This is a genomic window from Rossellomorea sp. LjRoot5 (genome assembly GCF_964253455.1).
Classification (GTDB): domain Bacteria; phylum Bacillota; class Bacilli; order Bacillales; family Bacillaceae_B; genus Rossellomorea.
Window position 1 is genome coordinate 1,089,519 of record NZ_CAXUQN020000001.1, and the last position, 115,343, is coordinate 1,204,861.

Sequence of the window (115,343 nt, forward strand, 5' to 3'; positions counted from 1 at the left end):
TGCAATAAGTAGGTCTGTCCGATGATCATGCCTTTATCTACAGACTTACACATATCATACACACAAAGGGCTGTTGCCGTAGCGGCAGTCAAGGCTTCCATCTCCACCCCGGTGCTCCCCTTCGTTTTTACTTCTGCCGTTATAAGTAGCTCATAAGCGGCATCACTCATCTCTTTCCAGGTGAAAGAGATATTGACACTGCTGATGGGAATGGGATGGCACATCGGGATGATGGCAGATGTCTGTTTTGCCGCCATGATACCGGCAACCTGGGCCACTCCTAGGACATCGCCTTTTTTAAAATCATGATGAACGATTTTTTGATGAATTTCCTGATTGACTTGAATCGAAGAGTGAGCAATGGCATTCCGGACGGTTTCCTCTTTATCCGATATATCAACCATTTTCGCTCTGCCCTCTTCATTAAAATGAGTAAAGTTAGACATTATTTTCACCTCTGTTTTTAGTGTAATCGTAATTTGAAGGAAAGTAAAACATCCATTACCCACAGTGGAGCAGCTGATTCTCACCAATGAAGGTACCTAACTCTGAGTGTTATGGCTAATCTGAATTTGCAGAGTTTATTGCTTTTGATGAAGCGAGTGGTGGTTGATTTCCGCTGCAGGTGCTCGCTTTCCGCGGGGCGTGAGTTGAGCCTCCTCGGGCTAAAGCCCTGTGGGGTCTCAAGATCCAGCTACGGTGGCTAGCCCCTCGAGGTCATAAGCTAAATGGTCCAAGAAGGCAAAAGAACGCCTTCTTAGCCCATTCATCTTATGCTTGTCGGGGCTGAGCAAGCCACCTCCGCTTTTCAGGCTTTCCCGCTATTCCCGTCGGAGTCGAGCACCTTCCGCTACAATCAACTGACTATGAAGCTGTTTTTACTAGTGTTAGAATATTACCCTTCAAAATTGATTATTGGTTTGAAGTCTATTAAATCATAATGGAAGAGAGGGGATTCGTGTGTTCAAGGGCATTCCGGTCATACAGGTCGTTGGATTTAAGAATAGCGGGAAGACTTCCCTGGTGTGCCGCATGATCCAACATGGGTTCAGGCATCTCTGAAAAAAGGAAGGGGGTGTTAGAGGATGCGTGATATCACATTAGCGGGCGTCATTGTGGCAGGGGGACAATCCAGGCGATTCGGAAGCGACAAAGCTTTCTCCCTTTATAAAGGAAAGCCGTTCTTTCAGCACTCGCTTCAGGCCGTTTCTTCATTTGCCGATGAGGTGATCATTGTAACAAGCCGGGCGTTATTCTCCCGATTCGATGCACTGCCCAATGTAAAGGTAGTAGAGGATGTAGAAGAATTCAAAGGCTGTGGACCTCTGGCTGGGATCTACACGGCCATGAGTGAATATCAAGCGGAATGGTACGCCGTACTTCCTGTCGATGTTCCGCTTGTGACGAGCAGCTTAGTGAACCGGCTGATAAGTAAAGTGGATGAAAGGTATGATGCGATTGTTCCGGTCATTGGTGGTAAGCTTCAACCTTTATTAGCCCTGTATCGGGAGTCTGTAAGGGAAAAGATCTATGACCAGCTCGTTAGTGAAGATTACAAAATGGGTAATATACTTAAAGGACTCTCTGTCCTATATTTGACAGAAGAGGAAGTAGGAGAAAGGAAAGCCTTTCATAATATCAATACGAAGCAAGATTACGATACTCATATTGAATGAAAATATGAAATATGTAATTGGAGGAACCCTGCATGGAACATATCATAGACAAGAGAACCCGAACCCTTCGTGATTTGAGGATTTCTGTAACGGATCGATGTAATTTCCGGTGCAGGTACTGCATGCCGAAAGAAGTTTTTGGTGCAGATTATCCATTTTTAGAAAGAGAAGAGATTCTTTCATTTGAGGAGATCACTCGTTTAGCCGGCATTTTTTCTGAATTCGGTGTGGAAAAAATCAGGCTCACGGGGGGAGAACCCCTGCTTAGAAGAAATCTGCCGGTCTTGATTGAAAGCTTATATAATGTGTCAGGTATAAAGGATATCGCCTTAACGACAAATGGAGTATTCCTGCCGAAGCATGCAAAGGCATTGAAACAAGCAGGCCTTACAAGAGTGAACGTAAGTCTGGATTCCTTGAATGATGAGGTATTTATGAAGATCAATGATGTGGGCAGGGGAGTGAAGCCCGTATTGGATGGAATTCGCGCTGCAAAAGGGGAAGGCCTTGAAGTGAAAGTGAATATGGTAGTGAAAAAAGGTCTTAGCGACAATGAAATCATGCCAATGGTTCACTATTTTAAACAAGAAGGGATCACTCTCAGGTTCATCGAGTTTATGGATGTCGGAACCACAAACGGCTGGAATTATAAAGATGTCATCAGCAAGAAGGAAATCCATGATGTCATAAACAGTCATTATCCATTGGAACCCGTCGAGCCCGGTTACCATGGAGAAGTGGCAAAAAGATATCGGTACAGCGGGACCAATACGGAGGTGGGATTCATTTCCTCCGTGACGGAAAGTTTTTGTACCAGCTGCAATCGGGCACGGATATCCACGGATGGAAAGCTGTTCACGTGTCTATTTGCCCAAAGCGGATTCGACTTGAAGGCTATGATACGGGGCAAAGCTTCTGATAAAGAACTGAAGGAAGCGATCAGGAGCGTATGGGAAAAACGGGATGATCGTTATTCTGAAATAAGGACGGAAGAAAGCCAGGCATCCCGGAAAATTGAGATGTCCTATATTGGAGGATAAATGAAAAAGCAAGGATTGCTCACCAAAGAGAAATCCTTGCTTTTTTGAACGGATTGACTCGATCACTGATAGTTGATGACTGCTGGACTTGGATCCATCTTAAGCACCTCTTCGGGTGTCAGGACAGGGAAATCCTTCTCATAGAAGACTTTGAAGGCGCCGTACTGAGTCGGTTCATCCCTGACGTATCGGCCATACAATGCCTTCTTGTCCGCAGCTGCTCCCCAGCCGTCGAAGTTGATGGCGACTTCAACGTTTTCAGTCGGCTTGATCGCATCCTTGTTCGTCAGCACGGGACCGGTGAATTGGTGGACGAGGACCAGTTTATCCGGCAGGTTATTTTTTTCCACAAGCGCTGATATATACTCGATGGCCTCCTGGATTTTGCGGCCATCGACTTCACCGAGATCCTCACCGGGCTTTTCCCCTTCGGCTACGTGGAATTCCGTATCGATCGCCAGGTGAACATTCGGACGCTTCAGCCACTTTTCAACCATCTTCACCTGATTCATCACCGTATCCGTTCCGAGTTGAATATCGAGCAATACGAGTGCATCATGCTTGTCGGCAAGCTTCACATACGTTTCGATATTTTCCTCAGAAGTCATCTGCACATAATCACCGTCTGGACCAGGGGCACTCTGGGCCATGGTGGTAATCAATTCAATCGTCGGGACCGCTGGACGATCCGGGTCGAGATTGGAATAGACCTGGGTTTGTTCTTTCAGTTTCTTTATGTATTCTTCTGGTTCGTATTTTCCGAGAATGCCCATATGTTTGGATGCTGGTGTTCCATAGTAGGTCACGAGACGATGGTTCTTCAATGGTCCGTCCGATGGGTCTTCCACACCGTTTGCAAGCGTCTCACCCAAAGGCACCGTTCGCTGAGGTTTCTCCTTCTGTCCCTCTTGATCAGTCTGAGTTTCTTCGGTCTCTGTTTCTTCAGCCAGTCTTTCCTTCAGGGACACTGCATCTTCAGCCGGTTCCAGCGGTTTGAAAGGTGGCTTACTTTCTTCCTTGCTTTCTGCGACCTTGTCTTCTTTCGGTTTCTTTTCTGCCTTATCTTGTTCCGAAGCGGCTTCTTTCTTTTCCTGTTCTTTTGTTGCAGTGGGGGAGGAACAGGCTCCCAGTGCAAGTGTTACGGTTAACATTAGCGGCAAATATTTATTCATTGCCTCACACATCCTTTTTCTTAGAAGATTATGGAGGAGTTTAACACATTTTCCTCTACAAGAAAGCTATGTAAACAAATTGATAGAAAGATTTAATCAAAAAAAGCGCCAAACCCTGGCTTATGCTTTGGGGCTTGGCACTTATTCTATCATTCTATGATCTCTACTGTATATTTGTAAGTTTTGCATTACATCGATGGCTTGTGTTTCAGTTGCTGCCGAATGGAGTAAAGGGCTTTTTCAACGGTTTGTTTGTTCTTTTCCGTGATTTCCCCTTTTCTCGGTATCGGCTTATAGATATCGGGTGCATCCGTCCATTCTGTCGGTAACGTGACGCCTGCTTTTCCTTTCCAGCGTTCGACCCATTTGGAGGGAAAAGATGATGCGAGGTCCATCTGCCCTGTCATTTCCATCCAGATCATGCCCCAGGCACGTGGGACGACCCTCCAAATGTCATAGCCACCGCCGCCGACGGCAATCCATTTCCCATCGCAATACTCATGGGCAAGCTCATGGGCGATGCGGGGGATTTCCCGGTAGATGTTCATGGTTGCTGATAGATGGGTGAGTGGATCATAGTAATGGGCATCCGCCCCGTTTTGGGTCAAGATTACGTCCGGTTTGAAGAACTCAATGACTTCCCGGAAGGACGTCTCGTAGGCCTCGATCCATGATTCATCTTCCGTGAAGGCATCGAGGGGGATATTGAATGAATATCCATATCCTTTACCGTGACCGCGCTCATTGATATTGCCCGTTCCCGGGAAGAGATACCGGCCTGTTTCGTGAATCGACAGGGTGCACACGTCGGGATCATCGTAAAATGACCACTGGACCCCATCCCCATGATGGGCATCCGTATCCACGTACAAAACCCTTGCCCCGTATTTTTCCTGTAAATAGCGGATCGCCACGGAGCTGTCGTTATAAATACAGAACCCGGAAGCCTTACCCTTGAACCCGTGATGTAATCCGCCCCCCAAGTGGATAGCATGCTTCGCTTTACCCGTCATGACGCAGTCAACGGCCGTCAGCGTGCCGCCCACTAAATACGCACTTGCTTCATGCATACCTTGAAACATGGGGGTATCTTCCGTGCCGATCCCGAACCCTTCTGCCTGATTTTGAGAAAGCTGGCCATTACTCGCTTGTCTGACAGCGTTTACATAGTTGGGATCATGATTAAGGAACAACTCTTCATCAGTAGCCATCCGCGGAGGGACGATGTCATCCGGTTGAAGAGCCTTCACTTCCTTTAAGAGGTCCATCGTCAGAGTGATCCGGGTCTGATTGAAGGGATGCTCATCAGAGAACCGGTACCCCAGCAGTTCATCTGAATAAATGAAGACAGCATCCTTTGTCATGATGAGATTCCCGGCATGTTTGGCCATAACACGTCATATCCTTCTTTTTTAAGATCACTGATCACGTTCATCGGGTTCATCGTCCGTACCCGGAATACAAGGATTTTAAAGGATTCGTCTTTTTTATCCGGATAGACAAGGACACTTTGGATATTGGAATTATGACGTCTGATGATGCCGGCCACTTCATAGAGGATGCCGGCTTTATGAGGGACCTTCACTTCAATCTGTGATCCAGGCTGATGGGCACCGGTCAATTGAATGAGGGTATAAAGCAAATCGGTTTCCGTAATGATCCCCACAAGCTTCTTTTCCTTCAGTACCGGAAGGCAGCTGATATGATGCTCATAAAAGAGGGCAGCGACTTCTTCCACGAAATCCAGTGGATGCCCCGTGATCACGTCGGTCTTCATGATGAATTTAAGAGGCTTCTGCAGCTCGGAAGTAACGGACCCATCATGGAAGATGGAAGGTGTACCATCCTTCACGTCCCGGTCACTTACGATGCCGACGACTTCCATCTCGTCATTCGTGATCGGGATATGCTTGATTTTCTTTTCCCTCATTAAGTTTATGGCCGATTCAATCGTATCGTCTGCTTTCAATGTTTCGATTTTCGTTTTCATTATCTCTTCTACAATCACGCTCTCCACCCCTTTTAGAAACAGTCACGTTAATACATAAAGCGATTCATAAATCGAAGCTGATCAAATTGCTGAACAGAATCTGAATCCACTCGTTTTCCGATTCTCGCCATTAAGCAGTTGGCCGGATGGGAACTGATTTCAGGGTCATCCGTTGCGTAATATTCAAGTCCGCCGGCGTTCATCATCTTCTCCATCACTTTCCGGTATTCCCATACGTTCAGGCCTGTTCCTTTGAGGTCCCAGTGCCAATAGTATTCTGTGGTAATGACGATGTAATCTTCCATATGATCATCCATCATGGATACTTTCAATAGATTCTTCCCAACGGCCGCCCCGCGGAATTTCGGGATGACCTCGATGGCCCCGAGCTCGATCAGGTTCTCCATCTTTCCCTGAGACCACCGTTCGAGGGGATCGGGATATAAGTATGTAACGTACCCGACAATGGTATGATTGTCCCTTGCAATCAAGATGCGCCCTTCCGGTAAACCGGCAATCTCGATAAGGGCTTTGTGCTGCTGGGCCGGGGGTCTGAAAGCGACCAGGTCCTCATGGAAATCAAGGCGGGATAACTCCTCTGCCGAAATCGGACCTTCAATAATGATATTTCCTTTTGTTGTCTTTAACTCTGTTGCATTATAGGTTTTTTTCAATTTCATCTGGACACCACCTAAAGATATTCCTCTCTTCCATTATACATGAAATAAAAAACGAGAGAGCGCTTTCACGAAAAATTCAGACCTTCAGATTAGGATTGTTATTCTGAAATATCTATTAGTGACAGGGTTTTGAGGGGGAATTGCATCAGAATCCAGTGGACATACTCCGTGGCAGATTTTTTAAAAAATTGAGAAAATATCTGTTTTATACTATAATAAGATTGTAATTTCTTACATAAGGGGGATACGGTATATGAAAGTGGAAGCGCTACCAGTGACTAAGGGAAACTATAATCTTGAAAACTATGAAAATACGTATGATTCATTCGATTGGAAAGAGGTCGAGAAGGAATTTTCATGGGCGGAAACAGGTCGCGTCAATCTTGCGCACGAAGCGATTGACCGGCATGCAGTGTCTTTCAGGAAGAATAAGGTCGCTCTTTATTACCGAGATGCAGAACGTGATGAAAAATATACGTACTCTGATATGAAGAAGATGTCGAACAAAGCAGGAAATGTATTGAAGAGGTTTGGGGATGTTGAAAAAGGTGACCGTGTCTTCATCTTCATGCCAAGATCACCGGAATTGTATTTCTCCGTACTGGGTGCGATCAAGCTAGGAGCCATCGTGGGGCCATTGTTTGAAGCATTCATGGAGGGAGCAGTCCGGGATCGCCTGGAAGATAGCGAAGCTAAGGTTCTCATCACCACTCCCGAACTATTGAAAAGGGTTCCTGTAAGTGAACTGCCGAATCTGAAACATGTCTTCCTTGTTGGGGAAGATGTGGAGGAAGATGATGTGCATGTGGACTTTATGGCTAAATTCGCTGAAGCGAGCGATAAGCTTGAAGTAGAATGGGTGGACCGGAACGATGGTCTGATCCTTCACTACACGTCAGGTTCCACCGGGAAACCTAAAGGGGTCCTTCACGTCCATAACGCCATGATCCAGCACTATCAAACGTCTAAATGGGTACTGGACCTTCAAGAAGAGGATGTGTATTGGTGCACAGCGGATCCAGGCTGGGTCACAGGTACTTCATATGGAATCTTCGGTCCGTGGCTGACGGGCGCCTCCAACGTCATTGTCGGGGGACGTTTCAAGCCGGAGAACTGGTATAAAACGATTGAAGACTACGGTGTGACGGTCTGGTACAGCGCACCGACTGCCTTCCGGATGCTGATGGGTGCAGGGGATGAAGTCGTGAAGCAATTCGACCTGAGCTCCCTTCGCCATATCCTGAGCGTCGGGGAGCCGTTAAATCCCGAGGTTGTCCGTTGGGGAATGAAAGTATTCAATCTGCGCATCCATGATACGTGGTGGATGACGGAAACAGGTGCTCAGCTGATCTGTAACTATCCAAGCCTTGAGATCAAACCGGGCTCCATGGGAAAACCATTCCCTGGTGTCAAAGCCGCGATCGTCGATGATCAAGGAAATGAAGTGCCTCCTTACCGGATGGGGAACCTGGCCATCAAAAAAGGCTGGCCATCGATGATGAATCAGATCTGGAATAACCCACAGAAGTATGAATCATATTTCATGCCTGGTGATTGGTACGTTTCAGGGGATTCCGCTTACATGGATGAAGACGGATATTTCTGGTTCCAGGGACGGATCGATGATGTCATCATGACTTCAGGAGAAAGGGTAGGTCCTTTCGAGGTGGAAAGTAAGCTCGTTGAACATCCGGCTGTCGCAGAAGCTGGTGTCATCGGGAAGCCCGATCCCGTCCGTGGTGAAGTCATCAAAGCATTTATCGCCCTTCGTGACGGATACGAAGTGACAGACGAGTTGAAGGAAGAGATTCGCCAATTCGTGAAAAAAGGCCTCGCTGCCCATGCGGCACCGAGGGAAATTGAATTCCGCGACAAGCTGCCGAAGACGCGAAGCGGAAAAATCATGCGCCGCGTATTGAAGGCATGGGAATTGGATTTGCCGACAGGTGATTTGAGTACGATGGAAGATTGATGGATAAGTTAGATGGACCCCTGCTCTTTGTGAGTGGGGGTTTATTTGTGAGGTGCGAATGATCGCAGACAAATTCAAAAGCATAATACACAGTTTAAATTCCAATCAAAAAGCCTTAGAGATGCAAATATCTCTAAGGCTTTTTTCGAATCTTTTTCCATGTTCATTAAGGGAAGGTGATAAAGCCAGTTTGGTAAATAAGCGGAGGAATTCCGCTTATATATTAAATAGAACTGAAATTACCTTAAATAGACGTAAAGATGAGACTGTCGATTAATTAAAATGTGAAACTTTTACTTGACCTCACTGAATCTCAACTGCTATTTTAATGCACTAGAGAGTCACGATCGTTTACAAAAATCCCCTTGAGACGCATTTAAATCGATTTTCAGACAGTTAAGGCTAAAAAAGGGGTCAAGATACTCTGGGTAATACTAAATTGATCATTGAAACCTAACGAAATTTTAAATTTTTATTTGTCTAAAATATGGAGCATTTATTAAAAGTAGTTAATCGACGGTCTCAAGATTCCGGCTATTTACTCAAAAAACGTGAAAATGGTTAGTTTTTCTTTGCTTAGTCGGAATACCTCCGCTTATATCCAGAATATAGCTCTATTCTGCAGTCATAACCGGAAAATCTCCGCTTATTCTAACTATCAGTGGTTACTCAATTAAGGATAAAGCACCATTAAACAAAAAGAGGGAGACGTCGTCACAACGACGTTTCCCTCTTTACAATCAATCACTAGTTCTGGGCTGGTGGTGGATCCGGTTCTGTAGGTGGTTCGGTTCCGCCGTCGTCCCCACCGCCGTCTCCGCCTCCATTGCCGCCACCGTCATCTGCAGGCGGTGGTGGCTCCGGCTTGTCCGGTTTATCCGGTTTTGGCGGTGGATCGGCTGGTTTATCACCAGGTGGCTTCGGATCTGTACCCGGCTTTTCAGGTTTAGGATCCGGTTTTGGTGCAGGCTTTCCAATCTGTACCGTATTGGAATGTCCAGACTCTTTGCCGGCTACATCGACGGCAACCACATAAAAATCACCGTTTCCAACGGATAGTGCTAAACTTGAACCGGATTTGACACTTCCGACTTTTCCACCGGATGTGCGGTATACCCTATATCCGACGACGTCGCCGCTTGCGGATGGCGTCCACGTGATTTTGTTGCCGTTTCCGCTCGCATTGACGGTTCCAGGAGCTGAGCCGTCATCGGAAATCTTGTTCTCCGCGATGAGGACATTTTTAAATCGTTCGTCCCCATCCGGGATCAGTTTGTCCGGATCTCCAGGCACTGCACCGAAGATGTTTTTCACAAAGTCAGGGTTCAGGATGACACCAGGCTGTGAAAATTCCGCCGGTGTATTCGGTAATGCCAGGTATTTCTTTCCGTTCACCATGACGTAACGGCTCATAAGTAAGCTGTCATCGGTTTTGGTAGGAACGTATTTTGCATTGAATAAATCACTTTTAACAAGTCCCGCCTGGCTGCATGCTTCAGATGGAAGCAGTCCGGATATGGAACAGAAGGACCTCCGGACGATCCCTTCCGGCTGTTGGAACGATGCATCAGGATCGATCAGATCGGGAGCCAGGTCCCTGACATCATTCAACAGATAAGACCATAAGCGGATGTTACGCAATCCGTAATGTCCGTACCTGGCACGGGAACCGGGAGTGTTCAGTGACGAAGGCGTGTCGTAACCGAACCAGGTTCCGAAGGTGATGCTCGGATTCGTTGCCACAAACCAGTGATCTTTGTAATCCTGACTCGTTCCGGATTTCCCGGCCCAGTCTGAATCAAAGTTCAGGAAGGTCTTCGCGTAGCGCCCGGTACCGAGGTTATGATCCAGGGTATCTCTCATCATATCGATTGTTAAATAAGCCGTTTGCGGACTGAACACATCCACTGGGTCTGACTTGTGTTCAAAGACGACCGTTCCATCCTTGTCGACGATCTTATCAATCATGAAGGCATCGATGAATTTTCCTCCATTGGCAAAGGTCGTGTAAGCATTTACGTTCTCTTCGACCGTGACACCCGTCGTCGTCGCTCCCAGAGTAAGGGACAGGTTATTGTCATATCTGCTAGAAAGGGAGTCGAAGCCCATTTTCAACAGAAACTCTTTAAATGGATTCCGGTTGTAAATATTCGCATACGTTCTGACTGCTGGGAGATTCAATGATTCTGCCAGGGCGAACCTTGCAGGGAAAAGTCCGCGCTCCCTGAACGAATAGTTTTCAGGTTTCCAGCCATTGATGTTGACGCCCACATCAGGAATCGGTGATCCAGGTGAGATGTACCCGTATTCAAGAGCTGGTCCGTAGGCGAGCAAAGGCTTCATGGTGGATCCGTTTGATCTGTGTGATTGAGTGGCATGGTTGATTTGTTCCAATTTGAAATCCCGGCCGCCGATGAAGCTGATGATGCGGCCCGTTTTGTTCTCGATCATCACGGCGCCGACCTGAACCGGCTCTTCGATTTCTACTTCTTTCCCTGTGTCAGGGTCTTTTACCGTTCTGGTTTTGGTAGGACCGTACATCTCATACGCATCTTTTGTTTTTTGCATCTGATCATAGATCTTCTTATTGATGGTTGAATGAATTTCATACCCGCTTTGACGGACATTGCGGTCGGCAAGCGTCTGGTACTTATCTTCAAGTTCATCATTGTTTTCGAGATCCTCTTCAGAATATCCATCTTTCTTGGCAAGCACATTTTTCATGATTTCCACTGCCCTGCTTTCAAGTTCGGCAGTGAGCCATGGATATTGCTCTCGAGGTGATGGCTTTGGTTTCACGAAATCCTTTGAGAGGTCATAGGCAACGGCATCGTCGTATTGCTTTTTCGTGATGTATCCTTCCCGGTGCATCCGGTAGAGGACCGTGTTTTTTCGGCTCATCCCGGCTTCGAGATTCTCTTTGATTTCCCCATTATTTTTGAATGGCGTGTAAGAGAAGGGAGCCTGCGGAAGTCCTGCGATGAAAGCGGACTGTGGCAGGGACAAATCCTTTGCGTCCACTCCGAAAATTCCTTTGGCAGCCGATTGGACACCCGCGATGTTTTGACCGGAAGAATTCCGTCCAAGAGTCGCTACATTCAGATAGGCTTCCAGTATTTCATCTTTATCAAAAAATCTTTCCAGGCGAAGAGCGAGAAGGATTTCTTTCGCTTTTCTTTCAAATGAAACTTCATTCGTGAGGATCTGATTTTTGATCAGCTGTTGAGTGAGTGTACTCCCGCCCGATTGGGTAGCTGAATTCGTGAATTCCTGTAGGACGGCGCGCATGATCGCTTTCGGCACGACACCGTTATGTTCGTTGAAGTACTCATCTTCCGTGGCAATGACGGCATGCTGCAGATCTTTCGAAATATCTTCAAGCTTCACTTCTTCCCGTTCCAGGTCGGTCCGGAGTTTCCCGAGATAGACATCGTCCGAGAAGTAAAGTCGAGAGGTTTCCTCGTAGTTGTAGATGTCCTTTTTCATTTGGTCATAAGGACGGATTGGTTCTTCCTTGACGAGTGAAGCGAAATAACCCGCTCCGACTCCTCCTGCAAATGCGAATCCCAATACAAAGATCACGATCAGGATCAAAGACAGGTTCCAGAATACACCGTATGTAATTCTTGCTCGTTTTTGTAGTCTAGTATTTGAAAAGAACCTGATTGCAGGGTCTAATTTTTCACGTAATATGTTCCATTTTTCCTTCATATATCATTCCCCCCAGAACATTCCCATTATAGCATAATTACAGGAAGGCTGTCGTAAAAAGTCAAATAAAATGGTCTTTTATCATCCGTTTAGTTGACTATTATTTTGGAATATGGTAAAAACCTAATATAGTGAAATGAATGATGATCCGGCATATATTCGGATTTCTGTATGAAAAATAAATGTGTAAACGCAATGAGAGGAATAAGTAGTCTGCCTTCCCTGTTACGAAGAGAGTCAGTGGGTGCTGTGAACTGACACAAATGGCCGATGAATTACATCCTGGAGCTTTTGCTGTGAACTTCTAGTAGCAGCAAACGGTGCAAGCCGTTATCTTGAATGAGTGAAGGATGTTATTCCTTAATTTGGGTGGTACCGCGCGACAGCGTCCCTGCATATATGCAGGGACTTTTTTGTTGTCAGCATGTTTATCAAAAGGAGGAAATAAAGATGGATTTACTAAAGGACTTGGAATGGCGCGGGATCACGTATCAGCAAACGGATGCAGATGGCTTGAAGGACCTGTTGAATAAAGAAAGCATTTCGATTTACTGCGGGATCGATCCGACAGCGGACAGTATGCATATCGGGCATCTGCTTCCATTCCTGACGCTTCGCCGTTTCCAGAATCAAGGGCATCGTCCCCTTGTACTGGTTGGAGGGGCAACAGGTTTGATCGGTGACCCGAGCGGTAAAAACGAAGAGCGGAAACTGCAGACGGTTGAAGCGATTCAGGGAAATGTAGCGAGCATTAAAGGGCAGCTCCAAAGCATCTTTGATTTCGAAGGGGAAAATGGGGCAGTGATGGTGAATAACTATGACTGGATCGGAGCAATGGACGTTGTGACTTTCCTTCGTGATTTCGGTAAGCATGTAGGGGTGAATTACATGCTGGCGAAAGATACGATTTCGTCCCGTCTGGAATCGGGTATTTCGTTCACTGAATTTACGTATACGATTCTCCAGGCGATGGATTTCAATCATCTATACGACAACTACAATTGTAAGCTGCAGATCGGAGGCAGCGATCAGTGGGGGAATATCACGACCGGCCTTGAATTGATCAGACGGACACATGAAGAAGAAACGAAGGCATTCGGTTTCACGATTCCACTTGTTACGAAAGCGGACGGAACCAAATTCGGGAAAACGGAAAGTGGAGCGGTATGGCTCGATCCGAAGAAGACGTCTCCATATGAGTTCTACCAGTTCTGGATCAACGCGGCTGACGCGGATGTCGTGAAATACTTGAAATACTTTACCTTCCTTTCTCATGAAGAAATCGAGGCGCTTGCTGCTTCTGTTGAAACAGAACCTCATCTTCGAAAAGCACAAAAGACACTGGCGGAAGAAATGACGAAGCTGATCCACGGAGAAGAAGCCTTTGATCAGGCGATCCGTATCACTCAGGCGTTATTCAGCGGTGACATCAAGTCATTATCCGCTTCTGAAATACTGGAAGGATTCAAAGATGTCCCTTCTTTTGAACAGGCAAAAGGAGAAGAAATCGGATTGATCGATCTCCTCGTCAATGCGAAAATCTCGCCATCCAAGCGTCAGGCACGTGAAGACGTCGGGAACGGTGCGATCTACATCAACGGTGAACGTATCACGGATCTTCAGCATGTGATGGGCGAAGGGGATAAGATCGAAGGACAATTTACGATCATCCGACGCGGAAAGAAGAAATATTTCAGAGTTCAGTACGTATAATAGAATATAGAATCTATCAGCGCGGTATCCGTTTCTCTTATTTTGGAGCGGGTGCCGTGCTTTTTTGTTGTTTTCAACATAGTAACTGCCGAGGCTCTGTCTATTTGTGGATGGGTAGATGGTGAGGGAAACGGCTTCGCTTTCCGGCGGACGAACGGCCATGCCTCCTCGCATTCGCTGCGGGGTCTTGTCTCGCCCGTTTTTCCGCAGGAGTCTACGCCGTTTCCCTCTCCATCTATAAGATATATCGTGACAGAGCACACTAGTGAAAAAAACAAATGAAATAGTACTTTACTATTCAAGCTAAAATCGACCACCATACACATTGAAAAATGATGTTTTCTAGAGCTGTACAGTAGTAGGTGAATCCTCCAAATCAACCACTCCTCGCTAACATCCATGACATCCAAGTTTACGAAAAGAGCCTATTTAAAATACACAAAAAAACACTGCCCATAAAATGGACAGTGTCTCTTTCACAAAGATTAACGAGAGTAGAACTCAACGATAAGAGCTTCGTTAATTTCAGCTGGTAATTCAGAACGTTCAGGAACGCGTGTGAATGTACCTTCTAGTTTGTCAGCATCGAAAGTTAGGAATTCAGGAACAAAGCTGTTCACTTCCATCGCTTCTTTGATGATGTCAAGGTTACGTGATTTTTCACGAACTGAGATTGTTTGACCAGGAAGTACGCGGAATGAAGGGATGTCTACGCGAGATCCGTTCACTGTAACGTGACCGTGGTTAACAAGTTGACGTGCTTGACGGCGAGTACGAGCAAGACCTAAACGATAAACAACGTTATCCAGGCGGCACTCAAGTAGCGCCATGAAGTTTTCACCGTGTTTACCTTGTAATTTGCCAGCTTGGTCAAATAGGTTACGGAATTGACGCTCAGTTACTCCGTACATGTGACGAAGTTTTTGCTTCTCTTGAAGTTGTAAACCATACTCAGAGATTTTTTTACGTTGGTTAGGACCATGTTGTCCAGGAGCGTAAGGACGCTTTTCTAATTCTTTACCCGTTCCGCTTAGAGAGATTCCAAGACGACGAGATAATTTCCAGCTTGGGCCAGTATATCGAGCCATGAATGACTCCTCCTTTATTGTTTTTATTTTGTTGTAAAATAAAAACACCTGTGAATAAACAATTATGTGCATTTTGTTTTCATGTACCTTCGCCCTAGCAGCAGAGGGTTACAAGATACACCTCAACACAGAGGAACAAAATACGAGCATAAAGGACTTCACTGAAGCTGCATTATTTTACACAAAGAATATTATATGATGCGAGAGAATAGAAGTCAAGTGAGTATTTTATAGATTCATGAAAAGAGCAATCTGGATTGCACAAACAAAATAGTCCATAAGTCATTTGTTGTGATATAATAAAAGTTGAAAATTATGTTAAATAGGTGAGCAGATTTGCAGGAATCAAAGAGAGAGAAAATTCTTCGATATCTATTGATCGGTATCTGTCTGCTAGTCGTATTGGGAGGTTTCCTTTATTCCTCCTCATCGGAGAAAGTCGAGGAGATCGAACCCTCCATTCATGCCGAAGTGTTGTCCAGGGGAGACGGCAGTCGTAACCCGGTCATCGCAGTCGCAAAGGTGGTAGAAGAGCAGCCGGTCCTTGTCATATATGAAATTGATCAAAAAAATCATGATTACTTTAAGGTATTACATAGTGTGTCGTTACATAATTCAGTGAAAACGCTCGGCGTTACAAAGGAACATAATGGGATCTGGGTCCAGTTAGAAGAGAAGAAATGGGTACTATTTTCTGAATCATTAGAGGTATTACAGGAGCGGAATCGTGATCCGTCTTCCGTCATCTCAAGCCGGCAGCCCTTTCACATTGAGAAAGAAACCGGATTTATCAGCATTCCACAGGGGTCTCGTGATGTCCAACTGGATCTTACAGACAAAAGCGGGGAACCGAAAGAAATCCATTCCTTATCAGGAGACGATTCAGTATGGCTGGTTGTCTTTCAAAAGGATATGGTACTGGCCAGGAGCCGGTGATGTAATTCGTTTCACAAACCTTTCAGGTGTGGGTGAGAAAAATGTACGTTATCCAAAATGCTTTGCATGAATACAAGTCAAAGTTATTCGATTTAATATACGAAGAAATGTCAGTAAATGCAGATCATTCTGTTCAATTGCAAAAATGGCTGACGGTTGTAAAGGATTGCCTGGAAATCGATCAGGCATTTTTATATTTTTATACCGATTCTATTTATTTCCTATACCATCCCCATCATAATGGTGGTGCTCCCCTCACACTTGCTGAAGCGACAGAGGAGTATATCATGCGTCCTATCTTAATAGAGAAGGAAGACCATTCCTCTATTAAGTTTCACTTTACGAAGAGTGATGGAAGTCCTTTGGCGATCCTCCAAGTGAAGACGGAGGATCCGAAAGGGTGGGCCGATGAAAGCTGGCTTCGTTCCTTTTGGAAGGCAAGCAATCAGTTTTTACAGCATACAGGAGGTATCCAGACCGTCCTTGAAGACGAGAGAAGATATAGGGAATTATTCAAAGTGACAGAGATCTTCCATTCAACGAGGGACGTTCATACTCTCCTTGTACAGATCATCGAGACGTTGAAACAGGTATTCCCGATTGATGAGTTCCGTTTGCTATTGTCCAATGACCGCTATGACTTCGGAGAACTGCCCATTAAGAGTTTCGATTTTGAGCGAGCCAATGAATCGGCCATGCAGGCATTTGTGAACGGAAGCATTGAGTCCGGCGAAGAAGGCATCCTCTATGCACCTTTAAAAGGGAAGCAGGGGATCTACGGTGTCCTTGAGGTGAAGTCCGATTCCCGTGATTTTACGGATCAGAAGATCGAGTTCATCCGCCTCTTAGCCTATACGGGTGGGAGCGCCCTGGAGAACGCCAAGCTTTATGAACAGTCGAAAAGGCTTATCACCGATCTTCAGCTCATCAATGAAACGTCCCATCAATTAAACTTGAATTTACGTTTATCTGAAACCGTCCTGTTTTTAAAGAAACAGATTAAGCGTTCCTTCCAGGCATCCGCCATTGGGTTCGTCCTCCTTCAAAAAGGGGAGTATACCATTCTGGACGAAAGTTCCCCGGTCTTTTTTGAAGAGATCGGCAGGAGTTATATTTCGTATGTTAAGAAGCGTATTGAAGAGGAAAAGGACTCCATCTTTTTAGGGGATGTCAGTGATCGATTTGAAGACGCGACCGCCTTTCCGTCGATCATGGCTGCTCCCATGGTCCAAAACGAAGCATTGATCGGATTCTGTGTGGTGCTCCATAAGGAACCGTATATGTTTTCATTTGATATGTACAAGTTGCTGCAGTCGTTCATCCATCATTCCACCCTGGCCATCACCAATGCTACTCTCCGTGAAAAATTGGAGCATATGGTCATCACCGATCACATGACAAAACTGTTTGCACGGAATTATTTGGATGATGAAATGGAATCCTCCATGAATAAGGATGAACTGGGTACACTGCTCTTGATCGATATCGATGACTTCAAATCCATCAACGATAACTACGGTCATCAAATCGGGGATGAAGTCATCATAGAAGTATCCAATCTGATCAAGGGGATCGTCAGCCACCACGGATTCGTCGCAAGATGGGGAGGGGAAGAACTGGCCGTCTACCTGCCTTCCCTCGGTCGTAAAGAAGGAATGGAAATCGCAGAACGCATCATTAAGGACGTCCCATTGAAAACCGACCCATCCGTCACCCTTTCCTGCGGACTATCCATTTGGAGAGCCCATGACGACCACTGCCCCAAATCCGTCAAAGAACTAGTCAAAAAAGCCGACGAAGCACTCTACCTGGCCAAAAACAACGGAAAAAACCAGGTCGTGAAAGATTGTCAGTAAATCATATAAAATCAACAGGAAGAGCCGATAATGGTTCTTCCTGTTTTTGTTTTGAAAGGATTTTTTCAGAATCTGATATGAAACGGTCAATTAGAATTTGAAGATGTTGATAGGCAACCTGTCACTGTGGTAAAAGAAGTGGATTTTACTTTATTAATTATGGAAATCAACCAAAGCGTCACTTTGTATATAAATGAAGATTAAGAAACAGCTAACTTCCTTTACCACTTTAGTGTAAACGCTTTCTTTTTCACTCAGATTATCATATTCTAGAATAGTAGTTACTTAGACTTAAAGGGAATACTGGGAGGAATACTGGATGAGAGAAGAGAAACGTTTTGAAACAAGAGTGATTCACGAGGGGTATCAATCGTCTCAGCATTTTGATAGTTTAGCACCGCCATTATACCAAACCTCTACTTATTCCTTCGCAAATGCGAAACAAGGTGAAAATCGGTTCGCCGGTGAAGAAGAAGGATATATATATTCAAGACTGGGAAATCCGACGGTAGCGATCTTGGAAGAACGGATGGCGTCATTGGAGGGGGGAGAAGCGGCTCTTGCATTCGGTTCCGGAATGGCGGCCGTAAGTGCGGTGTTATTTTCATTAACGAAATCAGGTGATCACATCCTTTGCTCGCAAGGAGTGTATGGCTGTACGTTCGGTCTACTCGAGCTCCTAAAGGAGAAATTTGCGATCGGACATGATTTTTCTTCCATGGATTCTGAAGAGGAGATCCGCGGGAAAATCACGGATAACACCAGCTGCATTTATGTGGAAACCCCGATCAATCCGACCATGCAACTCATTGATTTGGAACTTGTTGTAAAGGTTGCGAAGGAAAAAGGGATCCCTGTCGTAGTGGATAACACATTCTGTTCACCGTATTTGCAACGTCCGCTGGAGCTTGGATGTGACATCGTCATTCATAGCGCAACGAAATACATCGGGGGTCATGGAGATGTCGTTGCCGGCCTCGTCGTCGGTTCTCAGGAGAAAATGGCCGAGATCCGCATGACGACTCAAAAGGATATCGGAGGAATCATTTCCCCATTTGATGCATGGTTATTGCTGAGAGGATTAAAAACACTGGCTGTACGGATGGACCGTCACTGTGACAGTGCTGAAAAGATTGCCGATTTATTAGCCGGTCATCCCGCCGTGGAAACGGTCATCTATCCAGGACATGAGAGTCACCCTCAGCACGCGGTCATGAAGAAACAAATGAAAAAACCGGGCGGAATGATCTCCTTCACGCTGAAAGGGTCCAAGGAAGAAGCGCAGAAGTTCATGGATGATCTCGGAATGATCAAGATTGCCGTAAGTCTAGGGGATGCCGAGACATTGATCCAGCATCCTGCCACCATGACTCATGCCGTCGTGCCGGAAGAGTCGAGAAAGACCATGGGAATCAATGATTCACTTCTCAGGCTATCTGTAGGACTTGAAGCACCGGAGGATATTTGGAGTGACTTACTTCAGGCGTTGGATAAAGCATAAGAAAAAACAGGAAGGAACCTACCAGCGGTTCCTTCCTGTTTTTTGTCTATTATTTTTCCACATAGGCTTGCTTGGATTTCTTTGTGCTGACTCCATAAAGCTCAAACAGAATCCCATAAAGGAAGACCGATAGAAAGATCGAGCTGGTCACATCGAGGATATAATGCTGTTTCACAAAAAGGGTGGAAAGGATGATCAGCGATCCCATCACCGGTACAAAAGCAGTGTGGAATAGATGTTTATCCTTAATATTGAAATTTCCGAAAATAATGGCAAATGTCGTTAAAACATGGATGCTTGGAAACGCATTATAAGGCTGATCATGACTGTAAATCATCCGGACCAGGTCGACAAACAATCCGTCACCCGCAACATCGGGGCGTGGTACCGTCGTTTGAAAATAAAAGTAGATGACAAAACAAACCAATTCACCGATGACAATGATGACGAGGGTTTTCAGGAATGTCTGGACATCTTTATACCAAAAGTAAAAAAGGTATCCTAAAATAAAGGCGTACCATAAAATATACGGCAAAATGAAAGCCGGCACGAATGGGATCCATTCATCTATGGTCGTAGAAAGGATGACCGCTTCCCGGGCATCCGTATTCAATAGTGTATATAAAAAACCTAATGCCGGCATCACCAGCAAACATAATAAATAGGGTAAGTCTTTTTTCTTAGCGCTCATATCACACCTCTTTTTACTACTCCATTCTGGATATTGTATGGGATATCACTGTGTAAAGTTCTCAAGTATGTTACTCTTTTCCCTATAAAAAGGGCGGGGAAACGTGAACTTTTTAACAAGTCACCGAATTTCTTCCAACACAAAAAAACACCCTGGCGGAAATGTCGTATTCCCGGCAGGGCTTTATCCCTATTATACAGTATTAAAGATGTCTTAAAAGCTCATCTGTAAAGATTTCCAAATACTTCTGGTCTTCTTCATCAAATCTTTCTTTTTCAGGGCTGTCAATGTCGAGGACCCCGATCAGTTTTCCATCTTTGACGAGAGGGATGACGATTTCGGATTGGGAGGCAGCGTCACATGCGATGTGCCCGGGGAATTGATGGACATCCTCGATCCGCAGCGTCTTCTGTTCACTGGCAGCCGTACCGCAAACGCCTCTTCCTAAAGGAATCCTTACACATGCAGGCAGTCCCTGGAAAGGTCCGAGTACCAATTGATTGCTTTCTTCTTCAACTAAATAAAAGCCAACCCAGTTAATACGGTCCATGAATTGGTTCAGTAAGGCGGAAGCATTGCTCAAATTCGCGATCTGATTCGGTTCACCTTCCAATAAAGCCTTCAATTGTTTCGTGACAAGACCAAAGCCCTGTTCCTTTGTACCTTGATATTTTTCTACTTGAAACATCATAAACTCCCCCAATTCTACATATTCTGCGCTATTTCATGTCTAAGCGTTACCACAGGAACTCCAAGCGACAAATCCTGTCGAGAAATACTTAAAGGAAATCCATACGAAAACACGAATTCTTAGTGTAAACAACTTATAATAGAAACATCTATTGAACCATTTTTAGCATATTTCTTCATAACCTTCAATGATTTCGTTTTTATCTGAGAAGTTTTTATACATTGATCCTCGCCACTGTTTTTTTCATTCACCTAATATACAGGAAAGAAGGGGAAATATGAAAAAACTAGATACCTCCAAGTCGACGAAAGAGTCCATCTTCAAAGCGGCTGTGTACCTGTTTAATGATCATGGTTTCGATGGGACGTCCGTCAGGGATATTGCGAAGAGAGCGGATGTGAATCCAGCTACGATTTCCTATTACTATAAAGGGAAGCAGGGTGTACTGGAAGCATGCTTCACCCATTTCTTTGAACCATACCTGCGTTTCCTTCAGGAAGAGGTGGAGGCGTTGAACTATATCAGTGCCGATCTGTGCCTGAAGCGGGCCGTCTATAAAATATTAAAATTCCAAAGCGAACATCATCAACTATCCCGATTCATCTGGAGGGAAATATCCATCGATTCCCAGGTGGTCCGGGAAATCATTTCTTCCTACTTAATGAAAGAAAGGCATTATATGAAGCGGTTGTTCGAACAGGGGATGAAAGACCATGCCTTGAAAAAACAGCCCGTCAGCTTCCTCGTCATCCAGCTCAAGTCCATGCTGACGATGCCGTTCCTTCATAGCCAGCAGCTAAGGGAAGTGTGGCAGATGTTCCCTCAGGAATACTATTTCATTGATCAATATTATAAAAACATTGATCAATGGATCGATCTCTTACTCGTTTCTGAAGCGAAAGAGATCATGAAAAAAGAGCTGATCATCTGAAAGAAAGAACTCTTCTCCGATTGAAGAAGAGTTCTTTCCTTTTATTTCATCAAGTCTCTTCCCTGATCCAGGCCATCAGCCGTATGGGCATCAGATCCATAGACGATTTTGATCCCCAACGTGCGGGCCTGTTTGATGACATCCGGCGGCGGGTAAGACTCCCCGCAATAAGGTTTCACGAACCCCGCCCCGTTATAATCAAGCGCTAAATTCCTTCCGGCAATTTCCTGAAGGATGAGGGAAATCTCATCGGTAAAGGACTGGGAAGCAGGAAACAGCTTCTGAAATTTCTTTACGAGAGTGATGTGCCCGATACGCTTCGGCTTATAAAACCCCAAGTCTGCCCGGACCGATTGAAGGACCGTCTTATAATACCGCTTATAGATCTCATCGACCGATCCATAATAACCGATCATGGATTCGAACACATCGGGACTGTAATCAAGACAATCCCATTTCCCGCGGTGCTCTAAAAAATGAACAGAAAGAATACTGTCATCCATCCGCGGTCCGTAAGTTGCAAGAATTTCCGCGGTCTCTTTTTCAAACCCATCAATATAATCCACCTCGAGCCCCGAGCGGATGATGATCTTGTCCTTGTATTTCTCCTTCAAGACGTCCAGTGCATCAAAATAGTCCCCAATACGTGAAGGATCCATCCCGCTGTCCTCTTCAGGCGTCGTATCCCTGAACCCGACTGGCAGCGGAGCATGCTCCGTAAACGTTATAGCACTATAATCAAGAACAATCGCCCTCTCAACATACATCTCAAAAGAATCCCGACTCCCATGCGGACAAAACGGAGTATGCACATGCCCATCAACCTTAACCATGAGACTTCACTTCCTTGTTATAATAATCATTTGTGCTGTTAAATTGAATATGATAGAGATATTGTAAATTTGATAGGGAAAAGAATATATAGGGCCAAATGATGATTAGCTTAATTTATTTTTGGTTTATAGATTCTATATAAGTTGATTGAAGCGGAAGGTGCTCGACTCCGACGGGAAAAAACGAAAAGCGGAGGCGGCTTGCTCAGCCCCGACAAGCATAAGATGAATGGGCCGGGAAGGCGTTTTTTGCCATCCTGGACCATTTAGCTTATGACCTCGAGGGGCTAGCCGCCGGAGCTGGACAAGGTCGGACACCACTTTCAGCCGAGGAGGCTCAACTCACGCCCCGCGGAAAGCGAGCACCTGCAGCGGAAATCAACAAGCACTCACTCATCCAAACGGTGTAAAACAACTAGCCAAATAGACACCAAACCCAATAATCATACCCATTTCCCCTCAAATCTGCTAAAATTAACTTTTATCACTAAAAAATCAGAAATTAATAGTCAAAAAATGTCGTTAACATGGTATCATTATAGCAATGACAAATTATTAATGAAACATTCACATTCATATAGATGTCTACTGAATAGTTGAACAGGGGGCTTAAGATGCAATACGTCATCGCTGGAATAATACTTATCTTAATCGTATTCCTAATCGGATTTATCTCTAGAAAGAAATATTACGCCGAAATCGATCGGTATGAAGCCTGGAAAATCGATATCATGAACAAACCGGTTTCAGACGAACTTTCCAGAGTGAAGCAACTGAATATGACAGGTCAGACGGAAGAATTGTTTGACGGCTGGAGACAGGGTTGGGATGAGATTGTTGCTGTGCAGCTTCCTGATGTTGAAGAACTACTATTCGATGCAGAAGAGTACACCGATAAATTTCGCTTTAATAAAACCAAAGAGGTCCTGTCAAGAATCGATCAGGTTCTCACCGATACCGAAAAGAAGATCGAACAGATCCTGAGCGAATTAAATGAACTGGTCGGCAGTGAAGAGAAGAACCGCGAAGAAATCCAGGCTCTTCAAGAAGAGTTCCGGAATAGCAAGAAACAATTGCTCGCCTATCGTCATACATACGGCCAAACGGCAAAGCATATGGAAGCCGTCCTTGATAAGCTTTCTGAACAGATCAAACAGTTCAATGAGCTGACGGAGCAGGGGAATTATCTGGATGCAAGGGAGATCGTCCTTAGCCTGGCAGAGGAAATGAAAATGGTTGCCTACAAGATGGAGACGGTACCGAAACTGATCACCGACTTTGAAAACGTATTGCCTTCCCAATTGTCCGAGCTTGAAGCAGGATACGTCGAGATGAAGGAACAGGGCTACACCCTTGATCATATTGAAGTGGACAAAGAAGTGGCCTCGTTGAAGGAAACCCTTCAAAACTTCAATAAAAATCTGGAAGAGCTTCAGGTCGAAGAAGTGGAAGCAGGCATACAGGAAATAAAAGTGAAGGTCGAGAGCCTTTATGATTTACTGGAAAAAGAAGTCCATGCCAAACATTTTGTAGAGCAGTATAGAGACCAAACGACGGAAGGGCTCATCAAGGCAAAGGAAGACAATGATGACATTCAATCGGAAGTAAGTATCGTGAAACAAGGATACCATCTTCAGGACGCGGATCTTAGTACACCGAGCGAGATTGATAAGAAGATCATCCAGCTCTCAAAGCGACATGAAATGCTGATGCACAAGGAAGAAACGAATGCGACGGCTTTCTCGAATTTAAGTGATGAACTGAAAGAGATCAGAAGTGGACTGGAAGAACTGAATCAACAGCAAAGTGAGTTCTCCGTCTATCTGCAGAACCTCCGTAAAGATGAATTGGCTACAAGGGAAAAAATCCAGGAGCTTAAGAAAAAGGTGGCTGAAGCAAGCCGGATGATTTCAAAAAGCAATGTACCCGGATTACCGGCCGATTACAAGGATCTCCTTGATGAAGTCCATCGTAAGATCGAACAAGTGAATGCAAGTTTAACGGAAAAACCTTTAAACATGAAGTTCATCCAGGAAACATTATTGGGTGCTGAGGATACTGTTGACCATTTCTATACGAAAACGGGCGATCTGATCGAGAATGTTCTCTTATCCGAGAAAATCATTCAGTATGGAAATCGCTACCGCAGCAAATATAGCTCGGTACGGGAAGGTCTTCAGACGGCTGAACAAGCCTTCCGACAATATGATTACCGAAGAGCGCTGGAAGAAGCGGCCACAACCATCGAGAAAGTGGAGCCGGGCGCACTGAAGAAAATCGAGAAGATGATGGATCTTGAAGAAAGATCATAAATAAAAGGACTGATGTAGACGTTTCAATCTACATCAGTCCTTTTTTCATATGACTGCTTCAGCTCGCTTCGATCGTCCGTTTGGTTTGTCCTGCGAGTACGGCAATGACGAATCCGATAATGGCACCGATCATAGCTGGAACGATCCAGCCGATTCCTTGAGTATAAAACGGAAGGAATTCAAGTGATTGACTGACGGCCGTCACGTCAACACCAGCTGTCTTGATGCCATCGATCAAACTGATCAGACCCGTTGGAATCAATGCCCCTCCATAAACAAGGGAGTAACCGTTAAATCCATTATGCATGAATGATAGAAGAATCAGTACAATCGCCAATGGATAAATGAATATTAGAACGGGTAAAGATATGGCAATCAACTGAGTCAATCCGAAATTGGCTATGACCATGCTGAACAGAGAAATGATGATCACCAATTTAGGATAGGATACCGGCAGGATTTTTGCGAAAAATTGTGAGCATGCCGACACAAGTCCGACTGATGTCGTAATGCACGCAAACGTAATGGCAAGTCCCAGGATGACTGTCCCCATTGAACCGAATAAATGGCTCGCTGCAGCTGAAAGGATTGCTCCACCGTTGGCCTGCACGCCGATGGAATCCGTACTGCTCGCACCGATATAGCTTAAAGATAAATACACAAGAGCAAGTCCTGCGGCCGCAATGAATCCGGCAATGATCGTGATGCGCGTCAGGCTGGATTTATTGGTGATACCGCGATCTTTAATGGAATTGATGACGACAATCCCGAACACTAAAGCAGCGATCGTATCCATGGTCAGGTATCCCTCGATGAATCCCTTGAATAATGGTCCATCCTGATAGGCTTCATGCGGAGTGCCGAAGTCTCCCATCGGACTGATGATACTTTTGACCACTAGAATCGTCAGGATGACAATGAGGGAAGGAGTCAAGATCTTCCCGATTCGGTCAACAAGCTTTGACGGATTCATCGCAAGCCATGCCGTCAATCCAAAGAAGATAATTGTATAAATCAGTAAAGAAACTCCGTATTTTGCTGTTTCTTCAGGCAAGAATGGGATGACCCCGATTTCATATGCGACTGTTCCGGTCCGTGGAATTCCGAAGAACGGCCCGATCGCAAGGTACATAACAATCGTAAAGATAAGTCCGAATAATGGATGTACGCGGTTTGCAAGTGTCTGAAGATCCCCTCCGGATTTCGCAATGGCGATGACACCGAGTAAAGGAAGCCCCACTCCCGTAATAAGAAAGCCGATGATACCGGTCCAGACATGTTCTCCGGCCTGCTGCCCCAGGAATGGGGGGAAGATCATATTTCCTGCTCCAAGAAAAAGAGCGAAGAGCATTAATCCAATCGTCAAGATCTGACTGGATGATAGCGCTTTCTCGTTCATATATACCCCTCCGTTTGTAATCGTTATCATAAGCAAAAAATATCTTATCATAAGTTTGTAGAAAAATGTCGAAAAACTAAATAGTCTTACAATTTAGTATATTTAAATAACTTCGGATTCTGTTACCTTTTAGATTCTCGCAAAAATTCTGTCATTTTTCAATAATAATTTTTGGAAAATGAAAAAATATTTGTGAATGATGTGTTAAATCGTTTTTCTACTATAATTAATTCTTACGCCAAAATGAATTTCATTTGGGATGGGCAGGATTTATGGTAAGATTAATGATTGAGTATAAAAGCGTTATGTAAAAGAAGGTGTAAACTTTGATCTATTTTGATAATAGTGCGACAACCAAGCCATATAAGGAAGTGCTGGACACATTCCTGAAAGTAAATGAAAGCTATTATGCCAATCCATCTTCCATCCATTCGTTCGGTGGTCAGGTGGAAAAGTTAATTCAACAATCCAGGGAGCAGATCGCTTCCCTAATAGGGATAAAGACAAAAGAGGTATTCTTCACCTCTGGAGGGACTGAATCAAATAATCTGGCTATAAAAGGAACCGCTCTGCAATACGGTCACAGAGGGAAGCATATCATTACGACCAGGATTGAGCATCCTTCCGTCATCAATGCCTTTAAGCAGTTAGAAGCGTTTGGTTACACAACGACCTATCTTGATGTCGATGCAGAGGGAAAGGTCCGTCCCTCAGAATTGAAAAAGGCGATTCAGGATGACACGATTCTTGTTTCGGTGATGCAGGTGAATAATGAAATCGGGAGCGTCCAGCCGATTAAGGAAATCGCGGAGATTTTGAAAGATTATCCTAAGATACTCTTCCATGTCGATGCTGTACAGGCCTGTGGGAAGGTCCCCCTTATTCTCGACAAAAGGCTCATCGATTTATGCAGCCTATCCGCTCATAAAATTCATGGCATCAAAGGAACCGGCATGCTATATGTGAGGGACGGACTTGAGATTTCGCCTATCCTGTCAGGTGGCGAGCAGGAAGGGAACCTGCGAAGCGGCACGGAAAACACCGGCGGGATCGTATCCTTCGCGAAGGCACTCCGAATGCATATGGAAGAAAGGAAACAAAAGTTGGTTATAATGGAAGAAAGCCAACAATTCCTGAGGGAAGAGCTGGAGAAAATCCAAGATGTGACGATTCATACACCGGTCCGGAATCATGCCCCGCATATCCTGAATTTTTCAGTGGCGGATTTTAAAGGGGAAGTACTCATTCACGCCCTCGATCGGCATGAAGTGTACGTATCGACGACAAGCGCTTGTTCATCAAAGCAAAGTAAGCCCAGTCAGACCCTCTTATCCATGGGTGTACCGGACAACCTTGCCGGCAATTCGATCCGCATCAGTCTTTCCTTCCATAACACGATGAAAGAATGCAAAGAATTCATTGAATTACTAAAAAAAGAAATCGAAATCTTACAACATACAATGAGGAGATCAAGATGAAATATAATCGCATACTCGTACGATACGGTGAAATTTCAACCAAAGGAAGAAACCGTAAGATGTTCACAGCCAAGCTCCGTGAAAATATCCTGCACACGCTGAAGGATTTCCCGACGATTTCCGTTGCGGCGAGCAGGGATCGCCTCCATATTCAATTGGGAGACGAAAACGCAGAGGAAATCATTCCGAGACTTGAAAAAATCTTCGGGATCCAATCATTCAGTCCTGTTGTGAAAGTCCCTCAAAATATGGATGACATCATGAAAGCAGGGCTTACTCTCGTCGAAAAGAGCTTTTCCCCCGGCAAAACCTTTAAAGTGGCTGCCAGAAGAGCGGATAAAAAGTTTGAACTCGACACGAATGAATTAAACTATGAAGTAGGGTCCTATATTCTTCGCAATTTGGACGGATTGAAGGTGGATGTAAAGAATCCCGATATTCAACTGAATGTGGAAGTGAGGAAAGAAGGCGTATATCTTTCTTCTGAAATTTATCAAGGGTCCACCGGGATGCCGGTCGGGGCGAGTGGGAAGGCGATGCTTATGCTTTCAGGCGGAATCGACAGCCCTGTCGCCGGTTATCTGACAATGAAAAGGGGAGTGGAGATCGAAGCCGTCCATTTTCACAGCCCTCCATTTACAAGTGAACGGGCGAAGCAAAAGGTAATCGACCTCTCGAAAAAGCTCTCTGCATTCAGCGGAAAAGTGAAGCTTCACATCGTTCCATTTACAAAAGTTCAGCAAACGATCCATGATCAGGTTCCTGAAAATTATACGATGACGTCAACACGACGGATGATGCTCAGGATCGCGGATCAAATCCGTGAGAAGAATGAAGGACTGGCACTCATTACCGGGGAAAGCCTCGGTCAGGTGGCGAGTCAGACGTTAGAGAGCATGCAGGCGATTAACGATGTCACGAACACACCGGTGTTAAGACCTCTCATCGCCATGGATAAGCTTGAAATCATCGATATCGCCCAGAAGATCGATACCCATGACATTTCGATCCTGCCTTACGAAGATTGTTGTACGATTTTTACACCGCCAGCACCGAAGACAAGGCCTAAAAAAGAAAAAGTGAAGTACTATGAAAGCTTCGTTGATTTCGAAACCCTCCTCAAAGAAGCTGTGGATGGTACAGAAACAATGACAATCGACGGTTCTACAGGCTCAAATGTAGAAAAAACGTTTGACGAATTACTCTAAAATTTTAGGATAATTTACCAAAGAAATTAACTGTATGAAGCCATGTGTTTTGACACAATCTATATTCAACAAGGAGGTGAAAACACATGGCAAACAACAGTTCAAATCAATTAGTAGCTCCAGGAGCTCAACAAGCAATCGACCAAATGAAATACGAAATCGCTTCTGAATTCGGAGTTCAACTTGGTCCAGATGCAACAGCACGCGCTAACGGTTCTGTAGGTGGTGAAATCACTAAACGTTTAGTTCAAATGGCTGAACAACAAATCGGTGGCGGATATTCAAAATAATTAAATACAATGGCTACAAGGAGCGGGATTCCCCGCTCCTTTTCTATTTATATAAAAAATGATGGCTGTTTTTCTTTTTAAGAAGCGAGTGGTGGTTGATTTCCGCTTCAATCAACTGTCAAAGTTTTTTTACTACATTTAAAATGGAGCCATTTTATTTAATATTAATAAGATAAAATGGCTCCAGTAACAGTGCATTTAAAAATGACAGTGTGAATTAACAAAAAAATTTGAAATCATTCATTCTTAATAAATGTATTTTGCAGGTTCTAGCTGTTGATTGGAGTGCAAGACGTAGACTCCTACGGGAAAAGCGGAATAGGTAAGACCCCGCAGGAGCGAGAGCGACGAGGAGGCTTGCCTTCCGCCCGAGGAAAGCGAAGTCTTGCACGGAAATCAACAGCGGTATAACAAGTGATCCTAAAAATGTTTTATATCATTAGATAGAATTGATTTAGTTATGTCCCAGCCTTTTTGTCGATTAACCTCACATATTGACGATGATAGAATATAGCCAAATAATTTTAAAAATTTATATTATTTTGTATAATAGAAAAGAATCGACAAACAAGGGGGAGTCATAAGTGAAGAGGGAAGAATTGATCGCACCGGAAACGTACAATTTGGTGGAAGAAGTAGAGAAGTTTGCAAGTGATGGAGAAAAGCTTGCCATCAAGTGGGAAAACGAAGAAGGTAAAAAAGAAGACATTACATACAAACAATTATTGAAAAATGTAAATAAAATTGGAAACGTTTTCTCTGGAGAGGGGCTTGGAAAAGGGGATGTCATCCTTGTCATGGTACCCCGCTTAATTGAGGCATATGCAGTTTATCTTGCCGCACTGAAATCCGGACTTGTCGTGATTCCAAGCTCTGAGATGCTGCGGACGAAAGATCTCGAATACCGCATCGATCACGGGGATGTAAAAGGGATTGTAGCGTATTCTCCGTTCGTCGAGCAGTTTGAAAACGTAAGGGGCATGGATAATCTCAAGAAGTTCGTAGTAGGGGACAAGCAGGACGGCTGGATTGCCATTGAAGAAGAAATGAAATCGGCCTCAGAGGATCTGGCATTCGCTGATACGAAAAGGGATGATATGGCCTTCCTTTCTTACACGTCAGGGACGACTGGGAATCCGAAAGGGGTTGTCCACACACACGGATGGGCCTATGCTCACCTGAAAACAGCGGCACGTGAATGGTTATGCATCGAAGAAGGAGACACGGTTTGGGCAACGGCAGGTCCGGGCTGGCAAAAGTGGATCTGGAGTCCGTTTCTGTCTGTCCTCGGTTCAGGTGCCACTGGTCTTGTGTACCAAGGGAAATTCGATCCGAACAAATACCTTCAGATGCTTGAGGATAACCATGTCAATGTTCTATGCTGTACGCCGACAGAGTATCGCCTGATGGCGAAAGTGGATAATCTGGGAACGTATAAGCTCGATCACCTGCACAGCGCCGTGTCGGCAGGGGAGCCGCTTAACAGGGAAGTCATCGATGCCTTCAAGAGACACTTCGAGATCGAAGTCCGTGACGGCTACGGCCAAACGGAGAATACCCTCCTTGTCGGAATTATGAAAGGGATGGAACTGAAACCGGGCTCCATGGGGAAACCAACCCCTGGAAACAGGGTCGAAATCATCAATGATGAAGGCTACCCTTGTGAAGTCGGCGAAGTGGGAGACATCGCGGTTCACGTAGAAACGCCGGCCCTGTTCAAAAATTATTACAAAGATCCTGAGCGTACGGCCATGCAGTTCAGGGGAGATTACTATATTACGGGAGATAAAGCCAAGAAGGATGAAGACGGCTACTTCTGGTTCGAAGGCCGTGGGGACGATATCATCATCAGCTCAGGCTACACAATTGGACCTTTCGAAGTGGAAGATGCCCTCGTAAAGCATCCTTCGGTTCAGGAATGTGCCGTCGTAGGAAGTCCCGATGAAGTAAGAGGACTGATCGTAAAGGCGTTTGTCGTCTTACGGGATGATGTGGATCAGAGGGATCCTGAGCTGATTCCTTCCCTTCAACAGCATGTAAAAGACTTAACGGCTCCTTACAAATATCCGCGTAAGATTGAATTTGTGAAGGAACTGCCGAAAACAACATCAGGAAAAATCAGAAGAATCGAACTGAGACAAAAAGAAATGAATTCAGTGAAAAACTGATCACGGATAGGGGGCCATTAAGGCTCTCTATTTTTTTGGTTTTTATCATTTCAGAATCTTCCTATAATATGATACATTTGAAAAATAGACTTTTATGAAAGAAGGCAATGCATCATGGGTACTTTATGGAGAAACGGCACCATCTATACAATGCAACAAGAAGGACATCATGTGGAAGCGGTTTTTACAGAGAATGGCCTGATTAAAGGATTAGGGACTTCGGAAGAACTTGAGCAGACGTTCACGATAGATTCAGTGGTGGATTTAGAGAAGAAGATCATGTTCCCGGGATTTGTCGATAGTCACATGCATCTCATCGGTCACGGTGAGACGCTGATGAGACTTGATCTTTCCAGTATGAACAGCAAGCGTGAAGTGCTGGATGCCATCAAGGAAAAAGCCAAAGGCGTCGAAGAAGGAAAATGGATCATCGGGGAAGGCTGGAATGAGAATTTATGGAGTGATGCAGCGGTCTTGACCAAGCAGGAAATCGATGCAGTCGTTCCGAACCATCCGGTGCTTCTAAAACGGATCTGCCGACATGCCATGGTGGTGAATTCACTTGCCTTTAAACATGCGCGTATCGATGAAAGCACTCCGAATCCAGCAGGCGGTTTAATTGAACGAGATGATGAAGGCGGGTTAAATGGTTTATTAAAGGATAAGGCACAGGATCTCATGGTCGATGCCCTGCCTGCCATTTCGTCAGAGTATCTTGTCGAAGCCCTGACAAAAGGAATCGAAAGCTGCTGGGAGCATGGATTGGTGGGCGGACATACAGAGGACCTGAGCTATTACGGAAACTTCAAGAAAACATATGGTGCGTTCCTTAAAACCATAAACGAAGGCAAAAGGAAATTCAGGGCCCATCTTCTTGTCCATCATGAAGTAATTGAAGATTGGAAGGAAGATGGCCATCAGTTCCTGAGCGGAAATGAATTCATTGAATTCGGTGCCATGAAAATCTTCGCGGATGGTGCACTGGGTGGCAGGACGGCACTCTTAAGCTATCCGTACGCCGATGATCCAAACACGACGGGAGTCAGTATCCACACGAACGAGCGACTTCTGGAACTTGTGAAGAAAGCAAGAAAATATGAACTGCCGATTGCCGTCCATACGATCGGGGATCAGGCATTTGAAAATGTCGTCGACAGTATTGTGGAGGCGCCGACCCTTCATGGTAGACGGGACCGGTTAATCCATGCCCAGATCCTCCGTAAAGAACTGATCGAGAAGATCAAAGGGCTGCCCCTCATCCTGGATATTCAACCAAGGTTTGTGGCATCGGATTTCCCATGGGTCGTTGAACGACTGGGTAAAGAAAACATGAAGTACAATTATGCGTGGAAAACGCTCCTGGACGAAGGCATCCCGTGTGCAGGCGGCTCGGATGCCCCGATCGAACCGATCAATCCACTTTGGGGAATCCATGCAGCGGTTACCCGCACGAACCCGCTGGACCCCGACAGAACCGTGTATCGTCCGGAAGAAAAACTGACGATGTATGAAGCCATATCCCTTTTTACAAAGGGAAGCGCGTATGCCTGTCACCATGAGGAAGATCGAGGAGAGATCCGTGAAGGGTACACGGCAGACTTCACCGTATTGGATATCGACCCATTCACCGTCGAAACAGACGAAATACTTGGCAAAGTCGTCGATATGACAATCGTTGACGAGACCATCGTCTATAAAAAAAGTAAATAATCATTGCCCCCAAAACTTTTCACCGATATAATGGAGATATTTCGGAAATAGAAATAGTTTTGGGGGTGTTTTTTATGAAGCAAGATCAAGCCGGTATCCTGTATATGGCGTTTTCATACTTATTATGGGGGATTCTGCCGATCTATTGGAAATGGGTCAATCATGTGTCAGCGGATGAAATCCTCGCCAACCGCATCTTTTGGTCGTTCTGGTTCATGCTTCTATTCTTGTTTGTCAGCAAGCGTTGGAGGGAATTCACCAACTATCTGAAAACATCTCTCACTAAAAAGAAGCAGTTATTCGCTTTGCTGGTTGCTTCACTACTGATCAGTACGAACTGGTTCATCTACATATGGGCCGTGAATACCAACCAGATGGTGGAAGCAAGCCTAGGTTATTATATCAATCCACTGGTCAGCGTGCTGCTCGGTGTATTCATCCTGAAAGAAAGCCTGTCGAAGGCCCAGATCATTTCCTTTGGATTAGCCGCCATAGGAGTGCTGATCCTGACTCTGTCATACGGGGAATTCCCCTGGATCGCCGTCGGTCTCGCATTCTCTTTCGGCCTATACGGATTAGCCAAAAAGCTCATCCAAGTGGAATCATCCATCGGCCTCACACTCGAAACGATGACCATCGCGCCATTATCCCTGATTTACCTTGGCTACATGTACAAAGAAGGAACCCTTTCCCTCTTCCATGTTTCAGTAGGGACGGACCTCTTACTGATGGGAGCCGGGGCAGCAACGGCGATTCCATTATTATTTTTCTCCAAGGGTGCCCAGCAGATCCCGCTATACATGGTCGGATTTCTGCAATATATCGCCCCGACGATCACGTTGATACTCGGTATATTCATGTACCATGAGGAGTTCTCTGTTACCCATCTCGTTTCGTTCATGTTCATCTGGCTCGCCTTGACGGTCTTCACGGCGTCGCGTGTGCAGTATGCCAGGAAACGCAGAAGGGATGCCAGATTGTCGGCATGATGAAAAACGCTCCAGTCTTTTTGACTGGAGCGTTTTTGTTTGGGTTTTAGTATTGTAATCAACCCCAAAAAATCTCACTTTCACAACCCATTCAACCTACAAAAACGAACGCTTCACTTTCTCCCAGAAAGAATTATCCTTCAATTTCACCGTTTTGATGATTTTATCACTGAGTTTGGCTTCGACTTTTTCCACGTGCTGAATGCTCAATGCCTCATTGTCCATTCCCATGGCAGGGTAGTCGTTTCCGTCCTGGACGATCTTCAGTACGAGGCGGCGCTGTCCGCTCACGATGAAGGAGGATCCGAGTGTACGGTAGCGGTTATTATTCAGGGAAGCCATTTCGCTCACCTGGATGCAAGGAAGCATCGGATCGACAATGGCGCCGTTGACGGATTTGTTATAGGCGGTGCTTCCCGTCGGGGTGGCGAAAATCATGCCGTCGCCCCGGAATGTTTCGAAATGTTTGTCGTCGATGAAGACGTCCATGACGAAGGTCTTGATGATGCCGGAGCGGATGCTGAATTCATTCAGGCAGTGAAAGGACGTCTGATTATCGACGGTCACTTCGATGGTCGGATATTTACGTACTTCGATCTGCTCTGTTGTCATGGCTTCGATCATCTTGGACGTGTCATCGATATGGAAGTCACAGTACATGCTCAATGTGCCTCCAGTGGAGATACCTGCGTACAGACAGTCCTGTCTGAAACCGGTTTGACGGACGGCCTGAAGGAATGTTCCGTCGCCGCCGATACTGACGATGATATTGGCGGTTTTAGGAGATTCGACAATAGTGAAATTATAGCGGGTCGCAAGTTCATATAAATGATCGAGCTTCGCCTGCATGCCTTCTTCGTGTAAAGCATAGAAATAGATATTTCGTCGGTTATTCATCATATGTACCTCCCTGAAATATAAAAATCAGATAATTTTTCCCATTTCCATGAAATTTTGCTAGAATCTAACTTAGTGAATATTCTATCATGTTTTCACATGAGAATGATATTCATATCCTTACATAAGATAGGGTAAACGAGGGAGGAATATACAGATGAATGCAAAAAGGTGGACAGCATTGGGAATCGCTGGCGCATTATTCTTTGTTTCGGTAATCGTCAACTTTGCGACCTCTGCTGTGACAAGTGATGTTAATCAAGCATTTGAAGACATGTTCGGAGGGACGGACAATCCTTTCTCCGAGGAAATCATCGATGAAGGAAATGCGAATAAACGGATCGCGGTCCTGGAAGTGGAAGGTGTCATCCAGGATACGGGTGGTGCAAGTTCCTTATTCGAAAGCCCGGGCTATAATCACGAGCTCTTTATGGATAAGCTTGATGCCGTTGAAAAAGACAAATCTGTCAAAGGGATTATTTTAAAAGTGAATTCCCCAGGCGGCGGCGTTGTGGAAAGTGCACAGATCCACTCGAAGCTTGTGGAAATCATGGAGAAGACGAAAAAGCCGATCTATGTATCGATGGGCGGTACGGCGGCATCCGGCGGCTACTACATATCGGCTCCTGCTACGAAGATTTTTGCCAGCAAAGAAACGCTGACAGGTTCTCTTGGAGTCATCATGCACAGCATCAACTACTCGGAACTGGCAGAGAAATACGGCGTCGATTTCGTCACGATCAAAAGTGGACCGTACAAAGACATTATGAGTCCAACTCGTAAAATGACCGATGAAGAACGGAAAATCATACAATCGATGATCGATAACTCTTATGAAGGCTTCGTGGATGTCATCGCCAAAGGCCGTGATATGTCTGAAGCGGAAGTGAAGAAGATTGCCGACGGACGTGTGTACGATGGAATCCAGGCGAAGGAAGTCAATCTGATTGATGAATTCGGCTATGTGGAAGATACGATTGCAGCGATGAAGAAAGATTATAAATTGAAAGATGCACAAGTATTTGAATACACGGCAGGCGATCCTTTCTCCGAATTCTTCAGTATGGGTGCAAAGAAAATGATGGGTCAGGACATGGAAGCGGCGGCACTGATGAAACTTCTATCAAACCCGGGTTCTCCACGATTGATGTATCTCTATTCTGAATAAGGAAGGTGAATGAAGTGAGTGATCGCTATGAACATAATGAAACACGGGAGCATATCGAAGTTCAATCTTCTTCTCCTGACTTTTCAAGGACAATCCCGCATGACGGATATTACCTGGCGGGATTCTGGATACGGTTCTGGGCATATCTGGTGGATCTGATCGTCATTGGAAGCATCACGCGGCTGATCGTGAATCCAATCTTCAAACTATTGGACATTTCTTTATCCGACGGCTCGATGTTTGCCCCGATTTCCATTTTGACGAGCATCGTGTTCTACGGGTATTTCGTTTTAATGACGAAATACTTCAGCCAGACGATCGGGAAGATGGTATTCGGTATTCGTGTCATTGAGCTGAAAGGCGGTAAACCATCATGGGGAACCATCCTCTTCAGGGAGCTGATCGGCCGGTTCATCTCCACGACCGTCTTTATTTTATACGTGGTCGTGGCCTTTACCCATAAGAAGCAGGGCATTCATGATCTGTTTGCAGATACGACTGTGGTCCAGGAAAAGAAAAAGTTGGAATTTACTCCAGCTGTGTGATTTAGAGAGGCAAACCTGCTGATGGGGCGGGTTTGTTTTTTTTGTGCGTGATTGGACTTCTGTGAAAAAAATGGACATTAAATAATGAGATGACGATTTGAATGGATTACCTTTTTATGGAAAAAACGCAATTACGTGGTGAAATGACGCAATTAAATAAAAAATGACGCAATCACGGGAATAATGACGCAATTAATCGAAAAACGACGCAATCACCACCCGAAATGACGCAATTCCCCCTCAGGACCCCTCCAAAAGAGCCTCTTTTCACCGCAATTTCCATCAGCCCAAGTTTAATTCTCCCAATAAAGGCCATAATAACAGGTTGAAGGGTGTGAATGTATGAGCTGGTGGGTCTGGACGTTAATCATTATCGCGGCACTTATTATTTTTCTATTATTCATTCTTATAATCACGAAGCTGACGGTCACGATTTCCTTATACCATGGAAATGACAATGATCATTTCAAGGTGAAGCTGAGGGCGTGGTTCGGTTTGATCAAATATACGATCGACATACCGCTCGTGAAGCTTGATGACGACGGTCCGAATGTCGTCGTGGAACAGGAAACGAAGAAAGGGAAGGAAAGCGACCCTTCCAAGAAAAAGGCGTCTAAAAAGAAAATCACGCCTCATGATTTCATTGCCAGTTTAAATGATACGAAGGAAATCGTCATTCACGTACAATCCATGCACCGGATCATCCGGGGGTTTCTTAAAAAAGTCAAACTGGATCAGGTCAAGTGGAAGACTTTATTCGGGACTGGGGATGCGGCATCGACGGGGACGTTGACTGGGACGATCTGGGGAATGAAAGGGAGCATCATCGGCATCCTGAGCGGGTATATGCGCCTGCAATCCATGCCGGTCATCGAAGTGACACCGACATTTCAACATGCGGTGATTCAAACACAATTTTCATGTATTATCCAGTTTCGCATAGGGAATGCTATCCTAGTAGGTTTCAAGATACTTCGGTATTGGAGAGGCGGTATGGCTAAGTTCAAGACAAAGCCCCTTTCCACCATTTCTGGAGAAAAACATTCAGTCTAATTAGGAGGTCTTCACATGTCAGAACATCCGATTGAAGGTCTGATGACCACGGCAATGGAAAATTTAAAAGAAATGATCGATGTGAATACGATCATCGGTGATCCCGTTGAAACACCCGATGGAAGTGTCATCCTCACCGTTTCAAAGGTAGGCTTCGGGTTTGCTGCAGGCGGCAGTGAGTTCATCATCGACAATAAGGGTAAAGACGACAGCGGTAAAGGCGGAGAAGGCGGCGGTGATAAGTCATCCCCTAAGCAGCAGCCGTTTGGCGGAGGTAGCGGGGGCGGTGTCTCCATTACGCCGATCGCGTTTTTGATCGTCGGCTCGAAAGGTATCAAGATGCTTCATTTAGATGAAAGCACTCACCTGATCGACCGCTTGCTGGACCTTGCTCCTGGTGCCATCGAGAAAATCCAGGGCATGATGAAAAAGGATGGCAATAAAGAGGATCAAAACGGGCAGCACAATCAAAATCATAAGATGGAGCTGTAAATGATTGCGAGCTTACTCGAATGAGTGAGCTCATCTTTTTTTTGAAAAGGACCCCTATGATTTGCTTTCCCCCTTCCTTTTTCTGTACTATGAAGGGGTACATACTATTTATAGAGGAGGAACAAATAATGGCAAATATCACGTTTAAGAATAATCCTGTCACTCTATTAGGTAATGAGGTTAAAGTAGGAGACAAAGCTCCCAACTTCACAGTATTAGCTAATGATCTATCGGAAGTCACACTGAATGATTCCAAGGGCAAGGTACGTTTAATCAGTGTCGTTCCTTCCATCGATACCGGTGTTTGTGATGCCCAGACACGAAAATTCAATGAAGAAGCAACGAAATTTGATAACGTAGAAGTATTGACGGTTTCAGTTGATCTTCCATTCGCACAAAAGCGTTGGTGCGGAGCGAACGGAATCGAAAATGTCCAAACCCTTTCCGATCACCGCGACCTTTCTTTCGGTGAAGCATTCGGCGTGCACATCCAGGAACTTCGTCTTCTTGCACGTGCTGTATTCGTTGTAAACAGCAATGATGAAGTGACGTATGTGGAATATGTGAGCGAAGCGACTGACCACCCGGATTATGATGCTGCCGTAGAAGCAGTGAAAAACGCGAAATAATCCTGCCCCAACTGAACATATATACAGACATGCTGACCTGACTTACCCATGGTCAGCATTGTTTTTTTTACAAAAGGGTGGGACAAAGGTAAAATAGATGAATGAAATTGTGATAAAGGAATGAATGCCGATGATTAATTCGCCAGTCGAATCATTATTTGGAATAATCGATGAAACGGCCACCCTTCTGAAGGATGAACTTGCCTGCAGTTATTTAGAAGCCGTTGCCGAAACGGGGGAAAACCTTTTTCAAGGGGACGTCCTCCAGGAAGAAGTCAGCGAACTGACGAAGAAGCGCCTGAACAAAAAGTACGACGAAGTAAATTTTTCTCAACTTGAGAATGAACATATCCGTAAAGCGTTTCAATTCGCGATTCTAAAAGGAATGAAAGAAAACGTACAGCCGAATCATCAAATGACGCCGGACTCACTTGGATTATTCATCAGCTATCTGGTGAATAAATTCACAGCTGGCGTGAATAAGCTGACGGTCCTTGATCCTGCGATCGGAACGGGGAATCTCTTAACGACAGTATTGAACCAGATGCCGGGGAAAGAAACCCAATCCATCGGTGTGGAAATCGATGAAGTATTGATCAAGCTTGCGTATGTGGGAGCAGATCTGCAAAAGCATCCACTGCAGCTTTTCAACCAGGATTCCCTTGAGCCATTGTTCATTGATCCCGTCGATCTTGTCCTTTGCGACCTGCCGATCGGGTATTATCCGAACGACCTGCGCGCCCAGGATTATGAGCTGAAAGCAGATGAAGGACATTCGTATGCCCACCATCTATTCATCGAACAAAGCCTGAAGCATACGAAAGACGGAGGATATCTCTTCTTCATCGTGCCGAACGGACTTTTCGAATCGCCGCACAGTGCACAGCTTCATGGTTATCTGAAAGAAAAAGCAGACATCCAGGGCTTCCTGCAGCTGCCGCTCTCCCTGTTTAAAAATAAAAATTCTGCAAAAAGCATCCTGATCCTTCAAAAGAAAAAGACAGGAATTAAGCCTCCTAAAGAGGTATTGCTTGCGCAACTGCCAAGCCTTTCGAATCAGAGAGCCCTTCAGGACATCCTGTCGAAGATCGATCAGTGGCTTGTGCAGAATAAATAAACGTATGAATCGAGACTGCCTTCTGGCGGTCTTTTTTTTTATGGGTGTTTTATTGGATAGGTGTTGGGGGTATGCAGAGAATGAGAAGTTTATCGACCGTTATTTAGATTTATAGACCGCTCAACATTAAAAGCCACATTTTGCACGAGTAGATACATGGCGCTCTGTTTTCTAACTTTTGTGAAAACATTTAATTTAACATGAAAACGATGTCATTTCAAGCTTTTTCTTGAAATAGGGTGGAGTCAGTGATTTAATGGGGAATTGAGAGATAAAAAATGATTCAATGAACAGAATAATGGTAGAGTCGATAGATCGAAAACAAAAGGAGCGATACAACGTGGCAAAAAAAGTGATTGCAATTAATGCTGGAAGCTCTTCGTTAAAGTTTCAGCTTTTTGATATGCCTGAAGAAACAGTCATTACCAAAGGTCTAATTGAGCGTATCGGATTGAACGATGCGGTTTTCAATATAACAGTAAACGATGAGAAACGTGAAGAAGTAACGGATATCCCGAACCATGAAGTAGCCGTTAAAATGCTGCTTGAAAAGCTGACAGGCTTTGGCATCATCAACTCACTTGATGAGATTGATGGAATCGGACACCGTGTCGTGCACGGCGGTGAGGTCTTCAATGATTCCGTTCTGATTACAGATGAAGTTGTGACGAAAATCGAGGAACTGTCTGATCTGGCGCCACTTCATAACCCTGCAAACTTAACGGGAATCAAAGCATTCCATAGCGTGCTGCCGAATGTTCCTGCGGTTGCTGTGTTTGATACAGCGTTCCACCAAACAATGCCCGAAAGCTCGTTCTTATACAGCCTTCCGTATGAGTACTATGAAGATTTCGGAATCCGTAAATATGGTTTCCACGGAACTTCCCACAAGTATGTATCACAGCGTGCAGCTGAAATGCTAGGACGTCCGGAAGAGCAAGTGCGCCTGATTTCCTGTCACTTAGGTAACGGTGCAAGTATCGCAGCCATCGAAGGCGGTAAATCCATCGACACGTCCATGGGCTTCACACCACTTGCCGGTGTTGCCATGGGAACTCGTTCAGGTAATATCGACCCGGCCCTTATCCCGTTCATCATGGAGAAAACAGGATCAACGGCTGATGAAGTATTAAATATCCTCAACAAGAAATCCGGTATGCTTGGTGTATCTGGATTCTCAAGTGATCTACGTGATATCGAGTTGCAGGCTTCAGAAGGTAACGAGCGTGCGGAACTGGCTCTTGAAGTGTTCGCCAACCGTATCCATAAATACATCGGTTCATATGCATCACGCATGTACGGTGTAGACGCGATTGTCTTCACTGCAGGTATCGGTGAAAACAGTACGCTGATCCGTGAAAAAGTCCTTCAAGGGTTGGAATTCATGGGCGTATACTGGGATCCGGCACGCAATCAGGTCCGTGGTAAAGAAGCATTCGTCAACTACCCGCATTCACCTGTCAAAGTCATGATCATTCCTACGAATGAAGAAGTCATGATCGCTCGTGATGTTGTGGAAAAAGGGAATATCTAATCTAAATGAAACGGGATCGCTATCTATGGCGGTCCTGTTTTTTTATAAAGCATTTCCTTTCCGTTCAAAATAACTGACTATTCCCACCATTCTCCCCTTCACCAACGAATTGTCCCTTCCATATATGGTATACTATACGTAATTTAAGGAATGTAAGGAGTGGGGAGAAGTGAACTGGTCAGAACGAGATAAGCAGGTATGGCAGGGGATCAAGGCTTGGAGAGAAGAGTTGTATGAATATGAAGCGAATGATTTGGAGCATACATATGTGAAGTGGCTGGATTACGCGTTTGAATCGATTCCTGAAGATGTTCAGGATCAATTTTTTCAGCGGCTGGATGGCTGGTTATTTCATATGCATTCCCTGATTCAAGGTTCACAGATGCAAAATGACGCACGGGAGCGCATCCTTGTAACGGCGCGGGCCTTCAATCAGGATATTCAGACCGTCGAGGACCTGCACCATTTAACGATTGACCAGCTTCATTACATAGCGGAACAGCATGCGGGACGACATCGCATCTATTCCCTGCTGCAAGGTGGGGTGACGGGTACCGGGGGGCTTGTAGCTCTAGGGTCGGATCTGCCCGCGATGCTCGTCATCAATCTGCGTTCCGTGCAGCTCATCGCCATCACCTACGGATTCGATGTTCAGACGCCGTTTGAAATGATGACGTCGCTGAAGGTGTTCCATGCAGCGACCCTGCCGGCAAGGCTCCGTGCCCTTGCTTGGGAAGATCTGATGGAGGACTTGAATAAGAAGGATTCGAACTACTTCTATGACGGGTCGGAGCAGCTGACGGATTATACGTGGCTGGAAGGGTCCATGAAGCAGGCACTGAAAGCGATGGCCATCACCATGTTTAAGGGTAAGAAGTGGTCGGGTCTGCCTCTTGTCAGCATTGCCATCGGGGCGGGATCCAATTATCAGCTTTCCAGGAAGATCACTGATTTTGCCGAAAAATATTATCAGTACCGCTACCTGCGCGATAAGAAAAACGAACAATAAAAAAGGGGAATGATGTGCTCATCGCATCATTCCCTTTCTGTTTTTTCCGGATTGGTCCGGTACCAGAGCCATAGATCATTGATTTCAGAAGCCCGTTCAGAGATTTCATGATTAATCTTGCAGGATCGTTCAAAATCATCTTCCTGAGCGAGTTCATCCTGAAGGCGCTCGATCTCCACATCAATTTCCCCGATTCGGTCTGGAATCGTTCCCCGGACACGCTCCCACTCTAGGAGAATTATTTCCTGTTCCTCTGGAGAATACATCGGCCATTCCTTCACCTGCAGTGGAAGGTGGATGCCGAGTCTTGAATCATATGAAAAAAATTCGTTCCACATCTTTCTGGATGCTCCTCACATTTCATTCTTCTTTCATCCTACAATAAATTCTGCGTGAAGCCCAGTGCGAAGGCGATGTCACTATTTGTCCATAAAATATTTATACAAATTAATGAATAAGTATTGATGTATTTCTCGTAAACTGCTAATATAAATTCATCTTAAAGAATAAATATTCATTTATATAGAAAATCAACAGGAGGAGATACGGATGAATAAAAAAGTGGTATTAGCCTACTCAGGTGGTTTGGATACGTCGGTAGCGGTTCAATGGTTAAAAGAAAAAGGATACGAAGTCATTGCATGCTGCCTGGATGTCGGGGAAGGAAAGGATCTTGATTTTGTACAAGAAAAAGCGTTGACGGTTGGAGCGTCCAAAAGCTTTGTCATTGATGCAAAAGAAGAGTTCGCGAATGAATACGCACTTCTTGCCCTGCAAAGTCACGCACTGTATGAAGGGAAATACCCACTGGTGTCCGCACTCTCAAGACCGTTGATCGCAAAAAAACTTGTTGAGATCGCAGAACAGGAAGATGCAACGGCTGTTGCACATGGCTGCACGGGGAAAGGAAATGACCAGGTGAGATTCGAAGTGTCCATTGCGGCATTGAATCCTTCACTGGAAGTAATCGCACCGGTCCGTGAATGGAAGTGGTCACGTGAAGAAGAAATCGAATATGCGAAAGATAAGGGGATCCCGATTCCCATCAATCTTGATTCACCATATAGCATTGACCAAAATCTTTGGGGCAGAAGCAATGAGTGCGGGGTGCTGGAAAATCCTTGGACTGCACCACCGGAAGATGCATACGATCTAACATCAAGCATCGAAGAATCGCCAAATGAAGCGGATGTGGTTGAAATCACATTCTCAAAAGGGGTGCCTGTGGAACTGAATCACGTGGCATATCCTCTTGATGAAATCATTGCGAAACTGAATGTGCTGGCCGGTAAGCACGGAGTCGGCCGTATCGATCATGTGGAAAACCGCCTTGTCGGGATCAAGTCACGTGAAGTATACGAATGTCCGGGCGCCATGACCCTTTTAAAAGCACATAAAGAACTTGAAGACCTCACATTGGTGAAAGAATTGGCCCATTTCAAACCGGTGATCGAGAAGAAAATGACGGAATTAATTTATGAGGGGCTTTGGTTCTCTCCATTAAATAAAGCGTTAAAGGCTTTCCTAGATCAAACTCAGGTGTATGTGAACGGTGTGGTACGCGTGAAATTATTCAAAGGCCATGCCATCGTCGAAGGAAGAAAATCACCGAATTCCCTGTATGATGAAAACCTTGCGACGTACACAAAAGCGGATGAATTCGATCACGATGCTGCCATTGGATTCATTCAACTATGGGGTCTGCCGACGAAGGTGTCTTCCATGGTCAACGCTGAGAAGAAAGAGAAAGTCACTCTATGAGTAAGCTGTGGGGAGGACGTTTCACCAAGAAGCCGGAAGAGTGGGTGGATGAATTCAATGCATCCATCTCATTCGACCAGGAGCTCGTACTAGAAGACATCGAAGGCAGCATCGCCCATGTGAAAATGTTAAAAAAATGCGGGATCCTGACGGAAAGTGAAGCCGATCAGATCCTCGATGGCCTCCATGTGCTGTATGGAAAGGCTGAAAAGAATGAACTTCAGTTTTCCGTTGAGTATGAAGATATTCATTTGAATCTGGAGAAGCATCTGATCGATTTAATCGGTGAGGTCGGCGGCAAGCTCCACACGGGAAGAAGCCGTAACGACCAGGTTGCGACAGACATGCATCTCTTTTTAAAAAGACGGGTGGAGGAAATCGTCAAGCTCGTTGAGGACCTTCAGGAAGCGATCATCGTTCAGGCGGAAGAGAATGTGGAAACGATCATTCCTGGCTATACTCATCTGCAGCGTGCCCAGCCGATTTCGTTCGCTCATCATTTGATGTGTTATTTCTGGATGTTGAACCGTGATAAGGAGAGACTTGTCGACTCGTTAAAACGAATTGATATCTCTCCATTGGGTGCCGGTGCACTTGCCGGGACAACTTTCCCCATTGATCGTGAGTATTCAGCCGAACTTCTTGGCTTCGATTCTTGTTATGAAAACAGTCTTGATGCCGTAAGTGACCGTGATTTCATCCTGGAATTCCTGAGCAACAGCTCGATCATGATGACTCATCTTTCCCGTCTGGCGGAAGAGATGATTCTGTGGTCCACGGAAGAATTCCGATTCATCGAGCTCGATGACAGTTTTACGACTGGAAGCAGCATCATGCCACAGAAGAAGAACCCGGATATGGCGGAGCTAGTCAGAGGAAAGACGGGCAGGGTGAATGGGAATCTCATTTCCCTTCTTACTGTGTTAAAAGGACTGCCGCTTGCGTACAACAAGGATATGCAGGAAGACAAGGAAGGCATGTTCGATACGGTGAAGACCGTGGTGGGATCGCTTAAGATCTTTACGGGCATGATTTCGACGATGAAAGTGAATACGAAGCAGATGGAGGAAGCAGTCGGAAACGATTTTTCCAATGCGACAGAGCTTGCGGATTACTTGGCGACGAAGGGGATTCCGTTCAGACAGGCCCATGAAATCGTTGGGAAGCTTGTGTTGTATTGTATTGAGAAGGGCTGTTATTTGAAGGATGTTTCGCTTGAGGAGTATGGTGAGTTTTCTTCGTTGATTGAGGAGGATATTTACTCGATTTTGACTCCTTATTCGGCTGTTGAGAGAAGGAAGTCTTATGGTGGTACGGGGTTTGAGCAGGTGAAGGTGCAGATTGGGAAGGGGAAGGCTGAGTTGGGGTCTTTGGCTACTCAATCTGTGTAATAGATAGTGCTGGTTGATTTTCTTTCTAATATCACCAAAAAGAGCGGTTGAAAAGGAACCTCCTCCTTCAACCGCTCTTTTTTTGTTGGAAAGATGGTAAAATCAATCTTCCACTTCTTCCGTTCTGACAACCAGTACGTCGCAGTGGGCAGCCCGGGTGATGTGTTCGGAGACGCTGCCGATGAGGAACCGTTCGACGGCGTTGAGGCCGGTGGCTCCGCATATGATGAGGTCTGCTTTGACGTTTTTGTTTGCTTCTCTTGGGATGATCACTTTCGGGGAGCCATATTCGACATAGGTTTTGACTTTGGTCAATCCGGCTTTGGCCGCTTCTTCTTTGTACTCGTTTAATAATTCTTCAGCATACTTGATGGCTCTTTCTCCTACTGTGCGGTCGTAGGATTCGATGGCCGCGAAAGAGCGGGTGTCGATGACGTGGATCAGGGAAAGAACGGCGTCGTTCCGTTTGGCGATGGCAATCGCTTTTTTGAAGGCCCACTCTGCTTCCCTTGATCCATCTACAGCTACTAATATGTTGTGATATTTTAAACTCATTGTGATCCCCTCCTTACATTCATCATACTATATTTTCCCACTTATATCTGTAGCCAATTTTCGAACAATAAAGGGGAATAGATTACTTATTTTTAAGGGGGAATCATGATGAAGAAGAAGGATCCGAAAGAACAGTTCACGTATGACGAAAATGCGAACCAAGAGGTGAGCCAGCAGATCATGGATTCGTATACGAGCGGTGTCATCGATACGGAGAATGGTCAGTACGGGACGTATGAAAACGAACAATATGAAGAGTAGGAATAAGAAAAGCTTGCAGAGACAGTTAATGTTTCTGCAAGCTCTTTTTTTTGCTCAAGCTCCCCTGAATGAAAAGGTCCGTCCCTTCTGCTACAATACTCTTTAGTATAAAAAGAGATAGGAGGTCACGGCATGAAGAAACCTGTGATTATTATCGGGGCAGGCCTGAGCGGTCTCAGGGCCGCTTCCCTTCTCCACGCGAAAGGCATTGAGTGTGTGGTCCTTGAAGCCAGGGAAAGAATCGGAGGAAGAGTCATAAGTGAGACCATCGGAGGGACGGACCTTGCGAAAATCGACCTTGGACCGACGTGGTTCTGGCCGGATTATGAGCCGCTCATTACACGTCTTGTAAAGGAGCTCGGTTTACAGACGTTCCTGCAGCATACGGAAGGAGCGCTTCTCTATGAGCAGTCAGAAAACGCCAGACCGCAACGTCATGTATTACCGGAAGGGGCTGTGCAAAGATCTTTCAGGCTGCATGGAGGCATGGAGGCAATCATTGATGCCGTCTATGATACTCTTCCGCCCGGTACTGTTCATTTGAATACAACCGTAAAGGCAATCCATATGGATAACGAAGGAGAAATCACGGTCGAAGCTGATGAACAAGGCGGGAAGAAGGAATGGAAGGCGGAAGCTGTGATTCTTGCAATGCCACCAAGGCTTGTGGCACGACGTCTTGCCTTCTCACCTTCTCTTCCTGAAGAACTCATGCAAAGTCTGATTGAAACACCAACTTGGATGGCGGGACAAGCGAAGGCAGTGGCCGTTTATGAAACTTCATTCTGGCGGGAAGAGGGACTTTCCGGTCAGGTGACGAGCTGGGCGGGTCCGCTTCAGGAAATACATGACGCCTCACCAGAAAAAGGGTTAGGTGCACTTTTTGGATTCTTCGGAATGCCGGCAGCTGTGCGCAAAGAGCTTGGGGAGGATAAAGTATTGAGTCTTGTCCTGGAACAGCTGACACGCTTATTCGGTGAGCAGGCGGGTTCGCCCATCTCACTTCTGTACAAGGATTGGTCAGATGACCTACATACTGCGGTAAAAGAAGATGCTGAACCGCTGACAAGTTTTCCTGAATATGGTCCACCGGGGAATGCAGGCATATGGGAACAGAAGATCCTATTTGCCGGGACCGAAACCGCAGCAGCAAACGGGGGTCATCTTGAAGGCGCGCTATTATCAGCTGAGCTTGCAGTTTCGCAATTCTTCGCCAATGTTTACAAATGAAAGAGCCATCACCTCCTACGGTGATGGCTTTTATCTGTCATGCTTCTTCGTACACAACCTCAAGGGCCCCTTTAATCTGCATATCGAATAAAGCTGTAAAGCTGTCTCGAAGCTGATTCCTTTACCGGCTCCAATAATCACAATCGTTTTATTCATCATGAATTCCTCCAATTATTTATATTTGTATATGCAAATGAATGGTCAAAAAAAGAGCGCCTAGACATGATCACTCTTTTTCAAGCTTCAAACTTGCCTCATGCAGCATCCGGCTCAAATCCAGGCTGAAATCCTTCCCAAGTGTTTGGGAATAGTCATCGAACAGCTCTTTGATCGATACTCGGAACTCCCGATACAATTCTTCCCCTTCATCGGTTAAAGAGATGAACGTTTGCTTGCCCGACATTTTGCGCAGGACGATGTTTCTCTTTTCCAATTTATCGATGAACCGTGTACTGGTGGAAGGGGCAATGGCCAGCTTCTGGCACAGTTCCTTCTGTGTGATCCCCGGCTTATAGTGGATGACCATGATCATATAAAAATACGATGGAGCAAGTCCGCCGGCATCCAGGTGTTTTTCTGCAAGCTTGGTGATGCTTCTGGAAAAACGGCTTGCCGTGAAGTATAAGCAGTGAATCAGAACGTCGTCTTGTTCTTCGTTCATTAGATCAACACCCTTTCATTTGCACATACAAATTAACATAGAGAAGAACATCTTGTCAATATAAGCGCAGATTATGGATGTTCTTTCAGTTTTTCTATTATCTCAATCTTACTCTGTTACAGTAGAATGAAAAGGAGATGTTGGAAAAGGGGTGTTGTGATGAAAGCAGTGATTCAAACCGAATTTGGAGATTCCGGTGTGCTTCAACTAGCAGATGTAGAGACTCCAAAAATAAGAAAAGAAGAAGTGTTGATCAAAACGGCGTTTACCAGTGTGAACTATGCAGATATCAAATCCCGGAAAGGCAGCAAAGGAAAGGGGAGTTTCCCCCTCACTCTTGGGCTCGATGCAGCGGGGACCGTTGTGAAAGCAGGGGAATCTTCCGGTTTTGCAGCCGGGGACCGCGTCATCGCTTTTCCTATAGGCGGTTCTTACGCAGAATATGTGAAGGCCCATAAACAATTGACGTTCAAGATTCCTGAGAGTCTTTCTTCTGAACAGGCGGCTGCAATGCCTACTGTGTCGATCCTGTCCCATATCCTCCTACACGAAATAGGCCAGGTAAAGAAAAACGATGCGATCGTTGTTCATAGCGGGGCTGGTGGTGTCGGTTCTATGCTTATTCAATTAGCGAAGCTTGCCGGGGTTGAGACGGTCGTTGCAACGATTGGCACCTTAAGCAAAGAGGACTATGTAAAGAGGTTGGGTGCAGATCATGTTTCTACATATGACACGTTTTCAGAAGAAGTGCTTCAGCTGACGAACGGCAAAGGGGCAGATGTCGTTTTCGATTCCATGGCAGGAGAAGTCACGACGGCGAGCCTCGACTGCCTCGGTCTATACGGATCCCTCGTTCAATTCGGCAACAGCAGCGGCAGTGCCGGACACTTCAAAACGAGCGATGTTCATTCCTCCTGCCGAAATGTAAAAGGATTCAGTCTTGGAACGACGAGGAAACATCGACCGGACATGTTGGCTCCTGCTGCTGAAAGAGTGATTGAGCTATTTGCAACAGGCAAAGTAACGCTCCCTATTGCTCAGGTCTTCGATTTGAGTGAAGCCAAACTGGCTCATGATTTGATCGAGAGCCGTGCGTATGAGGGAAAAGTATTGATCAAACCATAAAGGGAGCCAAGGGGACAGGTACATTGGCTCTTAAAAGGGGCAGTTGTACCTGTCCCCTTGGTGCTTTTGGAACTAGACTGAAAAGGAGTCAAGATTTATGGGATACGTAGAAGAACTAAGGGAAATCGTGGGTCACAGGCCATTACTGTTTGTAGGTGCCGTTACGGTTATAGTGGATGAACTGGGAAGGATACTGCTTCAACAACGGACATTTCCGAAGGGTGTCTGGGGAATTGCGGGAGGACTAATGGAACTTGGAGAATCAACTGAAGGGGTTGCGAGAAGAGAAGTATATGAGGAAACGGGATTGAGAGTAAATGAACTACATTTAATCAATGTTTATTCAGGGCCGGAACATTATGTTAAGGCCGAAAATGGTGATGAGTTTTATGTCGTGACGGTGGCCTATTATTCGGAGGGGTATGAAGGGGAATTGAACATAGACCAGTCTGAATCGATTACATGTGAGTTTTTTTATCCAGATGAACTGCCAACCAATATGGTGAAAAGCCATAAAGTGATCTTGGATGAATTTTTGTCTAAACATTATCGAAAAGGTGTATAATCTTCGGTTTATGTTCAACTTAGCTGGTAAGTAACTGAGCAACACTTGATTGTAAATAAACATGGTCGTTCATCCAAAAAGGATAAACGGCTATTTTTGTTGAATTCCTTATGTAACAAGTTGCTCTGGATTGAGTGTGTAAAAACAAAAGGATTCAGAGTGTTTGAACACACAAAGGAGATGAAATCATGAAATTACTGCTCACATCGGCAGGCGTCAATAACAATAGCATACACGAAGCCCTGGTTGCCATGCTCGACAAACCAATCGCTGATTGCACTGCTCTGTGCATACCCACCGCCATGTACGGACACCCATGGGTCGGTCCCGGCGTCAGGACATGGGAGTTCATCAGCGGGAATTCAGAGAATCCCATGGTGGACCTCGGATGGAAGTCTGTCGGCGTGCTGGAACTCACAGCGCTGCCAAGCATCAACAGAGACCGATGGGTACCGCTTGTAAAAGAAACAGACGTCTTTCTTGTATCGGGCGGAGACGCTCTCTACTTAGCTCATTGGATGCAACAATCAGGACTTATAGATCTCTTGCCGTCGCTGAACGCAGTTTATGTGGGAATGAGCGCAGGGAGCATGGTGATGGCGCCTAACATTGGGGAAGATTTCGTTGGCTGGAAATCTCCGAACGGCGGGGATGCAGCGCTCGGAATGGTTGATTTTTCAATCTTCCCTCACCTGGATCATGAGATGCTGCCGGAAAATACGATGGCTGATGCAGAGAAATGGGCCGCCAGCATGAAGGGGCCGGCATATGCGATTGATGATCAGACTGCCATCACGGTGATCGATGGTGAAGTGGAAGTTGTTTCGGAGGGGAATTGGAGACTGTTTCCATAAAGGTAGTTCATCCCGAATGATTCAGGTAAAAGAGTCCTTACCTGGAAAGATGAAATGTATTATGAAGTAATCTATTACCCTAAACTAACCCCAAAAGAAGTGAGTAAAACACAGTTGATTCAAATGGCAGAGTCTTTTCAATAAAAAATTCCAGGTGGTTAAGCATAATGAAATGGAAAGCTTTTTTCAGCAGTCTATCGAAAGAATGTCAGTTCAAACCACCCGCAACTGAATCTGAGATAGTAGCAGTTAAAGATACTTTAGAAATTGAATTGCCAAGGAGACTTGCCCAATTATACAACGAGACGAATGGGGTCTACGGCGACTATGGGATTTCATTTATTTGGTCAACAGAACAGACGATCAGGGAAAACGTGTTTTGTAGAAATACCCATCAACAGAGTGATGTGAATTCTTTGTTATTTTTTGTCGACGCAGGCAATGGTGATTTATTTGGATATCTCATTGAAAACGGGAGAATACAGTCTGAGGATATTTACATATGGAACCACGAAAACGGAAGTCGAAGGGTAGTAGCAGTGTCTCTAGAAGAGTTTGTGGAAGGGTGGATTATGGGAGAACTGAGTGTTTAATTCACCGCAGTAGTAAGTGATACTTATTACTGATTTAAATTGTAAGCAGAACCGTAGAGGGAATAAGGGAGGTGTGAAGGAGTATTTACGAAAGTGCTGTAATAGAAATAGATGCAAAAGGGCCTGGTATGACTTTTTAGTAGCCAATCGAACTTTTGTGTCTTTTTTTTCGTTAGAATGAATGAGTTAATGTTCAAATAGCATTTTGCACAATTTAGAAGGAAGAATTGGAGGGGGGATGGAATACATTTAGTATGATATTTGACTTAGATCCGGTCCTGTTTCTATAAAAAGACTATAATGGGAGGAATGTGTATGGCAATCGTTTCAATTTATACTATTGGCAGGTTAGCTCACCCGTATGACCATCCGGCTTCTCGTGAATTTTATGACGTTGGACAAAGGGTGATGCGGCAGGCTTATGTAGCAGGACATCTAATCGAAGAGTTTTCATCAGACGGTGTTTCGGTACCTGAAGAAGGAGATGGAAGTGGTTACCCCGTCCTGACATTAACTGTATGGAATAGCCTGCAATCCTTATATCGCTTTACATATGCGGGAAAGCACAGTCAGGCACTGCGGAACAGGAACAAATGGATGGAGCCTGATGATGGGAAACATTCTTCGTATGTAGTCTGGTGGACAGAGAGGGTCAAGGATGTCTCATGGGAGGAGGCTTTTACGAGATACCAATATTATCTTGAACATCAAGCTACTCCTTTTGCGTTTGATTTAAAGAGAGCATTTGATGAGAGTGGAAAACCGTGTATTCTGAAGTGAAGATAACGAGAAATTCGGGAAGAAGGATGTTTCTATGCTGTTTATGATGATCGTCAAAGCCTCAAGAAACTCGGAAGCCGGAAATCCACCGAGCCCCGAGCTCATGGAAGCCATGACAAAGTACAATGAGGATTTAGTGGAAGCAGGCGTGCGGGTGATGGCGAAAGGACTCCATCCGAGCTCTGACGGTATTCGCATATCGTACCCGAAACCAGGTGGTGAACCGGTTGTAACCGAGGATCCATTTGAAGTCGGCGGGTTAGTGGCGGGGTTCTTTCTGATCGATGTGAAGTCAAGGGAAGAAGCTATCGAATGGGCCATGCGGGTGCCGGATCCTCAAGGATATGGGGAAGGACAGGTGGAATTGCGTCAAGTCTTCTAAGGAACGGAACAGATGTAAGTGAAAAAAAAGTAAGTATTAGCACGGTTATTTACAATTGAAAATTGGAGAATAGTGAATGGAAAATGGATGGTTATAAGAGAAATAGAAGAACCGAGGGGAAAGAGATCTAGTGAACATTGATTTATATAATAATGTAGTAAAACAAAAGGGAGCGATTTTAGATGATAAAAGGATTCGGAGGAATATTTTGGAGAACGAAAAACATGGATGCTCTAAAGAAATGGTACAGTGATGTGTTGAAAATTGAAATGGGAGATTGGAACGGAACCATGATTAAACCTGATCCGGAAAATGAAACGATCTTTTCTTTCTTTAAAGAAGATGACCCCTATTTCCCGACAGAACAGCAGGTCATGTTGAATTTTCAAGTACATGATCTTAACGAAACGATGGAACATCTTGAACGGGTGGGTGTACCCCTTACAAAGGAAAAAGAAGTGAGTAAATTTGGTCAGTTTATCTGGATTAAAGATCCTGAAGGCAGGCTGATCGAGCTTTGGGAGAAATAATGGTTGAAGTCATACGGTTAGGAGAGTCGGATCTTTATGGGGTTAACATCGTCACAGTGTCAGGCAATCGATTATTTTACAGCCTATGCACTGAAGCATAAATCGAATGCAAAGGCTACCATCCATCATGTCCTGAACATGTCCAATATTTCAGATGAAGTGTTTGCACGGGCAGTTCACCATATGAAAACTCACGCACAGATCGGTTTGCACTTCCATCCGGATCGACCGACTTCCACGATGAAGACCGTTGCCCAGTCCCTGCTCGAACTAGGGGAATACAAGAGCCAGTTCGAAACATTCATATCGAATGGGAAGGTGTCCCCCCATTTAGGTGGTGAACGGGATAGGTGGGAAGAGAGTATGTTTGGAGGAGCTTATCAATTGGACGGTACATTGATGAGTGAACGGCCAAAGTACGGGGCATTGAATCTCATGTTACATCCAGATGGACCTTCCCCCCGGTTCGGCTCATGCTATTTTTTGCTGAGCCCTAATGTATCATCCCGCTCTACTTATACATATTTGGACTCCCATCAAAACCCATTCGAAAAGGGGACGTATCAAGCATTTGATATGATCCACGCCGCGCTTTTGGAAGAAATATTCTTAAGAGATTTTGCACTTGGAGAGAAGGATTTGACTCCTGCAAAGCTCATTCATCATCTACTGAATAATCTTGAAAATGGCAGGAAAGGTAGCGTGGCGAATCGAAATTTGAATCATTATATAGAATCACAGATTCACGGGCCGATTTCTCTGAAAGAAGATGTGGAAGTGCTGGTTGCCGATCCATCTTTTAAGGACACAAATGTTGGTGAAACCCTTGAGCAAATGTGCTCCAGGTATTCCATCAATCTTAAATGGCATATGGGCTTTATCCTTCAAGTGGACGAGGTTCCTGCTGACTTTAGAGGAGCGTCCATGCCATCACTGGCAAAGCGGATCGCTTATAAAGACAGGATTGATGCCCACACAATCGGGTTAGCCGTCATGAATTTGAAACGAGATCCAGATTCCTGGAGTGATCGGGGTACTTATGAAGACGTGCTGCAGGAATTAAAGCTTTTATGGCATGTTTTGGTGAAGTACGGAAGACCAAAGGATCAGTAATAGAGGTGATTATAAGGTGAAAAAAACATCTGTGACTGCAGTAGCTTTAAGTATGATTTTAATCTGTATACTATTTAATGAATACTCTTTTTATCATGCCGAGCAGTCTTGTATCAAAATTGATAAAACTCCAATCGTAGAGAAGACCTTTCTATCTTTTCATTGGAGTGTATCTTGTAACTAAATCAGGTCTGGCCTTTATATTCTGGGGGCCAGTCCTTGCAAAGTGTATGGGGCGGAATTCTAGTAAAATCAGATGGGGAAATTCTTTAAAGATCATCGTGAGATACTGGCATATAAGGAAGGTACACTGAGATGGATCGTCTTCATAAATATTGCTTACCTATCCACACTGAAATTTTACTTTGCCTTTACTAACTGAAGTTCTTCCGCCTTCGCTAATACACATTTCTTTTCATCCGAACTCAATTCCACATATTCGGAATCATAGATCCAAAATACGGTATACAACTTATCTTCATACTCTACAATATCGCCGAGATTATATTTCATTTTCTCTCCTTGAAGAAGATCGATCCATTCTCAGTGAACAGTGTATATTTTACCATTACCTTGGAACTATTGATGTTTCATTGTTATTATTGAGAGACTATTCAGGTTGGTTTTCATCATGAAACCTCAGGCGTACGTTGAAATTTATCTGAAATTATTCTTCTAAGAATGTATGGAATCTACCCCTGCCAAATTTTTAGACCGGTCCATTCGGAAGGGGGAAACACACGTTTGCCTGTGATATAATGGAAGGACACAACATAATACGGAAGATGGGGTAGCGGCTCACACTCCCAAGTGAAGGGAGGTGATACGCTAATGATTGCTGTAGGAGATGTATTGCAAATTATGATTGCCTTTGGAACATTGATTGTAGCAATTGTCGCGGTTACACAAAAAAAGAAGTAACCATCGTCCCCACCGCTCATGAGGATCATTGATGATTACTTCTGTTTCGATTGACTCTAAGTGAGCCGCTGCACTTTCCATGCAGTTTATGTTGTGGAGGAGTCCTGATTGCCGTCAGGGCTCCTTTTTTAGTGTACTTAACTACTTTTATTATATACATAACTCCATTCGTTAGTAAAGAATAGTGAATAAATGGATCATCTTCCGTCAAGTATAAAATAAAGTATTGACAAAATTAACCTGTTTCGTATAGATTAATTGTAACATAACACTTACATTCCATGACGAGAACGAGTAGGTATGGAGTCTGTTCTACAGAGAGTTGACGATTTGGTGGAAGTCAACGTACAGATCATATTGAATATCCTCTCTGAGAAGCAAAGCTGAAGGTACTTTAAGCTTTGACGGGTTTCCGCCGTTACAAGGAACGCGTATGATTGTACGTTGAATGAGCGCTGTCACGTAAACTTGAAATCGAGTTTATGGGCAGAATCAGGGTGGTATCGCGGGTTACAAACTCGTCCCTAACTTAGGTTAGGGGCGGGTTTTTTTATTTATATAAAAGAAGGTGTGATGACATGGAGAAGGTCAATGTAAACGAAAAGTCGGTCGAAAGGGAGCAGCGGATCCAGGATTTCTGGAATTCGAATCATATTTTTGAAAAGTCGGTGGCCAACCGTGAAGGGGAAAAGACATTTGTGTTCTACGAAGGTCCCCCGACAGCCAATGGCCTGCCTCATGCCGGGCATGTCCTCGGGCGTGTGATCAAAGATTTCGTCGCCAGGTATCAGACAATGCGGGGGTATCAAGTGAAACGTAAGGCAGGCTGGGATACTCACGGCCTGCCGGTGGAGCTCGGTGTCGAAAAGAAAATTGGCGTCTCCGGAAAACAGGAAATCGAGGATTACGGTGTAGAGAAATTCATTGAAGAATGTAAAAAGAGTGTGTTCGATTATGAGAGACAGTGGCGTACATTCACTGAGGCAATCGGATACTGGGTGGATATGGACGATCCTTATGTGACCCTTCAAAATGATTATATCGAAAGTGTCTGGCACATCCTTTCGAAGATCCATGAGAAAGGTTTGCTCTATCAGGGGCATCGGGTCGTTCCGTACTGCCCGAGCTGTCAAACGTCCCTCAGTTCCCACGAGGTGGCTCAAGGATATAAGGATGTAAAAGATCTTTCTGCGACAGCTAAATTCAAGATAGAAGGAAAAGAAAATGAGTACTTTCTTGGATGGACGACGACACCTTGGACGCTTCCGTCAAATGTGGCTCTTGCCGTCCATGAAGACGTGGATTATGTGAAAGCGAGGCGCGGAGAAGAGACATATATCCTGGCGAAAAACCTTGCGAATGAGGTGTTGGGAGAAGACTTCGAAGTGATTAGTGAGCATAAAGGACGCGAATTTGTTGGCGTTTCCTATCAACCGCCATTCGATAATCTCACTCTTGGCCGAGGCCATGAAGTGATCTCGGCAGGGTTTGTGACCGACGACAGCGGGACCGGGATCGTTCATCTGGCGCCGGCTCACGGGGAAGATGATTACAATGCCATCAAAGATAGCGGATTGGATTTCGTGAATATCGTGGATGTGAAGGGTTGTTACACCAGTGATTTCAAACCTCTCCAAGGAGAATTCACTAAGGACAGTGATGTGAAGATCATCAAGATGCTGGCAGACAGCAACCTTCTTTTTGCCAAAGAAAAGTATGAACACAGCTATCCTCACTGCTGGCGCTGCGACTCACCACTCATCTACTACGCAATGGAAGGCTGGTTCATCAAAACAACGGCTGTGAAAGACACGATCATCAAGAACAACCAATCCGTCGAGTGGTACCCGGATCATATGAAGGAGGGCCGCTTCGGGAAATTCCTCGAAAATATGGTCGATTGGAACCTTGGAAGGAACCGTTACTGGGGAACACCGCTGAACGTCTGGGTTTGTGGGGGATGTGACCATCAATTTGTCCCGGGAAGCGTTCAGGAGCTAAAAGAACATGCGAAAAGCGGCTGGAGTGAGGGTCTTGAGCTTCATAAACCGTATGTCGACGAAGTGACCGTGGAATGTCCTTCCTGCTCTCATGAGATGAAGAGGACGAAAGAAGTCATCGATGTCTGGTTCGACAGTGGTTCGATGCCATTTGCCCAATATCATTATCCATTCGAGAATGAAGAGTTATTCCAACAACAGTTCCCTGCGGATGTAATCGCAGAAGGAGTGGACCAGACGAGGGGATGGTTCTACAGTCTGTTGACGGTTTCGTCACTTTTTACCGGAAAAGCGCCTTATAAGCGGGTCTTATCACTAGGGCATATCCTCGATGAAGACGGACGGAAAATGTCCAAAAGCAAAGGGAATGTCATGAATCCAATGGAACTCGTCGAGAAGTTTGGTGCCGATGCTCTCAGATGGGCATTGCTCGCAGACAGCGCCCCATGGAATAATAAGCGCTTCTCGGAAAACGTCGTCAGTCAGGCAAAATCAAAGCTTGTGGACACGCTGAATAACGTGCATTCCTTTTACACCCTGTATGCCGTGATCGATGGGTTCGATTCTGAAAAACACGGACCCGGAACTCCTTCTCTGCTTGATCAGTGGATGTTATCACGATTGAATTCTGTGATCACAAATGTAACGGAGCATTTAGATGGGTATGACTTTACTGCAGGAGCGAGAGAATTATCCATCCTGGTTGATCAGGTGAGTAACTGGTATATCCGTAGGTCACGTGAACGCTTCTGGAGTGAAGGATTGAATGAAGATAAACTGGCGGCGTACCATACGTTACATCGAGTATTGGTCAGTGTAAGCCGGTTACTGGCACCTTTCACGCCGTTCATCGCAGAAGATATCCATATGAACTTGACGGGTGAAAGCGTCCATCTGGCCGATTTTCCTAAAGCTGACGGAGATGAGATCAACCCAGCACTCGAAATGGAAATGGATCATGTGCTGCAAGTCGTCGAGCTTGCCCGGTCCGCCCGGAATATGACAAGCATCAAAACGAAGCAGCCCCTATCCGAGCTTACGGTGGTTGGCTCAAAACAGGATACAGAGCGACTCCAGAAGTATGAGTACATCATTAAAGATGAAATCAATGTGAAGAACGTCCAATTGCAGGACAATGCAGGGGATTCCGTACAGTATGAACTGAAACTGAATTTCCCGACTGCAGGTCCAAAACTCGGGAAGCTCGTTGGCGTCGCGCAAAAGCATTTACAAATGTTATCTTCCGAAGAAGCGAAGAAGGTTATAGAACAAGGATTTGTGGAATTTGAGTCTCCTAGCGGGGAGAACGTTTCGGTTGTGAAGGATGACATGATCGTTCATCAAAAAACACATCAAGGCTTGGAAATGGCTTCAAATTCTCAATTCAGCGTATTCCTGGATACAACCATCACAGAAGATCTGCGGAAAGAAGGGAAAGCCCGGGAACTTGTTCGCGCCGTTCAGCAGTACCGTAAAGAATTGAATCTGCCGGTGGAACTGCGTGTGGATCTTGTGTTGGATGTGGATGATGTGATGAAAGAGGTAGTGAAGCAATTTGAAGATTTACTGCAAGGCAGCCTCTTGATCAAGAGCATGACGTTTGAGAAAAGAGAAAGTATGAAGGCAGTTGATTTGGATGGAGATCGATTAGGGATCTTTGTAGGAGTGTAGTGCAACGAAGGGCTTACCCAAACCAGGGTGAGCCCTTTTCTAGTTAGAATTATCTTGAGTTAGTGGGGATAATTTGAAATAATTGGTAGGGAGGAGTGGTGGATATGCGAAAATCATGAATACCAAATTACATGAGTGTTTTGATGTCATTTTGATTTCTGAAGAAGTTGGATTGGAGAAGCCTGATCCACGCATATTCCAATTGGCGCTAAATAAGCTTCAAGTCCAGCCGGAAGACGCATTATTCGTCGGGGATGATCTGGAGAAGGATGTGGGTGGGCCACAAGGTGCTGGTCTTAAGGGTATATGGTCCAATCCAAGTGGAACGGAAAATGATTCTGATATAAAGCCAGATGACGAGATTCAATCGTTAGATGAACTGTTATATTATTTTACACCTAAACAATTATCTTGATGAGGAGGCACCGCCTTGAGTATTCAATACCAACAGTTTAGCACGTTACCCGAAGACCCTATCGTGAATGGAATTGTGACATTACATCAATCCGTATTTGGAAATTCGGACGACTTGATTAACAAAATGGCTCATAAGCCTGAAATACTAATAGATATGGCGATGGAAGATTCCAGAGTCATTGGATATAAAATAGGCTATGAACTGGACCCCGACACCTTTTACAGCTGGTTGGGCGGTGTAGATCCGGAATATCGAAAACAGGGCATTGCGGCAGAGTTGATGAAGCGGCAGCATCAAACCTTGAAGGAACGTGGTTATACGGTGGTGCAAACCAAAACGATGAATAAATGGCGCAGTATGCTGATTCTCAATATCAAAAATGGTTTTGATGTCATCGATACGTGTACAGATGAGAAAGGCTTGCATAAGATCATTCTGGAAAAGAAGTTATAGCAGAGCGGGGATTTTCTTGCAAAATATTTAACGCTGACTGCGTATAAAATCAAATCCTTCCTGCCCGCGATAGTCGCTCATTCACTCTGGAATTTATATACGGTGCAGCTGGTTCTATATTTTTAAAAACTTGTAAGAAAAAGACAGGTAGGATATTCATCTTACCTGTCTTTATATGAAGAGTGCTAACTTCTAATTATATCCCTGTTCCCCATAGGGCTGCATTTTCTCCAACCACTTTTCCTCTAGCTCAGCCAGAGCTTCTTTTTCAGTAACGAATGGATCATCATTCTTTTTCAATTTCTCCAGCAGCTCAAAGGTAAAAGTATCTTTCCCGAACTGGTTCCAGTCGGATTGTAACGCTTTGCTGGTGGTGAATCCGTTGTTCTCAAGCATGAACTTAATCCCGTTTAGGGTCTTCAGGTTCTTCGTGCTTCCGATATAGATTTTATTGTTTTGCTTGTTTGTGATTTGAAAGACACCAGCTTCAACCGGTGTTTCTTTATACTGTTGTTTTAACTCCCGTTTTCGTTCCATGGTTCTGACCTCCCGTTTATTTTTTCACCCAATACTTGCTGCCGTCAGGTTTCCGGTCCAGTAAGCCGTATTCAATCATGTATCTTCTGATGAGGGCGTAATCGTCATAGATTACTTTAAGTATTTGATTCAATTCTTTTTCATCGTACATATCGTCTTTCTTCAATTGTTTTGAAATCTGACGAAGGACGACCAGCCTTTGCTTTTCCTTAGGGGGGAATTTCGTCAATGCCCCGTTGGAGAAATACTTCTTCAATATTTTATCCTGTTCGTCCTGAGTGATGTTGTACCGTTCGTCTACCATGGTGGCGGTTTTATGAACGGGTACAAACGTCGGGGCGTTCTCATCTTTTTCTTTCAGTAATTCCATCATGGTCAGGAAGGTCTTGGCCTGACGCTCCTTTTCTTTTAATGCAAAGCGGTGATGACGGATGGTGGAGGCACTTCCGATTTCCATTTCTTCCTGAATGTCCTTATCGTTTTTCCCTTGGTAAAAAAGGGTCAGTAAACGTTTCTGATGATCGGTAAGCCCCGTTAGCTTTTTATCCATCCCGATCAAATAATCAAATACAGATGTGTGCGCCTTTTCAATATGAACAGCCATATATTTTTCGGCCAGGTAAAATTGATTTTCGTATGGATAGACCATGCCTTTTTCAAGGGTCTCTCCGCACATAAGGCAAATACATGCATCATCTTCTTCAATATAGCCTCTCTTCATTTCTTCCAAAGAGGCGCTCCAAAATAGGTTGGAAAGTTCCATTTCTTCACACGTCCTATTTAAACTTAATTTAATTTTGTTTGTTTATTTATAAACATATTATATTTTTGTTTGTTAAATGTCAAACGGATTTCTGAATTCAACTTGCATTTTTCCTCTATATAAAGGAGATTGATCTATAAGAATAGAATCTATCCTTACAAGATTCATCCACTGGAGGTCATAAACATGAAAGAACATATCGTCGACGTCATCAATCAAATCGAAATCGATCACTTTGTGAAAATTTTATTTGCCTGCGAATCGGGCAGCAGGGCATGGGGCTTTCCCTCTAAAGACAGTGACTATGACGTCCGCTTCCTTTATATCCATAAACCAGACTGGTATTTGTCCATCGATCAGAAAAGGGATGTGATCGAAGTTCTGGCGGGAGATTCCGTCTCGCTTCCGATTGATCCGCTGTTGGATATGAGCGGCTGGGAGCTGACGAAGGCACTGAGATTATTCAGGAAATCGAATCCGCCTCTTCTCGAGTGGCTCCAATCAAACATTGTATACTACCACTCTTATTCCACCATTGATCAAATGAGGGAACTGGAGCAGAAGATCTTTTCCCCCGTTTCCTGTATGCATCATTATTTAAGTATGGCGAAGGGGAATTTCCGGGATTATGTTCAGGGAAAGGAAGTAAGGGTTAAAAAGTATTTGAATGTACTTCGTCCCCTGCTGGCTGCCAAATGGATTGAGAAATATGATTCGATCCCACCGATTGAATTTCAAGAGCTGGTTGAAGAACTGGTGGCTGCGGGAGAATGGAAAGATTCGATCGCAAACTTGTTAGAACGGAAGAGAGCGGGAGAAGATATATTTGTTGAAACGAGGATCGATACCATCAATGAGTCTCTTTATAAAGAAATCGAACATTTGGAAGCATATGCGAAGTCGTTAAAAAAACAGATTTCTGATCCAACTTCTGAATTGGACATGTTGTTCAGGGGTACATTGAGGGAAGTGTGGGATGAAGAGTGGATGGAGTTGGGACATCGGGGTTAGGTGAAGATTATTAAGTGGCCGATAAAGGACAGTGTTTGGTTGAAAATGTTGTAAAATCATAGTTTAATAGAGCAAAAGGCTCAAGAGTACGTTCAGACTAAAGAGTTCCAACCTTGCTCATGGGGTTGGAGCTCTTCTTTGGTCGTAATTATCATGAAGAGAGAGGGGGAGAGGAATTAATTGCGTCATTTTCGGCGATGATTGCGTCATTTTAAGATTTATTGCGTCATTTTTTCGTTAATTGCGTCATTTTTAAATTTATTGCGTTTTTTCCAAATATTCCCTCACTCCCTTTACTAACGACGTCCTGCTCCCTTCTCACTACCCCGATTAAGCCAATACATAAGAAAAAACCCGAGTGTAAATCCACCACTCAATGTCAGGATCAAAGTCATCTCATAATCGCCAAGCAGGAATAAGAACAAGAATATAATGATCCCGACTATGAATGGAAAGTACCAGCGATTCATATCTTCACCACCTAACAAAACGTTTTTTAACGAAAAATAACCAAGCGACTGCACCTATTGCCACTTGGTGAATAATAAATTACCGGATTAACTTCAACAATTCCTCATTGCACTTTTCTTTCTCATCATAAACCAGTCTGTGTCCGCTCTCCTCGAATGGAATCAATGAAGAATCCTTAATGTGTTTGTGGAGTTCGACAGAGAAATCAAAATCACACGTCTGATCATGTTTGCCATGCATGAGAAGCGTTGGGACGCCAATGTCACTCAGTTCCTTTCGAAGGTCTTCATCCCTCAAAGATTTGGCGCAAGCGATGGTTGCGTGGGCAGAGGCTTCGAGAGCGAGTCCATCAAACCATGCGGAGAGATCATCAGAAACGTCAGAGTGGAAGGAGTCAGTGCCAATATCAGCTAATGTTGCCGGTCGGTCATTTTCAATGTCTCGTATGAGCATATCTACTTCTTCTTTTTTTATTCCATAGGGGAAATCGTCCCTCTGGGTGAAAAGCGGTGCAGCTGGTCCCATTAAGATCAATCTTTTTAAGCTGTCTGTCGCAAATGTCGTTGCATAACGGATCGCAATGGGTCCACCCATCGAGAAGCCTGCAAGAAAAAAGCTTTCCAAATTCAGTTCTTTGACGACTGCATGGATATCCTTTGCAAGAGTAGTATAATCATATCCATGAACAGGTTTGTCTGATTGACCGTGCCCTCTTAAGTCCACTCCAATAAAACGGTAACCTTTTTGAGGTAATTCGTTCATTTGATATTCAAACATTTTATGATTCAGCGGCCATCCGTGGATAAACACGATCGGCTGCCCTTTTCCGATATCTTCTACAAATAATGAAACGTATGGCTCTACTTCAACGAATCGACCCATTTATCTTGCACTCCCTTTGAATATGAGATACACACTATTTACCCTATGAGAAAAAGAGAAAACGTAACATTGAGCAGGTAAGCCAAACTGAAAGCATTTTGGAGAATTGATATCGTAAGAGACGTCACGAGTGCCAAGATACCTCAATTCAATGGTTCAACCCCGATTCGTGTGGGGGGTGCGAAGACACAAAAAAGCCAGGCACTTATTTCTGCCTGGCTTTCTTCTTCTGATTAAAATAACTGACTGCCGTCATCCGGCTCAATAAAGCAACTGTCAGAATGGACAGGATCATGTGTACGGACGATGTAATAGGGCTCAGTTCTTCTGTTTTTACGACAAATCCACCAAAGGTTGTCAGAATGGAAAGGAGGATCAAGAGTAAGGCGGATTTCCTCATGACGTTAAACCTCAACGCTAGGAAAACGGCGTATCCAATGAAGAATAACGCAATCATACCGAGCAATCCGTGGATCACATAAGTGAAATTGGCAAGTTCTACATCGGTGTTCCTTACTTCAAATAGTAATTGGCTCAGTTGAAAATGTTTAAAGAGTGCCCCGATTAACACCTCGAGCATAAGTGCGGAAAATCCGATTAATAAAGGCTTCTTTACTTCATTCAACTTCATGTTTCCAGTTCCTCTCTGTAATCCTTCATGAAGGAAAATAAGAGAGATTAATAGGAAGAGGCTGAACATGACATCGAGTGTTGTGAAACCGGTTGGTGTTCCGAGCAGAACATTCATCCCGCCAATCATCGCCTGAGTGAATAAGAGAACCAGGGATAGTAACGAGATGACTTTCACTGCTTTATCGGTTGTCTTTCTCCAGGCAATGATGGCATTGATCAGAATGACCAGTCCGAGCAGTGTCGTGAATAACCGGTGAGAGTATTCAATCACGACGCGATAATTGGTGATATCCGGGATGATTTTCCCGTTACAGATCGGCCAATCACTCCCGCAGGCATCACCTGAATGTGTCGCTACGACCAGGTTGCCGAGCACTAATGCAGCAATGGTGACGATGATCGTAAAGAATGAGAATCTATTTTTCATATCATTGAAGTCCTTTCGTGTTAGAATCAATCATATATTGATATCTGTTCATATAGTAACAGGATTGTGAGATGGAACACAATCCATAAACGTCAATGTCACATAACGTTCATCTATCGTTAGAAATGATTGGAAGATTATTAAAAGGTAGCGAGTGCTGGTTGATTTCCGCTGCAGGTGCTCGCTTTCCGCGGGGCGTGAGTTGAGCCTCCTCGGGCTTTTGCCCTGTGGGGTCTCAACTTTCCCGCTATTCCCGTCGGAGTCGAGCACCTTCCGCTCCAATCAACTTACTAAGTATGGACGACAATCATAATTCCATTCCTAATAACTTAAGCTTGAATACTTAGATGGAAAGATTTTTTTTCCGGATATCCCCCCTGTTTGAAAAGGACAACAACTTCTGTTTGACAGTGGCATGTTCTTTTTTTTATCATATAAATAAGAATACATGAACACATTGTCATATATTGAAATAGAATAGGAGTGTCGACATGCGAAAGAATAATAATCATGAAGAGCTGAATGGGCATAATCAGGATGAAAAAATAGATGAACCGTGTGTGGAGATTGATGAAGAAACATTGTTTATCGTCACTCAGACGTTTAAAGCATTGTCCGAGCCGACTCGTGTAAAGATTCTTCATCTTTTGGCGCAAAAGGAACACTCTGTTAACGATATCGCTGAAAAGCTGTCGCTGCTTCAAACGACCGTATCTCATCAATTGCGGTTCTTGAAAAATTTACGACTGGTCAAGTATAGACGCGAAGGCACGACATTGTACTATTCTGCCGACGATGATCATGTTATGAACATGCTTCAGCAAACGATGCACCATGCGAGACACCACTAAGGAACACTGGGGGAGTTCAAGATGGACGAATATAAGCTTCAAGGACTCACGTGCGGAAATTGTGCGCGAGAAATGGAAGAGGAAATCAATAAGCTTGAAAATGGAGAAGGATCGAGAATTCTCTATAACAGCAGCAAATTAATCCTGAATAAGGGCGTGGATATGCAAAAAGTGGAGAAGATCCTCTCATCGGATGGAGCAGTCCTCGTGAAGGATCATGGGGATGAACATGCTCATGACCATTCCCACGAGCATACGAACAGCAGTCACATGCAGATCCTGCTTGGAGTGTCAGCCATCATCTTTTTCTCAGCGATCTATGTCGATTCGCAGTTGGATAATCTGGTACCGGTCATCCTGTATCTGACGGCAGCTGCGACAAGCGGATATCCAACCTTCATCAAGGGAGCAAAGAATATACTGAAACTCAAATTCAACATCGACACGCTGATGACGATTGCCTTGATAGGGGCGTTTTCCATAGGAGAATGGAAAGAAGGGACGCTTGTAGCCATCCTATTCGGCGTCAACGAACTGCTTGAAGGAATGGGCATGGAAAAGGCAAGGAAGTCCATGGAGGAATTAATGAAGGTCGCGCCGAAAGAAGCGATTCTGATTGAAGGGGACAAGGAAAGGGTCGTACCGATCAGTTCGTTGAAAGCAGGGGACCTTGTCCTTGTGAAATCAGGTCAGAAAATCCCGTCAGACGGAATTGTCGAATCGGGGAAGAGTTCAGTAAATGAAGCGGCCATAACCGGTGAAGCCATGCCGGTGGAAAAGGAAAAGGATGAGAAAGTCTTCGGGGGTAGCATCAACAACGAAGGAGTGCTCAAGGTAAGAATTTCGAAAGAATACAAAGATTCTTCCCTTGCGAAAATCCTTCATTTAGTCGAAGAGGCCCAGGAAACCAAGACTCCGACAGAACAATTCATCAATCGATTTGCCCGGTATTATACACCAATCATCATGATCGTGTCCGCATTGGTGATACTTGTTCCGCCCCTTCTGTTCAATGGGGACTGGGGAGAATGGTTCTATCAAGGGCTGGCCGTCCTCATTGTCGGCTGTCCGTGTGCATTGATCCTGTCGTCTCCGATCGCCATCGTGTCCGGAATTGCCCGCAATGCGAAAAACGGAATCCTTGTAAAAGGTGGCGTGTTCCTAGAGCAACTCGGAAAAATTGATACCGTTGCATTTGATAAAACGGGTACGCTCACCAAAGGGCATCCCTATGTAGAAGAAATGACCGTCTACGATCAAGAAAACTTTTTTCGGATTTCCGGTTCAATTGAAAAATCATCTTCACATCCGATTGCTAAGGCTGTCATGAAAAAGATCAGCGAAGACGCAATAAACCAGGCATTCTCGGAACCTGAAGACATCAACACCATCTCGGGTCAAGGGGTATCCGCCGTGATCGAAGGGAAAACCTACAGAGTCGGAAACGAGAAAAGCCTCGAATGCTCCGTTCCGTCTGAAGTCGAGCAAAGAATCCAAGCGTTGAAAGAGAACGGGTATACGCTTGTGATCGTCTCAAGCGATACAGAAGTTCTTGGAGTATTCGGCATCACGGATGAAATCAGGGAAGAAAGTAAGGAAATCATCCAAGACCTTTATGCTGCCGGCATTAAACAGGCAGTGATGCTGACGGGAGACCATGACAAGACGGCAGAAAAAGTGGCAAAGCAAGTAGGATTGACCAATTACTATGCAGGTCTCCTGCCAGACGAAAAAGTCGCTAAAGTAAAAGAGCTCACAAGTCAGGGGAAAGTGGCCATGGTCGGTGACGGAATCAACGATGCCCCTGCTCTTGCTACGGCAGATCTGGGAATCGCCATGGGTAAGGGAACCGACAGTGCCATTGAAACAGCCGATATTGTACTGATGCAGGATCACCTCGGGAAACTTCCCTCCGCCATCAAGATTGCGAAAAGGGTCAATAATATCATTAAAATCAACATTTCCCTGGCATTGGGGTTAAAACTGATTGCATTACTCCTAACCATTCCAGGGTTACTGACACTATGGATTGCCATCCTGTCTGATATGGGTGCAACCATTTTGGTTACGTTGATTAGTTTGACGGTGATGGTTGGGGAGAAATCGAAAGTGTCAAAAAAAATGAAAGGAGCGGGATGATCCCTGCTCCTTTCATTTTTTTTATTGGGTATTACAGGGTTTTCGCAGCTGTTTGGAAGATCAGGCTAAGTACCAGAGCTGATAAATAGTCGGAAAAATTCCGCTTAATTAGTCATTACTATTAAAAATAGCCAAAATAGGCGGAATCTTGAGACCGTCGATTAACTACTTTTAATAAATGCTCCATATTTTAGACAAATAAAAATTTAAAATTTCGTTAGGTTTCAATGATCAATTTAGTATTACCCAGAGTATCTTGACCCCTTTTTTAGCCTTAACTGTCTGAAAATCGATTTAAATGCGTCTCAAGGGGATTTTTGTAAACGATCGTGACTCTCTAGTGCATTAAAATAGCAGTTGAGATTCAGTGAGGTCAAGTAAAAGTTTCACATTTTAATTAATCGACAGTCTCAATCCTCCGCCTATTGATCCCCAAAACAAGGTCCGAGCTGATGGTAACCGGAAAATCTCCGCTTATAAACTTGCCACATATACTAGGGCTGGTTCGACCCAAGCGGGGAGGGCTCTTACTTTTCTATACGTATGAAATCCGGAGAAAAAAGCATCAAATTACATTACTGTATATGACTTTATGTTAACAAATAGTAACACTATATTTTTGCACCCTAAACTTGGGTTATTAAAAGAGTTTTTACAATTTTTTCTAATGGTGAACTGGTAGTATGCTAAACTTACATATAAAGAATCTAGTGTTTATTTGCTAAAGAATAATCCAAATGAGGTGCCAAATCGTTCGGTTGACGTGATGACACAGGCTCAATTCGTTGAGGAGTTAGTTGGCAATCTTACGAATAAAGGTGTTACGTTTCATGATTGCCTGCTTGAAGATAAACCGGAGACATTTCATTTTGGGTTGAAGAGCATTCGAAAGGATCTTCCGGAGCATTTGGTGAAGACGAATAGGGCATTGATAAGCGATTTAGTTTAGGCAGATCCTGTTGAAATGGGGGCTCACAAATGTTTGATACGTTTAATTTTGACCTGATTTACCGTGAACGAAATGATGTAACCCCATTAGTGGTCATGATGTGTGGTGTGGCGGGTTCCGGTAAAACGACTTTTTCACAAATATTGAAACGATCTGGGTTTGTTCGTCTTTCAATCGATGAAGAAATATGGTCAACGAATGGTCGTTGGGGGATTGATTTCCCAATGGAAAAGTTTGAGGAATATAGAAAAGATGCAGAAGTAACATTACGCAACCGTTTAATAAAGTTAATCCACGATAAACAACAGGTGGTGATTGACTTTAGTTTTTGGGACCGTGGGAGAAGGAATCGATATAAAAAACTGATCGAGGATTCCGGCGGTAAATGGATACTGGTTTATTTGAAGGTTCAAGAACATGATTTGCGTGAACGACTTAAGGTACGTAACCAGCGTTTTGATGCAAATTCCTTCCCGATTTCAGAAGAGCTTTTAGTGTCATATCTTAATGGTTTTGAAATACCTCAAGGAGAAGGGGAAATAGTGATAGACAATTAAACGGTCGTAAGTAATAGTGCAGCCCCATGCTTTTTGAACAAAAGCAGGACTTCCCCTCCCCATCTCAGAATACATAGTGAAAAAGGAATGAAAGGAGAATAAGTATGAATATTGAAAAACAGATACTAGAATGGTTCACTCATTTCCACGCTCATCCGGAAGTGAGCTGGAAGGAAGTTGAAACAACGAATACGATTGCAGGGATCCTCGATGAACTGAATGTGAGCTACAGGAGATTTTCTGATGTAACAGGGTTGATTGCTGAAATAGGGGAAGGGGATGAAGTGACGGCTGTGCGCGCGGATATCGATGCCCTGTGGCAAGAGGTGGACGGGGTGATGCAGGCGAATCATTCCTGTGGTCATGATGCCAATATGGTGATGGTTCTCGGAGCGCTTCTTTATTGCCTTCAGGACCCTCCAAAGGATAAGCGGATCCGTTTCATTTTTCAACCTGCAGAGGAGAAGGGGAATGGCTCGCTGACTATGATTGAGAAAGGGGCACTTGAGGACGTCCGGTATTTATTCGGGGTTCATTTGCGACCGAGAGAAGAATTGGATTATGGGTCCTTTTCGCCTTCTGTTCATCATGGGGCAGGCATTTACATGGAAGGGAAAATAAAGGGTGTTGATGCGCATGGTGCAAGACCTCATCAGGGGAAGAATAGCATCGATGTGATGATGAGCATCCATTCCTTATTAAAAACGATCTATTTGTCTCCATTTGAATCATATTCTGCCAAACTGACAAAGCTCGCTGCAGGAGGGGAGAATTTAAACATCATTCCGGGGAATGGGGAGTTTGCCATCGATGTACGTGCCCAGAAGAATGAGGTGATGGAAGAGATACAGAGTCGTCTTAATGAAGGGGTCGATTGGATTGCCAAGCTGTACGGAGTCACGATTGAGTATGATTGGACAGACTATACACCCGGAGCGGAAGTGTCTGCTGAAGCAGAGAGCATCACGAGGGAAGCGATTATATCCATCGCGGGTGAAGAAGCATTGGCTCCGCCCGTCATTACATCGGGCAGTGATGATTTTCATTTTTACACGATCAAGCATCCCGAAGTGAAAGCGGCGATGATCGGGGTCGGGGCGGATTTGACTCCCGGGCTGCATCATCCGGACATGACGTTTAATGTTTCTTCGCTGAATCAAGCGGCAAAAATATTGGCTGAGACGTTAAAAAAAGCATCAACCTGATTGTAAACGGTACCAAAAACGGATTGACGACTCCAACTTCTGCCCTTATGATACTCATATAGCGACTATTTAACGACAATTAGGAATAGTCAAAAAACTGAGTGCTTTCAAGGGGGAATTTGGATGAAGAAAGAAATGTCTTTTTGGCTGGCAATCATACCATTGCTTGTCATGATTACGGTAATGGCCATTACAATCGTGGTTTTGGAGCAGGGGCCGCACATTCCTCTGATCATTGGTACAGTCACGGCTGCACTTGTCGCCTGGTTCTCCGGGTTCAAGTGGAAGGATATAGAGGAAGCGATGTATAAGGGGATTCGTCTTGCTTTACCTGCCGTCGTCATCATCATGCTTGTGGGATTGACGATCGGTGCGTGGATCGGCGGCGGAGTCGTGGCGACGATGATCTATTATGGTCTGAAGATGATCACACCTTCGCTTTTCCTATTATCGATTGCTGTCATCTGTGCGGTTGTGTCGCTTGCGATCGGAAGTTCCTGGTCAACAATGGGGACAATCGGTGTTGCAGGCATGGGAATCGGCATCAGTATGGGGATTCCAGCTCCGATGATTGCGGGTGCCATTATCTCCGGGGCTTATTTCGGTGATAAGATGTCGCCGCTCTCAGATACAACGAACCTGGCTTCGGGACTGACCAACACGGATCTTTTTGTACATATTCGCCATATGCTTTACACGACGATCCCGGGCTTTGTGATTGCCCTGGCTGTATATGCTTATTTAGGAAGGAACTTTGGAAAAAGCGGCGTCAATACCGAGGACATTGAAAAAACGATCGGGGTACTGCAGGACAGCTTTGTTGTCTCACCATTTTTACTGATTGTACCACTGCTTGTCATTGTGCTCGTTGCCCGGAAAGTTCCGGCCATCCCTGCCCTGATCGTGGGGATCATTCTTGGGTTTGGGGCACAGGTATTCATTCAGCATGATTCGTTTGCGGATGCTGTTTCTGCTCTTCAAAGCGGATACGTAATCGAGACGGGCAATACGATGGTCGACGACCTGTTTACACGGGGAGGACTTGATTCCATGATGTACACGGTCTCGATGACGATCGTCGCGATGACCTTCGGTGGAATCCTGGAGCACACAGGTATGCTTCGTTCCATCGTCAACCAGATCCTTAAGGTGACTAAAACAGCGAAAGGCCTGGTGGCTTCCACTGTGGTGTCTTGTTTTGCCACAAATGCATCATGCTCTGAACAGTATATTTCTGTCGTGGTGCCTTCAAGGATGTATGCAGATGCCTATAAGGAAAAAGGACTGCATTCAAAGAACCTGTCCCGTGCCCTTGAGGACGGGGGGACGTTGACATCGGTCTTCATCCCATGGAATACATGCGGGGTCTTTATTCTAGGAACGCTCGGGGTCCATGCATTTGACTATGCGCCATATGCGGTGTTGAATTTTATCGTGCCGATCATCTCCATCATCTATGCCTTTACGGGCTTCACCATTACCAAGCTGAGTGAAACCGAAATGAAGGCAATGGAGCAGGAGGATGCCACACTTTCCTCCTGACCAGGTCAATAAATAGGGAAGGTCAGTTCATAAATGGCGCGCGGCCTTCCTTGTGCATAGGTCATTTCTTCTCCAATGATCTTGGCTGAACCATTGTCGACCAGCTTCTTCAAGATTCGTTCTGTGGAGCGCCGTGTGATTCGCATGTAGTCAGAAAGCTCTGCCGCAGTGAAATCACGGGATGAACGGGATTTGTAGAATTGAATAATTTTAGATAAATTCGATGGACTTAATTTTAATTGTTTGGCAAGGGACAGCATTTCTGGAGTATCATTTTTCAGATGCTGTTTCTTGCTTTTATCAGGGTAAGGTCCTGACAACTCTTTTTCCTCATTTAGAATAAAAGCGCAGCCATCAGGATCAACCTTTCTGGCAAATACCAACGCGGTCTGTGCGTTTGCCTCTGCCTCCGCTGCTGTATGACCGTATCCGAAGCCTGCAAGAATAGGGTGTTCAAGGAAGCCGGTGCTTTCCAGGAAATGTTCGATGCTTCCCCTATTGCTGTAGATTGTGTAGGAAGCATCATCCTTATTTTCTTGGAGTGTTCCGTTCATCAAGCGGGCGATTTCATGGAGACGTTCATGTTCACCTTCCCAATTTTGAACGGAAAGTCGGACAGCAGCGATTGTGGCTGCTTTTCGTTTAGAAAGAAGGGATTGGGAATAAGCTTCATCAATGGCACGTATGAGCGACTTGGCAGGATCAATCATTCTCATGCAAGGGATATGCAACTCGACAAGCCGGTCATAAACCGCATGGATGCTCGTTAAAGCCAACTCCGTTTTACCTTCTTGAAATAATTGGCGGTGGAATTCTGTATAGTCATTGATGTTAAAGGTATGGGGCAGGCTGTCTTTATAATCCTTCACATATCGGGGCGGGTTCTTGAGGTGTAGGTCTGACTGGGCGTGAGCGATGAGAGAACGATCCATCAAATCGATGGACACGCGGTCTGGTTCGATCCTATGATGGTGCAGGATATAAAGCAGTGATGTCACAAGGGCCGTTTCATCCTGTTCCAGGTAAAGGACCGGGATGGATAGTGTGCGGCATTCTTGTTGTGAAAAAAAGTAAGGCAGGGCTCCGGAAAACAATACGGCATCACAAGGTGTGAGGTCTTTCATAAGCTTGCTTGCTTCCTGAGGTTCAACGTACATATAGGGGACCAGTTCGATACTGTTCAGGTCATAAGGGATGGACGTCAGGGCGTATTCGATGAACTCCCTGGACCCGATCAGGGCGATTTTCGTTTTCATGGCAATCTCCTTTCTGAATTAACGACTATATAACGACATTATACCAAGAGGAAAGAAAATTTGTTAGTTTAAGGAGTGTTTATCTTATGATCATAAAAAAAATCAATCTGTATGCCATTCGATTACCACTGAAACAGCCTTTTATTATCAGTTACCATACCTATGACGATATGCCCTCTATCATTTTGGAAATGGAGACGGATGAAGGAATCATTGGATACGGTGAAGCGGTGGCGGATGAGCATGTGACAGGCGAAACGTGGGAAAGCACATTTCAGGTGCTTCAGCACACCCTAGCCCCGAAACTGATCGGGGAGAATCCGTTTCATATTGAACGGATTCATGAGCTGATGGATAAAGCCATTTACAACGCCCCGACCGCAAAGGCGGCCATCGATATCGCTTGCTATGATGCCATCGGGAAAAAAGTGAATCAGCCTGTTTATCAGCTGCTCGGCGGTAAGTATCATGAAGAATTCCAGCTTACCCATGTCCTCAGCATAACAGAGCCTGATACGATGGCAGACGAAGCGGCCAGGATGATCGAGGAAGGGTTTCAATCCTTTAAAATGAAGGTTGGAACCGATATCGACCAGGATATTGAACGAATCCGGAAGGTCAGGGAACGTGTCGGGTCGGACGTGCCGATCCGTGTGGATGTGAATCAGGGCTGGAAGAACAGCAGTCAGACATTGAAGGCACTAGGGCATCTTCAAGGGCTGAACATCGATTGGCTGGAGCAGCCCGTTTTGGCAGATGATCTAGATGGGATGGTCCGGATCAAATCCAGGACAGATATCCCCCTCATGATCGATGAAGGGCTGAAGGGCGTACGTGACATGCGTGAAATCATCCGGAAGCAGGCAGCGGATAAAGTGAATATCAAGTTGATGAAAAGCGGCGGGATCTACCCGGCAGTCAAACTTGCCCACATGGCTGAGATGGCCGGGATGGAATGCCAGGTCGGTTCGATGGTGGAGTCCTCGATTGCATCAGCAGCCGGATTCCACGTGGCTTTTTCCAAAAAGGTCATCACTAGTGTAGAATTGACGGGTCCGATTAAATTTTCACAGGACATCGGAGATCTGCATTATGACGTCCCATTTATCCGACTGTCAGATAAAGCGGGCCTCGGTGTTACAGTAGATAAAGATATTCTGGAAGAGCTGACGGAGTTTAAGAGTATCGTAGAGTAAGGAGCATAGAATCATGGAACATCTATTCGAGGGATTTCTTGATAAAAATAATGAATCATACAATGTCCGTTTGTTAACTAAAGAACATATGAGCCAATTACAGCAGCTGCAGGAGCTTGTCGTGGATACGTTGACAGAAAAAAAGAACCTGCAGCCCCTGACGTATGAGGAATTGGACTATATACTAACCGGAAACGGACTGATGATCGGCGCCTTTACAGAGAAGGGATTAATCGCATTCCGCGCTTTGTTAGTCCCCCCTATTGATGAAGAGCATCTGGGGCTGGATGTTGGATTGGATGAAGAGGAACTGCCACGGGTCATCTATCAGGAAATTTCGAATGTACACCCTGATTACAGAGGCAACCGGCTCCAGCAAACACTGGCTCATCTGATCATGCAGGAGCTGGGGGAGCTGGATCAAAGGTTCACCTATGTGGCGTGCACCGTCGCTTCCTTTAATATTCCCAGTTTAAAAGATAAGTTCAAGCAGGGAATGGAGATCGCTGCACTTAAAATCAAGTACGTCGATCAATTGCGCTATATATTCATCAAGTCACTTGTTGGAGAGGGCCAGGGGGGAGAGATCTCCGAGATTGCCAGAGTTCCCATGGGGGATGTCGAGGGCCAGCAGGCTTTATTGGATGAAGGCTGGCGCGGCATTTCTATGGAGGATGATGATGGTGGGTATAGGGTGTTGTATGTGAAGAGGCAGTGAACGGCCTAACAGCGGGTTTGTGTTGAGAGGCAGAAAATTTATCCTTCACTTTCAGTGTCCTCTTTTTAATAAGCGGAGTTTTTCCTGTTATCGTGCAAAATAGGGCTAGGTTCAGGGGGAATAAGCGGAATTTTTCCGTTTAAGGCAAGCCAAAGTGGTCCATTTTAAAGCTTTTAGAGTAAATAGGCGGAATATTGAGACTGTCGATTAATTAAAATGTGAAACTTTTACTTGACCTCACTGAATCTCAACTGCTATTTTAATGCACTAGAGAGTCACGATCGTTTACAAAAATCCCCTTGAGACGCATTTAAATCGATTTTCAGACAGTTAAGGCTAAAAAAGGGGTCAAGATACTCTGGGTAATACTAAATTGATCATTGAAACCTAACGAAATTTTAAATTTTTATTTGTCTAAAATATGGAGCATTTATTAAAAGTAGTTAATCGACGGTCTCATATTTCTGTCTATTACTCGATATTTCGTGCAGAATTCCTCAATAAGCGGAATATGTCCGCTTATGACGGTCGTTTATTTTATGGGTATTTAGAAATTGCTAAAAAATGCTTGGAGCATCTGTTTCCAAGCATTTTTATTATCTTTATGAAGTCTTCACAGGCTCATTGGACAGCATGCCTGATGGAACTTTCCTGAACATACGATGCTTCGTTTTAAATAACGAAAACAATACGAACCCTGTCAAAACGATCATGCTGCTGCCGATATTGGGGGAATTTATGAAAAATTCACTTCAAACGTGACCAATCTATTTCCAATTGCGTCTAAGTATAGGAGGGAAAGGGGGAACAGTTTTGAATCAACAAGAACTAAATGAATGGTTTACACAATATGGAGAATCGATCCTCACTTACATACTGTTAATGGTACGAGACTATCAACAGGCAGAGGATTTAACACAGGAAACCTTCCTGAAAGCCTATAGAAGTAAACAACAATTCAAACAGAATTCATCTGTGAAAACATGGCTATTTTCCATTGCACATAATGTGACGATTGACCATTTCAGAAAAAAGCACCCGCTGAAACACTATCTCGGCCTAACAATGGAGGAGAAAGACGGCATGCCGTTGCCTGAACAAATCGTCGAGATGAATGAAGAATCGGAAGAATTATACAGAGCGATTCAACAATTAAAGTCAACATACAAACATGTCATCATTCTAAGAAAGTTGAAAGAATTTTCAACAACAGAAACAGCCCATGTGTTGAACTGGTCAGAAAGTAAAGTGAAAATGACGTTAAGCAGAGCGCTGGTTGAACTGGAAAAGGTATTAACGAGGGGAGGGGTCATCAATGAAATCAACTGATCCATTTAAAGAATTGGAAGAACAGCTAATGGTAACAGACGAATCGAAAGATCAGCTTCGAAGTAAAATTATGCAGAGCACAAATGAAAGGAAGAAGAGCCATTTTAAAAAATATGGATGGATTGCGGCAGCGTGTATGCTCTTTATTGTCACATCCCCGTTCTACTCAACCACGATGGCAAGTATTGTGGCAAAAGTGTTACCAATCACGATCACTCCACAGATTTCAGACGGCGAACCCAACCCCAATTTGACTTCTGACCTTTTTAAACTAGTCGAAAAGGAAGGATACCGAGTAGGTTCAGTTGGAACAACACCGTCTCCCTTCACGATTGAAGTGTCGCTCGTTTTGAAGGATTCCACATTAAAGCAAGCGAAAAAAAACCTTGAATCCAAAATCACCAATTATCTATATGAAAACGGGTACGACGATTACGAATTAAAGATTATTAAAGCACCTGAAGTTCCCACTCATGAGGGAAGCGATGGCTTAAATAAGGAATATGATCAAGTACGAGAGATAGTGAAAGAAGTATTCGCTTCCTATGGATATGCCGAAGAGGCTGAGTATGAGTTAGCAGGTATGAAGGGGGCCGGCGCTTCAACAATCGTCACCATTGATATGCCGGACCATATTGATGAATCAAAGAAAATCATTGCAGACATTGAAAAAGAAATAAAACAACAAGATCTAGATGTGAAAGGGGTCGAGGTGGATCCTTTCAACTTGAAGCATCGTCAGCAGGATAATCGTTGGTCCATGATCTCTTCTGATATCTATGATGCCATGGCAGGGAAATCGACGTATCAATTGGCCGGGCTATCGTACCAAGTGAAGGATGGACACTCTTATGTGTGGATAAAAACAGATCTGGATAAACCACTGCCCCAAGAGCAGATTGAAGAAATCAAAAAAGCAATCCAAGACTATTTGGCTTTACCTGAAACGAAAGAGCAAATTCGTGGTGACGAGTATACGATTGAATTTTTGTTGAAGAATGGGAAGTCGTTTGTGGAGATAACGAATCAATAGTTGTTTCAAATTTAAAGCTGTCGGATAAGTTTGAGAGTTCCGTTTTCAGGTGAAGAATTGACGTGTGATGGGTATACGTTCTTTATATATTAAGGTTTCTATTAACTTTGATATATCAATTGAAATGATGATTGAAATTTAAAAAGAGGAGTCGTACTTATCGATTGGGAGATCAGACTAAACACCTGAGCTGATAAATAGACGGAATAATTCCGCTTAATTAGTTATTACTATTAAAAAAGGCTGAAATAGACGGAATAATTCCGCCTATTTACTCAAAAATACAAAAATGCTTGATCTTTTCTGTGCATAAGCGGAAATCCTCCGCCTATTTATACCAAAAACAAGGTCCAAGCTGATTATAACCGGAAAATCTCCGCTTATAAACTCGCCAAATTTACTACTGCAGGTTCTACTTATATATATAGTGAAATATAACTGTTGGATTTGAGGTGAGAGGGAGTTCAGGTACATCCTCCCCGCTAAATACACCATTGCTATCAAAAAATAATTAGTGTACGATAAAAAGAAATTTTAACGAACGAATCCCGTTGGTAAGTATAGAAGGGACACTCACAAAGCGAACGGTATGATTTTTTCATAATAGGCAGATTCGTTTTGTGGAGCGGTCTCTTTTTTTGTTAAAGGAGGATGCCGGCATGACGCATTACATAAATGAAATTACAGACTTCTTCTGGCAGCATGACATCTATTTCCGGATCGTGGTGAGTGCGGTGTTGGGGTTCATCATCGGCTGGGACCGGTCATCGAAGAATAAGCCGGCCGGTTTGAAAACCTATACGTACGTTTCGGTGGCGTGTACGTTGATCACGATCGTCTCGATCGAGGGTGCCGATATGCTCAGTGAACCGGATAGCGGGAAAATGATGGATCCCCTTCGACTTGCTGCCCAGATCGTATCGGGGCTCGGGTTCTTGGGTGCAGGTGTGATCCTGAAAGATGGACTGCGGGTGAAAGGACTCACTTCGGCTGCGATGATCTTTTATGTCGGGGGCATCGGAATCGGCATCGGGGCAGGGTTTTATTCGATTGTCATCTTCGCCACCCTTGTCACCTTCATCATGACGAGGATCGGAAACTTCTTTGAAGAACGGGAGATCAAGGCGATGAGTCTGCCGAAGCTGCGGAAGAAAAATGATAACAAAGAGGAATGAATGAAGGGTGGGAATTGATCATCAGTTCCCGCTTTTTATTTTGTAAAAGATTCGTAAATACCAAGAATTTCATTGCCAACTTTTAGTTAATGTTGTATTATTGTGAATAATCAGACATATATATTAGACAAGTTTTAGTCTAAGGGTAGAGATGAGGAGAATCCCTGTGACCAATAAAATGCATGCCACATTTTTGTGCTGCAGTTTATTGTTCATGGGTTTTTTTATGAAAAAAAGGGGAGGAAATGACATGAAGGTCAGGCTTTTATCATTCGTTTTAGTGTTGATGGTTGTGTTTGCCGGATGCAGCAGCAGTGATACCGCTGGAGGTGAAACGACAGAGATTGATTTCTGGTTCCCGGTAGCGGTTGGCGGGGATGTGGCGAAGATCGTGGATGGGTTTGTGGCGGATTTCGAGAAAGAGAATCCCGATATCAAGGTGAATGCGAAATACGGAGGAAGTTATGCGGAGACGATGACACAGGTGATGGCGTCGGCCCAGGCAGGAAATTCACCTGAGCTTGCCGTATTATTCTCCATCGACCTTTTTACGTTGCTTGAGAATGACTTGATTGAGGAATTGACGCCGATGTTTAAAGAAGATTACTTGAATGATTTCTATGATGGATTCATGGCGAACTCTTCCATTGGTGATAAAGTGTACAGCTTGCCGTTCCAGCGCAGTACGATTGTCCTTTACTACAACAAGGACGCTTTCAAAGAAGCCGGACTTGATCCGGAAGCTCCACCTGAAAACTGGGATCAGCTCGTGGAATACGGGAAGAAGCTGACGAAGAATGGCGGAAAGGACCAGTGGGGTCTTGAGATTCCAAGTACCGGCTATCAGTACTGGATGTTCCAGGCGTTAGCTCTTCAAACTGAAAAGAATATCATGTCCCAGGATGGAAAAGAAGTGTATTTCAATGCTCCATATGCAAAAGAAGCAATGGATTTCTGGTTATCCCTTGGGAAGGAACATAAAATCATGCCGGAGGGCGTCATTGAGTGGGCAACGGTTCCTTCAGACTTCCTGAGTGGAAAAACGGCGATGATGTACCATACGACGGGGAACCTGACGAATGTGAAGAACAATGCGGACTTTGAATTCGGTGTGTCCTTCCTGCCGGCGAACGAGCAATATGGTTCCCCTACAGGCGGCGGGAACATCTACTTGTTCAAAGACCTGCCAAAAGCAAACAAGGAAGCGGCCGTCAAGTTCATGAAGTTCCTGACTGAACCAGAGCGGGTAGCTCAGTGGTCCATCGATACAGGATATGTAGCCACCACCGAGTCGGCTTATGAGACAGACGTGTTGAAGAAGTATGTAGAGGAATTCCCTCCTGCACTGGTTGCACGTGAGCAGCTTGAATATGCAGAAAGTGAACTCGCCACCTATCAAAATGGTGAAGTACAGAAAATCTTCAATGATAACATTCAATCGATCTTAACGGGTCAAAGCCCTGTGGATGAAGGATTGGACAATGCACAGAAGAAAGCGGAAGACGTGTTGGAACCATTTCAATAAAGGGCAACAGGTGAAGCATTGAATGGAGTGGAGCTCAAGTGGAAGTTTGCTGACCTTGGGCTCCTTTTACAAGAAAGGTGGGACTGATCGATGTCAACGAAGCATAGAAAATTCAGTTCCCGGGCAAGGAATAATCTGTTCGCCTACGGGTTGCTGTTACCTTCTTTCATCTTTTTAACATTGTTTACGTTTTATCCGACGCTCAAGTCGATTCAGCTAAGCTTCTACAGCGGTCCGATGACGAGGCTCCAATTTTCCGGAGTGGAACAGTATAAGGAAGTCTTCGGAGATGAAATATTCAGGAAGGTTATCCTGAATAACATCCTCTTCATGATCGGGACTGTACCCACAAGTTTGTTCCTGGCGATGTATCTTGCCATCTGGTTGAATAAGAAAATGGCGGGAAGTGCTTTGCTCCGTACCTCCTTTTTTTATCCGACGATCGTTCCGCTCATTGCGGTGGCGAATATTTGGCTTTTCATCTACACGCCTCAGTATGGATTACTCGATAACTTTCTCCATACGTTCGGCCGTGGGGATACAAGCTGGTTGGGGGACCCGAGTACCGTCATGGTTGCGATGATTGTCATGATCATCTGGAAAGATGCGGGTTTCTTTATGATCTTCTATCTGGCGGGTTTGCAGAATTTACCAAGTGACGTGTATGAAGCGGCTGAGATGGAAGGAGCGAAACCGTTTCAGATGTTCCGGCATATCACGTTTCCTCTGCTGATGCCGACGACGCTGTTCGTCATGATCGTGGCGATTACGAATTCATTCAAAAACGTCGACCACCTGTACATAATGACCAAAGGTGGACCGGATAATGCCAGTAATCTATTACTCTACCATATTTACGAAGCGGCGTTTACGAACTGGGACCTTGGTAAAGCCGCGGTGCTGACCGTGATCCTGATCGTCATCATGCTCAGTATCACCGCCTTCAACTATCTATATCTTGACCGGAAAATCCATTATTAAGGAGGGGAAGAGACGATGAAAAAATTGAACTATGGCATCATTGTTGTTCTAGGGATCCTTTCATTTATCCCCCTGCTTTGGGTGATCATCACTTCTTTCTCTCCGGGGAATCAAGTGATTAATGGAGGCTTTCCGTTCTGGGTCACGAATCCAACGTTTGAGAACTACATTCAAGCATGGGAGACGGCACCATTTTTGCAATATTACTTTAATACATTTGTGATCGTGTTTGGCGTGTTGATCGTCCAGATCGTCACGGTTACCCTTGCAGCCTATGCGTTTGCACGGGTGAACTTCACCGGGAAGAATGTCTTGTTCATCCTGTTCCTGCTGCAGCTCATGATTCAGCCTGAAATCCTGCTGTTCCCTAACTACCAGGTCATCAGCCAGCTGGGACTTGTCAATACCAAGCTTGCCGTCATGATGCCGTATTGGGCTTCAGCGTTTGGGGTATTCCTGATGCGCCAGACGTTCAAGCAGGTTCCATTTGATCTTGATGAAGCGGCAAGAATGGACGGATGTAAATGGTATCAAACCCTGTGGCATGTCTATATCCCATCGGCGAAACCGACCTATATTGCCTTTGCCCTTGTCTCCGTCAGCCACCATTGGAGCAACTTCATGTGGCCGTTGATCATTACGGATTCCGTGGAGTCCCGCCCATTGACCGTCGGACTTGCGTTATTTGCACAATCCTATGAAACCGGCGCGCAGTGGGGGATGGTTGCTGCAGGTACGGTTATGGTCATCATGCCTTTGGTCATTGCCTTCTTCCTTTTTCAAAAACAATTTGTATCGAGCTTTATGCACTCAGGAATTAAATAGGAGGGGAACTGATGGACATTCATTTTTTAGGAACGGGGAGTGCATATCCCGGTTCGGAACGCGACAATACCTCCATCTGCTTCTCGAATGATGAGTATCATGTGCTGGTCGATGTGAGCGGAAATCCTTGCAGGAAGCTGAAGCAGCTGCAGGTGGATTTAAAGAAGCTTGATGCAGTCGTGTTCACCCACTTTCATATTGATCACATTTACGGGTTGCCATCCTTGCTATGGGGGATGTGGCTTGAGGACAGGAGAAAGCCGTTAAGGATATTGTGTGACGTGCGGAATGAGAGGAAGCTTCAGGAATGGCTCGTGACGATGGAAGCCGATCAGTGGCCGATCGCCTTTTCAATCAAGATCGAGACCTTTGATGGTGACGAGGAAAAGGAAATTCTGTCTGGAGGAGGAATGACATTTTCCTGCTTTAAGGCATTACATTCGGTTCCGACTGTTGGCCTTGAAGTACGATGTGCCGGACGGGTGCTCGTATATTCGAGCGATTCGGAAATCAACGCACGGATTGGTGAGTATGACCATATAGATGTGTTAATCCATGAAGCAACGTCTGCCCGTAAAGTGGCAGGGAACCACAGCAGTCTTGTTGAGATTGTTAAAAAATATGACGTGGAAAGAATCGGGAAAATCATTCTTGTCCACTTATCCGACGGGGAATCGTATGTAGAAGAGGTGGAGAAGCTCGGGACATCTAAGGTCATCATCGGTGAAGACTTGATGACCCAACACATGTAAATGAAGAGGGACAAGGATAAAGATGAGGAGATTCCTTGGGTATGACGAAAAATCCAATTATTCAATTGGAGAAATCGTCATGCTCAAGGAATTTTTTATTGTAATAAGAGAGATTAACTTGAATGTGAGAATTGGCCAGCTCCAGCGCCTAGCCCCTCGAGACATTCCGGTCCGACGAATGAAGTCAAAGAACGACTTTACCCGTCGGCCCTCCAATGCTTGTCGGGGCTGAACTAGGCGCTTGCGCTTTTCTAATTTGGAGGGGGTACAGATGAAGAACTTAAAGGGGTATATTTTTGACTTGGACGGGACCGTGTATCTCGGTAAGCAGTTGATAGAGGGAGCAGACACCACCATCAATGCACTTCTCAATGAAGGGAAAAAGGTGCTGTTTCTGACCAATAAGACCATTGAGTCCCGTCAGCGCTATGTGGAAAAGTTGCATGGATTCAATATTCGGGCTAATCTTGAGAATATTTTGAATCCGACGGTCACACTGATTGACTATTTAAAGGAACATCACCCCCAAGCGACATTGTATGTGATTGGTGAGCAGCCCATCAAGGATGAGCTGACACTTGCGGGATTCAGGGAAGGAATGACACCGGCTGAGGTTGATATCGTCGTGCTGTCATGGGACCGGGATTTTCATTATGACCATTTGAATTTTGCCTACCAGTCGATTAAGCTAGGCGCGAAGATGATAGCGACCAACCCAGACAAAACCTGTCCGGTAGAGATGGGCGATGTGCCGGACTGTGCGGGGATGATCGGGGCGGTGGAAGCCGTGGTCGGGAGAAAGATTGATGTCCAGATTGGAAAGCCATCCATCCTGACCATCAAGGCAGCATTGAAAATATTACAACTGAAGCCGGAAGAATGCGTCATGATCGGTGATCGCCTGGAGACCGATATCCGGATGGGCATCGAAGCTGGGATGAGAACGGCCCTTGTGCTGAGCGGGATCACAACGGAGGAGGATTTAAGGGGGACGGTTTGGACGCCGGATTATGTGTTGGGTTCGGTTAAGGGATTGTTGTCGGAAAAGAAGTTGTAAGTAGCAAATCGGGGAGGGTTCTTACTCTACTTTTTTGGGAAACGGTAGAGACGGAATCGTCCCCACTCTGCCCTAGAAGCCGGATGTGGTTTTGGGGAGTGAGCTTTTTGATGAAGAAGGCTGGTGAAAAGGGAATGGCCCGTTTATGCCGGCTTTTTATTTGGTAATGGAGTGCAGGATGTCATTGGGTTTGTTGGGGATTGTATTTCGGTTGTAAATATTGTCAAAAACATTAAGAAAATGTATGCAGCTGATCATCAAGGTCCCTGCTTATCATAGATATATCTATATTTCTCCTATAATCATCTTTGGTAGGACTTCTATTGTCCTTCATTGAGTCATTATCCAAATAATTGCGTCATTTCCAGGGGTGATTGCGTCATTTTACGGATAATTGCGTCGTTTTTTTATTTATTGCGTCATTTTTCAACATAATTCCGTATTTCGGAAAATTATGGAATGACTCTGACTATACCTCCATTGAGCACCTAATCCTTATCTACATTGACTGTATAACCTTCGTCCGTGAATCCGTCTTTAATACCTTCAAGGACGGATTCCCCATTAAGGATAAAGAAGGTCAATGCCAGAATAGACAGCAGAATAATAGAACCGAAGATGATGGAAGGTATCATGCCCTTTTTCTTTTTCATTTCCACGCCCCTTATCAACATATGTTTATTAATTAGGAAAACCATGATATAAAGTTTCAAATTATTACATTTGCCTATTCCAACACCCCCCTTTTGTGCATCCACCATAACTCAACCCACAAATGTTTGTGGCTCGAGCACGTTGTTTCGGAGCCACTATTCCCGTTATAATTTTCTTAAGATTTACATTTCTTCGTTTAATCACCCCGTGCTTGAGGTAACAGTCACTATAAGAAGTATAAGGAGGTGTTGTAATCTTGGAAGCAATAAGTAAGCGCTTTTTCCTGTTTCTTTCCCACAATAAGGCATTGGATAAAATGGCTAAACGGTGGGGATCGAGATTTGGGGCTAACAAGCTTGTGGGTGGAGAAACCTTTTTACAAGCGATTCCATTGATTACGCAATTGAACGGGGAGGGATTTCAGGTAACGGTCGATCATCTTGGTGAGTTCGTCGATTCCACAGATGTGGTTCGGGAGAATGTCCAAGGATGTATTCAGAGTATCAGTGCCATCGCGTATCATGGGCTGGACACTGAAATTTCTGTTAAGCTGACCTCCTTGGGATTGGATATCAGTCAAGATCTTGTCATGGAAAACATGGAGTTGATTCTGTCGAAGGCAAATGAAAGCGGAATCACGGTCACTCTCGATATGGAGGATTCCTCGAGGTGCCATGCCATCCTTGACGTTTATAAGAAGCTCCGTCAAAAGTACGACAATGTGGGGACGGTGATCCAATCCTATCTCTATGTTTCAGATAAGGATGTGGAGGATCTCAATGAGTATTCCCCTTATTTGAGGCTTGTGAAGGGTGCATATAATGAATCGGGTAAAGTGGCGTTCCAGGAAAAGAAAAAGGTGGATGAGAATCTGAAGCATCTTATCAAGAAGCAGCTCTTGAACGGCCATTATACAGCGATCGCAAGCCATGATGATGCAATCATCGATTACACGATCGGATTAGTGAAAGAACACAATATACCGAATGACCGCTTTGAGTTTCAAATGCTTTATGGCATGCGGAACCAATTGCAGTCAGACTTATTGAAAAAAGGATATACCGTCCGCATTTACCTGCCATATGGCGAGGACTGGTTCGGGTATTTCATGCGACGTCTGGCGGAACGGCCGGCGAATATCGCATTTGCATTGAAGGGGATTTTCAGCAAGTAAACTTTTTATAAAAACATCCAGACAGAATGTAATCAGAAAGGAATGTGAAGAGAATGAGTAACGGAATTTACAACATCCCAACACCTACAAATGAGCCTGGTAATACATATGCCCCAGGTACGAAAGAAAGAGAAACGTTAAAAGCTGAATTAGAGCGCCAAGCTGGTCTAGAGGTTGAGATCCCGGTCATCATCAATGGTGAGGAAATCAAGACAGATACAGTGAAGCAAGTGGTCATGCCGCATGATCACAAACATGTGTTGGCTACCTATTCACAAGCAGGTGAAAAAGAGCTTCACGATGCAGTGGAAGCAGCAATGGCTGCAAAGGATTCTTGGTCCAATATGCCATGGCAACACAGAGCATCGATCTTCTTAAAAGCGGCTGACCTGATTTCTGGTCCATATCGCGACGTCATCAATGCGGCTACCATGTTGGGTCAATCAAAGACAGCCATCCAAACGGAAATTGATGCGGCACAAGAATTAGCCGATTTCTTACGCTTTGGCGTGGATTATGCAAACCAAATCTATCAAATGCAGCCGGACAGCATGAAAAATATCTGGAATCGCCTGGAATACCGTGCATTAGACGGTTTCGTACTAGCGATCTCACCATTCAACTTCACAGCAATCGGTGGTAACCTGCCGTCAGCTCCTGCGATCATGGGGAACGTAGTTGTTTGGAAACCGGCGACAACGGCTATCCTATCAAACTACTACTTCATGCGCATCCTGGAAGAAGCTGGACTGCCTAAAGGCGTCATCAACTTTGTTCCTTCACGCGGTTCACAAGTATCAGAAGTGGTATTAACAGATCCACGTATGTCAGGATTCCACTTCACTGGATCTACAAGCGTCTTCCAGACGATCTGGAAGACAGTAGGGGAAAACATCACTAACTACAAATCATATCCTCGTCTAGTTGGTGAAACAGGCGGTAAAGACTTTGTCTTTGCTCACGAAACAGCTCAAGCAGACAAAGTAGTCGCTGCACTTGTTCGTGGTGCATTCGAATACCAAGGTCAAAAATGTTCAGCTGCTTCACGTGCTTACATCCCTGCAAGCATGTGGGAAGAAGTGAAAAATGGGGTCGTGGAAGAAACGGCGAAGCTTAAAGTAGGGGATGTCCGAGACTTCAGAAACTTCATGGGTGCGGTGATTGATAAACCTGCCTTTGATTCCATCACAAGCTATATTGACTATGCGGCTGATTCTGAAGAAGCTGAAATCATTGCCGGCGGTACGTATGATGATTCTGTTGGATACTTCATTCAACCGACTGTCATTGTGACAACGAATCCAAACTTCAAAACGATGACCGAAGAAATCTTTGGACCGGTCTTAACGATTTATGTATATGAAAATGATCAATTAGAAGAAACACTGACTTCAGTGGATACAGCTTCCATGTATGCATTAACGGGTGCGATCTTTGCACAGGATCGTGAAGCGATCATGCACTTGGAACGCCGCCTATCCGGTGTAGCTGGTAACTTCTACATCAACGATAAACCAACCGGTGCCGTGATCAACCAACAACCATTCGGCGGTTCACGCGGTTCAGGTACAAACGATAAAGCAGGTTCTGTCTTCAACATGATTCGTTGGACCAGTCCTCGTATCATCAAAGAAAACTTCGCGCCAACAACAGACATTACCTATCCGTTTATGGATGAAGAATAAATCGAACTCGGAAAGGCTCTCCCGTCATGGGGGAGCTTTTCTTTTTTTATTGGGGGATTTAACGCTATAATAGGAATCACAATCACTCGTGGAAAGGTAAGATTCCTATGGAAGCACTTGATATCATCCTCCAAACAGAAGATATTCATAAAGCGACGGAATTGATCAGTTCAAAACTGGGCAATCCCGTCATCATCGAAAATAAAAATTTTGAATTGATTTCATACAGTTCCTCTTCTAATAAATTCGACCAAACACAGCTCAAGACAATCCTCACGAAAAAATGTCCGGTCTTCATCATCGATCGATTGAAAAAAGAAGGGATCGTCCACCAGCTCGAGAAACATACGGATCCGATCCGGGTGCAGGCGATGGAAGAGTTAGGATTCCACCAGCGTGTCGTCATTGCGGCAAAGTACCTGGGGAATACGATGGGATATATCTGGGTCCAGGAATCCAGCCGTCTCCTCGAAAATGAAGAGCTCGCTTTCCTTGAAGAAATCTCATCGCACCTTGGAAACCTGATCAATGATATGTTCGCAAAGGTCAATATCAAAAAGGACAGAAAAGAAGAAGTACTGTGGCATCTCCTGCAGCACGAGTACGGAAGTGAAAGCCAGCTCCGCCATGATGCATCCCTCGTCAAGCTGACCCTGCCGGAACGGTTCACGGTAGCGGTGTACTCGATCGCATCGTCGCAATATAAGTCCATGCTCGACCAACTGGAGAAGCTGGTCCAGGAGTCCAGCTTCAACACAAACATTTATTCACTGCGGACGGAATACCAGGTGATCCTCGTTCTCTACGGCAAAGCTGACACACCAGCTTCTTCCCTGGAATTAGCAAGGGACCTTGTCGAAAGGGTGAAGGAACAAACTGGGGAAGAAGATTTCTACAACTTCCTGATCGGGATCGGGAAGGAATACACCACCTTATATCAAATGAGAAAGAGTTTCTTGGAAGCGTCAGAAGTCATTGAAACGGCAAACTTCATTAGTCCGCGTCCGGAATCGATGCCCCGGGAATTTGCTCAACTGGGCATTTACCGGTACCTCCCGACACTCTATGAGAAGAACACGTCAAAGGATTATTACAGTGATGATTTGTTGTCATTGATTAAGAATGATGTGAAGAAACAGACGGATTTGCTTAAAACGCTTGAGGTATATTTGGCGAATGACGGGAAGGGGAAACAGACGGCGAATGAACTGTTCATCCATCCGAATACGTTGAATTACCGGATTAAGAAGATACAGGAACTGACTGCGATTGATTTTAATGATTTTAATATGAAGGTGTATTTGTATACGGAGTTGTTGTTGTTGAATAATGTGGAGGCTTATTATCAGCGGTATAAGGATGCTTTGAAAGGGATTTAATACCACATATTAATAAAGCTAGTGCTGGTTGATTTCCCCTACCGGTGCTCGCTTTCCGCGTGGGGTGAGTTGAGCCTCCATCACCCCGATGCATAAAAAAGTAGTTTCGGAACAGTTGGAAATCTCTAAAGATCCCGTACGTTCCAAACGATCTCTCCTTGCTCCTCCCACGTGCTGTGGTGCCGCTCAAATCCTATCTTTTCTAGGACTCGGAAGGAAGCATCATTCCAAGCACCTACAGTCGACCAAAGCCTGTGGCGTCCGGTAGCAATCGCAGCGTCCAGGACCACGGACGCTGCCTCAGTCGCATAGCCTTTACGGTGAGCGCTGCGGAACAACTCATATGCGATCTCCGGCTCTTCAAGTGTGGAACGGCCGATAATCAAGCCACAGTATCCGATAAAATCGCCTTCGTCCCGGCGGCGAATAGTGAGAAGAGAAATGCCATTTTCGACTGCTTTCTTGCGCATCTCGATAATATCGCTTCGAGCGGAGTCAAGTGTTGGCATGTCTACACCACGTTCGCCAACCAGTTTTCTTATCCAGGCTGCATCGGAATCTTCCCACATACCCAGATCAAGTCGTTCAGTTTGCAGCTGGAATGCCATAGGTTTAAAGAAATTTGTCATAATAGAACCTCCTCGTTATATCACCAGGGTAGAATGGGGACATTTCCCTTTCTACCGTTTCTTATCGATTATCACCCCGAATTAGGCCAGAAAAGTAGAGTGAGAGCCGTCCCTTGTTTACATGGACGTGATATATATATCTTTTATAGAACAATGAACGTTAAAATATTCCGAAAATTATAATACAATTTTATCATATGTTGTGTTAATGAAAAAGAACAACTGTTTTAAGAATGGGGTCGAATTAGGGGGCTAAATGACTGGACAATTCGCAATTTGTTCTCGGGGATATGAGCCATTTGTATGGAAGAGTATGTTAAACTTGTAAATAATGGATATTTCGATAACTGGTTAGTTTTATTAAATAAGAGCTATCACTGAAGATTGCTTTTTTAATTATTGGGAAGTGGAGTTGGATAAGATAGAGTTGTAAGATCCTTAAATAATAAAGTCTCAAAACATTATAAAAGGAAGTGTGTACTATTGGGTTGTGAAGGCAAACTCAGTATTTCTCCATTAACTAATGACTTAATAGAGGACATCAATAAAACAAATGATTATTTTAAAGTGTTTGGTAAGCTTGTCCCCAGTTTACAATCAGGAAGGTGGTCATATGAAGAAGTTCTTTTTGAAGAGATTAGAGAAACACGTTTCCCAGATGACAACCTTGATTGGAGCCAATATATAAACCGAGAGGATAAAGCATTGTTCTTAGCTTATGTGAATAATACCTGCATAGGACAGATTAGGGTAATGAAGGAGTGGAATCGCTTCTGTTATATTGAAAACATTGCTACGAAGAAAGATTATAGAGGCAGTGGAGTCGGAAAGTTGCTTTTAAATAAAGCAGAAGAGTGGGCGAAACAAAGAGAACTGATAGGAATGTCCTTGGAAGCACAGGATGATAATCTTGGTGCATGCAGATTTTATGTGAAACAAGGATTCATACTAGGTGGAGTTGACACATTGAAGCAGTCCTATAATCCTGATATAGAAACCACTTTGTACTGGTATAAGTTATTCAAGTAACGGGGCTTTAACGGGATAAGAAAAAACCAGAGCCAAATTTTAGCTCTGGTTTTTTCACTCACTGAGATCCTTCACTCCTATGACGACTTTATGCTACTCAATCCCCTTATCATCCTTCATCAACTTCTTCATATCAATCTTAAGCATCCGGTCCATCGGGTAGGTGGTGGTGTAGCGGTATTTATTAGCCCCGGATTCGAATACGACGTACAGCTCCTTCTGTATTTCCACAATTCCCTCAGGCATCGGGATGGCTTCGACACTCTGACGGGGTTTTGCCGTGTGACCATCGAGGAACCATAGAGGTACTTGTTTTCCTTCGACTGTGACAAATGTATGAGGATCTTCTTTCAACGGATATTCATAGCGATACAGTACACTGTCGTTTGCCCTCCCATAAGAAGTGCTGAGGGTGACGCCGTTTCTTGCTGCTTTCTGCATGATGGCTCCCTGGACTTTTCCTGTGGTGGATAGGACGTAATCCGGTACGGCGTTGACATCAGGTGAGCCATTCCACTGGTCTTTACTTAGCATGTCGTTGTTTCGTTCTAAACCGTATCCGATCATCCATGCGTAGTGCATGTCTCCGTCCCTGTTCTCGATGTGATGAGTTGGATCGGTCGGATAGGAGCTTGCTTCATAGAATTCCCCGACCCAGAGGATGCCTTCATCGTAAACGGTGTAAGCCGCTTCGACGGGGATGGGAATCTGTTTGGTGAACTGGATTTCCCCGTTGTTTTCTGCATTTACCAAGTCGCTTAGATTGAAGCTGAATAAGTGGTTTTCGGATGCGACCCAGCCGTGATCACGACTGACGGTCACTCCGCCTGCATGCCCGGTATAAGGTGTGCCGTCCGTATTGTAGAGGACAACGGACTTCACTAGTTCTCCTGTTGTGCGGTCTGTAACGGTAATGGTACCCGGTCGAATCCCATCATCGACGTAGCCGATGGTAAGGAGCCAGTCTTTTTTCTTGTAATAGGTCAATCCTTGTGGAACGAGCCCTTGTGATAGTCCGGCGATCACCGGGCCGTCGGTACTGATATCCCACAGGTCCTGGTAGGCGGGATCTTTCTCATGTTGGGACCGTTCAACCTGGGTGATGAGCTGGTGTTCCGGTGTGACGGATACAGGATCTGATTTCTCCGATACATTCCCTGATGTATCCTCTGCGCTAACCTGTAACGTGTATGTTTGATGACCCACTAGCGTATAAAGAGTAAAGTCGGTCTGGGATGGATCCACGGAATATTCAAGTTCTCCATCTTTGTAAATATGATAACGGTACAGATCGGTTTCACTGGAAGCGGCCCACGTTAAAACGGCGTCCCCGTTGCCGGCAGTGGCTACCACGTTGGTCGGTGTTTGCGGTGCTTCCTCATCTGACACGGGACGATCCGGTGCTTGGTCTTCAATGACCCATCCAGGTGTCGGACTTTGACCCGCTGCCAATTTTTCCATCGTCCGGGTATTATCCTTTGGATAGGAATAGGTGACGGTTTGTTTCAGGGAAACGTCCTCTCCTGAATACTCGGCTCTGACGACTTCGCGTCCATCAGGGTCGTAAACAGTCAGAGTGTTGCCTCCGTTCACCAGGCCGGGGATATCATCTAGGACAATCATATCTTCTTCCAGAAGATACTTACTCTTATACCCATAAAAATAGTTATAATTGAAAGCTTCAAGTGAGATAGGGTTGATGCTTGCGTTCCGGGTCCAGATCACCACCGTATCCCAAGGCTCCACAATGTGAGTGTCCCCGATTTCTTCATCCCAGTTATAAGAAGCGAACCGATATCCTTTCAAATCAATCGGGTCCGGGCTGTTGTTATAAAGCTCAAAGTATTCAAATGCATCATAACCTGCATAGTTATCTGTATTCGGAATCAATTCCGTGATCAGCAGGTTTGGTGTCGGGACGTTTTCACTCGGTCCTGTGACGAGTGGTTTGGTAGGTTCAGATTCGTTTCCGACTTGATCGATTGCCGTTACTTCGAAAGAGTACTCCCTGTTCAATTCCAGAGGGGATACGTTCATGCTCTTTTGGTCAGCAGGGGCGGTCCCATAAAGCGTCCCGTTGATGTAGACGCGGTATCCAGCAAGATCACTTTCTGTATTGGCACTCCAAAGCAACTTGACATGATCTTTGCCAGGAGTTCCTTTCAATCCTGAAGGCGTGGCTGGGGCTTCACTGTCAACGACCGCTTGTGGGACAGCCCGGACTTCTTTGGTTGCCGGGGATTCATTTCCTTCTGCGTCCACGGATGTCACCCTGAACGTATAGGAATTCCCGTTCTCCAACCCCGTAAAGGTTGATGTGGCAACGTTCGTGGAAGTGATCGATCCGTCAGACGGGTAGACTTTATAGGAAACGGCACCGTCAGTCTCTTCCCAGTCAAGGGTAACCGACTGGTTGGCAGGAGTTGCCGTCAGGTTTGTAGGTGTCGCGGGACCAGCTACCTGTCCGCTCAGAACGACGCCGGGAGTCGGCTGTTCATCGTTATTAAGCTTGATCATCGCAGCAGAGGTTGTAGCCTGATACGTGATGCTCCGGTTCGTGATGCCGTCGACTTCTCCATCATTGATGAGAGCGGTACTGAGGACTGTGCCGTCTGCGTCCGCAATCCCCACCTGTCGAAGACTGCTGTCATGCAACCCTTGACCTGCTGAGGTCAGCTTGATTTCGTAAACATCTTCGGGCGTGAGGTACATCTCATAGTTGGAGTTGAAGTCCCAAAGCGATACATCAGGATTGGCCAATTTCTTTAACCAGAGGACGAGGGATTTTTTCGGCTGGATAATTTTCTCTTCGATGGGCCAACGGTTGGCCGGACTTGAGAAGTTACTTGTGTAGTATTGAAGCTGATAGTCTTGCAGGTTGATGGCTTCTGAGGTGGTATTATAGATTTCGACGTACTCATAGGGCTGTCCTGATCCTGCAGATTTGGTGACGATTTCCGTTATGATGAGGGGCGGGTTGGTTTCTTTCGCGCTTGCGTTGTGAACCTGAAGCCATAACAGTCCTGTGAAGGCTAAAGCAATAAGGATGGCTATCCGGGTGATTGAGTGGTTTTTCAACTTCATTTCCTCCTTTTTTTATTGTTTATGTAAAAAAGAAAAGAACCCCATGGCAATGGAGCGCACGGTGACCGTACACACGATTGACACAGGGTTCTCCTCATCTCTACCCACTATATTCACTCTGTAATTCCATCATACAATGTACCCAAGCTAGAGGAAATGGGCATTTAGGTTTAATTTAGTGTATATTTAGAATTTTTAGATATATCATTGAAATTTAGATAGGTCATTGAAATGAAGCGGAAATTGGTGTATGATTAAAGGAATAAGATGAAGCTTGGTAGGAAGAGTAGAAGAGATCCCCAAATATGAATAAACGTGGTTTTCCCGGCTTCCTTCAGCTTTTTCAGATAGCCGTTCATCGTAATCAAATTGCCGGTAAGAATGAATACGATATTGGCGTTTGACTGAATGGCCTTTTCAAGGTCTTTTTCTTCCTTGATGGAAGCGATGACCTGAGATTGGACGATGTCGATAATGTTTGGTTTCATGTACTTGGCCCCTTCGAAAAGTCTGAATATTGGTTATTCTTTTAGTATAGCACAGTTGTTTTGGGGGTTGAGAGGAATAATCTTTGGTAGAGTAGTGAAGGTTCTCAGAAACATGTTCACTAATAAAAAGCAGAGCCCAGGGAATCTCCTAAGCTCTGCTTTCCGTATTTGTTCAATTGATCTTTACGCTTTCACTAAAGATTCCTTGCCATAGAAAGCGGCTTTAAATAGCTCTTTCATTTGTTCTTGACTAGTCTCACGTGGATTGGTGCCTGTGCATGGATCTTCCATAGCATTTTCAGCCATTGTATCAACATGCTTGTTGAACTCATCTTCGGATACACCGTAGTCCTGAAGGGTGGTAGCAAGACCGAGATCTTTGTTCAATTGATAGATATATTCAACAAGAGAATCAGTCAGTTCGGTATCGTTATTTCCTTTCAGGTTAAGACGGCGGGCAATATCAGCAAAGCGATCCTCCACGACTTCACGGTTAAACTGGATGACGTAAGGCAGGTAAATCGCATTGGCATAGCCATGCGGAATGCCGAACGTTGGACCACTTTTGTGGGCAAGGCTGTGCACGTTACCGAGTACAGCGTTGGCAAAGGCCATACCTGCCATGGCTTGAATGGTGTGCATTTTCTTAGCGGCTTCCTGGTCGCCTTGATAAGAAGCAAGAAGATTTTCCTTGATCACTTCAGCTGCGCCTAATGACAGGATATCTGTATACATCGTACGCGGTTTCGCTACATAAGCTTCGATGGAGTGCGTGAATGCATCCATACCGGTATAAGCAGCAATGTGCTTCGGCAGTTCTTTAATCATAACCGGATCGATAATGGCGACATCCGGTGTTAGTTCAAAGTCAGCAAGTGGATATTTCACGTTCGTGGTTTCATCGGCTAGAACAGAAAGGTTGGATACTTCCGAACCACTTCCGCTTGTCGTCGGAATACCGGCGAATTTCGCTTTATTACGAAGACGCGGCAGCTCAAATGGCTTAATGGCATCTTCAAAAGCAAGGTCCGGGTGCTCATAATAGAGCCAGATGGCTTTGGCAGAATCCATAGCGGACCCTCCGCCGATGCCGATTATCCAATCCGGCTGGAACTCCTCCAGTTCCTTTGCTCCTTTTTTGACCATTTCAAAGGTCGGCTCTGTATTGAAGCCTTCCAATACTTTTGTTTCTATATTTGCAGCTGCCAGATGTTCCTGTACCTTGGTGAGGTTTCCGTTACGTTTAACAGAACCTCCTCCAATAACGAGTGCGGCTTTTTTACCTTCAAAAGACCGTAACACTTCAAGTGCATTCTCTTCGAAATAAATATCGCGTGGAATGGTAAAACGACTCATAGTAAAAATAGCCTCCTTCAGTTTCATTCATTGATGATCATTTTTTAGTGAAAAAATTACCCCTGTCGTTCTTCGGAGGGCAATGGAATGTAATATTCCCATTAATTGAATGTATAAAACATCCTCGATTGCTCGCAAAGTATCTGGAAAGTTTCATAACGGACTTGTGGTAAGACAGAATTCACATACGAATGAAAAGTGAAAATCGCCATGCTACTTGCTCCAAACGTAAGATCTCTCCGTTCTTCATAAGGGTGGAAATCAACTATAAGTCTCTTTATCAACCATTGGTCTTTTTTTATGGTTGGGCAGAATAATGGGGATATTTGCTTATGTAAAATTAGTGAATTGAACGAAATGAATTTATTAGACAATGGAAAACTAATCTATAAATATCTTGATTCAAGGTCTTTAACTAGAGGGTGAGAAGATGTGAGCAGTCCAAATAACCATGCTTTTATTTGAATCGTTCAGAAGTTTTTCTAATTCAGGAATATGACATGTGGTATCGTTGGGAAGATATTTATGGCTTTTATATGAATAAACTTCCATCCCTTGGCTGGAAAATTGAATATGTCCAGTCAGCATTGGATGATAACGATGTTGAAAATGATTGGTCCGGCTTTTATTCTCGATGGAGAAAAGAAGGTTTTGACGGAGAGTTATGGATTTCATCAAATTATAATCAATTTGATGAAAAAACAGAGGTTATATTTGATAAGACTCCTATTTATCAATCAACTTCATGGATCGAAGAATTACCAAAAAACGTTTGTATCTATGAAAACTTAAACCAAGAGGATTGTGTAGTTATAGAAGATAAGACTAAGGTCAAATGAATAAAAACTCTAATAAATAAGGCAATTAATTGGGATGATGAGAAGTTACCTAATCGAGAGAAAACAAGTGTCATTAAGTTCGGGAATTTAGAAATTAAGGTGTACTACGGAAATGATAAAGAAATTTATTTTCAATCCCAGAAAGGAACAAAAATAATGAAACCAGAACCTGAATTTTTTAAACTGACAAATCTGTCACAGTAGTTCTTATCCCCATTATAAGGGGGGCTGAACAAGCAGCCGCCCTTCCTTCAATTACACAGCTAACGGGCAGGTTAGCTTAAGTACATTTCTTCACAAAGTAGAAAAGCTGATCTTCCAAAATAGGAAAATCAGCTTTTTGTTACCTATCGTCAGAATAAGATCAAAAAACACAATTAAGAGGGTGGGGTTTTACAAGCCGTTGAAGCCTTTGCTTTTTTCTGCAAGATTAGTAATCGACTCAATATCTTGTTCGGTTAATAAATCTAAAAAATACTCGCGTATTGCCATGGATACGACAGGGCGGGCATCATCCAATGCTGATTTTCCTGCCGAAGTAATGATTACCTGGACTCCTCGCTCAGTCTCTATTGGTTCCCTTGAAACAAGTCCACGTTTTTCCATCCGCGTTAAATGATGGGATAACCGACTCTTTGTCCAATCCAGCGAGTCTGCTAATTCTTGTTGGCGTAGTCTGCCTTTTCCATGGAGATCCAATCGGTCTAATATACCAAAGTCACCCTCCGATAGCCCAGTTTTCTCGAACATGTCTTTTACTACGCGTCCAAAAATGTTTTTATATGAACTTTTCCACATATGCCAAATTTGCATTGCTTCTTCACTTATCATTTTTTTATTCATAACTGGAGTATAACATTGTTGACGTATCAACCACAAGATGGTAAGGTGTATTAAGGTTGACGTGTCAACTGAAAATGGAATATAGATAAAATGTTAGAAGAATTTATCAGTAACGGCAAAAGTAGCATGCAGAAAGGAGTTTACAATGCATAATAAACGAATTGCTCTGGTTACTGGAGCAAATAAAGGGATTGGTCTTCAAATCTCAAAGGATCTTGCGGCACACGGATTCACTGTCCTTGTTGGATCACGAAATTTAGAAAAAGGAAAAAAAGCAGCAATTAGCGTTGGGGCAGATGCACTGGCCATCCAGCTTGATGTTACCGATCATCATTCTATCACCGCAGCAGTAGAAAGTATCCGTAGCGAGTTAGGTCGTCTCGACGTCCTTATCAACAATGCGGGTATATCGCATGCGGGTGAACCTGGAAGGAAGCTTGAAGAGGTAGGTAAGTCAGGCAAACCAAGTGTTGCATCTATCGAAGAAGTACGCATGGTGTTTGAGACAAACGTATTTGGTGTGATTGCTGTCACACAAGCGATGCTACCGCTTCTTCGTAAAGCACCTGCCGCACGCATAGTCAATGTATCTAGTGGTTCAGGATCGCTGACACTTAACGCTGACCCGAACAATTCGCATCGTGAAATGTTCGGTGCAGTTTATAGCCCTTCAAAGACTGCACTTAATGCCATCACGCTTGCTTTTGCTATTGAACTTGAATCAACAGGTATTAAGGTCAATGCTGCATGCCCAGGTTTTACTGCAACGGAACTTAACAATTTTGAAGGGACAGGAACCGTTCAACAGGCAGCTCGCCATCCGGTAAGCCTTGCTCTTCTTGATGAGGGCGGTCCTACAGGCACGTTTTCGAATGAGAGACGTCAACTTCCGTGGTGATAATGGGAGTCTCTCGCTAATTTTAAAAAGTTAATCATTTTTTTTTATAAATTGCAGAAGGAGTGAGTTATACAAATGGAGTATAAAAAACTTGGAAAGTCTGGATTGGATGTTTCAGAACTATGTCTTGGAAGTATGAGCTTCGGAATACCTGAACGAGGAAATGCGCCATGGTCACTAAATGAAGAAAAGAGCAAACCAATCATAAAAAAAGCCCTTGAATTAGGCATAAATTTTTTCAGTACCGCTAATATGTACTCTGACGGCACAAGTGAAGAAATTCTAGGAAGAGCATTAAAGGATTTCTCTCGCCGTGACGAAGTAGTCATTGCTACAAAAGTATTCGTTCCGATGCGTAAAGGTCCAAATGCAATGGGGCTTTCCCGCAAATCGATTATGACGGAAGTTGATAATAGTCTAAAACGCTTGGGTACGGACTACGTCGATTTGTATCAAATCCATCGATGGGATCCTAACATACCGATTGAAGAGACAATGGAGACTCTACATGATCTAGTTAAGAAAGGCAAGGTAAGGTATATCGGAGCATCCTCCATGTCAGCTTGGCAGTTCGCAAAAGCTCAACATGTAGCAGAACGCAACGGTTGGACTCGGTTCATTTCTATGGAAAATAGACTTAACTTGCTTTATCGAGAGGAAGAAAGAGAAATGTTGCCTTTTTGTAAAGATGATGGAGTTGGCGTGACACCATATCTACCTTTTGCTGCAGGTCGCTTAACCCGAGAGTGGAATGAGCAGACCTTTCGATCAGAGAATGACCAAGTAGCTAAGGCCCTGTTTATAAAGACAGAAGAAGCCGATCGCAAATTGGCGGAAAGAGTCGCAGAGGTTGCTGCGAATCGAGGCATTCCACGCGCACAGGTCGCACTTGCATGGTTGTTACAAAAGGAAGAAGTCACAGCACCAATCATTGGGGCGACCAAGATAAGCCATCTCGAAGATGCAGTGTCCTCCTTATCAGTCAGATTGACATCTGAAGAGATTAAGAGTTTAGAAGAACTTTATGTACCACATCCATTGGTATAAATAGTTGAAGATCAAATTAAAATAAGACCACACATTTTGGATATGTCTCATATGTGTGGTTTTTTTACTATCAAGCAATGCATTCCTCTAACCAAAAGTCATATTTTCAATTCCTTAAATTAGTGTTGAAAGTTGAAATTATTATATGATCTTATTTTTGATTCCCGTTAATATTTGCTTCAAATAAATCAATGATTTCCAAGAATCTCTCAGCCTCTCTAAATGTATGATCAGCTAAAAGGGGGTGAATATTGCTTTTAATACGACATGCCTCAATTAATTCTCTTGCTGTTTTCTTAAAATCTCTTAACGAAACCACTGAGACTCTGTTTTGATCCAAGAACTGATCCAGTAATGGTTCAGTCTCTGATTGATGACGCATAGAATCTAAATCAACTGCCTGAAACATTAGCTGATCAAAATCATGGCTGAATTCTCTGGCCTGTTCAACCAACTGCCTTTCTGAAGGATCTAAAAGATGCCCGATGAACTTGGCGTGGTCAGCCATAATTTTTAAAAAGAATACATTTTCCTGGATTACATCATCCGGTGTAGGTGCGAGCCTGCCTTCATTTAGTTCCTTTAATCGATTAGCAAAGTAGGCAGCCTCCCTACTTGTATGATCAATTAACAGGGGGAAATTATTATGCCTGATTTCACATCTAAGGGTTAACCCTAATATCTTTCGTTTATAACCCCATATAGCAGCAGCTGCTTGGTAAACCTCGCTATTGAATGCTTGAACCTGACGTAATTCAGAATTTAACGTGAATCTAGATAATTTTTCTTCTATCTTTTTAAATAAAGTGATGAACTGTTTAGCTTCTTCAATTAGTTGTGATTGCTCATAGGTGAAACCCAAACTTAAAAATAAGGCATGTTCTTTCATTATCCTGGACCAGAATCTAATTTCATCCAACGATCTTGCAACGAATGGATTTGTCATGAAATCCTCCTCTTATTTGAATATTCCTTTCAATATACGTGTTGTAACGTTGTCTTATTCCAGATGAACCGTTTGAAAAGATTTGTGTAGGAATGGATTTTTTTCGTGAGAACGTATCGGATTTTGTGTCACCACAAAAGTATCTGCCGAGGAAAATCTGTGCTTTTTGCAGCAAAATTTTATCGTCTGAACTTTTTTGTCGATCTTCAATTTGCTTCTCTTTGAAAAGCGTAAAATAGCGCTACAACTAGTTAAAGACAGGCTAAAGTAACCAATTTGATGATGTCCTCCTTAATGAAATTTTTTCAAAAACAGGATTGACAACCCAACTGAAATCCTTTACCATTACCCTAATGCATAAACGCATCATAACTTTAACTTAATAAAGCGATATCTTCTTATCAAGAGAGGTGGAGGGACTGGCCCTGCGATACCTCGGCAACGGGTTCTTATGAATACCGTGCCAATTCCATCAAGTCATATGACTTGAAAGATGAGAAGAGCGGGACATATACATATTTTTGTGCCTCTCTTCTTATGAAGGGGGGCACTTTTTATTTTCAGGCATGTCCTTAAATCCAGGCATCAGGAAGAATACATAGGGAAAGGAGCAAGTCCTATATGATCAGAGTTCAGAATGTTACGAAAGTTTTTGAGACGAAGGATGGCCCCTTCACCGCTTTGAGGGATGTTTCCTTTGAAGTGAAGAAGGGAGAGATTTATGGTGTGATCGGATTCAGTGGGGCAGGAAAAAGCACGCTTGTCCGCTGTCTCAATTTTTTAGAAAAACCATCTTCGGGTGATATTTTCATAGAGGGGCGCAGCCTGAAGGACCAATCGGCCATCGATCTGAGGAAAGAGCGGCACCGCATCGGGATGATTTTTCAGCACTTCAATCTGTTTCAATCCCGGACGGTGGCGGGGAATATCGCCTATCCTCTGAAACTGGCAAAATGGCCGAAAGATAAAATCAACAAAAGAGTAAAGGAGTTGCTTGCATTTGTCGGGCTTGAAGACAAAGCGAAACATTATCCCGATGAACTATCAGGAGGGCAGAAGCAAAGGGTGGGGATAGCAAGGGCCCTGGCGACGTCGCCTTCGATTCTGCTCTGTGATGAAGCCACATCAGCACTGGATCCTCAGACGACGGAATCGATTCTGAATTTATTAAAGAGAATCAATGCGGAGTATGGCATTACGATTGTGATGATCACCCACGAAATGGGGGTCATCCGGGAAATCTGTGATAAGGTCGCGGTCATGGAAAATGGAGAAATCGTGGAAGAGGGAAGCGTCTTCGATATCTTCTCCAACCCGCAGACCCGGACGACGAGAAACTTTGTGAAGAGTGTCATGAATGATCAGCTGCCGGCATCGGTTCTTGATAAATTGAATGACAGCAAAGAAGGACGCATCTGCCGTCTCATTTTCAAAGGGGATTCAACGGGCACGCCGATCCTTTCCGAAACGGCAAAGAAATTCAATGCCCATATCAATGTATTGTTCGGACAGATCACGGAACTTCAGGGCAAGCCGTTCGGTAATCTCATCGTACAGATCATCGGCAGCAAGAACGAAACGGAAGAAATCCTGGAATATTGGAAGAACAGATTATTCGTAAGCGAGGTGGAGAAGCGTGCAAGTTAACTGGGAATTATTCTGGCCACGAATTATAGAAGCGACATGGGATACATTGGCGATGGTGTCATTCTCCCTCCTGTTTGCAACGTTGATCGGACTTCCCCTCGGCATCATCGTCGTGGTGACGAGGAAGGGGCACTTACTCGAACATAAAGCCGTCTTTTCAGTACTCAGCAGCATCATCAACGTGTTTCGTTCGATCCCATTCATCATCTTGATGGTGGCGATCATCCCTTTTACAAGATTGGTAGTGGGCACTTCGATCGGAACGGCGGCAGCCGTCGTACCGCTTGTCGTATTTGCGGCACCGTATATTGCAAGACTGGTAGAGAGCTCGCTCCTTGAAGTGGAACCGGGTGTCATTGAAGCGGCGGAGTCCATGGGGGCAGGGCCGTGGCAGATCATCTTCGGGATCCTCATTCCTGAAGCATTGAGCACACTGGTCCTGAATATCACAATCGCGACCATCGGACTTGTCGGGGCATCGGCCATGGCCGGGGCAGTCGGAGGCGGTGGCCTCGGGGATCTCGCCATTGCTTACGGATATCAGCGATTTGAAACATCCGTCATGATTGTGACTGTCATCATTTTAGTCGTGATGGTGCAGGGACTTCAGACAGCAGGAAATACATTATCAAAAATCATCAGGAGACGATAGGAGAGAGGAATATGAAAAAATCAATCAGCCTGGCAAGTATCGCGATTCTATTATTTACCCTACTATTGAGCGGATGCTCGGGAAACAGTGCATCCGGCTCTGGAGAAAAAGAAGTCGTGAAAGTCGGAGTGAATGGATCCGGGGTGCCGATTTGGGAGTATATGAAAGAGAAAGCAGCGAAGGAAGGGATTGACATCGAGATTGTGGAGTTTGCCGATTACGTGAGACCGAACCAGGCGCTGGCCGATGGGGATATCGACCTGAACGCCTTCCAGACGATTTCGTATTTTGACTCTTTCGTTGAAGAACATAATCTGGACCTTGTACCAATCGGCTCGACGATCATCGCGCCGATGGGCATCTATTCGGAAAAATATAAATCGGTAGAAGACTTACCGAAAGGAAGCAAGGTAGCCGTCCCTCAAGAGGCGACGAACCTCGGCCGTGCCCTTCTCTTACTGGAAGAAGCAGGTTTGATACAACTGAAAGAAGGATTTGATCAGTCACAGGGTCTCGAAGCCATCAAAGAAAACCCGAAAAACCTTGAATTCACACCGGTCGTTGCTGCCCAGACACCGAGGGTACTGCCGGATGTTGCGGCATCGATCATCAATAATGGTGTGGCGGTGGAAGCAGGACTCGTCCCGGTCGATGACAGCATCTATATCGAAGGAGCGGAATCCAAGCCGTTCATCAATATCATTGCGGCCCAGGAAAAAGATAAAGACAATAAGACTTATAAAAAAATCGTTGAGCTCTATCAGCAAGATGACGTAGCGGAACATATCAAGAAATCATACAAAGATTCCCTGATCCCGACATTCGTGCCGGTCAGTGAATTGCATTAGGAGGGAAAAGAGATGAGTCAACCAGCAGTGATTGCAGATCGTAAAAACAATATCGTCTCAGCAGTCGATCAATTGGCGGTGAAACTCGTGTCGACCAGCCATCAGATCCACGACAAACCTGAAATCGGAAACGAAGAGTTTTTTGCTTCAGAGACCTTGACCACCCTCCTTGAAGCCAACGGGTTCTCCATTGAACGGGGAGTGGCGGGTCATGAGACTTCCTTTGTGGCACGCAAACATTCAGGGAAAGAAGGGCCGGTCATCGGCTACCTGGCTGAATATGACGCCCTGCCTGGACTCGGTCACGCCTGCGGTCACAATATCATCGGGACGGCAAGCTGCGGGGCGGCCATCGCCCTGTCGTCCGTACTCGAGGAAACAGGAGGGGAAGTGGTGGTGTTCGGGACTCCTGCCGAGGAAGGCGGCCCGAACGGAAGTGCGAAGGGCAGTTTTGTAAAAGCAGGCTTGTTCGCAGGAGTAGATGCCTGCATGATGGTTCATCCGTTCAACCGAACAACGCAGACAGGAAAAACCCTAGCGGTGGACCCGCTTGATTTCGAATTTAAAGGAAGGTCTGCCCATGCGGCAGCTTCCTCTGAAGACGGCATCAATGCCCTCGATGGTGTGATCCAGCTGTTCAACGGGATTAACGCCCTTCGCCAGCATGTGACCGATGATGTACGGATCCACGGCATCATCACCCACGGCGGAGACGCCCCCAACATCGTCCCTGACTATGCAAAAGCCCGTTTCTATATACGCGCTGCAACCAGGGAATCATGCAATGAAGTCACGAAGAAAGTAAAAGCGATCGCTGAGGGATCGGCCCTTGCCACCGGGACGAAACTAAATATCATCAAAATCCAAAATGAAGTCGATCACTTTCAGCTCAACCGCCGTTTCGATCAAGTATTCCAGCGCTCCATTGAGTCACTGGGCGAATCCTTCGACGATACGGAACGAAAGGGACTCGGCTCATCCGACGCCGGAAACGTCAGCCGGGTGGTCCCGACCATCCACCCCTATATCAAAATCGGGCCCGAATCCCTCGTCGTCCATACGAACGAATTCAGGGAAGCGGCGAAATCCACCGAGGGTGACCGTGCCCTTGTGATCGGGGCAAAGGCACTTGCCTTGACGGGGTATGAACTGCTGACAGATATGGGGCTTTTAGAAGAAATATGGAAAGAGTTCGGTTCAGGAAAATAAAGACGAAGAGACAGCCAAATCACGGTTGTCTTTTTTGTATTAATGGAGAATGTTCCAATGTTTAACAAAAACCCTAAGAGGATAATGAATAAATGAGAGAAAGTATCGTAGAAACCAAAGAAAGGAGAACGACATGAAAAAACTACTGATTGCAGGAAACCTATTTTTCGCACTCTTGATCCTGGGAGCATGTGGTTCAGAAGAGGCCGAGCCGGAAGAGAATACCTCAAGCGATACGGCAGAAATGAGCGACCAGCAGGATTCGAAGGAAATGGAAGATCAGGCGGCCGAAATGCTCGACAGTGAGAAGCTGCAGGAACGAATCCAAAAGGGTATGGACCTCGATTCCTATTCTGCTGAATTAACAGCAATGGAGGAAAAAGGAAAAACCACCCTCGTCAAAAAATACAACTTGACCGGGAATAAAGAAATAAAAGCGCAAATTCTCCAATCCTCAGACGGGTTTGTCGCAGTCGAAACCGATGGACTTGAAGTGACAGATGTTTCAAGCTATAAATCCATGAAAGAAGTCGAGGATCATTTAAACGAAAAGGATATGGAAGAAGATATGAGTGAGTAAACGTTCCATACCAGGCGTAATCCAATAATATATAAATGAAAGGAAGCGTTGATCTAAAAAGGATTAACGCTTTTTCCTTTGAAGTGAATGGATTGAAGGGCAGGTTAATGCATTTAAATCAAGAATAACTACATCCGCCTTCCAAAATTTATTAGAATCCCCGTTTATGAAACATCCAGTTCCAGCGTAATTTAACAGTTGTTTAGCTTCTTATTGATCTCCTTAACTGCTTTTGAGGTTTGTACATAGTTCAACCAATCTTCTTTTACAGTTTCATGCCCTTCCAACAATATTTCGACTAGATCCATATCCTTTAATGTTGTATAAAGAGGTTTTGGTTTCCCATTTACTTTGGCACCGCCCATCCTTGTTGCTATTGTAGGATTTAAAAAGAATGCAAAATCTAAGACGGTTGAACCATCGGGTAGGGATACTACATCCATTTTAGGAGTGTAAATTGTAATATCATTATGCAGTAATTCGAATGAAATCAATTCATAAAATTCTATAGGATCAGTCGAAACAGCCTTAACAGACTGAATTGAATCTCTTAGCAAATCGGAACTGAGCACTTCTATTTCTGGGACAGAAAGTTCATTGAGTAAATGAAATATACTCATATTCAAAGAGCTTTTCGTTTTGATTTCAAAGTTGACCTCAACATCTTGAACCATGACGGAGGTTTTAAGATGGCTATCGAATCTCTTTCGCTGACCTGAAATTTCATCTCGAAACATACTTGGAACAGGTCTGAATGAGTTATGTATGATTCCTAAATGTGTATAACAGTTTAGTTGGGTATCTGTGATGATATGAATGGTGAAAAGCTTAGAGAGAGACTCTCCTTCTTGAAGTTTTGAATAAGAAACGTAGATGGGTGCAGAATGCCATTTCATGTCTACAGTAAGAGGTGTTTGGTTATTTTCTAAGATGTCTCTTTTACAATAATGAAAGATGTTGGAGAAAATTTTTTCATAATTAACTTTAAGATTCTTTACACTTACATACCTTTGGGGGTTGAGATACTTAAAAGCAAGTTCCTCGAGTTCCGATTGGAATTCAACTAACCCTAACCTTTCACAAAGCGGAGAGAAAAAGACTAATGTTTCATTTGCATAAGGAACTTTCTTTTCGATCTTTTTAATACCAAGCGTTCTCATATTGTGAAGTCTATCTGCTATTTTAACAATCGCTACCCTAATATCCTTGGCTGCGTGTGAAAGTAGTTTTTCGGAATTCAAGGCATTATAGAGCTCTTTGTTTAAGGAACCTTTCTCAAACTTCGTTAATCCATCTACAATAAAGGCAACCTCAGGACCAAACTTGTCTTTAATATCCTCTAAGGAGCAATCAGTATCTTCAACTACATCATGAAGGAGAGCTGCTATAAGAGTTGTAATGTCCGCTTTATAGTCCATCAGAATTTCACACACTGTAAATGGATGACAAACATAAGGTTCTCCAGTAGCCCTTTTCTGTCCCAGATGTGCTAGTTCTGTAAACTCTAAAGCACTCTTAAAAATATTTAACTCTTTAGGTGTTAAATAAACAGCCTTTTCAATCAAAGAATTTCTTAACTCCATTACCATCTTATCTACTCCAATTTTCTTTTGGATAATTATAACATTTAAGCTGAGCGGGGGAGATGATAATTTTAAAAAATCGATTTGTTAATTCGCTTTTATACTATTTCTTTCTACTAATGCTCCTAAAAGCTAAGTAGCAAAGTAAGAATTGTCCCCAGTTTACATTAATCACAGTTCCTGCTTAAATGGCAGTCTTTCATTAAAGGGCCATTTAATGGAATATCACTTTATTACAGAGTAGACTGTTACTGCGTATTGAAACGACATGAGAAGGTAAATGTTGATGGTGATAAAGCGACTGTAGAGTTTAAGTTAGGGGTTGAGCTTGACGTTGAAAAATAAGATATTGAACCGACTGCCAATCAAGGAAACAATAACCTGAATGGCGGTTTTATTGTTTATGCAGATATATGAAGATATACATAGATAAAAGGATATAAGGTATGTATAATTATGGTAATATATCAAGCGTGCCGAGGTGTAAAGTAATGAACGGAGAAACTATCAAAGGAGGCGGCGGGCTGCATGCCAAGAATAGGTATTACTGCATATGATTTATTAATTTCGTGTCCTGGAGATGTATTAGACTATTTGGATGTGATAAAAGAAAGTGTTGAAAGTTTTAACAGAATGTATGGTGTACTCAATAATATTGAAGTAGTTACTAAGCATTGGTCCACTGATAGTTACCCCCAATCTGGGGATAAACCTCAAGAATTGTTAAATAAACAATTTGTAAGAGATTGTGATGCGGCAATTGCAATTTTTTGGACAAAATTTGGTACACCAACGGAAAAGTATGGTTCAGGCACAGAAGAAGAAATAGAAGAAATGTTTTCAGTTGGTAAACAAGTGTTCATGTACTTTTTAGATGCTCCAATTAACCCCTCAAAAGTCGATATGAATCAGTATCACAAAATTCTGGATTTTAGGGAGAAGTATAAAGATAGAGGAGTTTATGCTGTAATTAAGGACAAGCATGAACTTCAGCGTCAGTTTACAAATCATCTTGCATTACACTTTTTACCATTGGTTTCTGGAGAGAAAAGCACAACAAATGAAAAGTTAAAGCCTATTATGCAAGTAAAGGATATCAATACATTATCAGAAAAAAATTATTCTTTGTATAGGAGTAACTTGTGTGACAGTAAATTTATTAATGATAAAAAAGAAGATATTCTCAAAAAAATAAAAGTACTAAAAAATACAGGTTTACCAGGTCGGGTAGTAGTTGATTCAAAGGAGTCTGAGGATACACTTAAGGAACCCCCTAGTTATCTGAAGAATATTGATTTCCAAAAGCTAATGGGCAACATTAACAAGGTGTCGGGAACTATGAATGATGCAGATATTAGTGATAATTGGAAAAGTACTATAAAAGATTTTGCTGAAAAAAATGAAATTAGACTTGATGATGATTTCTGGAATGTGGGCGACTTAAAAAAGCAAAATTCACAGTTTAAACTTCCTTTCGGTAATAGTGGTCCTTCATTTGAGGGAACGGAGGAAGAAAAAGAACGATACACATTATTAGAGGAGTTATATTGGGATGTTAGAACTTACAATGAGTACAACGAATATTTTAATCATATTGATGAAATTAGTGTTGCAAAACTTGCAATCTCAAACGTCGGCAATTCTTATGATGAGGACATTGACGTTAAACTAATACTTCCCAAAGGTTACATCTTAAAGCATTCGGATTTACCATATCCGGGTATAAATATAATAAACGAATTATTAGAGATGAGATTTATAGATTTTATATTTTCAATCGAAGAGAGCGACACTGTTGAAAAATATGGGTATTATCCTATAAGGCCTCCATTTAAAGATATGGGGATGATAGATCCCTTTAACCAAATTAGTGCTTCGGAAGAGTATGAGAGTGATAAAGAAGAATACAGAAAGTCCTTAGAATCTCTTTTTCTGTATAGGGTATTTGAAAACGAAGACAATGATATTTTGACCTTTCATATAGAGTATTTAAAGCATAATACATCTATGTCATTTCCTTCTGTGCTTATGTTCAAGGATACTCCATCATATATTGAATATGAAATTTCTTCAAAGCATGTACCGGAAGTTTTGAAGGGTAAACTAGAGTTTAAACAAGAGTAATAATTTAGGCATTTACCGGTGTAGATAGTACCTCATTAGCATAAATTTCCAATGTCATTAACTAAAGCCAAATGGTATGTGGGAACATAATCTACACCTAACAAAACTTTAATGTTATGAAAATTTAGGAGAAGTTTGAAAATGCTTTTAGATTTTGTTTGACCAATAGTGCATAGTCTTATTTAAAATAGGTGGCAATAACGGAAGATCAGCTAATTGATAATTTGCTATTGCCCATCTTCAATTATTGGGCAGGTTAATGAAAAAATAACAAAAGTACAATCAAGCATTTCTCATATGGATAAATGCTTTTTGATTTTTGCCTGAATTGAATAGGTTTGTTTATAAAACAACAATAATATACTGATAAAAAACATAAATTTATTGAATGTCGATAAATGTTTGTTAAAATAAGCTTATAGTAAATAAGCGAGGGGTAATACTTTTGAAAAAGTTTATGGTGTTAGCATTATTGATATATGGTGCTATTACTTTAGTTGGTTGCCAATCCACAAAAGAACGAATGCCATTATTAGATACAATAACTGAAGTTTCAATTTCAAAATCTGGAGGATATGGTGGGTTAAATGAAAACTACTCCCTAACGATTAACAAAGAAGAAACTATATCAGGTTTTGAAGAAGTTCTGAAAAATACCAAAGGAGTAAACCAAGATAAGGATGTGACTAATGAGAAACCTGACTACGACATATTGCTTACTTATGCAAACGGGGATACTCAAGGATTACATCTCCTACTCGGTAAGGCGGGAGATGAAAGTGTACTAATGTTTATCGGTCACGAAAAAAATGGGTTTATTTTTTCTGCTAAAGATACAAACGAATTAAGAAAGTTATTAGATATTTAATAAAACTTTCTTCAACTAACGGGGGTGCTAATTGAAGATCGGTTCCCTTTGGTTGGAGAAATATATATTAATAACCTTGTATAAATAATCTTCTAATGGGGCACACTTAAACCAAAGTTTACTTGTTTGGCAGCCTCGTAGGAGTTGATGAAATATGAGAATGTCTGAAGCATGGGAGAAATATCAGTTAGATAAGAAAATCGAAGGGTACTCCCCATTAACATTAAAAGCTTACTGTTTCCAATATAGTCTATTGTTAAGACACTTTGGCGACATCAACATAAAAGACATCACGACGGAAAATCTGAAAAGTTACCTTATTCATGCTGGAGAACACCTAAAGCCAACAAGCTTAGGACATCGGGTTAGATGCATCAGATCTCTATTTAAGTGGATCCATGATGAAGACTACCTACATTACAATCCTGCTTCAAAATTAAAGGAACCAAAGATAGGAAAAAGAATTCCTAAGTTTCTAACTGATATAGAAATTGAACACCTCAGAGAAGCTTGTCAAAGTTCATTAGAAAATGCGTTGTTTGAATTCTTCTATTCAACAGGTTGTCGAATTGGAGAAGTTGTAAAACTAAACCAAGATGATATCAACTTCTCAGCGAACTCCGTGATTGTTCACGGAAAAGGTGACAAAGAGAGGGAAGTGTATTTTAATACTCGCTGTTCTTTATGGCTGAAACGCTACCTGGATGAACGAGACGATCTGGAGGGTTGTCTATTCATCACAGAAAGGAAGCCCCAAAATAGGATGAGCATTGATATGGTGAGGTACATTATAAAGAGGATATCAAAACGAGCAGGAATAAAGAAGAGCATTCATCCTCACCAATTAAGGCATAGTTATGCCACACATTTAATTAATAATGGTGCTCCACTGGAAGTAATTCAAAGTCTTTTAGGACATGAGAAAAGTGAGACGACAAAGATCTATGCTCAACTTAGCGGAAAGCTGCGCCAAGACTTTTATTGTAAATACTTTTAACTGTAAAGAGCCTTACACCAATTGGTGTGAGGCTTTTATTTTGGACTTAGACTAGTTAACGCAGGAAAGTATTGAGTATATTGTCATAATTTGAAATAATTGGTTTTATAGATGATCACAAATCAAATCCATATAGAATTAAGAAATTCATAGTTAGGGAGTAGTATCTTATTAAAACAAAGGAATGATGTTTCTTGGCACACTTAGATTTAAAAGCAAGATCACCATGGTCAGAACTGAAGGATATTAAATCTTTGGAAATAAAACCGTTAGGATCTAAAACCTTAAGAAAAGACATAAACATCCCGGGTAGTAAAAGCTTCACTAATCGGGCTTTAATTCTTGGTGCAGTTGCAAATGGAACGACCCAATTATCAGGCATTCTAAAAAGTGATGATTCGTATTGGTGCATAAAGGCGTTAAATGAATTAGGTGTGAAGACAAATATTGTAGACGAATCAATATCCATTGAAGGATGTGGAGGAAATTGGGTTGATCATCTCAGCCTTTATATTGGTGCAGCTGGTACCATCGGCCGGTTCCTTCCAGGCGTATTAGCAGCTGACCCATCTTCAGAAAATAGGTGGAATGTAGAAGCCAGTGAACGAATGAGTCAACGTCCCATAAAGCCTTTAATTGAGGCAGTCAATACCTTGGGTGGAAGGATAGAGTACAAGGGGAAAAAAGGTTATTTCCCTCTTGAAATAAGAGGTGGTGGACTTTCTGGGGGTGAAGTTAGTATTTCCGGGAAGACATCCAGCCAATTCATAAGTGGATTACTCCTTGCCAGTCCGCTGGCTAAACAAGATGTGAAGATTACGGTCATGGATGAAATCGTTCAACAAGAATATGTAAAGATCACAATTGATTTAATGGAGAAATTCGGTGTGAACGTCTCCTATTCCGAAGACTTTAAAGAGTTTGAGATTCCCAGAGACAGTTATAAAGGCAGAGACATACAGCTAGAAGCAGATGTCTCTACTGCATGTTATTTCTTTGCCTTGGCTGCGATCAATAAAGGCAGTATAAAAGTGACAAATGTAAATCCGGAGACGAATCAGCCAGATAGTAAGATGCTTGACGTGTTCGAAAGGTTAGGTTGTGAGATTACCAAAGGGGAGAATTGGATCGAGGTCAAAGGACCAGAAGTATTAATAGGTGGTTTTCAAATTAGTATGAAGGAAATGTCTGATCAAGCACTCACCTTGGCTGCTATTGCCCCTTTCGCCAATGGACCGATTACCATTCGGGAAGTGGAACATATTCGGACCCATGAATCAGACCGTATCAGTGCCATATGCACTGAATTGAAGAAAATGGGTATCAAAGTTGATGAATACAAGGATGGTTTGACCGTTTATCCAGGGGAACCGAAATCGGCATTAGTAGAAACGCACGATGATCATCGGGTCGCAATGTCCTTATCATTAATAGGTACTAGGGTTCCTGGTATAAAAGTAAATAACCCGAGTACTGTCTCAAAAACCTGTCCCAAGTATTACTCACTATTAGAAAATATGGGAGTGGGCATTACCTATCATAAAGTGTAGAGGCGGAGGTTGAAACATGGATCGTACTCAATTTACCTATCTAGAATTCATCAAGCAGCAGTTTACCCATTTTAAAAAGCGTGCAGAAGAGGCCATGGAACAGCTGACTGAACCTCAATGGCACTGGAAACCAAATGAAGAATCGAACAGTATCGCCGTCATTATTCAACACCTTCATGGAAATATGAATTCACGCTGGGTCAACTTCCTTATTTCTGATGGGGAAAAGCAAACGAGGAAAAGGGATATGGAATTCATTGACCAACACTTCACGAAAGATTCCTTAATGCAAAGATGGAATCAGGGGTGGGACTTGCTCTTCAAAGTGATTGAAAACTTAAAGGAAGAAGACTTAATGAAAACCATCACCATTCGGAATCAATCATGTAGTGTCATGCACGCCATCCAGATAGAAATTGCTCATATAAGCTATCACCTCGGTCAAATTATTTATATAGGCAAACAAATTAAGAATCAAGACTGGAAGATCCTTAGTATTCCGAAAGGATAGGACAGAGGGGGGAGTCTGTGGAAGTTCTATACAGAAGAGTGAAATGTAGCGATCAAGATCAATTATTTGGACTGGCAAAGAAATTAGCCACCAGTTTTGAGACCAATTCAAGAGATTTTGCAATCGTTTTTGATTCACTACTAGTGGACAAAAGTGTAGATTTAATCGTTGCTGAAAAGGAACAAGAGCTGATTGGTTATGTACTCGTCCTTCATCATCCAGCATTTTATGCGAACGGAATAGTCAGCTGGGTTGAAGAGCTGTTTGTCGTTGAACATGATAGGGGGAATGGCATTGGTAGAAGCTTAATGTCTAAGGTGGAGAGTCTTTCAATAGAGCGAGGATCTAAGCTGGTTGCTCTTGCGACAAGAAGAGCAGATAAGTTTTACAAATCGATTGGATATGATGAATCAGCTACATATTTTAAAAAGACTTTTTGATCATCACGGGTACTCCATGCAAGTTCAAGAAAAGAGGTTTTATTATGTTCATTAGTCTCGAAACTGAACGGTTAATCATACAACCTTTTATAAAAGAAAATGCCCCAAGAATTTCAGAGCTGGCAAACGATAAAGATTTGGCAACCATTCTAGGTCTCCCTCATCCATATCAATTGAAAGACGCGGAAGAGTGGATTGCCATTCAGCCTGAGCAAATTCGCAAAGGTACTGAATATCCCTTAACAATTACAAATAGAGAGTTTGGTGAAGTAATAGGGACGATTACCATAAGGATAGATAAAAGTAATAATAAAGGTGAGCTTGGTTACTGGATTGGAAAAGAATATTGGGGTAACGGTTTTGCAACGGAAGCAGTACATATGATGCTCGATTTTGGATTCAATCATTTACATTTGAACAAGATTTGGGCATCGGCTATTTCCAGAAATCATGCTTCATCTATTGTGTTACAAAAAGCTGGTTTACAAAAAGAAGGAGTCTTAAGGCAGAATAGGTTACTTCTCGGTAAGTATGAAGATGTTGATGTATATGGTCTTCTACGGGAAGAGTACTAAACTCTTTTCTTCTAAATAGGAACTATGATAGGAGTTCATTCTCTCAATATATGGAATCAATGGAGGAGAAAACTGAATGATTACAGGTAACGTATCAAAACTACATTTAGTCCAGTTTGACAGGAAAGACATCCCGACATTAATAGAACTGTCTAAATCAGTTGGGTGGGACTATGATGAACGAGAAATTGATACAGTGCTGTCAGCAGGTAACGTATTCGGACATAAGAATTCTAAAGGGAAAATTATTTCAAGTGCGGCCATCATACCATATGAAAAGAGTGTCGCTTCCATTGGGATGGTCATAGTTAACAAAGAATATAGAGGAATAGGATTAGGTAAAGAAGCAACGCAACAATGTATAAATTCCCTTTCAAGTAACATTGCCATCATGCTCATTGCGACTGAAGAAGGGAAGCTTCTCTATGAGAAAATGGGATTCCAAATCGTTGATCGTGTTCATAAGTATATATGCAACACCTATTCACCTTCTCACTTAAGCCATGGAACAGTTACCATTGAACGATTTAGAGCAAGCGACTTACATAAGATTATTGAATTGGATGAAGCGGCTTATGGAGATAGGAGAAGTTGCTTCCTTAAGCATAGGATCAATCAATCTGAGGAATGTATAGTAGTTAAGAATAGCACAAGAAATATTGTAGGGTTTGGACTATCTATATTAAACCCTATCAATCTCATAATAGGTCCCATTGTGGCAATAGATTCTCAGGTAGCATCTGTCATTCTGGATAAGCTGGCAATTGGGCATAAAGGAAAATTAAGGATTGATATACCTTCAAGTAATGATGTGTTTAGAAAAGCCGTAGAGAAGTGCGGATTTTTAAAAGTGAGTAGTCCGCCAGTTATGATGCTTAATTCAACAAAGATGCCAGGGAGGAATGGTGAGTTATTTGGTATATCTGCTCAGGTATTTGGGTGAGAGAAACGACATTTATTGTTTCTCCGGTCTGGATGGTGACAGCTTTTTTACAAAATAAAGGACAGGAAAATTAAAGAGGAGGAAAAAATGAAAAGCGGTATTAATGAAGATTGGAAAAAAGACAGAATAGCATCAGCACATACTGGAGAAAATCCAATGGTGATGACAAAAATGAGAAGTGGTTTTGTTGCCATTGGAGATACTCAATTCCTACCGGGTTATTGTGTACTACTACCCTTTAGAGACTATAGTTCACTTGAAGAATTGGGTTTTAAGCAAAGAAGTGAATTCTTGTTAGACATGAGTTTAATAGGAGAAGCTATTTTAAAGGTATGTAATGCTAGAAGAGTTAATTATTCAATTTATGGAAATACAGATGCTTATCTACATGCCCATGTGTTCCCTCGTTATAGCTGGGAACCTAAAGAAAGGCTTCCTGATCCTGTTTGGCAATATCCTGTTGAAAAGTGGCGTAACTCTGAATATCAGTACTCTGACTATGATCATAGAGAAATGAGAGATAAGTTAACCAATAAAATTCATATGTTAATGGAGCACGCTTATTAACTAAAGTGGGTTTTGCTTTGCCATCTCCTAGAATAGAAATTTTACCGTATGATAAAAGATGGGATGAGACTTTTAAAATAATTAAAGAAGTGATAAGCAATTCTTTAAGTGGTTTAATTATTGAGATTGAACACGTAGGAAGTACATCTATAGTTGGCTTGGCAGCTAAACCTATTTTGGATATTGATATTGTAATTGAGGATAACAGTGTTTTTCCAAATGTAATTAACGAGCTTGAAAAAATAGGGTACTACTATCAAGAAGAATGGAGCTTTAGAGGTAGAGAAGCATTTGGAAGAAAAGATGAACTTACTCCGTGGGACGGCAAGGATACACAATGGATGGAACACCATCTATATGTTTGCAATAAAGATAGCGAAGAGTTGGCAAGGCATTTGGCTTTTAGGGACTATCTAAGTAATAATCAAGATGCACTAATGGAGTATGAAAAATTTAAAAAAAACTTGGCTAATTCAGTGAAAAACAGAACATCTTATACTTCAGCCAAATCTGAATTTATAAGTGGAATCTTAAAAAAATCATCTGAAAACCAAAGATACTAACTTAGGGCATCTTCAATTTAAGGGGGCGTTGATCTAAGAAGGATTAACGTTTATCTTATTGAAGTTATTAGATTAACG

Annotated in this window: 108 protein-coding genes, 1 pseudogene, 1 riboswitch and 2 other annotated features (1 of these 112 only partly in view); of the genes and pseudogenes, 78 read left to right on the plus strand and 31 right to left on the minus strand. The window is 43.8% G+C overall.

Annotated features, from left to right (window positions below):
• Positions 1 to 446, minus strand: the 5' portion of a protein-coding gene (gene moaC / locus ACSQ2E_RS05545; RefSeq protein ID WP_435989630.1) for a cyclic pyranopterin monophosphate synthase MoaC. 46 nt of this gene lie to the left of the window's left edge; only the first 446 of its 492 coding nucleotides appear in the window; it begins with the start codon at positions 444 to 446; the stop codon falls past the left edge of the window.
• A 639-nt stretch (positions 447 to 1,085) separates the two neighbouring features.
• Between moaC and ACSQ2E_RS05550 the strand changes: the two genes are divergently transcribed.
• Positions 1,086 to 1,676, plus strand: a complete 591-nt coding sequence (locus ACSQ2E_RS05550; RefSeq protein WP_435989631.1) for a molybdenum cofactor guanylyltransferase — start codon at positions 1,086 to 1,088, stop codon at positions 1,674 to 1,676.
• Positions 1,677 to 1,708: 32 nt separating this feature from the next.
• Positions 1,709 to 2,716 carry a GTP 3',8-cyclase MoaA gene (gene moaA, locus ACSQ2E_RS05555; RefSeq protein ID WP_435989632.1) on the plus strand — a complete coding sequence of 336 codons (1,008 nt, stop codon included), beginning with the start codon at positions 1,709 to 1,711 and terminating at the stop codon, positions 2,714 to 2,716.
• A 62-nt stretch (positions 2,717 to 2,778) separates the two neighbouring features.
• Here the strand turns inward: moaA and ACSQ2E_RS05560 are convergent, their stop codons facing one another.
• The 4 genes from ACSQ2E_RS05560 to ACSQ2E_RS05575 form a co-directional block, all read right to left on the minus strand.
• Positions 2,779 to 3,888: a hypothetical protein gene (locus ACSQ2E_RS05560; RefSeq protein WP_435989633.1), complete on the minus strand. Its 1,110-nt coding sequence runs from the start codon at positions 3,886 to 3,888 to the stop codon at positions 2,779 to 2,781.
• Positions 3,889 to 4,076: 188 nt separating this feature from the next.
• The gene (locus ACSQ2E_RS05565) at positions 4,077 to 5,252 is read right to left on the minus strand and encodes an acetoin utilization protein AcuC (RefSeq protein WP_435994403.1); all 1,176 of its coding nucleotides are present in this window, start codon (positions 5,250 to 5,252) and stop codon (positions 4,077 to 4,079) included.
• Positions 5,249 to 5,896: an acetoin utilization AcuB family protein gene (locus tag ACSQ2E_RS05570; RefSeq protein WP_435989634.1), complete on the minus strand. Its 648-nt coding sequence runs from the start codon at positions 5,894 to 5,896 to the stop codon at positions 5,249 to 5,251. Before ACSQ2E_RS05570 ends, ACSQ2E_RS05565 begins: the two co-directional genes overlap by 4 nt.
• A gap of 29 nt (positions 5,897 to 5,925) precedes the next feature.
• Complete coding sequence (locus ACSQ2E_RS05575; protein WP_435989635.1) at positions 5,926 to 6,558, minus strand: GNAT family N-acetyltransferase; 633 nt, start codon at positions 6,556 to 6,558, stop codon at positions 5,926 to 5,928.
• Between the two features lie 253 nt (positions 6,559 to 6,811).
• Here ACSQ2E_RS05575 and acsA point away from each other — a divergent pair, with 253 nt between their 5' ends.
• Positions 6,812 to 8,530 carry an acetate--CoA ligase gene (gene acsA / locus ACSQ2E_RS05580; RefSeq protein ID WP_435989636.1) on the plus strand — a complete coding sequence of 573 codons (1,719 nt, stop codon included), beginning with the start codon at positions 6,812 to 6,814 and terminating at the stop codon, positions 8,528 to 8,530.
• Between the two features lie 747 nt (positions 8,531 to 9,277).
• Here acsA and ACSQ2E_RS05585 read toward each other — a convergent pair.
• A complete protein-coding gene (locus ACSQ2E_RS05585; protein ID WP_435989637.1) occupies positions 9,278 to 12,241 on the minus strand; it encodes a transglycosylase domain-containing protein in 2,964 nt (987 codons plus the stop codon).
• 186 nt (positions 12,242 to 12,427) lie between these two features.
• Positions 12,428 to 12,637, plus strand: a binding site (T-box leader).
• Positions 12,638 to 12,691: 54 nt separating this feature from the next.
• Here ACSQ2E_RS05585 and tyrS point away from each other — a divergent pair.
• Positions 12,692 to 13,954 carry a tyrosine--tRNA ligase gene (gene tyrS, locus ACSQ2E_RS05590; protein WP_435989638.1) on the plus strand — a complete coding sequence of 421 codons (1,263 nt, stop codon included), beginning with the start codon at positions 12,692 to 12,694 and terminating at the stop codon, positions 13,952 to 13,954.
• A gap of 485 nt (positions 13,955 to 14,439) precedes the next feature.
• Here tyrS and rpsD read toward each other — a convergent pair whose 3' ends face one another.
• Entirely contained in the window at positions 14,440 to 15,042 is a 603-nt protein-coding gene (gene rpsD, locus ACSQ2E_RS05595) for a 30S ribosomal protein S4 (protein WP_034765742.1), read from the minus strand.
• A 336-nt stretch (positions 15,043 to 15,378) separates the two neighbouring features.
• Here rpsD and ACSQ2E_RS05600 point away from each other — a divergent pair, with 336 nt between their 5' ends.
• The 3 genes from ACSQ2E_RS05600 (at position 15,379) to megL (ending at position 19,335) form a co-directional block, all read left to right on the plus strand.
• A complete protein-coding gene (locus ACSQ2E_RS05600; RefSeq protein ID WP_435989639.1) occupies positions 15,379 to 15,978 on the plus strand; it encodes a hypothetical protein in 600 nt (199 codons plus the stop codon).
• A gap of 41 nt (positions 15,979 to 16,019) precedes the next feature.
• Positions 16,020 to 17,834, plus strand: coding sequence for a sensor domain-containing diguanylate cyclase (locus ACSQ2E_RS05605; protein WP_435989640.1), 1,815 nt, complete (start codon positions 16,020 to 16,022; stop codon positions 17,832 to 17,834).
• Positions 17,835 to 18,153: 319 nt separating this feature from the next.
• Positions 18,154 to 19,335 (plus strand): methionine gamma-lyase, encoded by a 1,182-nt coding sequence (megL, locus tag ACSQ2E_RS05610; RefSeq protein ID WP_435989641.1) that lies wholly within the window; start codon positions 18,154 to 18,156, stop codon positions 19,333 to 19,335.
• Positions 19,336 to 19,384: 49 nt separating this feature from the next.
• Here the strand turns inward: megL and ACSQ2E_RS05615 are convergent, their stop codons facing one another.
• Positions 19,385 to 20,026, minus strand: coding sequence for a phosphatase PAP2 family protein (locus ACSQ2E_RS05615; protein WP_435989642.1), 642 nt, complete (start codon positions 20,024 to 20,026; stop codon positions 19,385 to 19,387).
• Positions 20,027 to 20,228: 202 nt separating this feature from the next.
• Positions 20,229 to 20,714, minus strand: coding sequence for a GAF domain-containing protein (locus tag ACSQ2E_RS05620; protein ID WP_435994405.1), 486 nt, complete (start codon positions 20,712 to 20,714; stop codon positions 20,229 to 20,231).
• Positions 20,715 to 20,994: 280 nt separating this feature from the next.
• On the opposite strand from ACSQ2E_RS05620, the gene refZ reads away from it, so the two are divergent.
• Complete coding sequence (refZ, locus tag ACSQ2E_RS05625) at positions 20,995 to 21,648, plus strand: forespore capture DNA-binding protein RefZ (protein WP_435989643.1); 654 nt, start codon at positions 20,995 to 20,997, stop codon at positions 21,646 to 21,648.
• A 41-nt stretch (positions 21,649 to 21,689) separates the two neighbouring features.
• On the opposite strand, the gene hisJ is transcribed toward refZ, so the two are convergent.
• The gene (gene hisJ, locus ACSQ2E_RS05630) at positions 21,690 to 22,481 is read right to left on the minus strand and encodes a histidinol-phosphatase HisJ (RefSeq protein WP_435989644.1); all 792 of its coding nucleotides are present in this window, start codon (positions 22,479 to 22,481) and stop codon (positions 21,690 to 21,692) included.
• A 614-nt stretch (positions 22,482 to 23,095) separates the two neighbouring features.
• Here hisJ and ezrA point away from each other — a divergent pair.
• Positions 23,096 to 24,793, plus strand: a complete 1,698-nt coding sequence (ezrA, locus tag ACSQ2E_RS05635; RefSeq protein ID WP_435989645.1) for a septation ring formation regulator EzrA — start codon at positions 23,096 to 23,098, stop codon at positions 24,791 to 24,793.
• Between the two features lie 58 nt (positions 24,794 to 24,851).
• On the opposite strand, the gene brnQ is transcribed toward ezrA, so the two are convergent.
• On the minus strand, positions 24,852 to 26,192 hold the full coding sequence (gene brnQ / locus ACSQ2E_RS05640; RefSeq protein WP_435989646.1) for a branched-chain amino acid transport system II carrier protein: 1,341 nt from the start codon (positions 26,190 to 26,192) through the stop codon (positions 24,852 to 24,854).
• A 326-nt stretch (positions 26,193 to 26,518) separates the two neighbouring features.
• Here brnQ and ACSQ2E_RS05645 point away from each other — a divergent pair, with 326 nt between their 5' ends.
• From ACSQ2E_RS05645 to rarD, 6 genes are all read left to right on the plus strand, one after another.
• Positions 26,519 to 27,670 carry a cysteine desulfurase family protein gene (locus tag ACSQ2E_RS05645; protein WP_435989647.1) on the plus strand — a complete coding sequence of 384 codons (1,152 nt, stop codon included), beginning with the start codon at positions 26,519 to 26,521 and terminating at the stop codon, positions 27,668 to 27,670.
• The gene (thiI, locus tag ACSQ2E_RS05650; protein WP_435989648.1) at positions 27,667 to 28,878 is read left to right on the plus strand and encodes a tRNA uracil 4-sulfurtransferase ThiI; all 1,212 of its coding nucleotides are present in this window, start codon (positions 27,667 to 27,669) and stop codon (positions 28,876 to 28,878) included. Before ACSQ2E_RS05645 ends, thiI begins: the two co-directional genes overlap by 4 nt.
• A gap of 86 nt (positions 28,879 to 28,964) precedes the next feature.
• Positions 28,965 to 29,168, plus strand: coding sequence for an alpha/beta-type small acid-soluble spore protein (locus ACSQ2E_RS05655; RefSeq protein WP_034765764.1), 204 nt, complete (start codon positions 28,965 to 28,967; stop codon positions 29,166 to 29,168).
• Between the two features lie 584 nt (positions 29,169 to 29,752).
• Entirely contained in the window at positions 29,753 to 31,336 is a 1,584-nt protein-coding gene (gene mbcS, locus ACSQ2E_RS05660; RefSeq protein WP_435989649.1) for an acyl-CoA synthetase MbcS, read from the plus strand.
• 114 nt (positions 31,337 to 31,450) lie between these two features.
• The gene (locus tag ACSQ2E_RS05665) at positions 31,451 to 33,046 is read left to right on the plus strand and encodes an amidohydrolase (protein ID WP_435989650.1); all 1,596 of its coding nucleotides are present in this window, start codon (positions 31,451 to 31,453) and stop codon (positions 33,044 to 33,046) included.
• Between the two features lie 74 nt (positions 33,047 to 33,120).
• Complete coding sequence (gene rarD, locus ACSQ2E_RS05670; RefSeq protein ID WP_435989651.1) at positions 33,121 to 34,035, plus strand: EamA family transporter RarD; 915 nt, start codon at positions 33,121 to 33,123, stop codon at positions 34,033 to 34,035.
• A 96-nt stretch (positions 34,036 to 34,131) separates the two neighbouring features.
• Here rarD and ACSQ2E_RS05675 read toward each other — a convergent pair whose 3' ends face one another.
• Positions 34,132 to 34,932 carry an NAD kinase gene (locus ACSQ2E_RS05675; protein ID WP_435994407.1) on the minus strand — a complete coding sequence of 267 codons (801 nt, stop codon included), beginning with the start codon at positions 34,930 to 34,932 and terminating at the stop codon, positions 34,132 to 34,134.
• 157 nt (positions 34,933 to 35,089) lie between these two features.
• Here ACSQ2E_RS05675 and sppA point away from each other — a divergent pair, with 157 nt between their 5' ends.
• From sppA to ACSQ2E_RS05715, 8 genes are all read left to right on the plus strand, one after another.
• Complete coding sequence (gene sppA / locus ACSQ2E_RS05680) at positions 35,090 to 36,100, plus strand: signal peptide peptidase SppA (RefSeq protein ID WP_061810667.1); 1,011 nt, start codon at positions 35,090 to 35,092, stop codon at positions 36,098 to 36,100.
• A gap of 92 nt (positions 36,101 to 36,192) precedes the next feature.
• A complete protein-coding gene (locus ACSQ2E_RS05685; protein ID WP_435994409.1) occupies positions 36,193 to 36,645 on the plus strand; it encodes an RDD family protein in 453 nt (150 codons plus the stop codon).
• A 342-nt stretch (positions 36,646 to 36,987) separates the two neighbouring features.
• Positions 36,988 to 37,698 (plus strand): DUF2953 domain-containing protein, encoded by a 711-nt coding sequence (locus tag ACSQ2E_RS05690; protein ID WP_435989652.1) that lies wholly within the window; start codon positions 36,988 to 36,990, stop codon positions 37,696 to 37,698.
• 15 nt (positions 37,699 to 37,713) lie between these two features.
• Positions 37,714 to 38,190: a GerW family sporulation protein gene (gene ytfJ / locus ACSQ2E_RS05695; protein WP_435989653.1), complete on the plus strand. Its 477-nt coding sequence runs from the start codon at positions 37,714 to 37,716 to the stop codon at positions 38,188 to 38,190.
• 128 nt (positions 38,191 to 38,318) lie between these two features.
• Positions 38,319 to 38,819 carry a thiol peroxidase gene (tpx, locus tag ACSQ2E_RS05700; RefSeq protein ID WP_258265333.1) on the plus strand — a complete coding sequence of 167 codons (501 nt, stop codon included), beginning with the start codon at positions 38,319 to 38,321 and terminating at the stop codon, positions 38,817 to 38,819.
• A 133-nt stretch (positions 38,820 to 38,952) separates the two neighbouring features.
• The gene (locus ACSQ2E_RS05705; RefSeq protein WP_435994411.1) at positions 38,953 to 39,936 is read left to right on the plus strand and encodes a class I SAM-dependent methyltransferase; all 984 of its coding nucleotides are present in this window, start codon (positions 38,953 to 38,955) and stop codon (positions 39,934 to 39,936) included.
• A gap of 340 nt (positions 39,937 to 40,276) precedes the next feature.
• On the plus strand, positions 40,277 to 41,470 hold the full coding sequence (locus tag ACSQ2E_RS05710) for an acetate kinase (protein ID WP_435989654.1): 1,194 nt from the start codon (positions 40,277 to 40,279) through the stop codon (positions 41,468 to 41,470).
• Between the two features lie 169 nt (positions 41,471 to 41,639).
• Entirely contained in the window at positions 41,640 to 42,479 is an 840-nt protein-coding gene (locus ACSQ2E_RS05715; RefSeq protein ID WP_435989655.1) for an EcsC family protein, read from the plus strand.
• 26 nt (positions 42,480 to 42,505) lie between these two features.
• Here ACSQ2E_RS05715 and ACSQ2E_RS05720 read toward each other — a convergent pair whose 3' ends face one another.
• Positions 42,506 to 42,817 carry a hypothetical protein gene (locus ACSQ2E_RS05720; RefSeq protein WP_435989656.1) on the minus strand — a complete coding sequence of 104 codons (312 nt, stop codon included), beginning with the start codon at positions 42,815 to 42,817 and terminating at the stop codon, positions 42,506 to 42,508.
• Between the two features lie 211 nt (positions 42,818 to 43,028).
• Between ACSQ2E_RS05720 and ACSQ2E_RS05725 the strand changes: the two genes are divergently transcribed.
• Both ACSQ2E_RS05725 and argH read left to right on the plus strand, forming a co-directional pair.
• Positions 43,029 to 44,240: an argininosuccinate synthase gene (locus tag ACSQ2E_RS05725; protein WP_435989657.1), complete on the plus strand. Its 1,212-nt coding sequence runs from the start codon at positions 43,029 to 43,031 to the stop codon at positions 44,238 to 44,240.
• Positions 44,237 to 45,631, plus strand: coding sequence for an argininosuccinate lyase (gene argH / locus ACSQ2E_RS05730; RefSeq protein ID WP_435989658.1), 1,395 nt, complete (start codon positions 44,237 to 44,239; stop codon positions 45,629 to 45,631). The genes ACSQ2E_RS05725 and argH overlap by 4 nt, the downstream gene beginning before the upstream one ends.
• A 102-nt stretch (positions 45,632 to 45,733) precedes the next feature.
• On the opposite strand, the gene ACSQ2E_RS05735 is transcribed toward argH, so the two are convergent.
• Positions 45,734 to 46,186 carry a universal stress protein gene (locus ACSQ2E_RS05735; RefSeq protein WP_435989659.1) on the minus strand — a complete coding sequence of 151 codons (453 nt, stop codon included), beginning with the start codon at positions 46,184 to 46,186 and terminating at the stop codon, positions 45,734 to 45,736.
• A gap of 105 nt (positions 46,187 to 46,291) precedes the next feature.
• On the opposite strand from ACSQ2E_RS05735, the gene ACSQ2E_RS05740 reads away from it, so the two are divergent.
• Complete coding sequence (locus ACSQ2E_RS05740; RefSeq protein ID WP_435989660.1) at positions 46,292 to 46,447, plus strand: hypothetical protein; 156 nt, start codon at positions 46,292 to 46,294, stop codon at positions 46,445 to 46,447.
• A 132-nt stretch (positions 46,448 to 46,579) separates the two neighbouring features.
• A complete protein-coding gene (locus tag ACSQ2E_RS05745) occupies positions 46,580 to 47,677 on the plus strand; it encodes a flavin monoamine oxidase family protein (protein WP_435989661.1) in 1,098 nt (365 codons plus the stop codon).
• Positions 47,678 to 47,707: 30 nt separating this feature from the next.
• On the opposite strand, the gene ACSQ2E_RS05750 is transcribed toward ACSQ2E_RS05745, so the two are convergent.
• Positions 47,708 to 47,836 (minus strand): hypothetical protein, encoded by a 129-nt coding sequence (locus ACSQ2E_RS05750; protein ID WP_435989662.1) that lies wholly within the window; start codon positions 47,834 to 47,836, stop codon positions 47,708 to 47,710.
• A gap of 67 nt (positions 47,837 to 47,903) precedes the next feature.
• Positions 47,904 to 48,338, minus strand: a complete 435-nt coding sequence (locus tag ACSQ2E_RS05755; protein ID WP_435989663.1) for a MarR family winged helix-turn-helix transcriptional regulator — start codon at positions 48,336 to 48,338, stop codon at positions 47,904 to 47,906.
• A gap of 159 nt (positions 48,339 to 48,497) precedes the next feature.
• Between ACSQ2E_RS05755 and ACSQ2E_RS05760 the strand changes: the two genes are divergently transcribed.
• From ACSQ2E_RS05760 to ACSQ2E_RS05795, 8 genes are all read left to right on the plus strand, one after another.
• Positions 48,498 to 49,463 (plus strand): quinone oxidoreductase family protein, encoded by a 966-nt coding sequence (locus ACSQ2E_RS05760; RefSeq protein WP_435989664.1) that lies wholly within the window; start codon positions 48,498 to 48,500, stop codon positions 49,461 to 49,463.
• A 97-nt stretch (positions 49,464 to 49,560) separates the two neighbouring features.
• On the plus strand, positions 49,561 to 50,028 hold the full coding sequence (locus ACSQ2E_RS05765) for an NUDIX hydrolase (RefSeq protein ID WP_435989665.1): 468 nt from the start codon (positions 49,561 to 49,563) through the stop codon (positions 50,026 to 50,028).
• Between the two features lie 188 nt (positions 50,029 to 50,216).
• Complete coding sequence (locus tag ACSQ2E_RS05770) at positions 50,217 to 50,882, plus strand: Type 1 glutamine amidotransferase-like domain-containing protein (protein WP_435989666.1); 666 nt, start codon at positions 50,217 to 50,219, stop codon at positions 50,880 to 50,882.
• 167 nt (positions 50,883 to 51,049) lie between these two features.
• Positions 51,050 to 51,475: an SMI1/KNR4 family protein gene (locus ACSQ2E_RS05775; RefSeq protein WP_435989667.1), complete on the plus strand. Its 426-nt coding sequence runs from the start codon at positions 51,050 to 51,052 to the stop codon at positions 51,473 to 51,475.
• A 315-nt stretch (positions 51,476 to 51,790) separates the two neighbouring features.
• Positions 51,791 to 52,255 carry a DUF3291 domain-containing protein gene (locus ACSQ2E_RS05780; RefSeq protein WP_435989668.1) on the plus strand — a complete coding sequence of 155 codons (465 nt, stop codon included), beginning with the start codon at positions 51,791 to 51,793 and terminating at the stop codon, positions 52,253 to 52,255.
• A 34-nt stretch (positions 52,256 to 52,289) separates the two neighbouring features.
• Complete coding sequence (locus ACSQ2E_RS05785; protein WP_435989669.1) at positions 52,290 to 52,637, plus strand: YciI family protein; 348 nt, start codon at positions 52,290 to 52,292, stop codon at positions 52,635 to 52,637.
• A 182-nt stretch (positions 52,638 to 52,819) separates the two neighbouring features.
• A complete protein-coding gene (locus ACSQ2E_RS05790) occupies positions 52,820 to 53,167 on the plus strand; it encodes a VOC family protein (RefSeq protein ID WP_435989670.1) in 348 nt (115 codons plus the stop codon).
• Positions 53,168 to 53,203: 36 nt separating this feature from the next.
• Positions 53,204 to 54,280 carry a DUF3626 domain-containing protein gene (locus tag ACSQ2E_RS05795; RefSeq protein ID WP_435989671.1) on the plus strand — a complete coding sequence of 359 codons (1,077 nt, stop codon included), beginning with the start codon at positions 53,204 to 53,206 and terminating at the stop codon, positions 54,278 to 54,280.
• Positions 54,281 to 54,640: 360 nt separating this feature from the next.
• Here ACSQ2E_RS05795 and ACSQ2E_RS05800 read toward each other — a convergent pair whose 3' ends face one another.
• Complete coding sequence (locus ACSQ2E_RS05800; RefSeq protein ID WP_435989672.1) at positions 54,641 to 54,793, minus strand: hypothetical protein; 153 nt, start codon at positions 54,791 to 54,793, stop codon at positions 54,641 to 54,643.
• Between the two features lie 318 nt (positions 54,794 to 55,111).
• On the opposite strand from ACSQ2E_RS05800, the gene ACSQ2E_RS05805 reads away from it, so the two are divergent.
• From ACSQ2E_RS05805 to ACSQ2E_RS05820, 4 genes and pseudogenes are all read left to right on the plus strand, one after another.
• The gene (locus ACSQ2E_RS05805; RefSeq protein ID WP_219927342.1) at positions 55,112 to 55,201 is read left to right on the plus strand and encodes a putative holin-like toxin; all 90 of its coding nucleotides are present in this window, start codon (positions 55,112 to 55,114) and stop codon (positions 55,199 to 55,201) included.
• A gap of 272 nt (positions 55,202 to 55,473) precedes the next feature.
• Positions 55,474 to 55,730: a binding site (T-box leader), on the plus strand.
• 49 nt (positions 55,731 to 55,779) lie between these two features.
• A complete protein-coding gene (ileS, locus tag ACSQ2E_RS05810) occupies positions 55,780 to 58,872 on the plus strand; it encodes an isoleucine--tRNA ligase (RefSeq protein WP_435989673.1) in 3,093 nt (1,030 codons plus the stop codon).
• A gap of 106 nt (positions 58,873 to 58,978) precedes the next feature.
• Positions 58,979 to 59,287 (plus strand): annotated as a pseudogene (locus ACSQ2E_RS05815) (HAD family hydrolase); the annotation flags it as partial.
• Between the two features lie 15 nt (positions 59,288 to 59,302).
• A complete protein-coding gene (locus tag ACSQ2E_RS05820) occupies positions 59,303 to 59,743 on the plus strand; it encodes a GNAT family N-acetyltransferase (protein WP_435989674.1) in 441 nt (146 codons plus the stop codon).
• Between the two features lie 192 nt (positions 59,744 to 59,935).
• Here ACSQ2E_RS05820 and ACSQ2E_RS05825 read toward each other — a convergent pair whose 3' ends face one another.
• Positions 59,936 to 60,280, minus strand: coding sequence for a GIY-YIG nuclease family protein (locus ACSQ2E_RS05825; protein ID WP_435989675.1), 345 nt, complete (start codon positions 60,278 to 60,280; stop codon positions 59,936 to 59,938).
• A 16-nt stretch (positions 60,281 to 60,296) separates the two neighbouring features.
• Positions 60,297 to 61,043 carry a DUF2087 domain-containing protein gene (locus ACSQ2E_RS05830; RefSeq protein WP_435989676.1) on the minus strand — a complete coding sequence of 249 codons (747 nt, stop codon included), beginning with the start codon at positions 61,041 to 61,043 and terminating at the stop codon, positions 60,297 to 60,299.
• 186 nt (positions 61,044 to 61,229) lie between these two features.
• Here ACSQ2E_RS05830 and ACSQ2E_RS05835 point away from each other — a divergent pair, with 186 nt between their 5' ends.
• The gene (locus ACSQ2E_RS05835) at positions 61,230 to 62,054 is read left to right on the plus strand and encodes a nucleotidyltransferase domain-containing protein (protein WP_435989677.1); all 825 of its coding nucleotides are present in this window, start codon (positions 61,230 to 61,232) and stop codon (positions 62,052 to 62,054) included.
• Positions 62,055 to 62,350: 296 nt separating this feature from the next.
• On the opposite strand, the gene ACSQ2E_RS05840 is transcribed toward ACSQ2E_RS05835, so the two are convergent.
• From ACSQ2E_RS05840 to ACSQ2E_RS05850, 3 genes are all read right to left on the minus strand, one after another.
• Entirely contained in the window at positions 62,351 to 62,524 is a 174-nt protein-coding gene (locus ACSQ2E_RS05840) for a hypothetical protein (RefSeq protein ID WP_435989678.1), read from the minus strand.
• A 79-nt stretch (positions 62,525 to 62,603) separates the two neighbouring features.
• A complete protein-coding gene (locus ACSQ2E_RS05845) occupies positions 62,604 to 63,407 on the minus strand; it encodes an alpha/beta fold hydrolase (protein ID WP_435989679.1) in 804 nt (267 codons plus the stop codon).
• 205 nt (positions 63,408 to 63,612) lie between these two features.
• Entirely contained in the window at positions 63,613 to 64,467 is an 855-nt protein-coding gene (locus tag ACSQ2E_RS05850) for a COX15/CtaA family protein (protein ID WP_435989680.1), read from the minus strand.
• 491 nt (positions 64,468 to 64,958) lie between these two features.
• Here ACSQ2E_RS05850 and ACSQ2E_RS05855 point away from each other — a divergent pair, with 491 nt between their 5' ends.
• The 6 genes from ACSQ2E_RS05855 to nhaC all read left to right on the plus strand — a co-directional run bounded on the left by ACSQ2E_RS05855 (position 64,959) and on the right by nhaC (position 71,710).
• The gene (locus ACSQ2E_RS05855) at positions 64,959 to 65,318 is read left to right on the plus strand and encodes an ArsR/SmtB family transcription factor (protein WP_435989681.1); all 360 of its coding nucleotides are present in this window, start codon (positions 64,959 to 64,961) and stop codon (positions 65,316 to 65,318) included.
• A gap of 21 nt (positions 65,319 to 65,339) precedes the next feature.
• On the plus strand, positions 65,340 to 67,457 hold the full coding sequence (locus ACSQ2E_RS05860; protein WP_435989682.1) for a heavy metal translocating P-type ATPase: 2,118 nt from the start codon (positions 65,340 to 65,342) through the stop codon (positions 67,455 to 67,457).
• A gap of 718 nt (positions 67,458 to 68,175) precedes the next feature.
• Positions 68,176 to 68,406, plus strand: coding sequence for a hypothetical protein (locus ACSQ2E_RS05865; RefSeq protein WP_435989683.1), 231 nt, complete (start codon positions 68,176 to 68,178; stop codon positions 68,404 to 68,406).
• A gap of 29 nt (positions 68,407 to 68,435) precedes the next feature.
• Positions 68,436 to 68,963 carry an AAA family ATPase gene (locus ACSQ2E_RS05870; RefSeq protein WP_435989684.1) on the plus strand — a complete coding sequence of 176 codons (528 nt, stop codon included), beginning with the start codon at positions 68,436 to 68,438 and terminating at the stop codon, positions 68,961 to 68,963.
• A 104-nt stretch (positions 68,964 to 69,067) separates the two neighbouring features.
• Complete coding sequence (locus ACSQ2E_RS05875) at positions 69,068 to 70,168, plus strand: amidohydrolase (protein ID WP_435989685.1); 1,101 nt, start codon at positions 69,068 to 69,070, stop codon at positions 70,166 to 70,168.
• A gap of 123 nt (positions 70,169 to 70,291) precedes the next feature.
• Positions 70,292 to 71,710 carry a Na+/H+ antiporter NhaC gene (gene nhaC / locus ACSQ2E_RS05880; RefSeq protein WP_435989686.1) on the plus strand — a complete coding sequence of 473 codons (1,419 nt, stop codon included), beginning with the start codon at positions 70,292 to 70,294 and terminating at the stop codon, positions 71,708 to 71,710.
• 5 nt (positions 71,711 to 71,715) lie between these two features.
• Here nhaC and ACSQ2E_RS05885 read toward each other — a convergent pair whose 3' ends face one another.
• Entirely contained in the window at positions 71,716 to 72,966 is a 1,251-nt protein-coding gene (locus ACSQ2E_RS05885; protein ID WP_435989687.1) for a transcriptional regulator, read from the minus strand.
• A gap of 86 nt (positions 72,967 to 73,052) precedes the next feature.
• Between ACSQ2E_RS05885 and ACSQ2E_RS05890 the strand changes: the two genes are divergently transcribed.
• The 10 genes from ACSQ2E_RS05890 (at position 73,053) to ACSQ2E_RS05935 (ending at position 83,557) form a co-directional block, all read left to right on the plus strand.
• Positions 73,053 to 74,162 (plus strand): mandelate racemase/muconate lactonizing enzyme family protein, encoded by a 1,110-nt coding sequence (locus ACSQ2E_RS05890; RefSeq protein ID WP_435989688.1) that lies wholly within the window; start codon positions 73,053 to 73,055, stop codon positions 74,160 to 74,162.
• A 13-nt stretch (positions 74,163 to 74,175) separates the two neighbouring features.
• Positions 74,176 to 74,880, plus strand: a complete 705-nt coding sequence (locus ACSQ2E_RS05895; protein ID WP_435989689.1) for a GNAT family N-acetyltransferase — start codon at positions 74,176 to 74,178, stop codon at positions 74,878 to 74,880.
• A gap of 813 nt (positions 74,881 to 75,693) precedes the next feature.
• Complete coding sequence (locus tag ACSQ2E_RS05900) at positions 75,694 to 76,209, plus strand: RNA polymerase sigma factor (RefSeq protein ID WP_435989690.1); 516 nt, start codon at positions 75,694 to 75,696, stop codon at positions 76,207 to 76,209.
• Complete coding sequence (locus ACSQ2E_RS05905; RefSeq protein ID WP_435989691.1) at positions 76,196 to 77,242, plus strand: DUF4030 domain-containing protein; 1,047 nt, start codon at positions 76,196 to 76,198, stop codon at positions 77,240 to 77,242. The genes ACSQ2E_RS05900 and ACSQ2E_RS05905 overlap by 14 nt, the downstream gene beginning before the upstream one ends.
• A 659-nt stretch (positions 77,243 to 77,901) precedes the next feature.
• Complete coding sequence (locus ACSQ2E_RS05910) at positions 77,902 to 78,417, plus strand: MgtC/SapB family protein (RefSeq protein ID WP_435989692.1); 516 nt, start codon at positions 77,902 to 77,904, stop codon at positions 78,415 to 78,417.
• A gap of 250 nt (positions 78,418 to 78,667) precedes the next feature.
• On the plus strand, positions 78,668 to 79,942 hold the full coding sequence (locus ACSQ2E_RS05915) for an ABC transporter substrate-binding protein (protein WP_435989693.1): 1,275 nt from the start codon (positions 78,668 to 78,670) through the stop codon (positions 79,940 to 79,942).
• A gap of 90 nt (positions 79,943 to 80,032) precedes the next feature.
• Positions 80,033 to 80,923 (plus strand): carbohydrate ABC transporter permease, encoded by an 891-nt coding sequence (locus tag ACSQ2E_RS05920; RefSeq protein WP_435989694.1) that lies wholly within the window; start codon positions 80,033 to 80,035, stop codon positions 80,921 to 80,923.
• A gap of 15 nt (positions 80,924 to 80,938) precedes the next feature.
• A complete protein-coding gene (locus ACSQ2E_RS05925; protein WP_435989695.1) occupies positions 80,939 to 81,748 on the plus strand; it encodes a carbohydrate ABC transporter permease in 810 nt (269 codons plus the stop codon).
• Between the two features lie 11 nt (positions 81,749 to 81,759).
• Positions 81,760 to 82,500 (plus strand): MBL fold metallo-hydrolase, encoded by a 741-nt coding sequence (locus ACSQ2E_RS05930; RefSeq protein ID WP_435989696.1) that lies wholly within the window; start codon positions 81,760 to 81,762, stop codon positions 82,498 to 82,500.
• Positions 82,501 to 82,771: 271 nt separating this feature from the next.
• Positions 82,772 to 83,557, plus strand: coding sequence for an HAD-IIA family hydrolase (locus tag ACSQ2E_RS05935; protein ID WP_435989697.1), 786 nt, complete (start codon positions 82,772 to 82,774; stop codon positions 83,555 to 83,557).
• Positions 83,558 to 84,045: 488 nt separating this feature from the next.
• Here ACSQ2E_RS05935 and ACSQ2E_RS05940 read toward each other — a convergent pair whose 3' ends face one another.
• Entirely contained in the window at positions 84,046 to 84,210 is a 165-nt protein-coding gene (locus ACSQ2E_RS05940) for a hypothetical protein (RefSeq protein WP_435989698.1), read from the minus strand.
• Between the two features lie 257 nt (positions 84,211 to 84,467).
• On the opposite strand from ACSQ2E_RS05940, the gene ACSQ2E_RS05945 reads away from it, so the two are divergent.
• The 3 genes from ACSQ2E_RS05945 to ACSQ2E_RS05955 all read left to right on the plus strand — a co-directional run bounded on the left by ACSQ2E_RS05945 (position 84,468) and on the right by ACSQ2E_RS05955 (position 88,449).
• Complete coding sequence (locus ACSQ2E_RS05945; protein WP_435989699.1) at positions 84,468 to 85,385, plus strand: proline dehydrogenase family protein; 918 nt, start codon at positions 84,468 to 84,470, stop codon at positions 85,383 to 85,385.
• Positions 85,386 to 85,438: 53 nt separating this feature from the next.
• Positions 85,439 to 87,070 (plus strand): L-glutamate gamma-semialdehyde dehydrogenase, encoded by a 1,632-nt coding sequence (pruA, locus tag ACSQ2E_RS05950; RefSeq protein ID WP_435989700.1) that lies wholly within the window; start codon positions 85,439 to 85,441, stop codon positions 87,068 to 87,070.
• Positions 87,071 to 87,177: 107 nt separating this feature from the next.
• On the plus strand, positions 87,178 to 88,449 hold the full coding sequence (locus ACSQ2E_RS05955; protein ID WP_435989701.1) for a PucR family transcriptional regulator: 1,272 nt from the start codon (positions 87,178 to 87,180) through the stop codon (positions 88,447 to 88,449).
• Between the two features lie 125 nt (positions 88,450 to 88,574).
• On the opposite strand, the gene ACSQ2E_RS05960 is transcribed toward ACSQ2E_RS05955, so the two are convergent.
• Positions 88,575 to 89,078, minus strand: a complete 504-nt coding sequence (locus tag ACSQ2E_RS05960) for a GNAT family N-acetyltransferase (RefSeq protein ID WP_435989702.1) — start codon at positions 89,076 to 89,078, stop codon at positions 88,575 to 88,577.
• A gap of 483 nt (positions 89,079 to 89,561) precedes the next feature.
• Between ACSQ2E_RS05960 and ACSQ2E_RS05965 the strand changes: the two genes are divergently transcribed.
• Positions 89,562 to 90,107, plus strand: coding sequence for a GNAT family N-acetyltransferase (locus ACSQ2E_RS05965; protein WP_435989703.1), 546 nt, complete (start codon positions 89,562 to 89,564; stop codon positions 90,105 to 90,107).
• 93 nt (positions 90,108 to 90,200) lie between these two features.
• Here ACSQ2E_RS05965 and ACSQ2E_RS05970 read toward each other — a convergent pair whose 3' ends face one another.
• From ACSQ2E_RS05970 to ACSQ2E_RS05980, 3 genes are all read right to left on the minus strand, one after another.
• Positions 90,201 to 93,185 carry a lamin tail domain-containing protein gene (locus ACSQ2E_RS05970; protein WP_435989704.1) on the minus strand — a complete coding sequence of 995 codons (2,985 nt, stop codon included), beginning with the start codon at positions 93,183 to 93,185 and terminating at the stop codon, positions 90,201 to 90,203.
• A gap of 260 nt (positions 93,186 to 93,445) precedes the next feature.
• Positions 93,446 to 93,679, minus strand: coding sequence for a glycerol-3-phosphate responsive antiterminator (locus ACSQ2E_RS05975; RefSeq protein WP_435989705.1), 234 nt, complete (start codon positions 93,677 to 93,679; stop codon positions 93,446 to 93,448).
• 183 nt (positions 93,680 to 93,862) lie between these two features.
• On the minus strand, positions 93,863 to 95,035 hold the full coding sequence (locus tag ACSQ2E_RS05980; protein WP_435989706.1) for an iron-containing alcohol dehydrogenase: 1,173 nt from the start codon (positions 95,033 to 95,035) through the stop codon (positions 93,863 to 93,865).
• Positions 95,036 to 95,535: 500 nt separating this feature from the next.
• Between ACSQ2E_RS05980 and ACSQ2E_RS05985 the strand changes: the two genes are divergently transcribed.
• On the plus strand, positions 95,536 to 95,874 hold the full coding sequence (locus tag ACSQ2E_RS05985) for a hypothetical protein (protein WP_435989707.1): 339 nt from the start codon (positions 95,536 to 95,538) through the stop codon (positions 95,872 to 95,874).
• A gap of 393 nt (positions 95,875 to 96,267) precedes the next feature.
• Here the strand turns inward: ACSQ2E_RS05985 and ACSQ2E_RS05990 are convergent, their stop codons facing one another.
• Positions 96,268 to 96,717 (minus strand): MarR family winged helix-turn-helix transcriptional regulator, encoded by a 450-nt coding sequence (locus ACSQ2E_RS05990; RefSeq protein ID WP_435989708.1) that lies wholly within the window; start codon positions 96,715 to 96,717, stop codon positions 96,268 to 96,270.
• A gap of 145 nt (positions 96,718 to 96,862) precedes the next feature.
• On the opposite strand from ACSQ2E_RS05990, the gene ACSQ2E_RS05995 reads away from it, so the two are divergent.
• Positions 96,863 to 97,615: an SDR family oxidoreductase gene (locus ACSQ2E_RS05995; RefSeq protein ID WP_435989709.1), complete on the plus strand. Its 753-nt coding sequence runs from the start codon at positions 96,863 to 96,865 to the stop codon at positions 97,613 to 97,615.
• Positions 97,616 to 97,690: 75 nt separating this feature from the next.
• A complete protein-coding gene (locus tag ACSQ2E_RS06000; RefSeq protein ID WP_435989710.1) occupies positions 97,691 to 98,662 on the plus strand; it encodes an aldo/keto reductase in 972 nt (323 codons plus the stop codon).
• Between the two features lie 151 nt (positions 98,663 to 98,813).
• Here ACSQ2E_RS06000 and ACSQ2E_RS06005 read toward each other — a convergent pair whose 3' ends face one another.
• Positions 98,814 to 99,608: a DUF2935 domain-containing protein gene (locus ACSQ2E_RS06005; RefSeq protein ID WP_435989711.1), complete on the minus strand. Its 795-nt coding sequence runs from the start codon at positions 99,606 to 99,608 to the stop codon at positions 98,814 to 98,816.
• A 395-nt stretch (positions 99,609 to 100,003) separates the two neighbouring features.
• Positions 100,004 to 100,108, plus strand: a riboswitch (SAM riboswitch).
• Positions 100,109 to 100,229: 121 nt separating this feature from the next.
• Here ACSQ2E_RS06005 and ACSQ2E_RS06010 point away from each other — a divergent pair.
• From ACSQ2E_RS06010 to ACSQ2E_RS06030, 5 genes are all read left to right on the plus strand, one after another.
• Complete coding sequence (locus ACSQ2E_RS06010) at positions 100,230 to 101,255, plus strand: methionine ABC transporter ATP-binding protein (protein WP_435989712.1); 1,026 nt, start codon at positions 100,230 to 100,232, stop codon at positions 101,253 to 101,255.
• Positions 101,245 to 101,907 carry a methionine ABC transporter permease gene (locus tag ACSQ2E_RS06015; RefSeq protein ID WP_060674923.1) on the plus strand — a complete coding sequence of 221 codons (663 nt, stop codon included), beginning with the start codon at positions 101,245 to 101,247 and terminating at the stop codon, positions 101,905 to 101,907. The genes ACSQ2E_RS06010 and ACSQ2E_RS06015 overlap by 11 nt, the downstream gene beginning before the upstream one ends.
• Before the next feature lie 11 nt (positions 101,908 to 101,918).
• Positions 101,919 to 102,755 carry a MetQ/NlpA family ABC transporter substrate-binding protein gene (locus tag ACSQ2E_RS06020; protein ID WP_435989713.1) on the plus strand — a complete coding sequence of 279 codons (837 nt, stop codon included), beginning with the start codon at positions 101,919 to 101,921 and terminating at the stop codon, positions 102,753 to 102,755.
• A 12-nt stretch (positions 102,756 to 102,767) separates the two neighbouring features.
• Entirely contained in the window at positions 102,768 to 103,964 is a 1,197-nt protein-coding gene (locus ACSQ2E_RS06025; protein WP_435989714.1) for a M20 family metallopeptidase, read from the plus strand.
• Positions 103,965 to 104,097: 133 nt separating this feature from the next.
• Positions 104,098 to 104,544: a hypothetical protein gene (locus tag ACSQ2E_RS06030; protein WP_435989715.1), complete on the plus strand. Its 447-nt coding sequence runs from the start codon at positions 104,098 to 104,100 to the stop codon at positions 104,542 to 104,544.
• A gap of 191 nt (positions 104,545 to 104,735) precedes the next feature.
• Here ACSQ2E_RS06030 and ACSQ2E_RS06035 read toward each other — a convergent pair whose 3' ends face one another.
• The gene (locus ACSQ2E_RS06035) at positions 104,736 to 106,133 is read right to left on the minus strand and encodes an HD domain-containing protein (protein ID WP_435989716.1); all 1,398 of its coding nucleotides are present in this window, start codon (positions 106,131 to 106,133) and stop codon (positions 104,736 to 104,738) included.
• Positions 106,134 to 106,655: 522 nt separating this feature from the next.
• Between ACSQ2E_RS06035 and ACSQ2E_RS06040 the strand changes: the two genes are divergently transcribed.
• The 10 genes from ACSQ2E_RS06040 (at position 106,656) to ACSQ2E_RS06085 (ending at position 115,265) form a co-directional block, all read left to right on the plus strand.
• The gene (locus tag ACSQ2E_RS06040) at positions 106,656 to 108,251 is read left to right on the plus strand and encodes a hypothetical protein (protein WP_435989717.1); all 1,596 of its coding nucleotides are present in this window, start codon (positions 106,656 to 106,658) and stop codon (positions 108,249 to 108,251) included.
• 445 nt (positions 108,252 to 108,696) lie between these two features.
• The gene (locus ACSQ2E_RS06045) at positions 108,697 to 109,119 is read left to right on the plus strand and encodes a hypothetical protein (protein ID WP_430339179.1); all 423 of its coding nucleotides are present in this window, start codon (positions 108,697 to 108,699) and stop codon (positions 109,117 to 109,119) included.
• A 154-nt stretch (positions 109,120 to 109,273) separates the two neighbouring features.
• On the plus strand, positions 109,274 to 110,116 hold the full coding sequence (locus ACSQ2E_RS06050; protein WP_435989718.1) for a tyrosine-type recombinase/integrase: 843 nt from the start codon (positions 109,274 to 109,276) through the stop codon (positions 110,114 to 110,116).
• A gap of 194 nt (positions 110,117 to 110,310) precedes the next feature.
• Positions 110,311 to 111,666 (plus strand): 3-phosphoshikimate 1-carboxyvinyltransferase, encoded by a 1,356-nt coding sequence (gene aroA, locus ACSQ2E_RS06055; protein ID WP_435989719.1) that lies wholly within the window; start codon positions 110,311 to 110,313, stop codon positions 111,664 to 111,666.
• A 16-nt stretch (positions 111,667 to 111,682) separates the two neighbouring features.
• Positions 111,683 to 112,177 carry a DUF1572 family protein gene (locus ACSQ2E_RS06060; protein ID WP_435989720.1) on the plus strand — a complete coding sequence of 165 codons (495 nt, stop codon included), beginning with the start codon at positions 111,683 to 111,685 and terminating at the stop codon, positions 112,175 to 112,177.
• A gap of 17 nt (positions 112,178 to 112,194) precedes the next feature.
• On the plus strand, positions 112,195 to 112,617 hold the full coding sequence (locus ACSQ2E_RS06065; RefSeq protein WP_435989721.1) for a GNAT family N-acetyltransferase: 423 nt from the start codon (positions 112,195 to 112,197) through the stop codon (positions 112,615 to 112,617).
• Positions 112,618 to 112,661: 44 nt separating this feature from the next.
• A complete protein-coding gene (locus ACSQ2E_RS06070) occupies positions 112,662 to 113,192 on the plus strand; it encodes a GNAT family N-acetyltransferase (protein WP_435989722.1) in 531 nt (176 codons plus the stop codon).
• Between the two features lie 76 nt (positions 113,193 to 113,268).
• On the plus strand, positions 113,269 to 114,135 hold the full coding sequence (locus tag ACSQ2E_RS06075) for a GNAT family N-acetyltransferase (RefSeq protein WP_435989723.1): 867 nt from the start codon (positions 113,269 to 113,271) through the stop codon (positions 114,133 to 114,135).
• A gap of 87 nt (positions 114,136 to 114,222) precedes the next feature.
• Positions 114,223 to 114,702: an HIT family protein gene (locus tag ACSQ2E_RS06080; RefSeq protein ID WP_435989724.1), complete on the plus strand. Its 480-nt coding sequence runs from the start codon at positions 114,223 to 114,225 to the stop codon at positions 114,700 to 114,702.
• A 17-nt stretch (positions 114,703 to 114,719) separates the two neighbouring features.
• Positions 114,720 to 115,265 (plus strand): GrpB family protein, encoded by a 546-nt coding sequence (locus tag ACSQ2E_RS06085; protein ID WP_435989725.1) that lies wholly within the window; start codon positions 114,720 to 114,722, stop codon positions 115,263 to 115,265.
• Positions 115,266 to 115,343: the final 78 nt, after the last annotated feature.

Excerpts from the sequence above, each read along its gene's own strand:
- tyrS (WP_435989638.1), top strand. The coding sequence starts at position 12,692 with ATGGATTTACTAAAGGACTTGGAATGGCGCGGGATCACGTATCAGCAA.
- ACSQ2E_RS06070 (WP_435989722.1), top strand. The coding sequence starts at position 112,662 with ATGTTCATTAGTCTCGAAACTGAACGGTTAATCATACAACCTTTTATA.
- ACSQ2E_RS05860 (WP_435989682.1), top strand. The coding sequence starts at position 65,340 with ATGGACGAATATAAGCTTCAAGGACTCACGTGCGGAAATTGTGCGCGA.
- ezrA (WP_435989645.1), top strand. The coding sequence starts at position 23,096 with ATGCAATACGTCATCGCTGGAATAATACTTATCTTAATCGTATTCCTA.
- ACSQ2E_RS06060 (WP_435989720.1), top strand. The coding sequence starts at position 111,683 with ATGGATCGTACTCAATTTACCTATCTAGAATTCATCAAGCAGCAGTTT.
- ACSQ2E_RS05735 (WP_435989659.1), bottom strand. The coding sequence starts at position 46,186 with ATGAGTTTAAAATATCACAACATATTAGTAGCTGTAGATGGATCAAGG.
- ACSQ2E_RS05750 (WP_435989662.1), bottom strand. The coding sequence starts at position 47,836 with ATGATGAATAAAACGATTGTGATTATTGGAGCCGGTAAAGGAATCAGC.
- ACSQ2E_RS06010 (WP_435989712.1), top strand. The coding sequence starts at position 100,230 with ATGATCAGAGTTCAGAATGTTACGAAAGTTTTTGAGACGAAGGATGGC.
- pruA (WP_435989700.1), top strand. The coding sequence starts at position 85,439 with ATGAGTAACGGAATTTACAACATCCCAACACCTACAAATGAGCCTGGT.
- ACSQ2E_RS06075 (WP_435989723.1), top strand. The coding sequence starts at position 113,269 with ATGATTACAGGTAACGTATCAAAACTACATTTAGTCCAGTTTGACAGG.
- ACSQ2E_RS05745 (WP_435989661.1), top strand. The coding sequence starts at position 46,580 with ATGAAGAAACCTGTGATTATTATCGGGGCAGGCCTGAGCGGTCTCAGG.
- ileS (WP_435989673.1), top strand. The coding sequence starts at position 55,780 with ATGGAGAAGGTCAATGTAAACGAAAAGTCGGTCGAAAGGGAGCAGCGG.
- ACSQ2E_RS05885 (WP_435989687.1), bottom strand. The coding sequence starts at position 72,966 with ATGAAAACGAAAATCGCCCTGATCGGGTCCAGGGAGTTCATCGAATAC.
- nhaC (WP_435989686.1), top strand. The coding sequence starts at position 70,292 with ATGAAGAAAGAAATGTCTTTTTGGCTGGCAATCATACCATTGCTTGTC.
- rpsD (WP_034765742.1), bottom strand. The coding sequence starts at position 15,042 with ATGGCTCGATATACTGGCCCAAGCTGGAAATTATCTCGTCGTCTTGGA.
- ACSQ2E_RS05690 (WP_435989652.1), top strand. The coding sequence starts at position 36,988 with ATGAGCTGGTGGGTCTGGACGTTAATCATTATCGCGGCACTTATTATT.
- ACSQ2E_RS05620 (WP_435994405.1), bottom strand. The coding sequence starts at position 20,714 with ATGTTTCAAGTAGAAAAATATCAAGGTACAAAGGAACAGGGCTTTGGT.
- sppA (WP_061810667.1), top strand. The coding sequence starts at position 35,090 with ATGAATGCAAAAAGGTGGACAGCATTGGGAATCGCTGGCGCATTATTC.
- ACSQ2E_RS05910 (WP_435989692.1), top strand. The coding sequence starts at position 77,902 with ATGACGCATTACATAAATGAAATTACAGACTTCTTCTGGCAGCATGAC.
- ACSQ2E_RS05665 (WP_435989650.1), top strand. The coding sequence starts at position 31,451 with ATGGGTACTTTATGGAGAAACGGCACCATCTATACAATGCAACAAGAA.
- ACSQ2E_RS05785 (WP_435989669.1), top strand. The coding sequence starts at position 52,290 with ATGCTGTTTATGATGATCGTCAAAGCCTCAAGAAACTCGGAAGCCGGA.
- ACSQ2E_RS05740 (WP_435989660.1), top strand. The coding sequence starts at position 46,292 with ATGATGAAGAAGAAGGATCCGAAAGAACAGTTCACGTATGACGAAAAT.
- ACSQ2E_RS05920 (WP_435989694.1), top strand. The coding sequence starts at position 80,033 with ATGTCAACGAAGCATAGAAAATTCAGTTCCCGGGCAAGGAATAATCTG.
- ACSQ2E_RS05770 (WP_435989666.1), top strand. The coding sequence starts at position 50,217 with ATGAAATTACTGCTCACATCGGCAGGCGTCAATAACAATAGCATACAC.
- ACSQ2E_RS06025 (WP_435989714.1), top strand. The coding sequence starts at position 102,768 with ATGAGTCAACCAGCAGTGATTGCAGATCGTAAAAACAATATCGTCTCA.
- ytfJ (WP_435989653.1), top strand. The coding sequence starts at position 37,714 with ATGTCAGAACATCCGATTGAAGGTCTGATGACCACGGCAATGGAAAAT.
- moaA (WP_435989632.1), top strand. The coding sequence starts at position 1,709 with ATGGAACATATCATAGACAAGAGAACCCGAACCCTTCGTGATTTGAGG.
- ACSQ2E_RS05850 (WP_435989680.1), bottom strand. The coding sequence starts at position 64,467 with ATGAAAAATAGATTCTCATTCTTTACGATCATCGTCACCATTGCTGCA.
- ACSQ2E_RS05840 (WP_435989678.1), bottom strand. The coding sequence starts at position 62,524 with ATGAATCGCTGGTACTTTCCATTCATAGTCGGGATCATTATATTCTTG.
- ACSQ2E_RS05940 (WP_435989698.1), bottom strand. The coding sequence starts at position 84,210 with ATGAAAAAGAAAAAGGGCATGATACCTTCCATCATCTTCGGTTCTATT.
- ACSQ2E_RS05760 (WP_435989664.1), top strand. The coding sequence starts at position 48,498 with ATGAAAGCAGTGATTCAAACCGAATTTGGAGATTCCGGTGTGCTTCAA.
- ACSQ2E_RS05795 (WP_435989671.1), top strand. The coding sequence starts at position 53,204 with ATGGGGTTAACATCGTCACAGTGTCAGGCAATCGATTATTTTACAGCC.
- megL (WP_435989641.1), top strand. The coding sequence starts at position 18,154 with ATGAGAGAAGAGAAACGTTTTGAAACAAGAGTGATTCACGAGGGGTAT.
- ACSQ2E_RS05655 (WP_034765764.1), top strand. The coding sequence starts at position 28,965 with ATGGCAAACAACAGTTCAAATCAATTAGTAGCTCCAGGAGCTCAACAA.
- ACSQ2E_RS05915 (WP_435989693.1), top strand. The coding sequence starts at position 78,668 with ATGAAGGTCAGGCTTTTATCATTCGTTTTAGTGTTGATGGTTGTGTTT.
- acsA (WP_435989636.1), top strand. The coding sequence starts at position 6,812 with ATGAAAGTGGAAGCGCTACCAGTGACTAAGGGAAACTATAATCTTGAA.
- ACSQ2E_RS05755 (WP_435989663.1), bottom strand. The coding sequence starts at position 48,338 with ATGAACGAAGAACAAGACGACGTTCTGATTCACTGCTTATACTTCACG.
- ACSQ2E_RS06000 (WP_435989710.1), top strand. The coding sequence starts at position 97,691 with ATGGAGTATAAAAAACTTGGAAAGTCTGGATTGGATGTTTCAGAACTA.
- argH (WP_435989658.1), top strand. The coding sequence starts at position 44,237 with ATGAGTAAGCTGTGGGGAGGACGTTTCACCAAGAAGCCGGAAGAGTGG.
- ACSQ2E_RS05935 (WP_435989697.1), top strand. The coding sequence starts at position 82,772 with ATGAAGAACTTAAAGGGGTATATTTTTGACTTGGACGGGACCGTGTAT.
- ACSQ2E_RS05845 (WP_435989679.1), bottom strand. The coding sequence starts at position 63,407 with ATGGGTCGATTCGTTGAAGTAGAGCCATACGTTTCATTATTTGTAGAA.
- ACSQ2E_RS05585 (WP_435989637.1), bottom strand. The coding sequence starts at position 12,241 with ATGAAGGAAAAATGGAACATATTACGTGAAAAATTAGACCCTGCAATC.
- brnQ (WP_435989646.1), bottom strand. The coding sequence starts at position 26,192 with ATGAACGAGAAAGCGCTATCATCCAGTCAGATCTTGACGATTGGATTA.
- ACSQ2E_RS05615 (WP_435989642.1), bottom strand. The coding sequence starts at position 20,026 with ATGAGCGCTAAGAAAAAAGACTTACCCTATTTATTATGTTTGCTGGTG.
- ACSQ2E_RS05930 (WP_435989696.1), top strand. The coding sequence starts at position 81,760 with ATGGACATTCATTTTTTAGGAACGGGGAGTGCATATCCCGGTTCGGAA.
- ACSQ2E_RS06040 (WP_435989717.1), top strand. The coding sequence starts at position 106,656 with ATGCCAAGAATAGGTATTACTGCATATGATTTATTAATTTCGTGTCCT.
- ACSQ2E_RS05895 (WP_435989689.1), top strand. The coding sequence starts at position 74,176 with ATGGAACATCTATTCGAGGGATTTCTTGATAAAAATAATGAATCATAC.
- ACSQ2E_RS05800 (WP_435989672.1), bottom strand. The coding sequence starts at position 54,793 with ATGAAATATAATCTCGGCGATATTGTAGAGTATGAAGATAAGTTGTAT.
- ACSQ2E_RS05575 (WP_435989635.1), bottom strand. The coding sequence starts at position 6,558 with ATGAAATTGAAAAAAACCTATAATGCAACAGAGTTAAAGACAACAAAA.
- ACSQ2E_RS05870 (WP_435989684.1), top strand. The coding sequence starts at position 68,436 with ATGTTTGATACGTTTAATTTTGACCTGATTTACCGTGAACGAAATGAT.
- ACSQ2E_RS06050 (WP_435989718.1), top strand. The coding sequence starts at position 109,274 with ATGAGAATGTCTGAAGCATGGGAGAAATATCAGTTAGATAAGAAAATC.
- ACSQ2E_RS05790 (WP_435989670.1), top strand. The coding sequence starts at position 52,820 with ATGATAAAAGGATTCGGAGGAATATTTTGGAGAACGAAAAACATGGAT.
- thiI (WP_435989648.1), top strand. The coding sequence starts at position 27,667 with ATGAAATATAATCGCATACTCGTACGATACGGTGAAATTTCAACCAAA.
- ACSQ2E_RS05605 (WP_435989640.1), top strand. The coding sequence starts at position 16,020 with ATGTACGTTATCCAAAATGCTTTGCATGAATACAAGTCAAAGTTATTC.
- ACSQ2E_RS06005 (WP_435989711.1), bottom strand. The coding sequence starts at position 99,608 with ATGACAAATCCATTCGTTGCAAGATCGTTGGATGAAATTAGATTCTGG.
- ACSQ2E_RS05835 (WP_435989677.1), top strand. The coding sequence starts at position 61,230 with ATGAAAGAACATATCGTCGACGTCATCAATCAAATCGAAATCGATCAC.
- ACSQ2E_RS05890 (WP_435989688.1), top strand. The coding sequence starts at position 73,053 with ATGATCATAAAAAAAATCAATCTGTATGCCATTCGATTACCACTGAAA.
- ACSQ2E_RS05805 (WP_219927342.1), top strand. The coding sequence starts at position 55,112 with ATGATTGCTGTAGGAGATGTATTGCAAATTATGATTGCCTTTGGAACA.
- ACSQ2E_RS05825 (WP_435989675.1), bottom strand. The coding sequence starts at position 60,280 with ATGGAACGAAAACGGGAGTTAAAACAACAGTATAAAGAAACACCGGTT.
- ACSQ2E_RS05980 (WP_435989706.1), bottom strand. The coding sequence starts at position 95,035 with ATGAGTCGTTTTACCATTCCACGCGATATTTATTTCGAAGAGAATGCA.
- ACSQ2E_RS05855 (WP_435989681.1), top strand. The coding sequence starts at position 64,959 with ATGCGAAAGAATAATAATCATGAAGAGCTGAATGGGCATAATCAGGAT.
- ACSQ2E_RS05565 (WP_435994403.1), bottom strand. The coding sequence starts at position 5,252 with ATGACAAAGGATGCTGTCTTCATTTATTCAGATGAACTGCTGGGGTAC.
- ACSQ2E_RS05955 (WP_435989701.1), top strand. The coding sequence starts at position 87,178 with ATGGAAGCACTTGATATCATCCTCCAAACAGAAGATATTCATAAAGCG.
- ACSQ2E_RS05975 (WP_435989705.1), bottom strand. The coding sequence starts at position 93,679 with ATGAAACCAAACATTATCGACATCGTCCAATCTCAGGTCATCGCTTCC.
- ACSQ2E_RS06035 (WP_435989716.1), bottom strand. The coding sequence starts at position 106,133 with ATGGTAATGGAGTTAAGAAATTCTTTGATTGAAAAGGCTGTTTATTTA.
- ACSQ2E_RS06030 (WP_435989715.1), top strand. The coding sequence starts at position 104,098 with ATGAAAAAACTACTGATTGCAGGAAACCTATTTTTCGCACTCTTGATC.
- ACSQ2E_RS05720 (WP_435989656.1), bottom strand. The coding sequence starts at position 42,817 with ATGTGGAACGAATTTTTTTCATATGATTCAAGACTCGGCATCCACCTT.
- ACSQ2E_RS05550 (WP_435989631.1), top strand. The coding sequence starts at position 1,086 with ATGCGTGATATCACATTAGCGGGCGTCATTGTGGCAGGGGGACAATCC.
- rarD (WP_435989651.1), top strand. The coding sequence starts at position 33,121 with ATGAAGCAAGATCAAGCCGGTATCCTGTATATGGCGTTTTCATACTTA.
- ACSQ2E_RS05960 (WP_435989702.1), bottom strand. The coding sequence starts at position 89,078 with ATGACAAATTTCTTTAAACCTATGGCATTCCAGCTGCAAACTGAACGA.
- ACSQ2E_RS05775 (WP_435989667.1), top strand. The coding sequence starts at position 51,050 with ATGAAATGGAAAGCTTTTTTCAGCAGTCTATCGAAAGAATGTCAGTTC.
- ACSQ2E_RS05675 (WP_435994407.1), bottom strand. The coding sequence starts at position 34,932 with ATGAATAACCGACGAAATATCTATTTCTATGCTTTACACGAAGAAGGC.
- ACSQ2E_RS06080 (WP_435989724.1), top strand. The coding sequence starts at position 114,223 with ATGAAAAGCGGTATTAATGAAGATTGGAAAAAAGACAGAATAGCATCA.
- ACSQ2E_RS05985 (WP_435989707.1), top strand. The coding sequence starts at position 95,536 with ATGTGGTATCGTTGGGAAGATATTTATGGCTTTTATATGAATAAACTT.
- ACSQ2E_RS05995 (WP_435989709.1), top strand. The coding sequence starts at position 96,863 with ATGCATAATAAACGAATTGCTCTGGTTACTGGAGCAAATAAAGGGATT.
- ACSQ2E_RS05725 (WP_435989657.1), top strand. The coding sequence starts at position 43,029 with ATGAATAAAAAAGTGGTATTAGCCTACTCAGGTGGTTTGGATACGTCG.
- ACSQ2E_RS06020 (WP_435989713.1), top strand. The coding sequence starts at position 101,919 with ATGAAAAAATCAATCAGCCTGGCAAGTATCGCGATTCTATTATTTACC.
- hisJ (WP_435989644.1), bottom strand. The coding sequence starts at position 22,481 with ATGGTTAAGGTTGATGGGCATGTGCATACTCCGTTTTGTCCGCATGGG.
- ACSQ2E_RS05560 (WP_435989633.1), bottom strand. The coding sequence starts at position 3,888 with ATGAATAAATATTTGCCGCTAATGTTAACCGTAACACTTGCACTGGGA.
- ACSQ2E_RS05875 (WP_435989685.1), top strand. The coding sequence starts at position 69,068 with ATGAATATTGAAAAACAGATACTAGAATGGTTCACTCATTTCCACGCT.
- ACSQ2E_RS05765 (WP_435989665.1), top strand. The coding sequence starts at position 49,561 with ATGGGATACGTAGAAGAACTAAGGGAAATCGTGGGTCACAGGCCATTA.
- ACSQ2E_RS05925 (WP_435989695.1), top strand. The coding sequence starts at position 80,939 with ATGAAAAAATTGAACTATGGCATCATTGTTGTTCTAGGGATCCTTTCA.
- ACSQ2E_RS05905 (WP_435989691.1), top strand. The coding sequence starts at position 76,196 with ATGAAATCAACTGATCCATTTAAAGAATTGGAAGAACAGCTAATGGTA.
- ACSQ2E_RS05990 (WP_435989708.1), bottom strand. The coding sequence starts at position 96,717 with ATGAATAAAAAAATGATAAGTGAAGAAGCAATGCAAATTTGGCATATG.
- refZ (WP_435989643.1), top strand. The coding sequence starts at position 20,995 with ATGAAAAAACTAGATACCTCCAAGTCGACGAAAGAGTCCATCTTCAAA.
- tpx (WP_258265333.1), top strand. The coding sequence starts at position 38,319 with ATGGCAAATATCACGTTTAAGAATAATCCTGTCACTCTATTAGGTAAT.
- ACSQ2E_RS05780 (WP_435989668.1), top strand. The coding sequence starts at position 51,791 with ATGGCAATCGTTTCAATTTATACTATTGGCAGGTTAGCTCACCCGTAT.
- ACSQ2E_RS05830 (WP_435989676.1), bottom strand. The coding sequence starts at position 61,043 with ATGGAACTTTCCAACCTATTTTGGAGCGCCTCTTTGGAAGAAATGAAG.